Raw genomic sequence first — 115,343 nt, forward strand, 5'->3', positions numbered from 1 at the left:
CCCGCCGGTCGAGAAGGCGCGGAAGTAGGGCTGGGGCGACGAGGGCACCGCAATCGACACGTCGAAGTTGTTCAAGCTGCTCTGCTCGGTCGGATAGCAGCGAAACTCCATCAAGAGCGGCAGGGCCACCGCGGGCACGCCGAGCTTGGTGGCCTTGCCCGCAGCGTCGTTGATCGAGGGCCCCCACACGTCGCCCGCGGTGCTGAGACCGAGCACCGTCTGCTCCTGCATCGTCGGCACACCGGCGGCGACCAGTTCGCCATTCGGATTGACGTTGCCGAAGGTGGTGATCGCAGTGTCCCGCCAGGTGTAGAAGCGCTTCTGGTCCTCGGGCAGGCCCACGTTCCAAGGCATCTGCAGCATCGGGGTGCCGGTGCCCGAGAGGAACACCCCCGAGTTCGACACGGCATAGCCGAGCTCGCGCTCGTGCATCACCGTCCGCCCCGCCTTCGGATCCGGCAGGTAGTTCTGCTCGAAGGTGTTCCCTTCGACGAACCCCGAACCGGGGAACATCGGCAGGCCGAAGTTCTGAGCGGGTGGCGGGATCAAGAACTCGTCGGGCAGGTTCCGCGCGTGGCCCAAGCTCAGCTCGAACTGGTCGTAGATCGTCGAGACCACCGAGCCGCCGTAGGGCGACAGGGCCATGCCCTCGAGGTCGAGGTTCATGAACAGGTCGTCGGTTTGGCTGATGCTGAAGCCCATGTCCATGTAGCGCCACATCAGGTGCACCTTGGAGCCCTGGCTCGAGAGGGGCGTTTGCAGCCCCAGGGGGATCGGCTGCATGGTGCTGACCATGGGCTGGGAGCGATCGACCACCGCGGCGAAGCGCTGCACCGGACGCGGTCGCAGCACCCCGGCGGACTCGTCCCAGAGCACCTGCCCGCGCACTTCCGTGCCGGCCAGGCCGTCTTCATCGGCGGCGTTGAAGCGCAGCACCCACCCACCGGTGTCCTCGGAGGGCGCGCTCGGATCGAGCCGGAACTCGATTCGCCCAGGGACATCCGCGAGCACGTTGCCGGCCAGGTCGGTCAGGCCCCCCTGGTCCAGGCCGGAGACCAGGTTGAAGAAGTAGGACTCGCTGGAACCTTGGTCGTGGGTCATCGGCAGGGTCGGCGCGAAGCGCACTTCGCGGAAGTCCGGCGATGGAACCGTGTCCCCGAGCACCAGGTCACCTGGCTTCGGTGGTTGGATCAACGCACCGGCCTCGGCCTCCGACAGGCTCGCGTCGACCAGCGCCGACCGTGCCACGTAGAAGGTGTCGAAGGGCCGCGCGCTGGCGGGGTCCATGGCCTCGCTGAAGCGCACGATGACCTGGGACTGGGGCTCGACCTGGCCCGCGGGCAGCTGGCCCGCCGAGGGACTGAAGCGCACGAAGCAGGGTGCGAGCTGTGCACCCAGGGAGTCGCGCCAGGGCGTCTGGTAGAGGGCCGAGAGTCCGACCAACACCGCGGGGTCCACCTCGGTCGACCCCGGCGTCAGGACCAGCGGCACGTTGACCGCCGTCGATCCGACCAGGGTCGCGGGCGCCGTCACTTCCAGCTCGAGCTCGGGCGAGATCTTGAGCAGGTCTCCGGGGACCGGATCCAGGGCGCAGCCTGCGACCCCGAACTCGAGCGACACCGAAACCGCCAGTCCACCCCCCGTCCCGAGGATCGGGGTCACCTGGGTGATCGTGACCGGTTGACTACCGACCACGCGCGGCTGGTCGAAGTCGACGAGGAAGCCGTTGTTGTCGTCGGACGAGTTGCCCGCGCGCATGGCCCAGACAACTTCGCCCGTGGGCGACGTGTAGTCGAAGGCTCCGCTGTCGTCGGTGTTCAGGGCCGTGCCCTTCACGTTGCTGAGCACCGCGAACTGCGAGTAGGCGCTCGAGATCACCGTCGGGAAGCGCAGGGCGACGCTGGCCGCGAGGGAGTCGGCGCTGGCCGGCAGACCGAGGCCGTTGGCCGCCACCAGGGGCGTGATCGTCGCGAGCTCGTCCTGGGAGATGGTCAGGTCGACGATCAGCCGCGTCGGGTGGAACTTGCCCGTGACCTGGGCCACGCCACCGTGGTTGAGATCGGGCAGCACGCGCGCATCGAAGGGCACCACCGGCGGGTTGCCGGCGAACACCTCGACGGTCGAGTGCAGACCGATGCTGCCCACGTCCAACAGATCGTCGAAGCGCACCACCAAGGCCGCGTTGCGCGCGACCATCGAGTAGGGCGGCAGCTCAGCCGGACTCAAGCCCTTGGGATCGATCGGATCCAGGGACTGGCTCGCCTGAGCCACGCGCACGGCGAAGATCGACTGCTGCTGTTCGGCGTCGGCACCGATCCGCAGGCGGAAGCGGCCGTTGACAGGATTCGAGGTCAGCTCCCACTTGAGCTGGCCGGCCTCGAAGGCCGTGCGGACGTCCTCACCGACCACGAAGTCCGGGTAGACCAGTCGCGTGGTGTAGTTCTGCGGCTCGAGAGGATCGCTGGCGTAGTCGGGCGAAGTCGGGCGCGTGTCGTACACGTCCACCAGACGTCCCCAGGCGACGTCCACGATCCGCATCGAGTTGGCGGTCCCGCCGTGGTTCTCGTCGACGATGAAGGCGCTGCCACCGAGCAAGCCTTGGCTACCTGGCTTGGTCGCGGCAGCACCGATCGGCGCGCTCGAGGGGACGGCTCCCGCGGGGCCCGAGCCACTGCCGCAGGCGGCGAGGCCCAGGGCGAGCAGAGCCAGCAGACCGGACAGACGAATCGGACGGGAAGCAGCAGGTTGGAGAGCCTGGCCCCGACGAGGACACACGGATTGCGCTCGGAGCGCGATCGCGAGGTGCATGGCATTCCTTCGGCCAAACGGCCACCGACGTCCGGCGCGGGGGGGCCTAGCCGAGTGGTGAGCGCGGGGCGCGCACGTTCGGGACCGCGCTGGACTCCAGCAGTCGCGGGAGAACGAAGCTGCACTCTCAACTTGCGTGCCAGGGCTCGGGTTCGAACGGCAGGCACATCGCAGCCCGACCCGCGAGCGGATCAGCACCCGCCTCGGGGCGGACCCGTGCGAGTTCGCGCGCCCCCTCCCCGCAACGCAATGCGGGGCCCCGATCGCTCGGAACCCCGCATTCACGAGTTCGGTCGGTGGCGGGCGCGCGGGCCCGCGCGGGCCTCAACGCGTGAAGGCCAGGCCGTAGGAATCGAGCACGGGTGTGTGATCCGTAGCGGTGTTGGCCACGAACGTCACACGTGACTGCACGAAGCGCCGTCCGGCAACGCCGGTTATGTCGTCGTGCCAGGTCGGATCCGCCCAAGGGAACTGGTGCTCCTCAGCGATGGGGATGCCCGAGTTGATCGGCCCGACGATTGGCTCGCCGAACACGTCCAGCCGCCCGGCGTCGTACATGGCCGGGTAGGTCGATGGGCTGGCGGCGTCGGCACCGCGCCAAGCGAAGACCAGGGCCGTCCCGACCGGCTGGTCCTGGGGCGCGGGCTCGACCACCGGCGTGTAGGCGTAGGCCCCTTGCCCCAGGTCGATCGACGGCAACTGCTCCGCATCCATCAGGATCGTGAAGGCCCGGCTGGTGCGGATCACGATGTCCATCTGGCCCAGGTAGACGCTGGGATCGCGGGGAGCCGTCGACGCACCGAGGGGCGCGACGGCGGGGTTGGTGTTGAACCCGCCGCTGGGGAAGACCTCGAGGTCCGGGTCCTTGGCCACCAGCAGACCGCCGGTGTTCTGCCCCCCCGTGGAGAAGGCGCGGAAGTACGGGCGCGGCGAGGAGCTCACGGCGATCGACACGTCGAAGCTGTTCAACCCCATCGCGTCCGTCGGGTAGCAGCGGTACTCCATCAAGAGCGGCAGACCGGGCGTGGGAATGCCCACGGGAGTCGGCACGCCCAAGCTGTCATGGATCGAGTTGCCGAAGACGTCGCCGGGACTCGGCGAGGATGCGCCCTGGACCATGAGCTCCTTCTCGGTCGGGACCCCCGCGCCGACGAGGTTCCCACCGATCGTCGAGCCACGGGTCTGCACCGTCGTATTGCGCCAGTTGAAGAAGGTCTTCTCACCCTCGGCCAAGCCCTGGTTCCAGGGCATCGGCAGCATCGAAGTGCCGGTGGCCGACTGGAAGACGTCACCCGCGGAGACCGCGAAGCCGAGGCTGCGCGGGTGCACCACGGTCGGACCCGCCAGGGGATCCTGCAGGAAGTTGCTCGCGAAGGAGCCGCCGAGCGTGAAGCCGGAGGTCGGGTACTTGGGCAGCAGGAAGTTCGGGTCGACGGTCTCGTCCGGCAGCCTCGCCCCGTGACCGAGGCTGATCTCGAACTCCGGGTAGACCTCCGAGACGACCTGGCCAGCGATGGGCGCCAGGGCCAGGCCCTCGACGTCCAGGTCGTAGAAGAGGGCGTCGGTCTGGCTCACGTCGAAGCCCGCGTCCATGTAGCGCCACAGCAGGTGCGCCTTGCTACCCAGCGCCGAGAGCGGCGTCTGCAGGCCGGAAGGGATCGCTTGCATCGCCCCCACGACCGGTTGATTGCGATCGATCACCGCCGAGAAGCGCTGCACCGGGCGCGGGTGAACCTGGCCCAGGGCGAGGTCGAAGAGCACCTGGCCCCGGACCTCGAGGCCCGGGAGCTGGTCCTCGTCCACGGTGTTGAAGCGCAGCACCCAGCCCCCCGTGTCCTGGTCCGCGGCGGACGGATCGAGGCTGAAGGGCACGATGGGGAGCGGGTCGAAGAGGGTGTTGCCTGCGAGGTCGGCCACGCCGCCGCCGAGCTCGTCCGAGAACAGGTTGAAGAAGTACTGTTCGGCCTGACCGGCCACGTGGGTCAGGGGCAGGGTCGGCGCAAAGACCACCTCGCGGAGGTCGGCCGAGCTGAGCGTGTCGCCCAGGACCAGGTCGCCGGGCAAGGGCGGCTGGACCGTACTGCCCGCTACGGGCTCGGCCAGGCTCGCGTCGATGTCCGCCGAACGCGCGACGTAGAAGCTGTCGAAGGGCCGCGCCGAGGCCGGGTCGATGGCCTCGTTGAAGCGCACCAACACCTGGGCGTCCGGGTCCACGACCGAAGCGGGCAGTTGCCCGACCTGGGGCACGAAGTCCACAAAGCAGGGAGCGCTCGCGACACCGAGCGACGGGCGCCAGAAGGTCTCGTACCGGGCCACCGCGCCGGCGAGGTCGGCGGGCGCGATGGGAGTCACGCCGAAGGGCACCTCCACGCGCACGACGATGTCATTGGGCCCGGCGTAGTGAAGCACTTCGACCACCTCCACGAAGTAGGCATCGCCGACCCGCAGCAGGTCCCCGCGGGAGGGCGGGAACAGGCAAGGGGTGGCGGTCGAGGTCAGGATCAATCGCAGCTCGAGCGAGGCGTTGCTCGCCGCCGCGCTGACGATCGTCACCGGCTGGCTGCCGACCACCCGCGGTTCGATGTCGTCGGACAGGAAACCGTTCGCGGGTTGATTGGGCCCGCCGGACTGCAGGCCCCAGCTCACGTCGAAGGACGGCGAGGTCGGATCGAGCGGGCCGCTCGATCCGGGATCGAGGGAGCTGCCAGCCAGGTTCGTGAGCAGCGAGAACTGCCCCGCCGCCGGCGCGAGCGCGGTCGGGAAGGCGATCGCCACGTTCACACCGCTCGCTTCATCGCCCGCCGGCAGTCCCACTGCGTTGGGCGCTGCGACGTAGGGCAGGGTCATCTGCTCCTCGGGCGTGATCGTGAAGTCCACGATCAGCCGGGTCGGCGCGAACTGTCCGTTGGCAATCCCGCCGTAGTTCGGGTCGGGCAGGATGCGCGCCTGGAAGGGAACGCCGAGCTGGTCGCCCACCAGGACCTTGACCGTGGAGTCGGCCAGGACCGTGGCCGGGTCGAGCAGGTCGTCGAAGCGCACCGTCAGCGCTGCATTCCGCGGGACGGTACTGGTCGGAAGGATGCTGAGGTCCGGAAGGGCCGTGGGCGAGACGCTCGCCGGCGCCACGGACTCCAGCCCCACGGTGACTTCGTCCAAACGCTGGGCGAACAATCCGGGTTGGGCCAGGGCGTCGAGGCCGATTCGCAGCCGCGGCTCGCCCAACACCGGCTGGGTGCTCAGCTCCCAGAGCAGTTGCCCCGACTCGAACGCCGTCCGCACTCCCTCGCCGATCACAAGGTCGGGCAGGACCAGGCGCATGGTGTAGAGGTCAGGATCGAGGGGATCCCGCTCGTACTGTGCCTGGGTCACGCCCGGCGCCAGAACCGTGTCATAGACGTCAACCAGACGTCCCCACGCCATCTCGACCAGACGCAGGCTCGCAGCCCCACCAGCCTTGTTCGGCTCCAGGATGAAGGCGCCACCCGCGAGCGGGCTGCTGGCCCCGGGCTTCGGGATCAGACTGCCCATTGGCCCGGGCTGCGGATCGAGCGCGCCAGGCGCGGCCATGGTTGACGCCGGTCCGGTTTGGCTCTGGAGATTGGCGGTCAATCCCCCCTCGTCGGGTGCAGCGGCGTTGCCGCCGCAGGAGGTCGAGCCCAGGAGGACGGCCAGGGACACTACGCCACCACAAGACGCGGTACGGCGCGCAAGCTTGGTAATCATCGTCGGTCCAGTTGGGGGGCAGATGCCCCGAAACGCGGCCCCGAAGACGGACCACGACTGACCGAGCCGATCATCAAGGATCGATCAGCCGATCGAGTCGGACCGGACAGCGACGCCGCAATAAGAAGCCGGGGGGGGAGCCGGCTTCGGAAAGTGAATCTGTGCGCCGAACCCGGCGCTCGCGGAGAGAAGCCTCGCCGCGAGCGCCGTCGGGTCAGCGGCTGAAGGCCAGGCCGTAGGAGTCGAGAGACGCCGTCACACCCGACTTGGTGTTGCCGATGAAGGTCAATCGGCTCTGCACGAAGCGCAGCCCATTCATGTCGGAAAGGGAGTCGTGCCAGGTCGGGTCCGACCACGGGAACGGATTGTTGAGCGGAGTCCCCATCGGATCACCCAGGGGGCCCATCTCAGGCTCGCCGAAGACGTCCATCTGCGTGCCGTCGATCATCGCCGGGTGCGCGTTCAGCGAGACGATGTTCTGACCGCGCCAGGCGGGGATCACCGAGGTGCCGACCGGCTGCTCGGACGGCGACGGACGCATGACCATCGCCTCGTAGACGTAGGGCTTGGTGCCCAGAGCGAAGGTCGGCTGCTGCTCCGCGTCCATCAGGATCGTGTACACCCGGCTGGTGCGAATCACGATGTCCATCTGACCCATGTAGAACATGTCGTCGCGGGCGATCGTCGGCTGACCTTCGTTGCCGGCAGTGGTGTCGAAGCCACCGGTCGGGTCCGATTGCAGGTCAGGATCCTTGATCACCACCTGGCCCGTCGTGTTCGTACCACCGGTCGAGAAGGCCCGGAAGTGCGGCACCGGCGCCACGGCCACGGCCATCGACATGTCGAATGCGTTCAGGCTGATCGACTCCGTCGGGTAGCAGCGGTACTCCATCAACAGGGGCAGGCCGGGCGAGGGCACCCCGATCGGGTTGATCGGACCGGTATCGGGGATCCCGGGGCCCCAAACATCGCCCGGAGGAATCAGCAGGCCGAGGATGGCGGCCTCCTGGAAGGTCGGCACGCCGCCCCCGAGCAGCGCTCCGGAGTCGTCGACGTTGCCGAAGGTCTGGACGGCGGTGTCGCGCCAGGTGAAGAACGTCTTGTCGCTCTCCGAGAGCCCGTCGTTCCAGGGCATCTGCAAGACCGGCATTCCTGTCGAGGCAGCCACCACGTCCGAGCTGGAGATGGCGAAGCCGAGCTCACGCGGGTGCACCACGAAAGGCCCGCCCTTGGGGTCGGAGAGGAAGTTCGAGTCGAAGGGATCGGACGTTCCGAAACCAGAGGTCGGGAAGGCCGGGATCGGAGGCGGCAGCACGATCAGGAACTCGTCCGGAACGTTGGCCGCGTGGCCCAGGCGCATCTCGAACTCGTCGTAGACCGTCGAGACCACCGCCCCACCGAAGGGCGACAGGGCGATGCCCTCGATGTCCAGGTTGTAGAACAGGTCGTCCTTCTGGCTGATGTCGAAACCGACGTCCATGTAGCGCCAGATCAGGTGCGACTTGGAGCCCTGGGCCGAGAGCGGCGTCTCGAGCGCCGTGATGTTCGGCACCATCCCGCCCACGACGGGCTCGGTGTTGCGGTCGATCACCGCCGAGAAGCGCTGCACCGGCCGCGGCCGGATCTGGCCCTTGGTCTCGTCGAACAGGTACTGACCGCGGATCTCGGGGCCGCCCACGCCATCTTCCTCGGCGAAGTTGAAGCGCAGCACCCAACTGCCGGTGTCCTGGGCCGCCGCGGCCGGGTCCATCGTGAAGGGAACCCGCGGCAGCGCGTCGGCGAGCGTGTTGCCACCCAGGTCGATCAGGCCCTTGGATTCGGCGCTGTCCGAGAACAGGTTGAGGTAGTAGGTCTCGAGGGCCGAGGCCGCGTGGGTGAAAGGCACCGAGGGCGTGAAGCGCAGCTCGCGACCGTCGGACGATTGCCCGATGGTGCCGAGCACCAGGTCGTTCGTGTCGGCCGGGAAGAGGCCACCCGCCGCGCTGGAGAGCTGGGCGTCGGTCAGGGCCGACCGAGCGATGTAGAAGGTGTCGAAGGGCCGCGCGCTGCTCGGGTCGATCGGCTCGCTGAAGCGCACGATCACGTCGGCCTCGGGGCTGACCTGAAAAGCGGGGGGCAGCCCGGCCGAGGGCGAGAAGCGCACGAAGCAGGGCGCCTTGGACTGGCCCAGGGACTCGCGCCACGGGCTCAGGAACTGCACATCGACGCCAGCGAGCTCCGACGCACTCACCGACTCGAAGTCGGGGAAGATCCGCACAGGTACGTTGATCGCAGTGGACCCCACCACGGTGGCCGCCTGCTTGACCTCGTAACTCAGGATCGACGAGACCTGGATCACGTCGCCGGGCTGGGGGTTCAGCGCGCAGTCCGTCACTTCGAACTCGAGCGAAAGCACCAGGTCGATGCCCGCCACACCGGTCGGATCGTCCGAGGCGGCGGTGATCATGGCCGGCTGAATGCCCACGACCCGCGGCGCGATGTTGTCGACCAGGAAGCCGTTGTTCTCGTCGGTCGCATTGCCCGCGCGCAGCGTCCAGGCCACGTCGAGGGTCGGCGTAGAGAAGTCCACCGGACCGCTCTCGTTGAGATTGAGGGTCCCGCCGCCGGGGTTCGTCAGCACGGCGAACTGGCCGACCCCGGGCACGACCTTGGTCGGGATCCGGATCGCGAGGTTCGGCTGCACCGTGTTCTCGCTGGTGGGCAGGCCCACCCCGTTGACCTCGACCACTTGACCGACGGTGACCAGCTCGTCGGCCGTGACCGTGAAGTCGATCACGATCCGCGACGACCGGAACGTACCGTCCACAGCCGAAACACCGCCGTAGTTCGAATCCGTCAGGACGCGGGCGTCAAAGGGCGTCACGGGTGGATCGCCGACCAGGACATCGACGGTCGAGTTGGCTCCGATGGACGAGTCGGCGAGCAGGTCGTCGAAGGTCAGCACCAGGGCCGCGTTGCGCGCCACGACCGAGAAGGGCGGCAGCTCCGTGGGGCCGACTCCCTTGGGATCCACCGGCTGCAGCCCGGACGTGGCCTCGCCGATGCGGAGCGAGAAGAGCGACTTCTGCGTTTCGGCGTCGGCGCTGATTCGCAGCCGCGGCTGGCCGTTGACCGGGTTGGTCGAGAATTCCCACTTGAGCTCGCCGGACTCGAAGGCCGTGTCCACGGCCTGACCGATCACGAAGTCCGGATAGATCAGCCGCGACTCGTAGTTGTCGGTGTCGAGCGGGTTCGAGGTGTAGTCGGAGCTGGTCGGCACGGTGTCGTACACGTCGACCAGGCGCCCCCAAGCCATCCCCACCAACCGGAAGTCGACCGCCGTCCCGCTCTGGTTGTCGGTGACGATGTACCCGCCGCCGTTGAGCACGCTCGACTGGCCGGGCTTGATCGCCGTGGAGCCCAACTGCCCCTGCGACACACTGCCGCCACTGCTCGACGATCCACCGCAGGCCGCCATGGCGACCAGGCCGAGGGCCGCGACGGCACCCCTCAGGCTGGACGCGACGCCGCCGGCGCGACTCCCGCTGGCCTCAGCAGGATGAACGTCGGTCCGCAGGCAGGTGCCGGTCGTCTCAGCTCGGAACGGGGGGGTTGCTTGCCGCATGGCTCGATGGGTCGATGGATCGATCCCAGCCGTCCGTCGGGGGATCCGGTGACTCGGATCCCGGGAGTGGCTGGGGGCCGGCGTGGGAGCCGACCGAGGGGCAGTTGGATCACGTCCGGCCGGGGCTGTGGGGCAGCGCGACCGGCGGCCGAGGTCCAACGGAACTAGGTGGGTGGCGACGCAGGTTGCAGGGGGACCTGGCCGAGTTCTAGAGGTTACCAGTCGGGGGACGCCGCGGGGCCACCCAAGGGGCGCCTGAGCCACCTGGAGCGGGACCGCCCTCGAGGTCGGAATCGGCCGGACGCCCGCCGCCGACCCGGCGACGGCGCACCGTCTACTCGGCAGTGAAGCCGAGCGACTCGGCGTGGCTCTCGTCGCGCAGGAAGACCATCGAGCCGGGCTCGACGCGCCGGGCACCGGGACCTTCGCGACGATGCCAGTGGCGGTCCCCCATGGACCCGACCAGGCCGAAGCTCAGTTCCTGGTCGCAGTAGCCGCAGGCCGCCCGCAGGGGGTGGCGAGACAGCAGCCGATAGCGGGGCCGGGCGTGGCGGTCCTCGGTGCGCGAGATGCAGGTCGGGTTGGGGCAGGGATTATCCCCCAGCGGGACCTCGAACAGGACCGAGGGGGGCGGCGCGGGCTCGCCCGCCAGCTCGAGCTCGCCCAGGAGCCAGGCCAGGATCGCCATGCGGACGGGAACCCCGCGTGAGGCCTGCTTGAAGTAGACGCCGCGCGGATCCGAGTCCATGTCGGCGCTGATCTCGTCCCGCCGTGGCAGGGGGTGCATGACCACTGCGTCCCGCAGCGAATCCGCCTGCAGAGCCTGGGGACCCAGGCGCATGTAGGCCGACTCGTCCTTGGCCTCCAGGTGCCGCTCGGTCTGCATGCGGGTCATGTAGACGGCATCCACGTGCTTGACCGGCAGCGCCGCGGAGTCGGTGAACAGACTCAACTGGTGCGGCTTCTGCGGTGTGATGTAGACCGCGTCGCTGGCCTCGGCCAAGGCACCCAGGCGCGAGGCGTCCGCGCGCACCGGCTCCGCTCCGTAGGACTCACGCAGCCGCTTGACCACGTAGTCGGGCAGCTCCAGGCCGTGGTGCGGCACACACACGATGTTGGCCCCGAAGCGCGCCAGGGCGTAGATGAACGAGTGGATCGTGCGGCTGTGGCGCAGGTCGCCGGCCAGGGCCACCTCGAGTCCGTCCAGACGACCGCGCTCGACCCACAGGGTGTACAGGTCACACAGGGTCTGGGTCGGGTGCTCGTGGCTGCCGTCGCCGGCGTTGATCACGGGCACCTCCGAGAAGTGAGTCGCCAGGCGCGCGGCCCCCTCGCTGGGGTGGCGCAGCACCATGATGTCGGAGTAGGCACCGGAGACTACGCGCACCGTGTCGGCCAGGGACTCGCCCTTCTGCGCGCTGGAGGTCTTCATGTCCGCCGCCGTGATCACGCCGCCGCCGAGCCGCAGCATGGCCGACTCGAAGGACAGGCGCGTGCGCGTCGACGGCTCGTAGAAGAGGCTAGCGGCAATGCGACCGGGGAGCACGCCGGACCATTGACGCAGGTCCTTGGCGAAGCGGTCCGCGTGGTGGAACAACCCGCGGATTTCGGCCAGGGACAGGTCGTCGATGGAGATCAGGTCGCGCCGCGGCGCGGGGCGCGCATCCTTGCCGGCGGCCTTGGGCTCGGCGGGGACCGCCGGGCCGTTGTGATCGTCGCCTTGCTCGCCACCCCGCTGATTGCCGTGCTCGTCACCGCGATCGGCTGCAGCCTTGCCGCCGCGCTTGCGGCCCTCCCCGCCGGATCGTTTCGAAGCCGAACCACGCTTGGTGGCCCGCGTCCCGCTGCGAGACGGTTCTGCGTCGGGCTGGACCGGGTCGACGGACGTCGGCGCTTCCGGGTCAGGAGCCGTGCTCATCGGTGCAACCCTCGCAGACGCTGGACTCGTGTGCGCCGCGCTCGACGACGTCGATCGCGCTCGATCGGCTTGCTCAGCCGTGGACGGAACGGATGCGGGCTGCTGCGCCCCGCTGGCTCGGGGTCGAGAACCCGGCGCGTTCTTCTCGGTCCTGGATCGGCTGGCCATGTTCCGAGCGACCGCAGCCACTCGGGGCCGGAGGATACTGCGGCACACCGGCTCCGATCAACGCGCGATGTCCGTCTGCGCCCGGGGAACTGCGATCCGCAGCAGTGGCGCGAGAACTCGCTGTCGCTCGGACCGCGCCAGGCAGGTCGAAGCCCGCTCGAGCAGGGCGAGTTGACTCGACTCGAATGGGACTGCCTGACCGGCCTGCCAGGTCCAGGGGCCCATGCGTTCAGCGATCAGCTCGGCGACCATGGCGCGGGCGCCTGCGGGGTCGGTGGCGGCGCGGATCGGCCGCGCCAGGCTGCGGCCGGGGGCCCGGTCGGCGCGGCTGTCGAGCAGGCGCAGTTGGGCGGTCTCGGCCGGCGCGGGAGCCCCGGGAAGGTCGGCCGGACGCAACCACAAGACCAGGTCCGCCGACCGCCGCAGGCTGCGCGCCAGGGCTTGGCCAGCGGCCTCGACCTGCGCCTGGCTGCTGCCGTCGGGCAGCTCCCGCTCGCCAGCGGTGTCGACCAGCTCGACCACCGTGAGCCCCAGACGTGCGCGCTCGACCACGGCGTCACGGGTGGTGCCGGGGGCGGCGTCGACGAGCACGCGCTGCTCCCCCACCAGGGCGTTGAAGAGTGTCGACTTGCCCGCGTTGGAGGGCCCGGCCAGGACCACCCGGGGCGTGAGCAGGTGCGGCATGGCCGCGCGTCCGCGGGCGACGAGTGCGCGGAGCTCGGCACGCGCGACGGCCGGTTCGGCCAGGCGGGCCCACTCCAGGGCCCGGCGCAGGGCGCCCTCGCTCTGGTCCAGGAGCACCCGCGCCGCGACCTCGGAGGGGGCGTCGGCCAGGAGCTGCCGCGCGCGGTCCTCGAGGGACTCGGATGCGAGGGACGCCCCGCCGAGCTCCAGACGGAGGCGCTCGACCACGGCCGGGCTGCCGTGCAGGTGCAGCTCGAAGCGCTGGCGATCGACGCCGACAACCAGGGCTTCGTCGAGGACCTCACGCTCGCCCGCGAGCCCGCGCGACTCGAGGCGCGCCAGGCGGATCCGCCCCGGAGCGGGGGGCGCCACCCCCAACGAGCGCAGGGCCGCCTCGGAGCCGGCGCCCTCGAGCGCGAGCACGGCGACCGCGCCGCTGGACCGCGCGGTGAGTTCGGTGACCGCCAAGGCGATCCAGTCCTGTCGGCTTGTGGGAGGCGAGTCGGACATCAGCTCAAGCGCCGACGCGCTCCAGTAGGGCCGCGAGCACACCGCGCAGCACCAGGTCCGGGTCCTCGCGCAGGTCGCCGGTCCAGAAGGGCTCGGGATCCAAGAGCAGACCGCGCGCGCCGCCGGTGACCACCCGCACCGAGTCCGCCAGCCCCGCCTCGGCCCCCACCCGTCGCGCCAACTCGAAGGCCGCGCCGCGCAAGCCGTGGACGACACCCGACTCGAGCGCCGCCCCCGTGACCTGCCCGAGGGCGGGCACACCGGCGCGGGGCTCGATCAACTTGAGCTGGGCCCCGCCCGTGGCCAGGGCCTGGGCCAGGAGCCACGGCCCCGGAGCGATCGCGCCGCCTAGGAAGCGCCCGCGAGGCTCGGTGGCGTCGGGATCGCCGGCGACGACCGCGTCGACCGTCATGGCGGAGCCCACGTCGATCACCACGCATCCGCGCCCGAGCAGCTCGAGCGCCCCGCGCGCCGCGAAGAGCCGATCGGCCCCCACCGTGTGCGGCTCGTCGCACAGGTTCGCCAAGCCGTGGTCGGGACCGCAGTACAGCTCGACGCCGCGCGTCTTCAGCACGGCCGAGAGGGTCTCGACCAGCGGCGCCGTGCGTTCGGGCCCGGCGACGCTGGAGAGGGCCGCGACCTGGACAGCCGCTCCCGACGCGGCAGCTTGGTCAAGGAAGGCGGCGAGTCCCTCCACCAGCCTGCCCGGATCGTCACCCTTGCCGTGCTCGAGGGTCGCCCGCGCCGCGGGGTGGGCTGCGCCGATCGCTCCGCGCTCCAGCGGACGCCAGGCGGCGAGCTTGAGCGCGCTGTTGCCCAGGTCCGCGGTCAGGGCGGCGGGGTGTCGATTGGCCTTCACTTGCGGGGCTGCTTGGTAAACGGCCCACGGGCCCGGGGCGCTCGTCGCGCCACCGGGCCCGCGGTGATTCAGATCGGTTGCGCGACATCGCCGGCGCCGGTCGCGGCGTCGCGGCCGCGATCACGGCGCGAGGTTCGTCACGGCTTCTGGTAGGTGACCGTGCGCGTCTTGCCGGAGTTCTCGACCACCACGGTCCAGACGTCGTACGCGTCCGCGTTGTTCTTGACGTACTGGATCGCCTCCTGGACCGAGTTGACCGGGGTGCCGTTGATGCTCTTGATCACGTCGCCGGACTTGGCCCCGTGCTGCGCGGCGATGGAGCCGGGCGTCACGGAGAGGATCTCGACCCCGCTCCAAGTGCCCGTACGCGGATCCCGGTAGGGCCGGTGGCGAACCTCGTTGGACAGGATCTCGAGGTAGTTCTCGTTGATCGCCACGAGGTCCTCGTCGCCGAAGACGAAGTTGTTCGGGCTGCGCTCGATCGTGCGCTGGGGACGCGTGGGAACGAAGCCCTCGCGCGCCGCGGGAATGAACTCGCGCACCGGCATCATCGCGCCGTCCTCGCCGACCTCGACGATCAAGTCGCCGTCGCTGGCCCGGGCCGGGCGCGCGGTCTGCGGCTCCTCGTCGTCGTCCTCGGACACGCGGCGGAAGACCACCCCCTCCTCGGTCATGGAGTCGACGATCCAGCCGTTCTGGGGCGAGGGCAGGGTGTCGCCGATGTAGAGGTTGACCGGCTCCTTGAAGCGCGAGGTCAGGGCCGCCAGCTTGTACTTGACCAGGGCCACCGAGTGCTGGGGCGCGGTGGTGTCCACCTGCAGGTAGAGCACCTTGAGGATGTCGGCGATGGGCGTCGCCTTGACCTTGGCCGGGGTGCCGGGGTCGACCGGCTTGTCGACCACTACCGGCGGCGGCTCTTTGCCGGTCCACTCGAGGGCGAAGAAGTTGGCCTCGACCCGCTCGTAGGGATAGATGTCCTGCTTGGGCGGCTCCGGACGCGGGATGTCGTCCAAAAGGTCCTGCTGCATCTGCCGCGTGACCTGGGCAGTCAACTTCTCCCCTTCGGTCTGCGTCCAGTCGTACAGGGTGTAGCCCAGGGTCCCCAGGGCGCCGAGGTTGGCGACCCAGAGCACGGCTTTGACGGTCGAGATGCTCATGATTGATCGTGGGCGAGCGGCGCGCGCGCCCCTTCGCTGGGGGGGCGATGCTAACCGTCCGGATGGTGTTCTTGCACTCCCGGGCCCCGCGAGGGGGTCTGGCGGGGGCCGACCGACCTCATCGAGCAACCTCGGCGTGGACCTCGAGGGGAGCCGGCAAGGGCCTGAACGGGTCTACGACCGCGGCGCCGCCGTCTTCCCGCGAGCCAGGCCGAACGGCTGCGCGGGACACCGGGCGAGTTCGCCCGGCGCCCCGCGCCACCCCCCTGCCTGCCCGGTCGGGCCTCGCCATCGGCCCCGCGCCGGCTCAGTGTTGGCGGCGCCTTCCGGGCTCCATGTCCAGGTCCGTGTTGCTCTCCAGGCGCAGGTGGCTCTTGCCCTCGCTCTGCTCCTGGGCCTGGCGGCCGCGGCCGCCGGCGGTGGTGAAGCCACGCAGGGCCAGGAGCAGCTCGTCCGGACGGTCGCTGGCGGCCAAGGCCGTCTCGAGCTCGATCAGGCCGGCCTCCACGAGCTGGCGCAGGGACTGGTTGAAGGAGATCAGACCCTTCCCGTCGCCGGACTCGATGACCTTGCCGAGTTCGGCTGTGCGGCCCTCGCCCAGCAGCTCGCGCACCCGCGGGGTGGACGTCATCAGCTCCAGGGCCGGAACCATCCCCGTGCCCTCGCGGCGCGGCACCAGGCGCTGGCTGAGCACCGCCGCCAGGTTGTCGGCCAGGCGCGAGCGGATCTGCGTGTGCTGCTCGCTGGGGAAGAAGCTGATGATCCGATCGACCGTCTGGGCCGCGTTGACCGTGTGCAGGGTCGACATCACCAGGTGACCGGTCTCGGTCGCGTCGAGGGCCGCCTGGACCGTCTCGGCATCCCGCATCTCGCCGATCAGGATCACGTCCGGGCTCTGGCGCAGGGCGTGGCGCAGACCCTCCGAGAAGGTCGACACGTCGGTGCCGATCTCGCGCTGGCTGATCACGCAGCGGTCCTCGCGGAAGATCAGCTCGACCGGATCCTCGAGCGTGATGATGTGCCGCTCGGCGGTGGTGTTCATGTGCTGGATCACCGCCGAGAGGGTGGTCGACTTGCCCGAACCGGCGACGCCGGTGACGAGCACGATCCCGCGCCGACGCTTGGCCAGCTTCTGCAGCTCGCCGGTGGGCAGGCAGAGGGTCTCGAGCCTGGGCGGCGTGTCGGCCACGCGGCGCAGGACCAGGGCCGGGTCCCCCATCTGGCGGTAGGCGTTGAGGCGGAAGCGCCCCAGCCCGTCGAGCTGCAGGGCCACGTCGGCGGAGCCCTGGTTGCGCCACTGGACCATGCGGTCCTCGCCGATGATGCCGGTCATCACCTCGGCCAGGGGTCCCGCCGCAGGCACGCGCCCGGGCAGGAAGATGATCCGGCCGTCGACGCGGCACGAGGGCCGTCCGCCGGCGCGCAGGATCAGGTCGCTGGCCTCGACCTTGACCATCTCCGCCAGCCAGGCTTCGAGCTGGTGGCGCGGCGAGAGTCCGGTCTCGGCCAGGGTGTGGAGGTCGGGACCGGGAAGGTCGGTGCGACGGCGCCCGGAACGACCCGAGTGGTCGCCGACGCGCCGCTCACCGCTGCCGAGGGCATCGAGGGCGGCCACCGCGTCGCTGTCGGCGGGCTCGAGCGGCTGCGGCGCCGCCGACTGCTCCTCGGGCACCGGCGCGGAGTCCTCAGCGGGAGCGACCTCGGATGGGTCGACCCCCATGTTGCTCCTGGGCGGACCCAGGGGAGCGCCAGGAGCGTGGCCGCGCGGAAGCGGCGCCTGGGGACCTGGGTGAGCTGCCGGCGCCTGCCCAGGCTGGGGATCGAGCGCCTCCAACTCCAGTGCCGGGGGCCCCGGCTCCGCGGGCGGGGTGTCCAGGTCGAACTCGAGGGGCTCGCCCCCGAGGGGGCCGTCGGGCTGATGGTCGTGGGTGGTCACGGATGCTTCTCCTGGGTCGGTCGTCCACGGGGCGTGGACAGACCCTGCGGCTGACTTCGGGCCGCGCGGAGAGCAGGCTTGAGCGGATCCGGACTCGCTCGAAGAGGATGGCCTAGAAGACCTCCTGGGTCCCCCTGACCCGCTCCCTGGCCGCCAGCAGGAGTTCCTCGACGCCCCTGCCGGTGGAGGCCGAGAGGCGCCAAACGGGACGGCCGATGCTGGCCTCGAGGGCCGCGGCGCGCTCTTCGGACTCGTCGCTCTCGACCTTGGTCGCGACGATCAGGCGCTCGCGCCCGGCGAGCTCCGGCGAGTACTGCTGGAGCTCGGACTCGATCGTCCGCAGCGCCGTCTCGGGCTCTTCGGAAGCCGACTCGGACACGTCGACCAGGTGCAAGAGCACCTGGCAGCGCTCCACGTGACGCAGGAACTGGTGCCCGAGGCCGTGGCCCTCGGCCGCGCCCTCGATCAGTCCGGGCAGGTCAGCCACGACCAGGGTGTCGAAGTCCCCCACGGCGGCGATGCCGACCTGGGGCTGGAGGGTCGTGAAGGGATAGTCCGCGATCTTTGGCGTGGCGCGGCTAATCGCCGAGAGGAAGGTCGACTTGCCCGCGTTGGGCAGGCCCACGAGACCGACCTCGGCCACCAGCTTCAACTCGAGGGTCACCCGGCGCACCTCCCCCGGTCGGCCCTCCTCGTAGCGACGCGGTGTCTGGTGCGTCGGCGTGGCGAAGGCGGTGTTGCCGCGCCCGCCCTTGCCGCCCCGGGCCAGGACCAGCCTCTGGCCGTCCTGGTCGAGGTCACGCAGCAGGTTGCCGTGCTCGGCATCGCGGATCTGGGTGCCGACCGGGACCTCGATCACCAGGTCGGCACCGCCGCGACCGGTGCTCAGGCGAGAGCCGCCCGGCTGCCCGTTCTTGGCGGCGTGCTTGGGCTGACGGGAGAGCTTGAGCAGCGAGTTGATCGAAGAGTCCGCGACCAGGATCACGCTGCCGCCATCGCCGCCGTCGCCGCCGTCCGGCCCGCCCTTAGGGACGTACTTCTCGCGCCGGAAGGAACAGAGGCCGTCGCCTCCGCGCCCGGCTGTGACCGTGATCTCACACTCGTCGCGGAACATTGGATGATGGGTCGGGGTCGTCCGTGCACGCAAACAGCCCGCCGGGTGGTCCCCGTCGGGCTGTCAGGCAGTCTCTCGGGACCCGTCTTCTCGGAGCCCGTGTCACGCAGGACTAGGCCCCCCCGGACAGGGGACTAGGCCCCCCCGGACAGGGTTAGCCGTTTCAGGCGGTCATCGGGTCGATGTGCACGCGGCGACCGGTTTGGAAGCGCACCGTGCCGGGCACCAGGGCGAACAGGGTGTAGTCCTTGCCCTGCCCGACGTTGTGACCTGCCTTGTAGCGAGTGCCGCACTGACGGACGAGGATCGTCCCGGCGGTGACGGTCTGTCCCCCGTAGCGCTTCACACCCCGGAACTGGGGGTTGGAGTCGCGTCCGTTGCGGGTAGAGCCTTGACCCTTCTTATGTGCCATCGTTCTTTTTGGTTCGGGCTGCTGCTCAGCCGTTGATGCCGAGGATCTCGACCTGGGTGTAGGTCTGGCGGTGGCCGCGCTTGACGCGCACGTTCTTGCGGCGCTTGAAGCGGAAAACGACCAGCTTCTTGCCGCGCGAGTCGCCGATCACCTTGGCGGTGACCGAGGCTCCGTCGACGGTCGGGGTGCCGATGCGGGCTCCGCCCTCGCCTCCGACGAGCAGCACCTTGTCGAAGGTGATCTCGGATCCGGGCTCGGCGCTCGACTGCAGGTCGACGTTGACGACGTCGCCGACGCGGACGGTCGACTGGCGACCTCGATCGGAGATGACTGCGTACACGGGTTCGTGGAGGGTTGGATGAACTCGGGGGCCGGCGGCGACGCCCCATGGTCGGAGCCTCGAGCCGGGTGATCGGATCGGGAGCAGAGGGCCTCCCGAGGTACTGCGTGGACCGGGGTCGAGCTGCGACGGATCGAACTCCGTCGCGCGGGACCCACGCGCTCGGCGCAGCGGGCCGAGAATCATAGCGACGCTCGGTGGCCCTGGGAAGAGCCTGGGAGTCGGCCCGGACCCGAGCAGTCGCCGGCCGGGGCCGGTGGAGGTGCGGTCCGGCCGAGGCAGGTCCGCTGGAGGCCGGGCCCGACGACGCTGCGCCTGCCGAGGCAGGCCCGACCCAGCCGCCGTTCCGAACGGGGCCCCGGCCCCGGCCTCCCCCGCCGGGGGAGGCGCCGAGGCCGGGGTCCGGCGGCGGCTCAGCGCTTGCGGCGCCCGCCCGGGCGCACTTCGCGCCCGTCGGCTCGCAGGTAGTGGAAGATCGAGTCCTCGGTCTGGTCGTCGACCGCCCGGAAGATCAGCTCGCGCTTGTGCTTGTCTTCCAGGGCCTCGAGTTGGGCCCGGTCCTTCTTCTTGAGCCACTCGATCGTGTCGGTGTGGGTCAGAACCTCGATCTTGCTGAAGCCCTTCTGCGTCAGGGCCGAGCCCAGTCGCCGCAGCAGAGCCTGGGCCCGGGACTGGGCCGTGCGGCGCCGGCCAGTACCGCGGCAGGAGGGGCAGGCGTCGTAGACCAGGTTCGAGAGACCCGGGCCCAGGCGCTGACGGGTCAGCTCGAGCAGGCCGAACTGGGAGATTCGACCCAACTTGCTGCGCGCGCGGTCCTCGGCGATGGCGTCGCGCAGGGCGCGCTCCACGTGCCGGCGACTCGCGGGGCGCATCATGTCGATGAAGTCGAGCACCAGGATGCCGCCCATGTCGCGCAGACGGATCTGACGTGCGATCTCGGGCGCCGCCTCGAGGTTCGTCTTGAGGGCGATGTCCTCGAAGTCGGCCCCGTCGTCGCGGGTCCGGCCCGAGTTGACGTCGATGGCCACCAGGGCCTCGGTCTGGTCGATCACGATCGAACCACCCGAAGGCAACTCGACGCGGCGCGAGAAGATCTTCTCGAAGTCCTGCTCGATCGAATAGGTGTGGAACAGGGGCCGCGGCCCGTCGTGGAGCACCACGCGGTCGGTGTGCTCGGGCATGAGCTGCTTGGTGAACTCCACCATGCGATCGAAGACCTCGGGGTCGTCGACCAGGACCTTCTCCGTTCGCGACGAGAACAGGTCTCGCATGGTGCGGATGGCCACGTCCGACTCCTGATAGAGGGGCGCCGGATTGCGCCCCAGGACCAGCTTCTCGGAGAAGGTGGTCCAGACCGCCAGCAGGTAGTCCAGGTCGCGACGGATGTCGGACTTGGTCTTGCCGATGCCGGCCGTGCGCACGATCACGCCCATCCCGTCCGGGATGTCGAGGGACTGCAGGATGCGCTTCAACCGGCGCCGTTCCTTGTCGTCCTCGATCTTGCGGCTGACGCCTGTGCGCTCGAGCGAGGGCATCAGAACCAGGTAGCGACCGGGGATCGAGATGTAGGTGGTCAGCGTCGGCCCCTTGTCGCCGATCGCGTCCTTGGTGATCTGACCGACCACCAATTGGCCCTTCTTGAGCACCTCGTCCACGGACGGACGCCTACGCATGCGACCGCGACGCCGACCGTCCTGGGCCTTGGCTTTCGACTTGCCCTTGGCCTTCGACTTGCCACCGGAGTCCTCTCGCTCGGCGTCGTCGCCGTCGAACTCCTCCGGCTTGGGCCCCTTGTCCTCCCAATCCTCGACATCGGTTCGGGCGGCGAGCAGCTTCTCCAGCGCCCAGTCGTCCTCGCCGTAGCAATCCATCACGTCCGAGACGTGCAGGAAGCCGTTGCGTCCCTGGCCGAAGTCGACGAAGGCGGCCCCGATGGCCGACTCGATGTTGACGACTCGACCGCGGTAGATGTCGTTGACGTAGTTCTTGTGCTGGTCGACCGTCATCTGCAGGTCGACGATCTTCTGGCCCTCGACCACGACGACGCGCGTCTCCTCGGGGTCGACGGCGTTGACCAGGATCACCTGGTCACGCTTCGGCTCGGGGATCGACGGGGCGTCCTGACGGTCGGACCGGTCCGCCCTGTCCGCTTTGGTGGCCTTCGAGGTCTTGCCAGCCTTCTTCTTGGCTGCCTTGCCCTTCTTCTTGGAGCGGCCCGATCGCACAGGCTCGACCTCGGGCAGGTCATCGTCCAATTCGCCGGGGATGACCTCGATCGACACGGCACCGCGCTCATTGGACCGGTCGTCCGAGTCGCCGTCGTCCGCGTCGTCATCAGCAGCCTCCTCGCCCGAGCGCCCCTTGCGCTTGCGCCGACCGCCGCGGGAGCCCCGGCGGCGGGAGCGCTTGCGAGCGGCCTCGTCGAGGTCGACAGCGGAATCGGCCGAGTCGCGCTCGCCGTCTTCTTCGTCGTCGTCGTCCAGATCGGACCCGCTCCGAGCGGAACTCCCCCGACCGGCGCCCCCTCGCGAGGGCTCGGAGCGACTGGCCCGGTCACCGCCTCGCTCACTTCCGCGGGACGCACGGGTGCCTTCGGATTCGACCTCTTCGTCCTCGTCGTCGGCGTGGGGCTGCGTCTCCGCCGCCGTCCCAGCGGTGCGGCGTCGGCTGCGCCGGCGCGGACGCTTCTTGCGGGCGGGTGACTCGGACTCGGCTTCGGCCGTAGCCCCCACATCGCCGCTCGAGGCCCTTGCCTCGTCCGACTCGCGCTCGGCGCCCGCGCTGCGACTGCGGCGCTTGCGGCGCCTGGCTGGAGTGCGGTGCCCCCCGTCGTCGTCGGCCACTACGGTGCGCTCACGAACTGCCGGCTCGTCGTCCGGGGCCTCCCGCCGCGCCTCAGGGCGCCGCCCGTCGGAGCGATCGCCGCTCGAATGCTCGCCCTCGGGCGAGGTCGCCTCCGAACTGCGGTCGCTGCGACCCAGGGTTCGCCGGCGGCGGGGCCTGCGGCGACGGGCGCGTCCTGCGCCGTCTTCGTCGCTCCGCCCTTCGGTGTCGCGTCCCTCGATGGGACGGTCGGTGGCGGAGTCGCCCCTCGCTTCGCGAGGGGCAGCCGATTCTCGGGGCGCGCTGTCGTGCGCTGCCGCCGGTCCCGGGATCTCGAAGTCACCCGGGTTGGGCTGGTCGGTCATGGATTGTTCTTTTCAGTGCGCGTCGGGCAAGTCCGACGCGGCGCGGCGGCGGCTCGCGGTCGGAAGTCTTCCGACCCGTACGCGCCTGCGCGTGTGCTGGTCAGCGCGGATCTGGCCGCGCGGGATTGGATCCTGGCGAATCGATCGCAAGGAGGATGAGACGTGACCGCCTCGTGGCGCCGCGGCCGGCCGAGCGGGGCTGCAGGGAACCCGATGGGTCCGCGCGGCCGCCGTCGTACCCGACAACGCCGTCCCGGGGCGTCGCGCCCTCGCTGCGGCGGCTGGCGGGGTCCCCAGAAAGGACTGCCCCCCCTCGCACGTCGCGTGCGGGTCGCGCTCGAGTCCGGTGCCCGAGCACCCACCTAGGGCACCAGGACGGGCCTGACTCGGGTGGCATGGTCGCTGAATCGACGGTCGAAAGCGAACGCGAGAGGACAAATCGACCGCGATCGGAGCCGGCCGGGGCACTTCCCGTCGATCGGACCCCCGTCCCCCCCCCTTCCCCCGAACGCAGGGCGGGCGCCCCGCCCCCCGTTCCCGGGGGGGCGGAGCGCCCGTTCACGCTGACCCTGGAGGTCGCCTCAGGAGCCCGGGGTGGGTTCCACGAAGGGCGTCAGATCCACGTCCTGGCCAGGGGCGACCGGGTCATGCAGCGAGCTCTGAACATCGTTCGCGTTGCTGATCTCGTCGCCGATCAGCTCGCGCAGCTCATCGGAGTAGGCGGCCGTGCGTCGCTCCATCTCCCGCTTGAGGATCGACTGGGTGTCCTGGGCCGAGCGCACGATCGTGGGCGTGATGAAGACCATCAGGCTGCGACGCTCCTTGGTCTTCTCCTTGTACTTGAAGAAGAAGCTCAGGATCGGGATGTCGCCCAGGAAGGGCACCTTGCTCACGCGGTTGAGCTCGATGTCGGTGGACAGGCCACCGATCACCGCGGTCTGCCCGCTCTGCAGCAGCATCGAAGTGACGATCGTCGAGGAGCGCACGCGCGGCAGGGCGATGGAGCCCGAGGCGCCCGCTGCGCCGACCGTGAACACGTCGAAGCCGGCCGGAGCCAGGGAGCTGTCGCCCTGACCGGAGAGGCTGGTCTCCTTCGGGATCACGTCCATGGTCAACGAATTCGTGCCCGGGATGATGTTCGGCACCACCAGGAGCTGGAAACCGACCTCGACCGGCGAGCCCGAAGCCTCGACCACCGACAGGTTCAAGCCACCAGCCTGGCCCTGCTCGGTTTTGGCCTCGGCGTAGCGGATGGTCTCGCCGACGAAGATCGTCGCTTCACGACCGTCGAGGGCGATGATCTTGGGCGCCTGCACCACCTGGGTGCGGGTATCGCGCTGCAGCATCCGCAGGGTCGCGGTGACCCCGGTGAAGGACAGCGCCCCGAAGATCGTCTCCGGCACCACGGTGGTCGAACCCGCGTTGAGCAGCGGGTCGGTGAACGGACCCTGGCCCGAGTCGTTGGCGATGATGCCATCTTCCCAGCCGCCGTCGCCCAGGTCGAAGGGCAGCTTGATCGGGATCTGACCCATGGTCAGTCCGACACTGGGACCGAAGTCGCCGTAGTCGACGCCCAAGTTGAGCAGGTCGTCGTTGGTGGTGCTGACGAACTTCACGTCGACGAAGACCTGCATCGGCTCCACGTCGAGGCGCTCGATCATCTCGGCGATCTCCGCGTGCACCTGGGCGGTGTCGCGCACGATCAACACGTTCTGGTCGACCACGTAGTCGAGGTCACCGCCGGTGCTCAGCGCGTTGCGCATGGCCTCGATGATCGGGAAGTCCTTCTCGATCTCGCCGGTCGGCGCCTTGGCGGAGCCCGCGACGAACTCCGAGTTGATCACGGGTACGTAGTTGCCGCGCGGGCGCAGGTAGCGGAGTTGGTAGCTGCGCGTCTCGAGCTGCGCCTGGAGGGTCAGCGGGTCGACGACCCGCATGATCCCGCGGCCTTCCTCGACCACTGCGTAGCCCAGGGTCTTGACCGCCACGTCGAGGGCGTCGCGCCACGGCACGTTGGTCAGGCGCAGGGTCAGCGTTCCGCTGACCTCGGGCGCGACCACGATGTTGGCGCCGGAGACCTTGCCGATGGCGTCGATCACCTCGGTCAGGTCCGTGTCCTTGAAGCTGAAGGTGACGCGCGGCGGTCTGGTGAGCGTGAGCACGCCAGCGGTGCGCTCCTCGACCACGCAGCCCGCGAGCTCGGCGGCCAGCTCGAGCGCTTCGCGCCACGGAACGTCGGTGAGGTCCAGGGAGATCGCGTCGGACGCGGCTTCCTTGTCGAGGATGACGATGTTGGCGCCGGACTCGTCGCGGAGGAAGTCCACGACTTCCTGGAGCTGACGGCCCTCGAGCCGCAGCGACACGCGCGCGTCGGGGCTCTGCGCCTGCCCGAATGCCGGCGCAGCGATCGGGAGTGCGGCCGCAGCGGCGACCAGCAGGTGATGGAGCTTCATGGGTGGTTCCTGGGTGCGTGAATCGGACCCGCGCGCAGACCGAGGTGTCGGTGGCCCGCGCGCGGAGTGCTGGGATCAGAAGGGCAGGGTCAGCAAGACCCCACGGAAGATGAAGTCGAGCTCGCCGTCACGGACGGCGTAGAGGATCAGGTCGGAGCCGACCAGGTCGTTGGGCGAGAAGGCGTCGCCGTTGATCAGGGCCACGCGCTGACCGGGACCGAGATCCACGACCCCGTTCACCACCAGCTCCAGCTGCCCGAAGTCGATCACGGTCTCGGTCTTCTTGCGCAGGTCGTCGATGCGGTCGACCAGGGGGCGACGGAACTCGTCGATCCCAGCGATCTCGAGCCTCGGCTCGACGTTGCGGTAGGCCTCGAGTGCCATGCCGTACTCACCCGCCGCCATGTGCGTCTGCATCGACTCCACGGTCGAGCGCAGCACCTCCACCGGCAGCAGTTCGTCGTCGACTTCGTCGAGGACCGAGCGGATCTCGACCATTCGCTCGAGCACCCGGCTGCGGAAGCGCTGCTCGGCCGAGACGAAGCTGAGCGACCCCTCCTGCTCCAATCGACGGGCGTCGACCTCGAGCAGTGCCAGGTGCTCTTCGAGCGCCCTGCGGGCCTTCATCTCCGCAATCAGGTTGGGGGCGTTCTCCCAGGCCTGCAGCAACTCCTCGGCGGTGTCGACCCGGATCTCGAGGGCGTCGACCAGCTCGAGCTGCTCGGGGATCGGAACCCGCGTCGGCTCGTTGACGCTCAGTCGCGGATCGACCCAAGGGTCGCGGCGGTTGCCAGAGCCCATGTACTCGTAGGCCGGAATCTGCAGCTCGCGCTCGCGCGCCGCAATGGCGCCAGCCAGGCGGTCGCGCTTGCGGTCGTAGTTGTCGATCTCGACCGCCTTGATCCCGCTCTGCGGCGAGTAGACGTAGGTCTCGACTTCCATCTGGACCGAGTGATCCGCCTGGGACACACCGTCCTCGCCGGAGCCACGCTTGGCGGCGCGCAGCTTGAAGCTGGGCACTCGCATGAAGCGCTGGTGGCTCTCGATCAGGTCGAGGAAGGTCAGCATCTCGAAGCCGTCGGCCTCGAACTGGATGTTGTAGGCGACCCGCTGGAAGTCCTCCTTGTCCTTGGTCTTCTTGGACGTCCCCGGCGTCGTGTCGCGGATCGAGCTGATGACCACGCCCGAGTCCTGCTCGAAGTCGCGCAGGGTCCGGACGAAGTTCAGGATCTCGTCGTCGTTGGGCAGGATCGTCGCGATGATCTCGTCGGTCTCGCGGGCCAGGATGACCTCGTGCTCGACCTCGGGGGTCGTACGCACCAGGGCCCGGTCGCGGGCGATCTGGGACTCGAGGTCCTCGATGCGCTGACGCTTGGTGTCGAGCGACCCGCTCTGCATGTAGAGCAGGCCACCCAGGGCGAGGGCGATGCCGGTGCCCGAGGCGACGGCGATCGCAAGCTGCTTCTTCTCTTCCATGGCCATGGGATCAGCCCTCCTTCTTCTCGGCCGGCTTCTTGGCCGCCGCGACGGTTTGGGGCGGTTCCATCTCGTAGTCGAGGGTGAAGGAGAAGACCTCTGCGGGGATCAAGTCGGGGTCCTTGGTGTTGCGCTGCCCCTCGGGCGGCGCGGGCTCCTGGAAGCTCTCCGCGAAGGGCGAGTTCTGCAGGTCCTCGAAGAAGTTCGCGACCAGGCCGAAGTCTCCGTCGCCCGAGTGGGCGTTGGCGCGCAGGTTGCCGCCACTGGTGGCGCCCTTCTTGAGCTTGGTGGCGTCCGTCTGGACCACGTTCAGGTCGTCCATCCAGATCAGGTAGCGTTCGTCGCCGTCGCCGCCGCGGTTGATCACGTCGACGAGCTGGTCGATCTTCTCGGTCCAGCTGATGCGTTGGCTGACGATCTCGTCGAGGGTGCCCTCGCGAGACTCGAACAAGCGCTTCTCCTTCTCGAGCGACTTGTGGAAGTCCACCAGCGGCCCGAGGGTCGAGGCGTCGGACTCGAGCACCTCGAGTTGGCTCTCGGCCTCGGCCACGGGGCCGAAGGCGTTCCAGATCCAGAAGGAGAGCAGGCTGACGTTGATCGTCACGCCAGCGGCCACGGCGCCCATCAGGCGGATCGGGGTCCGCCGCGCGCGGCGGTACTCGTCGGGCAGTAGGTTGATTGAGATCACGCGACCCTCACTCGGCTGGCGAGCCCGATGGCGACGGCCAGCGTCGATGCGCAGGCCTCGAGTTCTTCGACGTCGACGCGGCTGGCGTCAACACGCAGCCCGTCCAGGGGATTCCAGGTGCGAGTCGGGCGACCGGTGCCCTGCTCGACCGCATTCACGAAGCCGGGGGCGAGGATCCCGCCGCCGGAGAGCAGGATCTCGTCGACGCGCACACCCTCGCGGTTCTCGACGAAGTCGAGCGACAGCGAGAGCTCGGAGACAAGGTCCTCGATCACGGGCGCGATCGCGCGACCGACTTCGACCTCGCGATCGCCGCTGTCGCGCTTGATCGCCTCGGCCTCGAAGGGCTCCAGGCCCAAGCGGCGCGCGGTGGCCTTGGTCATGTCGCTGCCGCCGATGCCGATCTCGCGGCTGAAGCAGGTCTCTCCGCCACGCAGCACGTTGATCTGGGTGCGGGTCGAGCCGACGTCCACCAGGGCGGTGGCGACGTCCTCTTCGCCCCGGGCCTGCTCGCCTTCGCACAGCTCCCAGGCGTTGCCCAGAGCGAAGACGTCCACGTCGACCACGACGGGGCTCAGGCCGTTGACGACCAGGTCGTCGAGCTGTCGGTGGACGACGCCCTTCTGGCAGGCGACGAGGACGACGCCCATCTGCGGCTCGCCGTTCTCACCCTCGAGGGAGCCGTTGCTGTCGAGCCGGTGGCAGTCCAAGAGGACCTCGTCCGGATCGAAGGGCAGGTACTTGTCCGACTCGAAGCGGATGGCCTGGGCCAACTCGGAGTCCGACATGGGGACCATCGAGATGTAGCGCACGACCACCGCCTGGCCCGCGACGGAGGTCGCCACCTGCTTGGAGCGAAACTCTCCCTTCGAGAGCAGTTCGGCGACCGCTTCGGCGCGCTCGCCCTCGGGGGGCAACTCGATGCGGGCGAAACCGGTGATGACCGGTTCGGGCCCGTCCATCGTGATCTCGACCGCCTTCAGGGCCTGGCTGCCGAGGTCCAGACCGATGACGCTCTTGGCTCTGCGGAACAAGTGGGACTCCCCGTGGGATGGGCCCGCGCCTTGCTTGGGCGGCGTCGGGCCGGTGAAGAACCTGCGCAGGGGCGCCAATGAGGACGCTCCCGTCGCGGTTTGTCTTCGACCCGGGTCTCGGGGGAGATTGAGGGCGCTCCGGAAAAGGGGCGGCCTGAGAGCCGATCTGGGTCAGCCGCTCGAAGGCCGTGACCGAACGGCGGGACAACGAGATCGGACAGAGAAACAATTGCCCGGAAGTCCTTTCCGAGCCCAACGGCGGACCACGTTCGCGCCGCACCGCGCAGGCCACCCGCTCGCTGTCGTGGCGCTGGCGCGACCCTCAGTCGAGCTCGCCGAAACCCGCCGAGAACAACCCGGACACGGCGCTCAGCAGACTCTCGGCGTCCTCACCGCTGGCGAAGAGTTCGAGGCGCGCGCCATAGGCGGCATTCAAGGTCATCAGCTCGAGGATGCTCTTGCCGTTGACCGTACGCCCGTCGTAGGCGACCCGCAGTTCGGACCGGAACCCCAGGGCCGTGGACACGACCGCGTGACAGGGACGCGCATGCAGTCCCTGGGAGTTGCAGACCTCGACCTCGAGCTTCTGGCTCGTCACGTCTCGTTTGGATCCGAACACGCGGTGCTTCTCGGGTTGCGACCCCGGCCCCGGCAGCGCCTCTCTGGCGCCCATGGCACGGGGGGACGACCGGCCACGATCGACGCTCAGACGACCGACATCTCTTTCAGGAGATCGACCAGCTCGGTGCGGTTCTTGGCGCTGATCGCAAAGCGACGGAAGTCGTCGTGGCGCCCCAGGCGTGAGATCCAGCGCATCATCTCGAGATGGCGCTCGGGGTCGTGCTCGTCGGTCGCCTCGGCCGGCCGCAGCACCATGAAGAAAAGCTGGACCGGGGCGCCGTCGATGGCGCGCCAATCGACACCATCCGGATGGACCGAGAGGCTGCAGAGCGCCCGATCGAGGCCCTCGAGCTTGACGTGCGGAATGGCCACGCCCATTCCGACTCCGGTGGAGGCCAACTTCTCACGGGCGACCAGGGCCTCGATCGCCGGCTCGGCCAGGGCGCTCTCCAGTTGGTCCGACTTGATCAGTCCGTCGACGAGCTCACCGAAGATCGACTCGTGATCGGTTCCCTTCAGCTTCAGGATGCAGGCCTTGGGCTTGAAGAGCTTCCAGGCGGCTTGGACGCGGATCGTCATCGGGTTGGGGCTGGGCAGCGTGAATCTGGACTTCGGGCGACGGTGGCGAATCGGAAGAGACTAGCAGATCGGCCGCAGTCCTGCCCCGGGGGCCCTGGAGGGCTGAATTGGGGCGCGCCCACGCCCCACCAGGGGTGCGTGGGCGCGCCGCGGAAGGGATCCGGGCTCCTCCAGGGACCCGGGCCCGCCTGCCGGGGGTCGGCTGCCAGCCGCGCCCCCCCGGGGACTCATTCCTCCTCGGACCGTCCCTGCCGGCGGCTGCCGGAGAGCTTCTCCTTGTGCTTGCGCAGCGCGCGAGCCATGCGATCCACCGACTCGTCGAGGGCCTGACTCAGGGTCGGCGCCTTGGAGTCCACCACTAGCACGACCCCGCGCCGGGCATTGGCGACGAGCTCGACTCGGTGAGAATCCGGCTCCTGGTCGAGTACGGCACGAATGGACTGGGTCCGATCGAAGAAACGGGCGAGACCCTGGAGCTTGTCCTCGACCTGCTCGCGCACGTTCGTCGGATAGCTGGAGTGGGGGATCGACACTTCGACGTTCATCGAGACTCCCGATGTTGGGCTGGCATACGCCGCGTAGCGCGGTCCTGCCGGCATCTTGCTTGCTCCGGTTCGCGCGGGCCCCTTGCCCCCCCGATCCCGCGCTCCTCCCCTTCGGTCGCGACCCGCGCCGGGCTCGACCTTCAAACCGGGATTCACCCCGGGAAGCGAGCGCGGGGTGGGTGCGACCAGCCGGGGCTCGGCGGGCTGCGGCTGACGCCTGGGGGGAGAGGCTCATCGTGCGGACCGCTCCGGTGGTCGCAGTCCCTGTCCGCGGGGTCGCGGACGCGCGGGGACCCGGCCCTCGGAGATCGGCTCCACCCTAGCAGGCCGCCGCGGACCTGGTGCGCGGCCCGACGTCCTGTCTCGAAACTGCCCAGGGACAGCCCTCGGGCGGGCACGTAGGGCCCAGCGACGCCCCGCCGTCAGCCCTGGAACAGCCCGGCGGCCCCGCGTGGGCCGGCCAGGCGTCCCGTGAAACAGCGCTCCGGATAGCGGACCCGCAGTAGCCACAGGCCCCCCGCGGGCGCGGTGGCACCCGCCCGCCGCCGGTCGCCCGAGGCCAGGATCGCATCCACGTCGCTCGGCACGAGGCGCCCCCGCCCCACATCGATCAGCGTGCCGGCGATGGTGCGGACCATGTTGTAGAGGAAGCCGTTGCCTTGGACGACGATGGCGAAGCGGTCGCGACGGGCCACCAGGCGCACGTGCTCGACCGTGCGCACGGTCGAGGTGCGGGGCGAGCCCGAGCTCGCCAGGGCCGCAAAGTCCCGCTGGCCCAGGAACCTCGATGCCGCGTCGCGCATGGCGGCCTGGTCGAGGGGCTCACGGGTCCAATGGAATTGCCCCTCGGCGAAGGGCGGGCGAAAGGGGGTGGTGACGGTCAGGTAGAGGTAGCGCTTGCCGGTGGCGCTGAAGCGCGCGTGAAAATCGTCGGGGCAGGTCTCCACCCGACGCACCACCACGCCCTCGTCCAGGTGAGCGTTCAGGGCGTGGCACAGGCGCTGGTCGTCGAGGGACGTGTCCACGTGGCAGCTCGCCACTTGGCCCAGGGCGTGGACCCCGGTGTCGGTTCGGCCAGCGCCGTGCACGACCACCCGGTCACCGAGCAACGACTCGAGCCCCTCCTCGACGGCCTGTTGCACGGAACCGAAGCCCTCCTGGCGCTGCCAGCCGAAGAAGCGCGAGCCGTCGTAGGCGATCAACAGGCGGACGTTTCGCATCGCGCCGGGAGTCTACCCATCGACGCGGCGAGCTCGGGTCAGTTGAAGCGTCGGCGCCGGTAGGAGCTGGGGATGCCCAGTTCCTGGCGGTACTTCGCCACGGTGCGTCGGGCCAGGTGCACCCCGCCCGCGGCCAGGCGGGCCACGGCCTCGTCGTCGGACAGGGGCGCGGCCGGATCTTCGCCGGCGAACAGGACGCGCACGCGCTCGCGCACCTCGTCGGCGGCGCTGCCCTGGCCCTCGCCGCCACCGGCGGAGGCCTGGAAGAAGCGCCGCAGGGGCTCGATGCCCCAGGGTGTTTGGGCGTACTTGCCGGCCACGGCGCGGCTGATCGTGCTGACGTGCAGCTCGAGCTCGTCGGCCACGTCGGTCATGGACAGGGGCGTGAGAGCGCTGGGCCCCTGCTCGAGGTAGGCGTGTTGGTGGGCGAAGACGGTGCGCGCCACCCGCTCGAGGGTCGCCTGGCGCTGGTCGAGCGCATCGATCAGCGCGCGCGCCTCCCCCACCTTGCCCCGGGCGTAGGCGCGCACCTCCTTGGGCTGCGCCCGATCGGTGGCCAGCCCCACCAGCTCGGGGTCGAGGGCGACCGTGGGGAGGTGACTGCGCGGGAACTCGATCGCGAAGCCGGCGCCGTCCAGCGCCAACACGACCACGTCCGGCGCCACGGATGGCACCGACTCGGTCTCCACCGCGGCGATCGGCCGCGGTTGCAGCTCCCCCAGGCGGCCGACCAGGCGGTTGATCTCGCCCACGTCGAGTCCCAGCCGCTTGGCGACCTGGGGCAACTTGTTGCGGTAGACCTCGTCGAGGAAGCGCTCGATCAGAGCGCACAGTCGGCCGTAGTCCGGATCGGCGGGCTCGAGCTGCAGGAGCAGGGCTTCGGTGGCATCGCGCCCGCCCAGGCCGCGCGGTTCGAGTCGCTGTAGGGCCGCGATGGCATCGGCGAGTTCGCCCAGACCACCTGGGAGTCCGTCGCGCAGGCCATCGGTCAGGAGCGCCTCGTCCGAATCGGTCAAGAGCCCGTCGCCGTCGAGCCGGTCCACCAGCCAGCCGGCCCAGGCCGCGGTCGCCGCGCGCAGATCGAGCCAGCCGAGCTGCTCGAGCACGCCCTCGCGCCAATGCTCCCCCTGGGCTTCCTGGGAGGCGAGCCACTCCGCGTGGCGGTCACTCGCGCCAGTTCGGGCGCGGGGCCCGACGTTGCGCTCGGTCGGTCGGGGCGGCCCCTCGGGCTCCTCGACCACGAGGGCCGCATTCGACTCGAAAGCCTCGCGCAGCCAGGTGGAGAGCTCCATCGAGGGCAGCTGCAAGAGCTCGATCGCCTGCAGCATCTTCGGCAGCATCAACTGCTGTTGCTGTGCCGACTGTGTGAGTCGCGGTCCGTTGCCTCCGATGGCCATGCCGGTGGCTATCGACCGGCCCAGGCGAGGGATTGAGGGCGGCGCCGCGCCGTCGTCCCAGCCGGGTCTCCCGATCCCGAGCGGGACCCGGGACCCACGGAGACTCAGGAGCCGTCGTCGGGGCGACGCGTGCGCACGGCGGTCCGGCCCTCGAGGGCGTCCTCGAGCACGCCGCGGTGCAGGTACTCGAGCGCGGAGCCCGCGGGCAGGCCGCGAGCCAAGCGCGTGACCCGCACCGGCAGCCCGGCCCGCTCGACGGCCTCGAGCACCAGCATCGCCGTGGCCTCGCCCTCCGCGTCCGGGTCCGTACCCAGGATCACCTCGCGCACGGCACCCTCGCGCAGTCGTTCGACCAGGCGGCCGAGGTTCAAGTGCTCCGAGTCCGAGCCCTCCGCCGGCTGCAGCGAGCCCATCAGCACGTGGTACAGCCCACCGTGGGCCCCCGACCGCTCCACGGCCTCGACCGCCCGCGGCTCCTCGACCACCAAGAGTTGGCTGCGGTCGCGGCCCTCGTCCGAGCAAATCGCACAGGGGTCCCCCTCCGACAGGTTCCCGCACACCGAGCAGAAGAGCGTCTCGCCCCGCGCCCGCCCGATGGCCTCCGCCAGTCGCCCACCGTCCGCGTTCCGCAGGACGTGGAACGCCAGCCGCTCCGCCGTGCGTCGCCCGATCCCCGGAAAACGCTCGAACGCCTCCACCAACTCCTCGAGCGCCTTCGGATAAGCCATGCCTTGTTCCCGCTGAGCCTACCGCCCAGGAACTCCCGCGTCCCGCCTCGCCTGATCCCGCGGTACCCCGTCGCCCCCGACATCGCCCCCGTCCCGACCAAGCCCCAGCGGAGGGTGGCGGGGGATCAGCGGGCGCGCAGCGCGTCGGTAGTCGCCGCTGGCAAGGCGCGCCGACGACCGCGTGCCCCCTGGACACGCCGAGGAGGCGCAACGCAGCCAGCGGCGACTACCGGCGCGCTGCGCGCCCGCTGATCCCCCGACGCCCGTAGCTAGAACATGCCCGGGAGCTGCATGCCTCCGGTGACCTTGGTCATGGTCTGCTCGGCGAGCTGCTCGGCCTTGGTCAGGCCGTCCTGCACCGCGCTCAGGACCAGGTCCTCGATCATGGACTTGTCACCGGTCTTGATGACCTCGTCGCTGATCGACAGGGACTGCACCCGGCGGTCGCCGGTGACTTCGACGCGCACCGCCCCCCCGCCGGCGGTGCCTTCGACCACGGCTTCGGCCAGCTCGCTGCGAATCCGCTCGAGCTGGCGCTGCATCTCTTGGGCCTGCTTGAGCAGGTTCCCCATCTCGCCGAATGATCCGGCCATCTACGGTTCCTCGATGTGTCCGTCGAACAGGTCCGCGACCTGTCTGGTGAAGGGGTCCTGTTCGACCTTGGGAGGTGGAGGGGTCGCGGCATCGCCGACGACGAACTCCACCGTGATTTCTCGGCCCATGGCTCCCGAGAGGGCGCGCTCGCACGCTCGCCGACTGCGCTTGTCGGCCAAGAGGGCCTGCTCGTCCGCGCTGGCCTTGGAGACCAGGATACGCGCCATGGAGCCGGAGCCTTGGAGCTTGCCGCTGCGACGCAACAGGTCGGCCAGGGTCCGATGGCGCGCATCGAGAGCGCCGACGAGAGCCTTCCAGGGCTCGAGTGCCGGGGCTGCCGCGGGACCGGGGGCCGGCTGGGGGGTGTCCGGCGACCGCGGCGCGGCGCCTGGCGCGGTCGCGGGCCCAGTGGCGGGGCCCGTCGGCTGTTGAACCGATCGGGTAGCGCTCGCGCCGACCGGGGGCGGTGTCGGCTGGATCGAAACGGGAAGTTGACCGCCACTCGCCGGCCCAGCCGTGTGCCCAGCCACGGAGGCACCGCCCAAACGCGCCTCCAACGAAGCCAAGCGAGCCTCGAGCTCAGCCAGCGACATGGTCGCCTCGAGGGTGCAGAGCTCGAGCAGCGCCGATTCGAGCACCACACGCTCGCTGCCGGCCAGGTGGCGCATGCGCTCGCGGGCGCGGATCAGGTCGGCGAGCATCAGCTCGAGCCGGCCGCGCCCCAGGGCCTTGGCCCGGGCCAGCAGGGCCTCGCCGGCCGCGGGACCGCCCTCCAGGTGCGGCGAGCCCGCGCCGCACACGCCGGCCACCACGATCGATCGGACCACGTCGAGTAGAGCACCGGCCAGCTCGCCCTCGCGACCGGCCCAAGCCGCCACCGCGTCGAGGGCAGCGGCGCGGTCGCCGGCGCCGAGTGCGTCCACCAAACCGAGCAGCTCCTGCAGGCCGGCGCCGCCGGAGAGGCGCGCCAGGTCGGCCAGCTGGGGCGAATTGCCAGCCAGGGCCAGGAGCTGATCGGCCAGGGACAGTGCGTCGCGCATGCCGCCGCGCGCGCGCCGCGCCAGCTCGGCGGCGACGCCGTCGGCGGCCGTGACGCCCTCCGCGTCGAAGACCGTCGCCAGGCGTCCGGCGATCTGCTCCTCGCGGATCGGCGACAGGCGCATGACCTGGCAGCGCGAGAGGATCGTGTCGGGGACCTTGTGCAGCTCGGTCGTCGCGAAGAGGAACTTGACGTGCGACGGCGGCTCTTCGAGGGTCTTGAGCAGCGCGTTGAACGCCGCCCGCGAGAGCATGTGGACCTCGTCCACGATGTAGACCTTGTAGCGTGAATCGACCGGCGCGTAGCCCACGGATTCGCGCAGCTCGCGCACGTCGTTGACCGAGGTGTTCGACGCGGCGTCGATCTCGATCACGTCGAACTCGGCGCCCTCGTCGGAGGCCAGGCAGCGCTCGCACTCACCGCAGGGATCCGGCGTCGGGCCCTTCACGCAGTTGAGCGCCTTGGCCAGGATCCGCGCGGTGGTCGTCTTGCCCGTCCCGCGCGGTCCGGCGAAGAGGTAGGCGTGGCCGACCCGGTCGTCCTCGATCGCGCCGCGCAGGACGCCGGTCACGACCTCCTGCCCCACCATGTCCTCGAAGCGGCGAGGGCGGTACTTGCGGGCGAGGACCAGGTAGCTCATGTCGGGGCCAAGTAGCTCGTGACGATTGCGGTGCGGGGGTTCCCGCAGTCCATGCGGTGCGGGGGATCCCCGGGAGTTTGGCCACCCCTGCGAAACGGGCCTTGCGAAACGGGCCCAGCCCGGCGCCGTCGGCTACACAGGACCCGGTCTGGTCGAGCCCGCACTGGCTTGTGTGGCCGGCGGCACCAGTCCGTCAGTCCCAGGGCCGACGGGCCAGCCCAGGAGACCCGAAGAGGCCCGAAGTGAGTGGCCCGGTGTCGGTCGCCCCGGGCGCGTCCGGGCGAGCGCGCCAGTGGGTCCGGGCCGACCGCGCTTGGCAGACGATCCTTAGGGCTGCTCCGTTTCCGGCCTGACCCGGTTCGAATCACTCCCACCGCGGGGGACCGAACCCACTGTCGCGCTCGCCGCGCGCCCGTGTTGGACGGCCAACTCGGGCCGCCCATCATAGATGACCGCGGCGCCGATGGCCGCTGCTAGATCGAGCTGTCCCGACGACCGCGGCTCGCGACGGCGACCCGTCGCTTCAGCCGTCACTACAGTCCGCATCGGAACGGCGCCGCTCGCGTCGACGGAAGTGGCGGAGAGGGAGGGATTCGAACCCTCGATGCCGGGGATACCGACATACGCGCTTTCCAAGCGCGCTCCTTAAGCCGCTCGGACACCTCTCCGCTCGATTCCGTTGCTCTTGTTCGCTCGTGTTGCTCACCCACGGGCCGCGGCGCGCGCGGCCGGTGGTTGGCGGAGAGGGTGGGATTCGAACCCACGGTGCCCGTAAGGACACACTGGTTTTCGAAACCAGCCCATTCGGCCACTCTGGCACCTCTCCGTCCTGTGGCGGGGAAGTGTAGCGTCCGGGCCCACGGCGCAAAAGGGGCCCCGCGAGGTCGATGGATCCCCGGGCTCAATCGAAGCACGGGCCGGCCTCGCCGCGCTTGGCGGGCCGGGCGAGGCGCGACCCTCAGCGATCGGCGGACTCGCCGGGGGAGTCCTCGGCAGCGTTGCCTCCGACGTCAGCCCCATCCGCGCCGACGGTGCCGCCGGCAGCTCCTGCGCGCCGGGCCCGACGCCGCTCCCGCAGACCCTCGCGGTGGCGCCGGAAGAAGCCCACCAGCAGTGCCGCCGAGTCCTGCGCCCGTAGTCCCTCGTCGACCTCCGCCCGGTGGTTCAGGCGCGGGTCGGTCAGCACTTGGCCGAGGGATACGGCCGCGCCGAACTTGGGGTCGCGCGCGGCCCAGACGACCCGCGCGACGCGGGCCTGGGAGATGGCTCCGGCGCACAGGAAGCAGGGCTCCACGGTCGTGTAGAGGGTCGTGCCCGGCAGCCTCAGGTCGCCGCTCGAGCGGCAGGCGGCGCGGATTGCGAGCACCTCCGCGTGGGCCGTCGGGTCGACCAGAGCTCGTGTTCGGTTGTGGGCGCGGGCCAGGATCTGGTCCCCTCGCACCAGCACTGCGCCGATCGGCACCTCGTCCTCGGCTGCGGCCGCACGGGCCTCGGCCAGGGCCAGGTCCATGAAGTGGAGGTCGCGGTCCCGTGCCCCCTCCGGTTCATCCTCGCGGGAGGTTCCGGGGGTGGCCCCGGATGCGTCCCCACGCCCTTCGAACGGGTCACGGGGTCGGGCGTCGTCGGAAGCGCACATGGCTGGCGGAGATTGTCGCCGATCCCCCCCCGCGGTCGCTCGATCCCGTGCGGGGCCGGCCGATCGGTGTCCCGAGGGCTGCAATGTCTCGCGGGCCGGTCTACCGCGAACGGCAAACGCCCCCGTGCAGTCGACGTGCGTCGATCCGTCGCGGGGGCGCTGCGGTTCCACGGATCGGAGCCGCGATCGAGCCCCGTCCGAAGAGCCCCGTCCGAAGAGCCCCGTCCAACGAGCCCGCCCGGTCGACGATGCTGCCATCGATGAGGGTGGTACACCCCACAGGATTCGAACCTGTAACCTCCTGATCCGTAGTCAGGTGCTCTATCCAGTTGAGCTAGGGGTGCCCGTTGGGGCGAGGATTAGAGCGGGTCACGGGGGGAGTGTCAAGACGACCGAAGGCCCTGGGTCGACCCATCCGCCGATCGGCACCTCTCGGGCCGCGACCGCCGGGGCGGGGCCGGCGATGCGACGACCGCGCGGGGTGGTCTCGGCGCTGGCCCGTGCCGCGCTGACCGCGCGCCGCTGTGGGACAGGACGCCTCCGACCGCTAACCTCTCCCCCATGGCCACCGACGCCGCCCGCACCCCCCAGCACTTCATTCGCCTCGAGGACCTGACCAGGGAGCAGCTCGACGACCTGCTCGACCTGGCCGCACGCCTGAAGGCGCGACCGACCAACGACGCTCTCCTGGCCAAGTCCGTGGGGATGCTCTTCTTCAGGGGCTCGCTGCGCACGCGCGTCTCGCTCGAGGCTGCCATGAACCAGCTCGGCGGTCGCACGATCGAGCTGACCGCCGCCAGCGACGCCTGGGAACTCGAGACCCGCGAGGGCACGGTCATGGACGGGCGCGCGCCGGAGCACGTGCGCGACGCCGCCGCGGTCCTGTCGACCTATGTCGACGCGCTCGCGGTGCGGCCGGCTCCCGAGGGGCAGTCCTGGGACATCGACCGCCGTGACGCCCAGATCAGTGCCTGGGCCAAGCACGCGCGCGTGCCCGTGATCAACATGGACAGCGCCCAGTGGCACCCGCTGCAGGCGCTGGCCGACGTGATGACCCTGCGCGAGACGTTCAAGCGGCCGGCCGGGCGCAAGCTGGCCCTGGTGTGGGTGCACTCGCCGCGCCCCGCGAGCGTCAGCGTGGCCCACTCGCTGCTGCTCGCCGCCCTGCGCGAGGGTCTCGATGTCTCGGTCGCACACCCGGCCGGCTTCGACCTCGATGAGGGCGTGCTCGACGAGGCTCGATCGGTGGCCAACGAGCGCGGAACGTCGCTCGAGATGACCGGCGACATGGAGTCCGCCGTTCGCGGCGCCCACGTGGTCTACGCCCGCTCCTGGGAGTCCTTGGCCGACTACGGCAATCCGACCCTCGGAGCGAACCGTCGTGGTCGACACGCCGAGTGGACCGTCGACGAGCGACGCATGGCTCTGGGCGACGACGCGCGCCTGATGCACGCCATGCCCATCCGCCGCAACGTCGAAGTCACCGACGAAGTGCTCGATGGACCGCGGTCGTTGGTCTACGAGCAGGCGGCCAACCGACTGCACGCGCAGAAGGCTCTGTTGAGCCGTCTGCTGCGCTGACACCGCATTAGTCCGGATCCCGTGGCCGGCCTGGCCAAGGTCGCGAGATTCCTCGATTCGCCGAGCAACCGGCCGCGCCGACTTCCGTGGCCTCCTGCGACCACGATCCCCGCGCCAGGGTCGCAGTCGACCGGTCTTCGATCGCCCAACCTCCGCTGACCCAGCCCTGGCCCATCGGGCGGTGACGGCCCGACCTGCGGCCCACGGTATCGGCGCCTCAGCGCTGTTGCCCACGTCCCTCGCTGCCCCTAGCCGCTCAAGCTCGCCCGTGCCCCGGGCGACGCGTTCCGATGACTGCCAACGACTTCGTCCACCTCCACGTCCACTCGGAGTACAGCCTCCTGGACGGCGCGAACCGCATCGGCAACCTGGTCAAGGCCTGCGTCGACGATGGGCAGACGGCCCTCGCGTTGACCGACCACGGGAACATGTTCGGCGCGATCGAGCTGTACAAGAAGTGTCGCGCTGCGGAGATCAAGCCCATCATCGGGTGTGAGGTCTACATCGCGCGCAAGTCGCGGCTCGAGCCCCACAACCGCAGCGACAACCCCTACAGCCACTTGACGCTGCTGGCCCGCACCAACGAGGGCTACCAGAACCTGATCAAGCTCGCCTCGCGGTCCTACCTCGAGGGCTTCCACGTCCGCCCGCGGATCGACATGGAGATCCTGGCCGAGCACGCGGCTGGAATCAGTTGCCTCTCCGGTTGCCTGTCGGGCGAGATGAACCAACTCATCCGCAAGGACAAGGAATCCGAGGCCGAGGGCCTGGCGGTTCGCCTGCGAGACATGTTCGGGCCCGAGCACTTCTGGCTGGAGCTGCAGCGCAACGGCATCAAGATCCAGGAGGACTGCAACGAGTCTCTGGTCCGGATCAACCAGCGCACGGGCATCCCGCTTGTCGGCACCAACGACATCCACTACCTGCGCCACGAGGACTGCGCCGTCCAGGACGTGCTGCTCTGTATCAACACCGGTGCGAAGCGATCGGACGAGAAGCGCTTCAAGATGGACACGGACACGCTGTTCTTCCGCACCCGGGAAGAGATGGCGCACGTGTTCCGTGACCTGCCCCAGTGCTTGCCCGCGACCGTCGACGTCGCCGAGCAAGTCAACGTGGAGATCGAGTTCGGCAAGTACCACGTGCCGGTCTACGACAGCGGCCCGGACGAGACCCCGGACCAGCTCTTCGACCGGCTGCTGGAGGCGGGCCTGCTGCGCTTCTACGGCGAGGGCCACACCAAGGCGCGCGAGCGCCTCGAGTACGAGAAGCGGGTGATTCGCGAGCTGGGCTTCGTCTCGTACTTCCTGATCGTCTGGGACCTGATCAAGTGGGCCCGCGATCATGGGATCCCGGTTGGTCCAGGGCGCGGTTCGGCGGCGGGCTCGATGGTCGCCTACCTGCTCGAGATCACCAAGGTCTGCCCCCTGCGCTACGACCTGCTGTTCGAGCGCTTCCTCAACGCCGCGCGGGTCTCGATGCCCGACATCGACATCGACTTCTGCAAGGAGGGCCGCGAGCGCGTGATGCAGTACACGCGCGACAAGTACGGCGAGGCGTACGTGGCCCAAATCGTCACCTTCGGGACCATGGCCTCGCGCACGGTGGTGCGCGACGTCGGGCGGGTCCTCGACGTGCCCCTGGGAGACGTCAACAAGGTCGCCAAGAAGATCCCCGCCGGCCCCGGCGCTCCGTCCCTGCGCAAGGCGATCGAGACCGACGACGACCTGATCCAGGTCAAGAAGGACATGCCCGAGTTGGCCGAGTTGTTCGACCTCTCGGTCGAGCTCGAAGGCCAGGTGCGGCACATCTCGACCCACGCCGCCGGCGTGATCATCGCCGACAAGCCGGTTACCGAGTACGTCCCCTTGTGCACCCAGGGCGAGGACATCTCGACCCAGTGGCCTGCCCCGCAACTCGAGGAGCTGGGGCTGCTCAAGATGGACTACCTGGGTCTGCGGACCCTGACCATCCTCGAGCGCGCCCAGGCCAACATCCGAAAGCGTGGCGGTACCCCGCCCGACCTCGACGACCTGCCCGAGGGCGATCCGGCCACGTACGCGATGCTGATGCGTGGGGACACGTTGGGCGTCTTCCAGCTCGAATCGGAGGGCATGCGGAAGCTGCTCGCGCGCCTCAAGCCCGACGTGTTCGAGGACCTGATCGCCGTGCTCGCCCTGTACCGACCGGGCCCCCTGGAGTCGGGGATGGACGAGATGTTCATCCGCCGCAAGCACGGCATGGAGCCGATCGAGTACCCCCACCCGGTCCTCGAGCCAATCCTGGACGACACCTACGGGTGCATCGTCTACCAGGAACAGGTGATGTTGATCTCCAACCACCTGGGCGACTTCTCCCTCAACGAAGCGGACAACCTCCGCAAGGCGATGGGGAAGAAGAAGCCGGAGATCATGCAGAAGTTCGCGGCGCAGTTCATCGACGGCGCCGCCACCAAGGGCTGCGCCCGCGAGACCTCGCAGGAGATCTGGGACAACATCGTCAAGTTCGGTGGCTACGGCTTCAACAAGTCGCACTCCACCGCCTACGCGATGATCACGTACCAGACCGCGTACCTGAAGGCCAACCACCGGCTCTCGTTCCTGGCCGGAAACATGTCCTGCGAGATGCAGGACTCCGACAAGATCAAGGCCTTCATCGACGACTGCAAGAAGAGCGGCATCGCCGTCCTGCAGCCGGACTCGCGCTACTCCACCTGGGAGTTCGAGCCCGAGGGCGAGCAGACCATTCGCTTCGGCTTCGGTGCGGTCAAGGGCACCGGCAAGAAGGCCATCGAGGCCATCTGCGCCGCCCGCACTGGCCTCGAGAAGGAGCCCGATCTGATCAATCTGGCCGCCGTCGTGGACCCGCAGGAGGTCAACAAGTCCACCTGGGAAGCCCTGGTCAAGGCCGGCGCCTTCGACTGGACCGGCTCCAACCGCGGAGCGCTGATCGAACGCCTCGAGCGCATGCTGGCGACGGCGGCACAGGAGTTCGCCGACAAGCAGTCCGGCCAGGGCTCGATGTTCGAGATGTTCGGCGGCGAGGACGCCGCCGCCGCCGCGACGGGCCCCGCGAAGAACGCGCCCGACACCCGCGAGGTTTGGGACCAGACCGAGATCCTGAAGAACGAACGCGAGGTCCTGGGTCTGTACCTCTCCGGTCACCCCCTGGAGGGCAACGCCGGGCTGCTCGCGCTGCTCTCCAACACCAGCACCACGCGGCTCGAGACCCTCGAGGCGGAGGCGGTGGTGACGATCGCCGGCCTGGTCGTCGGCCTGACCGAGAACACCGTCAAGAACGGCCGCTACGCGGGATCGAAGATGGCGCGCTTCAACCTCGAAGACCTGGAAGGCGCGGTTCAGGTCACCGTGTTCCCAAGGACCTTCGAGCAGGTGCGCGAGAAGCTGACCGACGACACCATCATCGTCGCCAAGGCCAAGGTCGAAGACCGCGGCGAGTCCATGGCGTTGATCCTCGACGACCTGATGACCGTCGAAGACGCAATCGGGCAGTTCCAGGGCGCGTTGGTGATCAAGGTCGACCAGCGCGACGAACCTCGGCTCGCGGAACTGCGCGGCCTGATCGATCGGCGCAAGGGATCGAGTGCGCTCTACCTGGACGTGGAGGGAACCGACGGGAACACGCGGCGCGTGCGCGCCAACCGCCTCAGTGTCGACGTCGGCCCCGACCTGATTCGGGAGCTCGACGCGCTCCTGGAGCCCGGCCGAGCGAGCTTGGCCCGGCACTGAGACGCCGGCTCCTGGGCCATGGCGATCGGACGGCGCTTCAAGCGCAGCCGGCAGGTCGAGGCCCCCTCTGGCAAACCCTCGAGTGGCAACCAGCACTGCGCCGGCCCCCTCCGAACTCGCTTGCTCAGATGTTGATCAGACAGATCTCGGCCGTCCGACGACGCGCGGATCTCTCATCCGCGTTCAGCGCATCCTGAGCACCAGGCTCGCCCGATGCTCACGAATGGCCCGCTTCAGAACGCCCCGACCGTTGCCGGGCAGGCCTCGTGATGAAACGACGCGGCCCGGCTCCCCCCGAGGAGGAAGCCGGGCCGCGCTGTGAAACTCACGCCGCCTTCCGGGGCGGCAGTCGATCACTCTTCGTCCGTGTCAACCTCGGTCCGTTCGACGAACTCGATGATCGCGCGGGGGCTGTTGTCCCCCAGGCGCGGCTTCGAGAGCTTCAGGATCCGGGTGTAGCCGCCGGCGCGCTCCTTGAAGCGCGGGCCGAGGGTGTCGAACAGCTTCGACACGGCCTCGTCGTCGCGCAGCTTGGCGAAGGCGCGGCGGCGGTTGTGCACACTGGACTCCTTGGCGAGCGTTACGAGACGCTCGACGTAGGGCCGCAGGTGCTTGGCTTTGGGAAGGGTGGTTGTGATCCGCTCGTGCTCGATCAACGACGCAGCCATGTTCCGGGTCATCGCGATCCGGTGGCTGGTGGTTCGATTGAGCTTGCGGCCCGCTACTCTGTGTCGCATCGGTTCGTCCCGGGCGTTATGCCCTTCAGGCCTGCATGCCCAGGTTCAGATCGAGCTCGGCCAACTTGTTCTTGATCTCGGTCAGGCTCGTCTTCCCGAGGTTCTTGAGCTTCATGACCTCGGCCTCCGAGAGGGTCACAAGGTCACGCAGCGTTTGGAGATTCGCGCTGTCCAGGCAGTTGCGCGCGCGCACCGAGAGCTCCAGGTCGGAGAGCGGCCGGTCGAGCATGCGGTTCAGCTCGTCGGACTCCCGGTTCTGCTGGTGCAGCTCGGACGCGGCGGGGTCGCCGGCCAGCGGAAGGTCACCCGGCTCGGGCTGGAACAGCACGAAGGGGTTGAGGTGCTTGCGGTAGATCTTCGCGGCCTCGGTCAGCGCCAACTCGGGCGTGATCGTGCCGTCGGTCCAGACCTCGATCACAAGGCGGTCGTAGTTCGTGAACTTCCCGACCCGAGTCGCCTCGATCGAGTAGCGAACACGGTGCACGGGAGAGTAGATCGAGTCGACGGCAATCGTGCCGAGCTCCTGCTCCTCGCTGCGGTTCTCCTCCGCCGGAACGTAGCCGCGCCCGCGCCGCACGTCGAGCTCGATGACCAGGTCGCGGTCGAGCGTCAACGTTGCGATGTGGAGGTCCTTGTTGACCACATAGGCATCGCCCGGGCAGTGCACGTCAGCCCCGGTTACCGCACCCTTGCCGCTCTTGCGGATGGTGCAGGTGAACGACCCCGTCCCGGAGCCCTTCGACTTGATGCGGACGCGCTTCAGGTTGAGGATGATGTCGGTGACGTCCTCATAGATGCCTTCGAGCGAGTCGAATTCATGGTTCGCCCCCTCGATGCGGACCGCGGTGACGGCGGTGCCCTCGATCGACGAGAGCAGGACGCGGCGGAGGCCGTTCCCGATCGTGTTGCCGAAGCCACGCTCGAACGGCTCGACCACGAAGCGGCCGTATTCACCGGTCAGGGTGTCGTGGTGCGGTTGAACTCGGCTGGGGAGTTCGAAGTTACGCCAACGGATGCGCATGGGTTCTCCTGGTGGGCTCTGGGGCTGACCGGGCTGCGGTGCTTGCCTGGGTCGCTGTCTTGGCTAGATCAGCCTGTTGGGGCCGACGACGGATTCGCCGGCCCGGAGCCAACGCCTTCTGGCGTGGGCCAACAGTCACTGAGCCGATTGGGCTGATCGGGTGAGAAGGTTCTCCGAGATCAGCGCGAGCAGAGCTCGATGATCATCTGCAGCTGAATCGGGTGCATGAAGTGCTCCCGCGTCGGCAGCGACGAGACGGTCGTGGACGGCTTGGTGCGATCGACGCTGAGCCAATCCGGAACCGCCTGGGACTTGTTGAACTCGAGCGCCTCGCCGACCACCTTGGCCGTCTTCTCGTTCTCGCGCAGGGTGACGATGTCACCGGCACGCACTTGGAACGAGGCGATGTCGACCCGACGCCCGTTGACCCGGAAGTGGCCGTGGGCGATCAGGTGGCGAGCGTGGGGCCGCGAGAAGGCGAGCCCCGAGGCGATCACCACGGAGTCCAAACGGCGCTCGAGCAGCGACACCAGGTTGTCCCCGGTGTTGCCGGCCATGCGCTCGGCCTTCTTGAAGTAGAGGCGGAACTGGCGCTCCACGATGTTGCCGTAGATGCGCTTCAGCTTCTGCTTCTCACGCAGGCGCAGGCCGTAGTCCGTGGCCTTGCTACGCCGTTGGGCGTGCTGACCCGGCGGGTAGTTGCGCTTGGCAACGCCACACTTGTCGGAGAAGCAGCGCTGCCCCTTCAGGAAGAGCTGCATGCCTTCGCGGCGGCACAGCTTGCAGACGGGTCCGGTATATCGAGCCATCGATCAGTTCTCTTGTTTCTCAGACGCGGCGGCGCTTCCTAGCGCGACACCCGTTGTGCGGAAGCGGCGTGACGTCTTCGATCAGGGTGATCTTGAGGCCCGCGTTGGACATGGCCCGGACGGCCGACTCGCGACCGGAGCCGACGCCCTTGACGCGAACCTCGATCTCCTTCATCCCGTTGCGAATCGCGGCAGTCGCCGCGCGGTCGCCGGCCCGCTGGGCAGCGTACGGAGTGCTCTTCCGCGTGCCCTTGAAGCCGACTGCGCCAGCGGTGCCCCAGGAGATGGTTGCTCCTGAAGGGTCGGTGATCGTGACGTGGGTGTTGTTGAACGTCGCCTTCACGTAGGCGATGCCACGTACGACGTTCTTGCGCGTTTTGCGCTTGGGTGCCTTGGCCATAGTGCTGAACTTTCAGCGCGGCGCTTCGCGACCCGACCGCCATCAGGCGGCCCGAGCCGAGTCTGCGCCACGGTGGACTACTTCATCCCCTTCACGGACTTCTTGCCGGCGACCGTCTTACGCGGCCCCTTGCGGGTGCGAGCGTTCGTCCGGGTGCGCTGGCCACGAACCGGCAGGCCGCGCCGATGGCGCAGGCCACGGTAGCAGCCGATGTCCCTCAGGCGCCCGATCGCGGAGGCGATCTGACGACGCAGGGAACCCTCGACGATCAAGTCGTCTTGAAGGTGGGCAGCCAGTTGGGTGATCTGCTCGTCGGTCAAATCGCGCGCCTTCATGCCCGGTTCGAGCTTGAGGTGCGTGCAGATCTGATCCGCTGTAGTGCGACCCACACCGTAGATGTAGGTCAACGAGATCTCCAACCGCTTGTTGGGCGGAATGTCGACGCCGAGTACGCGGGGCATCTTGATGGTCTCCTGAGGTCAGCGGCCTTGGCGCTGCTTATGGGTGGGCTCTGCCTTGCAGATGACCCGGACAACGCCCCGCCGCTTGACGACTTTGCAGTGGAGGCAGATACGACGGACGCTTGATCGAACTTTCATCGGGAGCGGGTATCCCTTCTGCGACGGTCCCCACGCCACACAATGCGGCCCTTCGTGAGGTCGTACGGGGACATCTCAACGGTGATGGTGTCGCCGGGGAGGATCCGGATGTATCGCATCCGCATCTTTCCGCTGACGTGAGCCAGGATCTCGTGCCCTGACTCGAGTTTGGCGCGGAAGCGAGCGTTCGGGAGTGACTCCGTTACGACCGCTTCAACGGTGATCGGTTCTTCCTTGGCCATCTGGGGTGTTCCTCTGTTGGTGCTGAGCGGCATGCGCCGTTCAGCTCCGAGCTTCCCCTCGGAGGGCCGAACGGAGCGAGGCGAAGACCTCGTCCGGGGTGAGACTGCCGTCGACCGTAGTCAGAACCCCGCGCTCCCCATAGAAGCGCGAGACCGGCTCGGTCTCACGGTGATAGACGTTGAGTCGCTCTCGCACGACGTCCGGCTGATCGTCATCGCGCTGGTAGAGCTCTCCCCCACAGGCGTCGCACTTGCCGGCTACGGCCGGGGGCGCGAAGGCGCGGTGGTGAATGTTGGTGCAGTTCCGGCAGAGAAGGCGCCCCGCCGCGCGCTCGACGATCGATGAGTCCGGAACCGCGAGCTCGAGGGCTCGCACCTGGGTCTCGCCGAGCGCCTTCGAGAGTGCTTCTGCCTGGGGCAGGGTGCGCGGGAAGCCGTCGAGCAGGTAGCCGTCTCGGCAGTCGTCCTGAGAGACCCGATCGAAGAGCATCTCGATCACCAGGTCGTCCGGCACGAGCTCGCCGGCATCCATGAACTTCTTCGCACGATCCCCCAGGGCCGTGCCCCGGGAAAGGTTGGCGCGAAAGAGGTCCCCGGTAGCCACGTGCGGGAGGCCCTCGGCCTCGGCCAAACGCCGAGCCTGGGTGCCCTTGCCCGCTCCGGGAGCGCCGAGGAGGATGACGACGGTCTTCGACATCAGATCAGGGCCTCACTTCTTGCCCCAGCCGGTCGCAGATCCGGTGCCGCTGCCACCAGGACCACCCTTCATGAATCCCTCGTAGTTGCGCATTACGAGCTGCGCGTTCAGGCGGTCGACCATGTCCAGGGCGACGCCAACCACGATCAGGACGGAAGTGCCGCCGAGGAAGTAGGCCAAGCTGCCACTCAGCCCGGGGATCCGACCGGTGATGAAGTTCGGGACTACCGCGATCAGAGCAAGGAAGAGCGCACCAGCCAGGGTGATCCGGCTGAGCACGCGCTTGATGTGTTCAGCGGTCCGCACGCCGGGTCGAATCCCCGGGATGAAGGAGCCGTGCTCTCTCAGGTTGTTCGCGATGTCATCCGGCTGGAACATGAGGTTGTTCCAGAAGAAGCAGAAGAAGAACACCAGGACCATGTACAGCGAGACATAGACGAACCCGTCCGTGTCGCTGAACAGCGACTGCAGGATCTGCCAGTCCATGGCGCTGAAGACCAGCGAAGGCAGCATGAAGAGCGCAGAAGCGAAGATGATCGGCATGACGCCGGCCATGTTGACCTTCAGCGGAAGGTAGTGCTTCTGGCCGCCGTAGACGCGACGACCTCGTGTCAGTCGAGCGTATTGGATCGGAATCCGGCGCTCGCCCTTCTGGATGAAAACGATCGTCATCACGATCCCGATCCAGATGCCCACCAGCGTCAGGACGGTGTTGTAGGCGTCCCCCGAGTTGGTGCTGGTCTGGAAGACCTGACCCAAGCTCTCCGGCATGGTGGCGACGATGTTGGCCATGATCAGCAGCGATGCGCCGTTGCCGATGCCATGCTCGGTGATCAGCTCGCCGATCCACATCACGGCAATGGCACCGGCCGTCAGACCGACGATGATCACCAGCGCGGTTCCCAGAGTCGCACCACCCGCACCGAGGACATCGGGGTTCGGTGTCAGCACCGCCACCCAAATCAACAGGGCCTGGATCACCGCCAAGGGCACGGTGATCAGGCGCGTCCACTGGCTGATCTTCTTCTGACCCGATGCGCCTTCCTTCTGGATGGCCTCCAGGCGCGGCGACACCTTGGTCAGGATCGAGAAAATGATCGATGCCGAGATGTACGGCATGATCCCCAGTGAGAAAACAGCGGCCTGGCTCCAGGCGCCCCCGGAGAAGGCGCTCATCATGCCGAGCCAGTTCCCACCACCGCTCACTTGCTCCGCAAGGGCATCCAGGTTCACGCCAGGCAGCGGAATCTTGAAGCCGATCCGGAATGCGAACAGAAGCCCGAGAGTCGCAGTGATCCGACTACGGGTCTCCTCGTTCTTGAAGAGATGGAAGATGGGGTGATCCACTGGTGCTTGCCTCTGGGGTGGCCTCAGGCCTGCGCTTCGGATCCGTCAGTCACTTCGTTGCCCCGAGCGTCGATCACGACGCAGGTGCCCCCCGCGCCTTCGATCTTGGCGACCGCGGTCTTGCTGAACTTCTGCGCTTGCACGGTCAGCTTGCGCGTCAGCTCGCCGTTCCCCAGCAACTTGAAGAGCGGCGTGTTGATGCTGACCAGACCACGCTCGAGCACGGCCTTCATCGTCACGACCGCGCCGTCCTCGAAGACATCGAGGGCACCAACGTTGATGGTCGTGTAGTCCGTGCGGAAACGAGCGTTCTTGAAGCCACGCTTGGGCACGCGACGGTAGATCGGCATCTGACCGCCTTCGTAGCCGGGACGGCGACTCGATCCCGAGCGCTGACCCAGTCCCTTGTGGCCTCGACCAGACGTCTTGCCGTTGCCGCTGCCGACGCCGCGTCCGACACGGTTGCGGGTCTTGTACTTGGTGCCCTTCTGGCAGACCTCTCGAAGATCCATAGTGCTCAGAGCTCCACGCCGCGCAGCGCGGCAACTTCTTCAGGCGTCCGCAGCTGCGAGAATGCAGCGAAGGTTGCCTTGATCAGGTTGATCGGATTGGTCGACCCGTAGGCCTTGGTCAACACGTTGCGGATGCCGGCCATCTCGCACACGTTCCGGGCGGCGGCTCCGGCGATGATTCCGGTGCCCTCTGACGCGGGCAACAGCCGGACCATCGCGCCGCAGTAGCGTCCGGTCACCTCGTGGGGGATGGTCCCGTGCTGGTTGAGCGGCACGCGCATGAGATGCTTGCGTGCGTCCTTGTTGCCCTTCTCGATCGCAGCCGGGACCTGGCGAGCCTTGCCGTAGCCATGGCCCACGATGCCCGCTCGATCACCAGCGATGGTGAGGGCCGAGAAGGAGAAGCGGCGCCCGCCTTTGACCACCGCTGCAGAGCGGTTGATCTTGACCAGCACCTCGGTCAGATTCTGGATCTCGGCTGCTTCGGCCGTGTCCAGGTAGGCGATTCCGTCGTTCATCAGTCGTTCCGTCGTTCGTCGTGCGGGAGGGGGGTCTCTCGGAGGAGCATGGGACTCAAGGCTCTGTGGAGATCAGAACTTGAGCCCGGCCTCCCGGGCGGCGTCGGCCAGCGCCTTGACGCGGCCGTGGTAGCGGGCTGCGCCGCGATCGAGCACGACGGCTTCGACACCGGCGTCCAGCGAGCGCTTCGCGATCTCCGCCCCGATCAGCGCAGCTCGCTCGGTCTTGGTCTTGCCGGGGTTCTCCGCGGCGAACGCCTTCGAGCTGCTCGAGACGGAGGCGACCGTGCGGCCGGCTGCGTCGTCGATGATCTGGGCGTAGATGTGTTTCGATGAGCGGAACACGCTCAAGCGGGGCTTCGACGCCGTGCGACGCAGCTTGGCGCGCACCGACATCTTGCGGCGACTCTTGCGAGCCTGCTTCTGGAGTGCTTCTTTCATGACGATCAGCTGCCGAAGCTCTTGCCGGACTTGCGGCGAACATGCTCGCCCACGTAGCGGATGCCCTTGCCCTTGTAGGGTTCGGGGGGACGGACTGCGCGGATGCGAGCGGCGACCTGGCCGACCGCCTGCTTGTCGACGCCCCGCAGGACGATCTGCGTCGGGACGGGCGTCTCGGCGTCGATCCCATCGGGGAGCGCGATCTCCACCTGGTGGCAGAAGCCGATATTGAGGACCACCTTGCGTCCCTGGGCCTGCGCGTTCCAACCGACGCCCACGATCTCGAGACCCTTCTCGAAGCCGGTCGACACGCCCACCACCATGTTGTTGATGAGGGCACGGGTCAGACCGTGATAGGCCCCCGACTCGCGGTCGGGACCGCTGCCATTCGTGGAGACCTGGACGTTGTTGTCCTCGAGGGCCACGTCGATTTCGGGCCGAACCTGAATTTCCAGGGTCCCCTTGGGTCCCTTCACGCGCACCTGGCGCGGATCCGGGAACTCGACCGTGACACCCGAGGGGATCGGGACCGGTGCTTTGCCGATTCGGGACATGGCTCAGTAGACCTTGCAGAGGACCTCGCCGCCGACGTTCTCACGTCGAGCGGTCCGATCCGAAACGATGCCCTTGGGAGTCGAGAGGACGTAGATGCCGAGGCCTCGCACGACGCGCGGGATGTCCCTCGCGCCGCGGTACTTCCGGCAGCCAGGCTTGCTGACCCGGTCGATGGCGCGAATCACGCGCTCACCGTCGGGGCCGTATTTGAGATTGATCACCAGCGTGCTGGAGGGCGTCGCAGGCTGAACCTCGTATCCGTCGATGAAGCCCTCAGCTTTGAGCGCTTCGGCGATCCCCACCTTCATTCGAGAGGCGGGCATCTTGGTCTGTGCGGCACGGTTCGAATTCGCGTTGCGAATCCGAGTCAGCATGTCCGCGATCGGGTCGGTCATCATGGTGCGTGTCTCCGGTCGGTCTTGGTCGAGGAGTGGCAGGACGACCCGCTCAGGCGGAGATGGCCTCGGGACGGCGGAAGGGCATACCGAACTCGGTCAACAGCGCAGTTGCCTGCTCGTCGTTGGCGGCGTTGGTCACGAAGGTGATGTCCATGCCCTGATGGTGCTGGACCTTGTCCAACTCGATCTCGGGGAAGACGGTCTGGTCGCTGAGGCCGAGGGTGTAGTTGCCGCGCCCGTCGAGGTTGGTTCCGACACCGCGGAAGTCGCGGATGCGGGGCAGGACCAAGCTGATCAGTCGGTCCGCGAACTCCCACATGTGGTTGCCACGCAGGGTCACCGCACAACCGATGGGCATGCCCTGGCGCAGCTTGAAGCCGGCGATAGAACGACGAGCAAGCCGGATCGTCGGCCGCTGGCCGGTGATCAGCCCGAGGTCCTTGGCGGCCATCTCGACCAGCGCCTTGTTCTCGACAGCGCCCTTGACGCCCATGTTGACGACGATCTTCAGCAACTTCGGAGCTGCCATGACGTTGTTGATGCCGTAGTCGGCCATCAGCTTCGCGCGGATCTCGTCGTCGTACTGTTTCTTGAGCCGGGGTTGCATTTCAGCCCTCACTGCTGGGCCGCTTGCGGGTGCCCTTGCCGGTGCTCGGATCGAGCAGCATCACGTTACTTGCGTGGACGGAGCAGGCCTCCTGGACCCGCTCACCCTTGGGGTTCTGCGGATCGGTGGACTTGCGATGCTTCCAGCGCAGGTTCACGCCATCGACGATCACACGCCCGTTCTCCCGATCGACGAGCAGGATCTCGCCGTTCGCGCCCTTGTTGTTGCCGGCGATGACGACAACCTTGTCACCTCTCTTGAACTTCATCAGACGACCTCCTGGGCCAAGGAGACGATCTTCATGTAGTTCCGCTCCCGGAGCTCACGAGCGACCGCTCCGAAGATGCGAGTTCCACGCGGGTTCCCCTCGGCATCGATGATGACGAGCGCGTTCCGGTCGAACTTGACGTAGGAGCCGTCACTACGGCGCGTGTTCTTGCGAACTCGGACGATCACCCCGCGCACCACTGTCCCGGGCTTGAGCTCCGAACCGGGGATGGCGCGGCGAATCGAACACACGACGACATCACCCAGGCCGGCGTAACGACGGTGAGTTCCGCCGAGCACCTTGATACACATCGCCCGCTTGGCGCCGGTGTTGTCGGCGACGTCGAGGATGGTCTGCATCTGAATCACGCGTCACCCCCTTCGACCTCGGAAGTCATGGACTCGGCACCCGTCTCGGCCGCAGTCGGGTCGGTACGCAGTGCGGGCGACTCGAGGATGCGAACCAACCGCCAGCGCTTGGTCTTCGAGAGCGGCCGGGTCGCGGCCACTTCGACGGTGTCCCCCACGTGCGCTTCGTTGAGCTCATCGTGGGCGTGGTACTTCTTGTGGCTCCGGACGAACTTGCCGTACTTCGGGTGCGCGAAGCGGCGTTCGACGAGGACGGTGATGGACTTGTCCATCTTGTCGCTCGTCACCACTCCCTGAAGCAACCGGCGGCGGTTCCGGGTCTGTGTTTGGGTATCGGACATGGGCCGTTTCCTGTGTTCTCTGGGGCGCCGACTGGTCGGAGCCGCGGGTCGCTCGCGCTCCGCTGCGGTCAGTTGCGGGGTTCTTGACCGCGAACGCCGCTCGTGCGCTCGTGGAGGACGGTGTTGATGCGGGCGATAGCCCGACGGACGGCCCGTACCCGCGACGGAGTCGCGTTGGCCTCGGTGGACGAGCGGAACCGCAGTTCGAAGAGCTCCTTCTGCAGGTTGCCCTTGTCGAACTTCAGCTCGGCGTCCGTCTTGCTGCGCACCTCTTCGGCGTTCATCGAACTAATCCAGCGCTTTGTACTGCTGCGTGTATTGCGGCTGCGGGGAATGCGGCTGCGTTGATTGCGGTCGGTGTCGATCAGTGGGTCGGGAGGCGCCGAACCATGCGGACCTTGATCGGCATCTTGTGCGCGACCCGCTTGAAGGCCAGCTTGGCCTTCTCTTCGGGGACGCCACCCAGTTCGTAGAGAATCGTCCCGGGCTTCACGACGGCGGCCCAGAAGTCGACGTCGCCCTTGCCCTTACCCATTCGGGTCTCGGCCGGCTTCGCCGAGATCGGCTTGTGGGGGAAGACGCGGATCCAGATCTTCGCGGCGCCGCCGGTAGCGCGGTTGGCCGCGACACGTCCAGCCTCGATCTGCCGCCCGGTGATCCAGGCGGCATCGAGCGCCTGGAGGCCGAACTCACCGAAAGAGACGCGGTTGCCGCGGGTGGCGAAGCCCTTCACGCGGCCTCGGAATGATTTGCGGTACTTCGACCGCTTGGGCATGAGGGCCATGGCGCTCTCCTACTCTCGCTTGGCGCCGCGCGAGCGGTCGCCTCCACGTCCACGGCGATCGCCACCACCCGTTCCGACGAGTCCGTCGTTGCGCTCATCGCGCGCGACGCCGCCGAGGGGGAAGCGGTAGTCCAGTTTCTTGCCGACGTCTACGTCGCCCTTGTAGATCCAGACCTTGACGCCGATGACGCCGTAGGTGGTCTTGGCCAGCGCGGTTCCGTAGTCGACGTAGCTTCGCAGGGTCGAGAGCGGCACACGCCCCTCTCGCTCCTTCGCGGTCCGAGCCATCTCAGCGCCACCAAGGCGACCGTTCATCTCGACCTTGATGCCCTTGGCACCGGCCTGAACCGTGGTCTGAATGGCCTTCTTCATCGCGCGACGGAAGGCCATGCGCTTCTCGAGAGCCTCGGCGATCATCTCGGCGACCAGGGTCGCCTCGAGCTCGGGGCGCTTGATCTCCCGCACTGTCAGGTGGCAGGTCATCTGAGTGATGCGCTGGAGCTCCTTCTTGAGGGCATCCACGCGCACCCCCTTGCGACCGACGAGGACGCCGGGTCGCGCGGTGTGCACGATCACGTTGACCGCCTCACTCGTGCGTTCGATCTCGATACGCGGAATACCGGCCGCCTTGAACTCCTTGCGGATGTAGCGACGGATCTTCTGATCCTCCGCCAGAAGGCGGGGGTAGTCCTTCTTGTTGGCGTACCAGCGCGATCGCCACGGTTCGATGACCGCGATGCGATAGCCGGTGGGGTGAACCTTTTGTCCCATTCGTTAGTTCTCTAGCTTCGGGAGTCAGGCGTCGGCTTCGCGGACGACGACGGTCAGATGACTGGTGCGCTTGCGGAACGGCATGGCTCGGCCCTGGGGGCCGGGACGCCAGCGCATACGGTTGTTGAGCAGGGGCCCGTCGTCGGCGCGGCAATCGCAGATCACCAGCCGGTTGACGTTGACGTTGGGGTCCTGAGACGCGTTTGCAACGGCGGACTTGAGCACCTTCAAGTAGTAGGCGGCCGCGCGCTGCGGGGCGAACTCGAGGAACTGAAGGGCCGTGTTGACGTCCTTGCCGCGGATCGCGTCAGCGACGAGTCGGCCCTTGCGGGCCGTCATACGCGCGTAGCGATGAAGGGCCCGAAACTCGGGCTTGGCTGCGGTTGTGGTTGCCATGTCAGCGTCCCTTCTTGCTTTCCTTCTTGTTGGTGTGGCCGCGGAACTGGCGGGTCGGAGAGAACTCCCCCAGCTTGTGACCGACCATGTCCTCGGTGACCTGCACCTTCAGGTGGTGTCGCCCGTTGTGGACCATGAAGGTGTGGCCGATGAAGTCGGGCGAGATCATGCTCGCGCGCGCCCATGTCTTGATGGGTTGGCGCGAACCGGAATCGTTCGCCTTGGCGACCTTGATCGCCAGCTTCGGGTCGATGTAGGGGCCCTTGCGGATGCTGCGTCCCAATGGATCCTCGTTGTGTCTCGGTGCGTTGCGGGTCTTCGGCGTCTACCTGGAGCTGCTCAGCCCTAGGCTCAGCGACCCGACTTGCGGCGACGGAGGATGAACTTGTCCGTCGGGTTGTTCTTGCGACGGGTACGACCACCCTTGGACAGGACCGCGGTCGGTCCACAGGGGTGACGACCACCAGCGGTACGCCCTTCACCACCACCCATGGGGTGGTCGACCGGGTTCATGGCAGTACCACGAACTTCGGGGCGGCGGCCCTTGTGACGCTTGCGTCCGGCCTTGCCGAGCTTGACGTTCTGGTGGTCCGTGTTACCGACCCGACCGATGGTCGCTCGGCACTGGATGTGGACTCTGCGCAGCTCGCCTGAGGGCAGCGAAACGATCGCGTAGTCTCCATCGCGGGCGGTCAGCTGCGCGGAGCTTCCGGCGCTGCGGCAGACCTGGGCGCCGCGGCCGATCTTGAGCTCGATGTTGTGGATCGTGAGGCCGATCGGGATGTCCGCCAGCTTCATCGCCACGCCCGGGTTGGGGTCGGACCCTGCGCCCGACACGATGGTCTGGCCGGCCTTGAGGCCCAGGGGCGCGATGATGTAGCGCTTCTCGCCGTCCGCGTAGTGCAGCAGCGCGATGTTGGCCGTGCGGTTGGGGTCGTACTCGATGGTCGCGACCTTGGCCGGCACGCCGTCCTTGTTGCGCTTCCAGTCGATCAGGCGGTAGCGGCGCTTGTGCCCCCCACCGCGGCGGCGGGAGGTGATGCGGCCATGGTTGTTGCGACCGCCGGTCTTCTTAAGCGGCCGGAGAAGACTCTTCTCCGGCTTGGAAGACGTCAACTCCTCGAAGTCGAGGACGTTGCCGTGGCGACGCCCCGGCGAGGTCGGCTTGTAGCTCTTGATACCCATTAGAAGAACTCTGTTCCTACCTCAGATGACGTCGATGGACTGACCGTCGGCGAGCTTGACCATGGCCTTTTTCCAGTCAGGCTTCTTGCCGGCAACATAGCCGCGGCGGCGGGTCTTGCCCCGCACATGGAGCGTGTTGACGCTCTCGACCTTGACCTCGAAGAGGGCCTCGACTGCCTGCCGGATCTCGACCTTGTTGGCGTCGACCGGGACTCGGAAGTGATAGGCGTTGCGCTCCGCCATGTCGCCCGAGGACTTCTCGGTCACGACAGGCTTGCGGAGGACTCGGTAGTGGCGGTCGAGAGCAGTCACGCGGCACCTCCGTCAGTGCTCGAGCTTGCGGCTTCGGGCTTGCCAACGCGGGCGATCAAGGCATCCATGGCCGACGCTTCGGCGATGATCAGGCCGCCGGCGACGACGTCGTGGGCGCACAGGTCTTGGGCCGTGGAGACCCGAACCCCGGCGAAGTTCCGGAAGGACTTCCACACGTTCTGGTCGGCTTCACCGAGCACCACCACCGCGCGGCGGGGGTTGCCGAGGTCAGTCAGGATCTTGCGGGCCACCTTGGACGAGGGGCTCGAGAACTGACCGAGGTCAGCGATCACGACCTCTTCGTCGCGCAACTTGCCGGCGATGGCGGATCGCAGGGCAACCCGGCGAGCCTTCACGGGCATGTGGTAGCTGAAGTCGCGGGGTTTGGGCCCGAAGACCGTCCCACCACCACGCCAGATGGGCGACTTGCGGTCACCGGCGCGAGCCCGACCGGTGTGCTTCTGCTTCCAGGGCTTCGCGTTGCTGCCTTTGACCTCGGAGCGGCCACGGGTGCTCGCGTTGCCCTGACGCTGGTTCGCCTGGTACATGACCACGGCGTCCTTCAGGGTGCGGTAGAGCACGGAGCCGCCGAAGGGCGCCTCGTCGAACTCCACCTGACCGACGGCGCCGGCCTTGTAGCTCTTGAGCTGCATCAGTTCTTCCTCCCGCCGGTGCGGGCCGTGCGGACCTGGACCAGGCCGCCGGTGGGACCGGGGATCGAGCCCTTGACGAAGAGCAGGTTGCGCTCGAGGTCGACCCGCACGATGGGCAGGTTCTTGGTGGTCTTGCGCGAGGCGCCGTAGTGGCCGGCCATGCGCTTGCCCTTGAAGACGCGGCCGGGGTAGGCCGATGCACCGATCGAGCCGGGCTCGCGGTAGTTCATGCAGCCGTGCGTCTTGTTACCGCGCTGGAAGCCATGGCGCTTGATCGTGCCGGCGAACCCGCGCCCCTTGCTGGTGCCGGTGACGTCGACCACGTCGCCGCGGGTGAAGACGTCGGCGGCGATCACGTCCCCCACCGAGAGCTCGGGCGAAGCCGTCAGGCGCTCCTCGCGGAGGAAGCGCTTCGGGGTCACGTTGGCCTTGGCGAAATGGCCACGACGGGGCTTGGAGGCCCGGGAGTCGGGCACGTCCTCGAAGCCCAGCTGGACGGCGTTGTAGCCGTCGGACTCCTCTGTCCGAACCTGGCATACCACGCACGGACCAGCCTCGACGACGGTCACGGGCACGACGGTTCCGTCGTCCTCGAAGACCTGCGTCATGCCGCGTTTGCGTCCTAGGAGCAGCGTCATTGTCCTGCGAACGGGGTGGTGTCGGGCGAGCGCTCAGCGGAGAGCGGTCGGTCGACGGGTTGATCGTCTGTGCCGGTTCGACCAGGTGGTCCGAGGATCGGACCGAGACGCCTGGCCACGCGGCGTTGAACGTGGGGGGTGAGGCCGACTGGTCGACGATCGCGCAGGGCGGATCGAGTCAATCGGGGGGGTCTGGTTGTCGTCGCCCTTCGGAGCGGTGCTCCTGGGGCGACTTGCTCCCCGCGAGGAGCGGCCCCCCGAAGGGGACCATTGACCCCCTCGCTCGAGGAGGTCGCGCGGGTCTCGGCGGCCGAACCCTCGCGTCGCTGTGCGGCGCTCAGGTGAGGCGAATCCAACGCTGCGACTCACCCCTCGAAGGGGCGCTTGCAGCGCTCGAGGCGGTCAGGCCTTGATGCGGATGTCGACGCCGGCGGGCATGTTGAGGCTACTCAGAGCGTCGACCGTTTGACTGGTGGGCTCCGAGATGTAGATCAGTCGTTTGTGGGTCCGGATCTCGAACTGCTCCCGCGACTTCTTGTCGATGAAGGGCGAGCGCAGAACGGTGTAGCGCTCGATCCGCGTCGGCAGCGGGATCGGCCCGTTGACGAGAGCGCCGGTCCGCTTGGCCGTCTCCACGATGTCGGCGGCCGACGTGTCGAGCGCCTCGTGGTCGTAGGCCTCCATGCGGATTTGAATGCGGTCGCTCATCGGCGGGGGGGGCGGGACCGAGGAACTCGGTCCGATCGTCGGGGGTCTAGCTGGGTACAGACAGAAGTCCGGGGCGACCCACAGACTCGCTGCAGGGCGCCCTCCGGGCGAAACGGGCGGAGATGGTAGCAGCGACCCCCAGGGCGGTCAACGTGGCTGCCGGGCCTTTTTGTCGGGGAGTGCCCGGAAGGGTCCGAGGAGTTGCGGGAGCACTCCCCCGACCGTTCTGGAGGCCAGCCCCGACGGACGCTCACCACGACAGGCCCAAGGCCTCGAGCTCAGAGGCCGGCACGGGCCTGAAACCGGCCGGCTTGAGGCTGAACTGGGCTCGCCCCTGGGACAGGGAGCGCAGCTCGGTGGAGAAGCCGGACATCGCTGCGAGCCGGGCGCGACCACTGATCACCTGCCAGGTGCCCTCCCCCACGGATTCGCCGATGCTTGCGCGCTGGCTCTTCATGAGCGCGAGCGCCGATCCGGCGTAGTTGGCAGGCGTCCGCACCTCGAGGTCGACCATCGGCTCGAGCAACTCGACCGATACCCCCTGCATGGCTTCCCGGGCGGCGATCGAGGCGCATTGACCGAGTGCGTGCTCGGCCCCATCGGCGAGCTCCGCCCTAGCCACCAGGATTCTCATCCTGGAGTCGATCAACGGGAATCCGAAGCGCGGGCCCACCTGAGCCAGGCGTCGCAGGTTGGCCTCGACGGACTCTCGCAGGTGGGCCGCCAGCTCGACCCCCGGGGCCCAGTCGATGGTCAAGCGTCCGGAGGTCGGGTCGGGGGCGAGCTCGATCTCGAGCAGGCCCTTCAGACGCCGGGCCCCCGCCTCGCGCTCGACTTCGGCCCGCCCTCGAGCACTGGTCAGGACCGCCTCCCGGTAGGCCACGCTGGGGACTCCGAAGCGGGCCTTGATCCCGAATTGCTCCCGCAGGCGGTTCTCGACCACCTCCAGATGCAGCTCCCCCATGCCCGAGACCTGGTACTGCCCGGTCTCGGCGTCCACGAGGACCCGCAGGGTCGGGTCTTCGCGCCCGAGGCGGGCCAGAGAGTCCGCCAAGACGGCCCGGTCGATCTCGCGCTCGGGCTCGACGATTGCCGTGAGCACCGGCTCGGAGAAAGTCTGGGACTCGAGCACCAAGCCCGGCGCCGTACCGCAAAGAGTGTCGCCCGTGGTCGCACCGACGGTGTCCGGCAGAGCCACGATCTCGCCCGGGCCGGCCGCGTAGACCTCGTGGGTGCTGTCGGCGTGCAGGCGGTAGAGCGCCTCGACCGGCAGGTGAGTGGCGAGCCGAGGAATCCACAGACGGGCCCCGCGCTCGATGATCCCCGCATAGACGCGCACGAAGAGCAGCGGCGGACCACCATCCAGGGACTGCACCTTGAAGACGAGGGCGCAGACGTCGGCGAGCGGATCGGGCGGGACCAGATGTGGAGAACCATCGGAGAGGAACTCCGCCCGAGGGGGCTCGCGGTCGTCGGGTCCGGGCAGAAACTCCACCACCGCGTCAAGCAGGCGCTGCATCCCGATGTTCCGCAACGCAGCCCCGCACAGCACCGGCTGAAGCTCGCCGGCAAGGGTGGCTCGGCGAACGGCGGCGACCAGGGTGGCCCGATCGGGACGACGGTCTGCAGCCAGGTCGTCGAGAACCGCCTCGTCCATCTCCGCCAGTCGCTCGACAAGCTCGGCATGCAGGACACCGGCCTCGTCGGCAACCTCCGGGGGAAGCTCGATGCGGGACTCACGACCCTGGGCGTCGTAGACCCACGCGGTCAGGTCCAGCAGGTCCACCACCCCGCGCAGGTCCGGCCCTTCGCCCAGGGGGTAGTGCACCGGCAAGGCCTCGACCTCTAGCCGCGCCTCCAGGTCGGCCACCGCCACCAAGTAGTCGGCTCCCGGACGGTCGCACTGGTTGACCAGGGTGATGGTGGGCACGCCGAAACGCCGGGCCTGACGCCATACGGCTTCGGACTGCGCCTGCACCCCGCCGATCGCACTGAGCACCAACACCGCACCGTCCAGGACGCGCAGGCAGCGCTCGACCTCGACCGTGAAGTCCACGTGCCCGGGGGTGTCGATCAGATTGAGCAGGTGATCGCGCCAGGGCAGGCAGGTCGCCGCAGCCGTGATCGTGATCCCGCGCCGGCGCTCCTCCGGCATCCAGTCGAGCACGGTGGACCCTTCGTGAACCTCCCCGAATCGCGCCTCAACGCCTGAGAAGTAGAGCAGGCGCTCGGACACCGTGGTCTTGCCCGCATCGATGTGCGCGACGATACCGATGTTGCGAAGCGCGCTGAGCTCGACCACCGCCGGAGATTAGCCCGCCAACTCTGGATTCAGGTCGAGGAACTCCCGCGCGAAGTGGTAGCCCTCGAGTAGCTGCGGGTCCGCATGACCCAGGAAGTGGCAGGCCGCGAAGAGGGCCTCGATCGACGCAAGGCCCGCCTCCGGATCGTCAAAAGTCCGACTACGGCGAGGGTAGGCGGTGCGCATCGGCGGCAGGGACCTCGCTACGGGGTGCCCCACCACGGTCGAGCGCAGGGCGGCCAGTCGGCGCCAGCTGGAGTCGATCAGGAACAGCCTTCGACCCCGATCCGACTCCCCCAGCTCGGGTGCCGCCGGATCCAGCAGCACTCGGTCCCCGACGTCCAACCGTAGGTCGGGCCGGTAGCTCACGAAGCGAACCCCCTCCAAGGCACGCAAGGGCGCGAGAGAGCACCGCTTCCACGACTCCTTCGGGTCGCGCAGAATCAAGATGTCGCGCTGCATCGGTCACCTCCCATCCTCCCCTCTTTCACGCCGGCTGCCCCCGAACGAGCCAGGGCCGCGCCCTCTGGAGGATCGCGGCCCTGACCTTGGTCTCAGCTCCACCGGCCTGCTCGCCCCAACGGCGCCAGCCATTGGGCCAACCACACTTTCGCGCGCACTAGCGAGCCCGCTCCAACGGCGCCAGCCGTTCGGCCGACCACACTTTCGCGCGCGCTAGCGAGCCCGCTCCAACGGCGCCAGCCGTTGGGCCAACCACACTTTCGCGCGCACTAGCGAGCCCGCTCCAACGGCGCCAGCCGTTGGGCCAACAACACTTTCGCGCGCACTAGCGAGCCCGCTCCAACGGCACCAGCCGTTGGGCCAACCACACTTTCGCTCGCACTAGCGAGCGAAATGGCTGTAGGCCTTGTTGGCCTCGGCCATCTTGTGAACGGTCTCCTTCTGAGAGACCGAGGCGCCGGTGCCCTGGAAGGCGTCGACCAACTCGTCCGCGAGACGGATAGCCATCGGCTTACCCTTCTTCTTGCGGCAGTTGTCGATCAACCAGCGGATCGCAAGGCTCTGCTGCCGGTTCCGACGTACTTCGCGCGGCACCTGGTAGTTGGCGCCGCCGACGCGCTTGGAGCGCACCTCGACGGTGGGCCGGATGTTGTCGATCGCCTTGGTGAAGATCTCCACCTGGTCCTCGGCATCGGGGAGCTTCTTCGACGCGAGGTCGAGGGCGTCGTAGAAGATCGCCTGGGCGGTGGTCTTCTTGCCGTCCTGCATGAGCTTGTTGATGACCTTAGTGGCCAGCATCGATCCGAACTTGGGATCGGGCTCTTGGAGAACTGCGGTGGATTTGAAGTTACGGGGCATCGTTGATTCTCAGATCGCGCGGCGTTGGCCGACGTCGGTCACTTCTTGGGACGTTTGACGCCGTACTTGGACCGGCTCTGGAGTCGCCCATCGACACCGGCGGTGTCCAGGGTGCCTCGAAGTACGTGGTAGCGGACACCGGGAAGGTCGCGGACACGACCACCACGCACGAGCACGATCGAGTGCTCCTGCAGGTTGTGCCCCTCGCCGGGGATGTAAGCCGTGATCTCCTTGCCGTTCGAGAGGCGGACACGGGCGACCTTGCGAAGAGCCGAGTTGGGCTTCTTCGGGGTCATCGTCTTCACCTGCAGACACACGCCACGCTTGTGCGGGCACGAGTCGAGCACGGGAGACTTCGACCGCTTCTTGATCGGCTTGCGGCCCTTGCGGACGAGCTGGTTGATCGTGGGCATCAGAGAGTCTTGAATCGGCGGGTCTGAGAAGCCTGGGGGGCCTTCCGCGCTGGAAGGTCAGGGCCCCACGGCGGCTGCCGCCGGTGGATGGTCTAGTGGTCGTCGGTCAGCTCTGGCCGACGGACGGGCGGAGCATTCTAGGGATCTGTGATTCGCCGTCAAGGACGGCGCTGGACTCGGTCCAGCTCCGGGTTAGCTCGGCGTCCGCCGGCGGCCCCGGAGCCATCGGCTCCGACCGCGCGATGGGCGGCCGGACCCGATCGGGGGTCAGTCGTGGACGGGATCAGTTCGCCGGCTCGGCGCCCTCATCGTCGTCGTGGGCGGCGGGCTCACCCATCGCGCCCCGGTCTTCAGGGCCTTCGATGGTATCCACCGCCGTTTCGATGGACCCGATCCGAAGCAACTCAGCCATGTCGGCCGTCGCATCGCCGGTCCCCGTGGGCGCCAAGGATGTGCTCGCTCGACCGGTGAGAGCCTCGAGGTTGCCTGAGAGCAGCGCCTCGATATCGGCGTCCGCCGGGGTCGAGGAGGTGCCGAAGCCCTTCCCGATCTCGCCGAAGTCGATGTTCTTCTTCACCCGAGTCCGGTAGTGGTCCCGGAAACCGGTACCCGTGGGCACCATGTGCCCGAGGATGACGTTCTCCTTGAGCCCGACCAGATAGTCGCGCTTGCCAGCCATCGCCGCCTCGGTGAGCACCTTTGTCGTCTCCTGGAAGGAGGCGGCGGAGATGAACGATTCCGAGCTGAGCGAGGCCTTGGTGACACCGAGCAGCAGGGTCATGCCGGTCGCGGGCTTCTTGCGCTCCTTGCGAAGCTGTTCGTTCTGGCGGCGGAACCGGAACTTGTCGACCACGGCCCCGGGCAGGAAGTCGGAGTCACCGGGATCGTTGACCTGCACCTTCCTCATCATCTGGCTGATGATGATCTCGATGTGCTTGTCGTCGATGCCCACACCCTGGGAGCGATAGACGTTCTGGATCTCGTCCAGGAGGTAGTCCTGGAGCAGCTCCTCGCCGTTGATTCGCAGGATGTCCTGGGGCACCAGGGGGCCGTCGACCAGCGGATCGCCAGCCTTGACCTCGTTGCCCTTATGGACGCGGAGGTGCTTGCCCTGGGGCACGGCGTGCTCGACCTCCTCAATGACCTCGCCCTCTTCACCGATGGCGCGGACGATGATCGTGCGCTTGCCACGCTTCTTGTCGCCGAGCTCGACGAAGCCGTCGATCTCGGAAATGACCGACGGATCTTTCGGGCGCCGAGCCTCGAACAGCTCGGTCACACGCGGGAGACCACCGGTGATGTCCTGGGTACCACCGATTTCTCGAGCGGTCTTGGCCAACAGGCCACCGGGCTTGATCGACGCACCGTCGTCCACCTCGATGTAGGCACGCTCGGGAATCGGGTACAGCGCCAGGGGCTCGCCGTTCTTGTCCTCGAGGATGAGCTGCGGGTGCAGGTCACCCTTGTGCTCCATGACCTGCTTGCGCACGGCGCCTCGTCGTGCGTCTCGCTCGACCTTCAGCGTCTTGCCCTCGATCAGATCCTCGTAGCGCACCTTGCCACCGAACTCAGCGAGAATCGGCACTTGGTGCGGGTCCCAGCTGCAGAGTACGTCGCCGGCGACCACGTCTTCGCCATCCTTACGCGCGATGATCGAGCCGATCGGGACCACGTAGCGGTCGAGCTCACGATCGCGGTCGTCCATCACGAGGACTTCGCCTTGTCGGTTCAGGGCCACGTCCTCCCCATCGGGGTTGGTCACGACCTGAAGGTTGGCGAAGCGCACCTTGCCGTCCCGCTTGACCTTGACCTCGGACTCCTCGACGGAACGGCTAGCCGTACCACCGATGTGGAAGGTCCGCATGGTGAGCTGGGTACCCGGCTCACCGATCGACTGGGCGGCGATGATGCCTACGGCCAAGCCGCGCTCCGCAACGGTGCCCCGCGAGAGGTCCATCCCGTAGCAGCGGGCGCAGATTCCGAGACCCGCTTCACAGGTCAGCGGACTACGCAGGCGAACCTTCTCGAAGCCGAGCGCCTCGACGCGAGCCGCAGCGCTCTCGGTGATGATCTCGTTCTCGCGGACGACGACCTCGTCCGTGGCGACGTCCATGATCGTGTCGCGTGCGACTCGACCGCGGATGGCCTGGGACAGGCTCACAACGACCTTCTCGCCCTTGTAGACGGCGACCTTGAAGACGCCGTTGGGCGTGCCGCAGTCGTCCGACGAGATCACGACGTTCTGAGCAACATCCGTCAGCTTGCGCGTCAGGTAGCCGGCGTCGGCCGTCTTCAGCGCCGTGTCCGCGAGGCCCTTCCGGGCGCCGTGGGTGGACGAGAAGTACTCGAGAACCTTCAGACCCTCGCGGAAGTTGGCCTTGATGGGCGTCTCGATGATCTTGCCCGAGGGCTTGGCCATCAGACCACGCATACCGGCGAGCTGCCGAATCTGATCCAGGGAGCCCCGGGCGCCCGACGTCACCATGCAGAAGATGGGATTGACGTAGACATCCCCGCGCTGGTCGGCCGCGAGAACACCCATCATCTCGGCGCCGACGCGCTCACGAGCGTGCGTCCAGAGGTCGATGACCTTCAGGTAGCGCTCGCCGTCGGTGATCACACCCTTCTGGAAGGCGACCTCGACCTGATCGATCTCAGCCTGAATCTCGTCCAGGATGGCCTGCTTCGACTCCGGGATCCGCATGTCGTCCTTGGCGAACGACAGACCTGCACGGGTCGAGGACTTGAAGCCGAGATCTTTGAGATCGTCGAGCAACGTCAGCGTTGCGTCCCGACCAAGCAGTCGGTGGCAGTCGCTGATCAGTCCCGAGATGCCCTTCTTGTTGAGCTGGTAGCCGTAGAACGGCATACCCGGAGGAAGAATGTCGTTGAAGATCGCGCGCCCGATGGTCGTCGGCAGGTAATCGCGACGCTCTTCGCCGGTCTCCTCGTCGACGAACGGGATCTTGCCGTCGTCGCCAACGACCACGGGGGAGTCGTTCTGCCCCATCTTCACTTGGGTACCCGGCTCCATTCGCACTTTCACCGGGTGGTGGGTGTGCGTCAGGCCGTGACCGTAGGCCAGGAACAACTCCCCGAGGGAACTGAAGGCCTGGGGCTTGGTGGTCAGGTGCGGGTCCTTCGTCAGGTAGAAGATCCCGAGCACCATGTCCTGCGAAGGCGCGATGATCGGCGCGCCGTTCGCGGGCGAGAAGATGTTGTTGGTGGCGAGCATCAGCGTCGCCGCCTCGATCTGCGCCTCGAAAGAGAGGGGCAGGTGCACGGCCATCTGGTCGCCATCGAAGTCGGCGTTGAAGCCGGAGCAGACCAGCGGGTGCAAGCGGATCGCATTGCCCTCGATGAGCACAGGCTCGAAGGCCTGGATACCCATGCGGTGCAGCGTCGGTGCGCGGTTCAGCAGGACCGGGTGGTCACGGATCACTTCGTCGAGGATGTCCCAGACCTCCTCGTCACGCCGCTCGAGCATCCGCTTGGCGGACTTGATCGTGTCTGCCAGGCCCAGTTCCTTGAGGCGTCGGATGATGAACGGCTGGAACAGCTCGAGGGCAACCTTCTTGGGCAGACCGCACTGGTGCAGGCGCAGCTCCGGGCCAACCACGATGACCGAACGCGCCGAGTAGTCGACACGCTTGCCGAGCAGGTTCTCGCGGAAGCGCCCCTGCTTGCCCTTGATCATGTCCGTGAGGGACTTGAGCGGGCGGTTCGACGAGCCGAGCACCGGCCGACGGCAACGACCGTTGTCGAACAGTGCGTCAACCGACTGCTGCAACATCCGCTTCTCGTTGCGGATGATGACCTCGGGGGCGTTGAGGTCGAGCAGCTTCTTGAGCCGGTTGTTCCGGTTGATCAGACGACGGTAGAGGTCGTTCAGGTCGCTGGTCGCGAAGTTGCCCGAGTCCAGCAGCACCAGGGGGCGCAGGTCCGGCGGGATGACCGGGATGACCTCGAGGATCATCCAATCGGCCTGGTTGCCGGAATCGCGGAGCATCTCGACCGTCTTGAGTCGCTTGATGATGTCCTTCTGCCGCTGCTTCGAACGCGTCGAGAGCAGCTCCTCGCGCAATTCCTGGCTGAGCTGCTGGAGGTCCAGGCGGCGCAGCATCTTCTTGACCGCCTCGGCGCCCATGTCGGCGTCGAACTCGGTCCCGTACTTCGCCCGCGACTGGCGGTACTCCTCCTCGGTCAGCAGCTGCTTCTCCTCGAGCGGCGTATCACCGGGGTCGATGACGATGTAGTCCTGGAAGTAGACCACGCGCTCGAGGTTGGACGTCTTCATGTCGAGCAAGGTGCCCAGACGCGAAGGCATCGCCTTGAAGAACCAGATGTGCGCGACCGGCGCGGCCAGGTTGATGTGGCCCATGCGCTTGCGGCGCACCCGGCTGTGGGTCACCATCACGCCACACTTGTCGCAGACGATGCCCTTGTGCTTGATGCCCTTGTACTTGCCGCAAGCGCATTCCCAGTCCCGCTCGGGACCGAAGATCCGCTCGCAGAAGAGTCCATCACGCTCCGGACGGTAGGTCCGGTAGTTGATGGTCTCGGGCTTCTTGACCTCGCCGTACGACCACGACCGGATGTCCTCCGGCGACGCCAGACTGATCTTGACGCTGCCGTAGTCGTTGATTCGGTTGTAGAGATTCTCTGCCATGGCGAGGTGCCCCTAGAGGGTGGCCTTCTTCTGGAGTTCGATGTTGAGGCCGAGACCCTTGATCTCGTTGCAAAGCACTTCGAAGGAGACCGGCGTACCGGGTTCCAAGATGTTCAGGCCCTTGACCATCGATTCGTAGATCTTGGTCCGGCCATCGACATCGTCCGACTTGACGGTCAGGAGTTCCTGCAGGATGGCCGCGGCGCCGTAGGCCTCGAGGGCCCAGACTTCCATCTCCCCGAAGCGCTGGCCGCCGAAGCGGGCCTTGCCCCCCAGCGGCTGCTGGGTGATCAGCGAGTAGGGGCCGGTTGCCCGAGCGTGCACCTTCTCGTCAACGAGGTGGTGCAGCTTCAGCATGTACATGACACCGACGGTGACGTCCTGCTCGAAGCGCGAGCCCGAGCGGCCGTCGTAGAGTGCGAACTTGCCGGTGGTCGGCAGGCCAGCCTCCTCGAGCGCAGCTTCGATCTCGAATTCCTTCGCGCCGTCGAAGGCGGGAGTGTGGAAGCGCACGCCGAGCTTCTTGCCCGCGAGACCCAGGTGGGTCTCGAGGATCTGGCCCACGTTCATCCGGCTCGGCACACCGAGCGGGTTGAGCACGATGTCGACGGGCGTACCGTCCTCCATGTACGGCATGTCCTCCTCGGGGAGGATCTTCGACACCACACCCTTGTTGCCGTGGCGGCCGGCCATCTTGTCCCCCACTGAGAGGTGACGCTTGGTGGCGACGTAGACCTTGACCATCTCGAGCACGCCGGTGGGCAGCTCGTCACCTCGGCTGAGGCGGTTGACGACCTTGTTCTTCTCGCTCTCGCGGTTCTCGATGCGGGCCTGGAACTCGTTGATGGCGCGCAGGGTTCGATCGCGAACGTCCTTCTCCGTGACGTCGTCCGCCGCCGCCATGCACAGCAGCTTGATGCGCTTGAGTTCGTCGAAGGTCGCGGTGTCGTCGAACACGACCGGCTGCCCGGTTTGCGTATCCATCACATCGGCACCGAGGGCGACGACGACCTCCTTGAGCATCGAGGCCGTGTAGTCGCGGAAGGCCCGCAGGAAGTCCTTCTCGGCGTCCCGGATCTGCCCGAGCACCTTGGTGCGCTCGATGTCGGTCAAGTTGACGCGGCGCGAGAACTTCTGCGCGTCGATCACGACCCCGGTGGTGCCGGGGGGCATGGTCAGCGAGGCGTTCTTCACGTCTACGCCGGCCCGACCGAAGATCGCGTGCAGCAGCTTCTCTTCCGGAGTGAGCTCGCTCTTGCTCTTGGGTGCGACCTTGCCGACGAGGATGTCGCCGGCTTCGACGTAGGTCCCGATGCGCACGATGCCGCTCTCGTCGAGCTGGCCGAGAGCCTTCTCGCCGACGTTGGGGATGTCGCGGGTGAACTCTTCCTTGCCGAGCTTGGTCTCCCGAATCTCGACCTCGTACTCCTCGATGTGGATCGAGGTGAAGACGTCCTCGCGCACCAGGCGGTCGGAAACGAGGATCGCGTCCTCGTAGTTGAAGCCGTCCCAGGTCATGAAGGCCACGACCAGGTTCCGACCGAGCGCCAGCTCACCGAGGTGAGTCGCCGCTCCGTCGGCCAGCAGGTCGCCGGCCTTGACCTCTTGCCCCTCCACCACCCGCGGGCGGTGATTCTGGGCGGTGCGCTCATTGAGACCGCGGTACTTCGTCAGGCGATACTCCTCGTCGTCGACCAGGATCACCTGGCTATCGACGTAGGTCACCGTGCCGGCCTGCTTGGCCCGCATCATCATCTCGGAGTTCGCCGCGACGATCTCCTCCATGCCCGTACCGACGATCGGCGGGTCGGTCCGCAACAGCGGAACGGCCTGACGCTGCATGTTCGAGCCCATCAGCGCCCGGTTGGCGTCGTCGTGCTCTAGGAACGGGATCAGCGCCGCGGAGACACCGACGATCTGCTTCGGGGAAACGTCAACGTAGTCGACCTCCTTCGGATCGACCTCGTAGTTGTCGCCGTCGCGCCGCACCAGCACCCGGGTGCCCGTCAGCTTGCCCTCGGCGCCGAGCGCAGCGTCTGCGGGGGCAATGACCTTGCCGACTTCTTCGTCCGCTCGCAGGTAGACCACCTCTTCCGTCAGGTCGCCGTTGTTGACCTTGCGGTAGGGCGAGCAGAGGAAGCCGTAGTCGTCCAGCTTCGAGTAGAGAGCCAAGGACGAGATCAGACCGATGTTCGAGCCTTCCGGCGTCTCGATCGGGCAGAGGCGGCCATAGTGCGACAGGTGCACGTCGCGCACGTCGAAGCCGGCGCGCTTGCGGTTCAGACCACCCGGCCCGAGGGCCGAGAGACGACGCTCGTGCGTCAACTGGCTCAGCGGGTTGGTCTGGTCGACGACCTGGCTGAGCTCACCCCGACCGAAGAAGTACTCGACGGCGCTCGAGAAGGTCTTCGAGTTGATCAGGTTGCGCGGCGAGATGCTGTCGGGGCTCTCCAGGTTCATTCGCTCCTGGGCAGTCCGACGCAGCTTGAGCAGGCCCTTGCGGAACTCCTCACCGGCCAGCTCGGCGATCGTGCGCACGCGCCGGTTGCCGAGGTTGTCGATGTCGTCCAACTCGCCGGTGCCGTTACGCAGCGACAGCAGGTACTTGATCGAGTTGACGATGTCCTCGGGCTGCAGGACCTGAGTCTCTTCGGGGATGTCCTGATTGAACTTGCGGTTCAGGCGGAAGCGCCCGACACGACCGAGGCGGTAGCGCTGGCTGTCGAAGAACTTCTCGTGGAAGAGTTCGCGCGCCTTCTCGAGCTGCGCGGGGTTGCCCGGGCGCAGGCGGCTGTAGATCTTGATCAGCGAATCCTCGTGGGACTCGCAGGGATCGTCGGCCAGGGAGTTCAGGATCAGCGGATCCAGCTCGTCCGGCGACTCGGAGATGATCTCGACCTGGGCCAGCTCGGAGGCTGCGATCTCGATCGCGGCCGACTCGGAAATCTGTGTTCCTGAGGGAACCAGCACTTCGCCGGTCTTGAGCACGACCACGTCGCCCACCGCGTAGTGCCCGGTGAGGGCCTTGGCGAAGGCGTTCTCAGTCTGCGTCTTGCCCTTCTTCTGGATCTTCGTCTTGTAGAAGTGGCGCAGGATCTGCTGGTCGGTTCCGAGGTTCTCGTCCAGAGCGCGCAGCAGCGTCGTGGCCGAGAACTTGCCCGACTGGTCGATGCGGACCGTCAGCAGGTCCTTCTTGGTCACGTTCAGCTCGATCCACGAGCCGCGCTCGGGGATGATCCAGCAGCTGTGCAGCTTCTTGTCGATCGTCGACGCATCGACCGAAAAGTCGACGCCCGGCGAGCGGTGGAGCTGGCTGACGATGACCCGCTCGGAGCCATTGATGATGAACTCGCCGCCCCCGATCATGATCGGGATCTCACCGAGGTAGACCTCTTCCTCGACCGGCTCCGGCTTGACCAACCGCAGTCGGACCTTGAAGGGGTACCCGAAGGTGAGTCGGAGCTTGCGACACTCGTCGATCGTGTAGCGCGGGCGCCCCAACTCGTAGCCGACGTACTCGAGGCACATCGTCTTGTCGTACGAGAAAATCGGGAACACCTCCCGCAGCAGGGCTTCGAGCCCGAGGTCGTCCCGTCCCCCTTGGGGGACCTCGACCATCAGGAACTCGTGGTAGGCCTTGCGCTGGATCTCGACGAGGTCGGGGACTTCGACGATGTCCTTGTAGCGGGCGAACTTGCGGACGGGATTCTTCGTCGTCGTCATCGATGTCGCTCGGGTCGGCGCCGGGGTCCCCACAGGGACGCACCGGCAGCGCCGCTCGAAACTGGACAGCTCGAGTGTGAGTTGCCGCTGGATGGATGCGCCGACCCCGGATGGGGAAGGCGTTTTGGTGCTCGAAGCCGATGGGCCCGAGTCGCTGCGGCAGTGGCGGCTCGGATGCGGGCTCGGCTGGAGCGCCTGGTCAGGTCCTTCGCCGGGAAGCCATGGTCGACGAGGTCGACGATGGCCGGAGCGGGGCGGGGACTCAGTGGGCTGTGGATGGCGAGTAGGTCACCGGGAACGATCTCCGGTGTCCTGGGTCGATTGAGTCGGGCTGTCTTCCGCGCACTGAGATTCAGGAGCGGGATCGGGTCGGGTCGGACGGTCAGCGCGGACCAGCCGAGAGTGGGCACCCAAGATCGGGGCTGTTGACGCGGGGAAGTCCCCACCGATGATCCAAGGTGCCTCGGGAGACGCCTTGTCGGCGTTGCAGGGAGGCTCGGGCAGAGGTGCGGACCGATTGCGCCACGGCCGATAGGACCGTGTGGCCGAGAGAATCAAGCCCCTGGCGACTCCGAGCGCGAAGCCCCGGCGGGACTCGTCGAAGAGGTCCGAAGAGGGCCCATCGATAGACAGACCTTCGAAGCCCCACTTCGGCCGTATCCCACCCGCGCGACACGCTCGCACGGCACGGGCGTACCGCGACCAGCGTGAGCGGGATGGAATAGCACTCAGGACCGTCGACAGTCAATGCCGCAGACGATCCTAGCGTCCCAAAGTCGCCCCCGGAGCGCCCGAGGGCGCCCCGAGATTGGGCCCGGAGACCTCCGACCTGGTCGATCAGTCGATCTTGACCTTGCCCCCGGCAGCCTCGAGCTTCGTCTTGAGCTCCTCAGCCTCGTCCTTGGAGCAACCCTCCTTGACGGCCTTCGGGGCGCTCTCGACGAGATCCTTGGCTTCCTTGAGGCCGAGGCCCGTGATGCCGCGGACTTCCTTGATGACCTGAATCTTCTTGTCGCCAGCCGACTCGAGGATCACGTCGAAGGAGGTCTTCTCCTCGGCGGCGGCTTCAGCGCCACCACCCGCGGGGGCGGCGGCGACGGCAACGGGGGCCGCGGCGCTGACGCCCCAGTGGTCCTCGAGGTGCTTGACCAGCTTCGAGGCTTGGAGCAGGGACAGACCGTCGAGGGTCTGGACCAGCGACTGGAGCTCGGGCTCGAGCTCGACGGTGGTGGTTTCTTCCGACATCGGAACGACTCCTGAGAGTGAGGGGGTGGTTGGTCTTGGTTCGGTAGGCGCCACCAACAGTGGCGCTGATCTGAGATGCGTCGGGGAGCTTGAACGGCCTGGGCCGATCAGGCGTCGCCCCCCTCTTCGCCTGCGCCACCGTCTGCGTCGATCTTGGCCTGCAGCACGCGGGCCAGAGCGCTCTGCGGCGCGTTGACGAGCAGGGCAATCTGCTGAGCGGGTCCGCTCAGGCAGCCGAGGATCTTCGAGCGCAGCGTGTCGCGGTCGGGCACGTCGGCCAGGGCCGCGGCATCCGACTCCCCCAGCACGATGCCCTCGAGGGCACCGGCGCGCAGGGTCAGCTTGCCCGACTTGCGCAGGGGGCTGCTGGTGACGACCTTCGCAGCGAGAATCGTCTGCTCCGCGTCGCCCGCGGCGACAGCGGTCGAGCCCGAGAAGACTCCCTCGGGGAACTCGAGACCGCGGTCGCCGAGCACCCTTCGGGCGATCTTGTTGGGGACCATACGCAGGCGCACGCCGTGCTCGGCGAGCTGCCCCCGCAGGGTCTCGTTCTCGGGCATGTCGAGGCCGTTGACCCCGAGGATGACGAGGCCCTCGGCGTCCTTGAAGGATTCCGTGAGTTCGCGGGAGGCGATCTTCTTGACAACGCTCGGCATGGTCAGCCTCCGTAGGCGATCCAGGCGCCCGGTCCCATGGTCGTCGAGACCGAGACCTTGCGCAGATAGGTGCCCTTCACGGCCGCAGGACGCATGCCGATCAGGTGGTCCAGGAACGCGGTGAGGTTCGCGTTGAGGTCTTCGACCGGGAAGTCGCGCTTGCCCAGGGGGGCGTGCACGTTCCCGCCGGCATCGGTGCGGAACTCGACCTTGCCGGCCTTGAACTCGCTGACGGCGTTGGCGACGTCGGGCGTGACGGTGCCGCTCTTCGGGCTGGGCATCTTGCCCTGCGGGCCGAGAACACGGCCCAGCTTGCCGACATGCTTCATCATGTCGGGGCTGGCGATCACGACGTCGAAATCCATCCAACCGCCGGCGATCTTCTCCGCCAGGTCGTCACTGCCGACGTGGTCGGCACCGGCCTCGCGGGCCGCGTCGGCCTTGTCGCCTTCGGCGAACACGGCCACGACGACGGTCTTGCCGAGCCCCTTCGGCAGCGACACCGCACCGCGAACCAGTTGGTCCGACTTGCGGGGGTCGACACCGAGCTTGACGACGACGTCGACGGTCTCGTTGAACTTGGCCGCAGGCAGAGCCTTCAGCAGTTCGAGAGCCTCGGTCGGATCGTACTGCCGAGAGCGGTCGATCCTCGACGCAGCCGCGTCGTAGCGTTTGCTTCGCTTGACCATGGTCAGCCCTTTACCTCGATGCCTGAAGAGCGCGCCGTGCCCTCGATGATCCTGGCCGCATGCTCGATGTCGCGTGCGTTCAGGTCAGCGAGCTTGAGCTTCGCGATCTCTTCGACTTGTTCACGTGTGACTGAGCCGACGATCTCGTGCCCCACCATTCCGGAGGCCTTGTCGAGACCAGCTGCCTTCTTCAGCAACACGGCGGCCGGCGGCGACTTCAGGATGAAGTCGAAGCTGCGGTCCTTGTAGACGGTGATCTCGACGGGAATGATCATCCCCATCTGCTCACGCGTACGGTCGTTGAACTCCTTGACGAACTGCGCGATGTTGACGCCGTGGGCGCCGAGCGCAGGGCCCACGGGGGGAGCAGGCGTGGCCTGCCCCGCGGGGCACTGGAGTTTGATCTTTCCTGTGACTTCTTTGGCCATGGCTCAGACGGCCTCCACTTCCCAGTACTCGAGCTCGACCGGTGTCGGGCGCCCGAAGATCGTGACGATGACTTTAACGGTGCCCTTGTCTGCGTTGACTTCGTCGACTTGACCGTCGAACCCATCGAACGCACCGGACTTGATCTTGACGGTGTCGCCCTTGGCCATGCTGATGCTGACCTGAGGGCGCTGTTCGCTATCGGACATGCGGACCAGGATGCCCTGGACCTGACTCTCGGTGAGCGGCGTCGGCGGCTGCCCGGGGCTACCCAGGAACTCACCGAAGCCGGGCGTCTCGCGCATGGTTGCGCGGGCCTTGATCGTTCGGTCGCCCTCGTTGTCCTCGAGGTCGGCCTGCACCATCAAATAGCCGGGATACAGCTTCTTCGTGACCACACGGCGCTTGCCGTTCTTGAGGTCGGTGACGCGCTCGAAGGGGACCAGAATCTGCGGAATGATGTCCTGCAGACCGGCAACGTTCAGTCGCGTCTCGAGCTGTTTGCGGACGGAGTCTTCGCGGCCTGATTGGCAGCGGACGAAGTACCAGCTGTACGTCATGACTCAGCTTCCTCCCAGGCCGAGAAGCCGCGCGAAGAAGGCGGTGAGGAACCAGTCCACGAGTGCCAAGAAGCCCATCAACACGAGCACGAAGGAGACCACCACGATGGTCGAGTTGACCACGTTCGTGAACGTCGGCCAGGTCGACTTGCGGAGCTCGCTCTCCGTGTCGATCAGGATGTCGGCGATCGCCGGCTTGGCCTGCCAGCGCAGCAGCCAGACCGCCAGAACGACGAAGGCCGTCGCACTGATCAGGAAGGCGCCGCTGACGGCGATCCCGACCACCGGTATGACCAGGTCCGCGATGGCCGGACGCAGCGACGTGACGTGCTGGACAAGCTGGCTGTGCAGGAACGTACAGCCGTAGAGGATCACGAAGACGAGACCCCAGAACGCGAACATGCGCGCCAGGCGTCCTTGGTCTTCTTTGTAGGTCCTCATCGCTCGGGTGTTGCGTGGTGGTGGTTGTGGGCTCGGTCTTGGGTCGCAGCGCGGGCGGCTCACTCTGCTCGGGCCTTGGCCCTGGCTGGAGCTCGCCGCCGTGCGCGGTGCGCGGACTGCAGCGGGGTGGGACTGTCCCCACCCCGCTCGATTGCTCGTCTCCCGCGGTCCCCGCGCGCGCCCCTCGAGGGGCGGCCCGAGGCCAAGGGACGACTCACTGCGTCACTCGAGGATCTTGGTGACGACGCCGGCGCCGACCGTGCGGCCGCCTTCGCGGATGGCGAAGCGCAGCTGCTCGTCCATGGCGACCTGGGTGCCGAGGGTGACCTTGAGCTTGACGTTGTCGCCGGGCATGCACATTTCGGCGCCGCCCATGAGATCGGCCGACCCGGTCACGTCCGTCGTCCGGAAGTAGAACTGGGGACGGTAGCCCGAGAAGAACGGGGTGTGGCGCCCGCCCTCGTCCTTGGTCAGCACGTAGACCTCACACTCGAAGGTGGTGTGCGGGGTGATGCTGCCGGGGGCGGCGAGGACCTGACCACGCTTGAGGCTGTCCTTGTCGACACCACGCAGGAGCACACCGACGTTCTCGCCGGCCTGACCCTCGTCGAGCGTCTTCTGGAACATCTCGACGCCGGTGCAGACGGTCTTGCCGATGGCTTCCTGCATCCCGACGATGTCGAGGTTGTCACCGGTGCGGACGATACCGCGCTCGATGCGGCCGGTGCCGACGGTGCCGCGACCCTTGATCGAGAACACGTCCTCGACGGGCATCAGGAACGGCTTGTCGACGGCGCGCTCGGGCTGGGGGATGAAGCTGTCGACAGCGTCCATCAGCTCGTCGATGCACTTGAACGCATCGTCATCGGGTCCCTTGCCGGCGTCGAGCGCCTGCTCGGCGCGCAGCGCGGAGCCGCGGATGATCGGCGTGTCGTCGCCCGGGAAGTCGTACTTGTCGAGGAGCTCGCGGATCTCCATCTCGACCAGGTCGAGCAGCTCGTCGTCGTCGACTTGGTCGACCTTGTTCATGAAGACCACGACCGCCGGCACGTTGACCTGGCGGGCGAGCAGGATGTGCTCACGGGTCTGGGGCATCGGACCGTCCGCCGCCGAACAGACCAGGATCGCGCCGTCCATCTGAGCGGCGCCAGTGATCATGTTCTTGACGTAGTCGGCGTGCCCGGGGCAGTCGACGTGGGCGTAGTGGCGCGTCAGGCTCTCGTACTCGACGTGGGCCGTCGAGATCGTGATGCCGCGAGCCTTCTCCTCGGGCGCCTTGTCGATCTCGTCGAACTTCTTCGCCTGTGCGAGGCCCTTCTGGGCCTGGTGACGGCAGATCACCGCGGTGAGGGTGGTCTTGCCGTGGTCAACGTGACCGATGGTGCCGACGTTGCAGTGCGGCTTGGTCCGCTGGAAGACTTCCTTCGCCATGTTGGATCGGGGTCTAGCGGCGGGGACGACCCCGCGACGGTTGGTTGTGGATGAAGGCACCCTGCTGGGCGCGCTGAACTCGATCCCCCCCCGACGCGCCTGCGTCAGGAGAGTCCTGAGTGGATAAGTAACGATTGGACGTACGGAACGACGTGTGAACCCGAGTGCTCCAGGCGCCCGCGCGGGGGCCGGCAGCTCGCCCCGGCTCGAACCCGGCTGGGCTCGGCCCCGGTTGGAGCTGCTGACGGGACTTGAACCCGTGACCTCTTCCTTACCAAGGAAGTGCTCTACCACTGAGCTACAGCAGCATTGCGGGAGTCGGTGCAGTCGCGCTGGTCGAGCCGAGCAGACCAAGCTGGAGCGGGTGATGGGAATCGAACCCACGTTCTCAGCTTGGAAGGCTGACGTTCTACCATTGAACTACACCCGCCTCGTGAGCCCTCGCTTGCCGGTCCGGCGCCTTGCGGCGGGTCGAATCAGGCTTCTCGCGAAGGCTGAGCTTAGGGGGCGCCGGCGCCTTGCGGCTACCGAGCCTCGTTTCCAGACGGCGCGGCACTCGACCCTCCCGCTCGATCCGCTCGAGACTCGCGCTCCCGTGCATCTCCGGAGGGTGCAACTCGGAAGAGTGCAGGTGGAGGAAGAGTGCAGGTGGAGAGAGCCTCGGAAGATTCCCGAGGGAGGGGTAACCGAAAGGGCAGCCGAATCGCCGGCAGCGCCCACATCGTGGCGCCTCCGACAGGCACGCCCAGAGGGCGCGCCGCTCGACTCTGACACACTCAGCTTGCCGGCGAAGGCTCGGATTCCCGGCCGCTCGCGAGAGCGACACCTCGAAGGCCCTGCGGTACTGGTGGGCGGAGCAGGATTCGAACCTGCGAAGGCTATGCCAGCAGATTTACAGTCTGCCCCCGTTGGCCGCTTGGGTATCCGCCCGCTGAGTGCGCGACCCTGGCGGTCGGTCCGAGCACGAGGCTTCACCCCGCTCCCGCCCCCGAATGCTCGGTTGGGCGGAGCCGGGGAGCGAACCTCGCTCCCGACGCGTCCAGACGTCGTGTTCCGTTGAGAGTGAGCAGACCGCGCGAAGACCCGCGCGGCGGTCGCAGCCCTGGGCGCCGCGCCCCGAGGGGTGCCGCGTCCAAGATGCTGTGGCCATTGCCGTCCCCCGCGAGCCGCTGTCGAGCTGACCTCGAGGCAATCGCCCGGGGGTCAGGTCGGCCAAGGGCCGGATGGGAAACGGTTGATCTAGAGAGCGCCGGCGCGCGACCCGCGGGTCGCACTCCGGTTGGAGCCAGCGGTGGGACTCGAACCCACAACCCCCTGATTACAAATCAGGTGCTCTACCATTGAGCCACGCTGGCAGGAGGGCCCCGGGGGGAGCGCTGCGGACGGAGCAGGTCGAGCTAGGCGAAGTCGAGACGGCCCGGGCCGCCAGAAGGACGGGAGATGGTACGGATCGCCCGGTGGCGGTCAACGGTAGCCGCCCGAAAATCGGCGCCAGGGCCCGAAGCGCGGAACGAAGTTCGCCGCACCAGCCTCAGACCTCCTCCACCCGTCGGCGCCAGGCCTCGAAGTTGTCGCGGACCTGGTCGAGCGAGTCGCCGCCGAACTTGTCGCGGAACGAGCGCGCCAACTCGAGCGCCACCATCGCCTCCCCCACCACACTCGCGGCGGGCACCGACGTCACGTCGGAGCGCTGGTAGGTGGCCCGGACCGTCTCGCCGGTCTCGAAGTCGACCGTGTCGAGCCCCCGCCGCAGGGTCGGGATGGGCTTCATGGCCACGCGCGCCACCAACGGTTCGCCGGTGGTCATGCCCCCTTCGAGCCCCCCGGCCCGGTTGGTGCGGCGCCGGAAGCGCCCGTATCCATCCGCGTCCGGTCCGCGCAGCTCGATCGCGTCGTGAACCTCGGAGCCGGGCCTGCGCGCCGATTCGAAACCGAGCCCGAACTCGACCCCCTTCATGGCCGGGATCGAGAGCAGCGCTCCGGCCAACCGACCGGTCAGCCGCTCGGGCCCACTGGCGTGACTGCCCAGACCCGGCGGCACACCGGTAGCGACCACCTCGAACAGGCCTCCCAGGGTGTCCAGCGCCTCCAGGGCCTCGTCCACCCGGCGCTTCCAGGGCTCCTCGCAGGTCGGATCGACCCCCAGGAACTCGCTCCGCTCGCGCAGGCGCTGGCGGCCGTCGCCGGCCCGCTCGTAGGCGTCCGCCGCCGCGGCGACCCCGCCCAACTCCACCGTGTGCGCGAAGACCTCGACCCCGAAGGCCTCGATCAACTGCCGCGCCGCCCCCGCCAGAGCCACCCGCATGGCCGTTTCGCGGGCACTCGCCCGCTCGAGAATCGCCCGCGGATCACGGTGGGTGAACTTCTGACAACCGGCCAGGTCCGCATGGCCCGGGCGCGGGTTGGACGGCACGGGCAACGTCTCGATGGAGTCGTCGCGGTTGGCCAACCGCAGGCACAGGGGCGATCCCAGGGTGCGGCCTGCTCGAACGCCCGCCAGGACCTCGACCCGATCCGTCTCGAGCTTCGCGCGCCCGCCACGACCGTAGCCGCGCCAGCGACGCGCCAACTCCGCATCGATGCGCTCGGTCGACAGCTCCATGCCAGCCGGCAAGCCCTCGAGCACGCCGATCAATGCGGGTCCGTGGGATTCACCCGCCGTGGTCCAGGTCAAGGTCGCCATCGGCCGCGGATTGTCGGCCAGGGCGGGCCGACCCACAACCTGCTCGCGACTTCGATCGGCGCCGACCGTGCGGCCAGGTCCACGGCCCCACGGACGATCGCCAGCACTCAGAGAGCTTCGATCCCCGAAACGTCCTCGAGGCGCAGTTCCAGGTCCCGCTGGCCGAGTCGCACGACGATCCGCCCCTTGGCTCGATCCAGCCGCTGAACCGGGCAGCGCTTCGAGTAGCGCGGAACGAAGACCAGATCGCCCTTGCGGAGCTGGTCCAGGAAGGCCTGCCGGCGGTCGGTCAGCCCACCCGCCGCAAGTGCCCGCTCGAGTTCCCCCAACAAAGCGTCGACCTTGGCCCGTTGACCGCCAGCGAGTTGGCCCGCGACGGCGCGCAGCTGGTCGACGACGCCCCGCGCCGCACTCGTGCGCGCCTCGAGGGCAGCCTGGGCCTCGTCCAGAAGCATGTCGCGTTGGTGCGCGAGTTCCCCGGCTTCGCGCTCCAGCTCCGATTGGTGCAGCTCCGCCGCCGCCAGGCGCGCTTCGGCCTCCGCACGGTCCTTCTCGGCCTGCTCGCGCGCGGCGCGCAGGTCGCCCATCAACTTCTCGGACTCGGCGCTCGGGCGCTCGAGCCGGCGCCGGGCCTCGGCCAGGATCGACGGCTCGAAGCCGAGCCGCTGGGCGATCTGCAGCGCCCGCGACTCGCCCGGGGCGCCGACCACCAACCGATAGAGGGGCCGCAGGGTCTCGGCGTCGAACTCGGCGCTGGCGTTCTCGGCCCGCGGCCGGCTAAAAGCGAACTCCTTGAGGCGACCGATGTGCGTGCTGGCCAGGGTCGGCGCGCCGGCGACCAACAGGTGGTCGAGCAACGCCGCCCCGAGAGCCGCCCCCTCGGCCGGATCGGTCCCGCCGCCCAGCTCGTCCAGAAGGAACAGCATGCGCGGACCCGCCCGCGCCAGGCCCGCGGCGATCCGCGCCAGGTGCCCGGAGAAGGTCGACAGGCTCTGCTGCACCTCTTGCTCGTCGCCGATGTCGGCCACCACGCCCGAGTAGATCGGGATGGTCGAGCCCGGCCCGCAGGGGAAGGGCAAGCCCAGTCGCGTCAGGAGCGCGGCCATGCCCGCGGCCTTGAGCGAGAGGGTCTTGCCGCCGGTGTTGGGACCGGTGATGACCAGCACGTCGAAGGAATCGCCGAGCCGCAGGTCGATCGGCACCGCGCGCTCGAGGGCGCCCTCCTTCTGCTGATCCACGAGCAGCGGGTGCCGCGCCTCCTTCAACACCAACACCGCCGGCTCGCCCACCGCGGGGATCGTCGCGGGACGCGCGTCCAAGGCCCGCGCCCCGCGCGCGCCGATCACCGCCAACTCGACCTCGGCCAGGCGTTCGGCCACCCGCTCCATGGCCTCGGCCCGCTCCAGGGCGGACTGGGTCCACTCGATGAACAGGCGCGAGACCTCGCGCTCCTCCTCCGAGCGCACACCGGCGAGTTCGTTGCCGCGGGCGATCAGCGACTCGGGCTCGATGAAGACCGTGCCCCCGGTGGCACTGGTGTCGTGGACGATGCCGCGCAGACGCCCGGCGCTCTTGGCGCGCACGGCCAACACCGGCCGACCACCCCGTAGGTGCACTCGACCGACCTGTCCGTCGGCGAAGACCGACCGCAGATCGGGCCGCGCGGCGATCGTCTTGGCGGCCTGTTCGAGGGCGCGCATCAACTTACCCATGCGCTCACGCACCCCGGCCAAGCGCGCGCTGGCCCCGTCGCGCACGCGACCGCGGGGATCGATCCCCGCCTCGAGCTGATTGTGCAGCGCGGAGAGGTCCGGCAGGCCCTGGCGCAGGCGCGCCAGCTCGGGGGCCGAGTCCCGGTGCTCCTCGAGCCAGGCCACGATGCGTTGGCGCGCGCGCATGAAGCTGATCAGCGTCACGAAGCCGTCGCCGGTGATCGCGCGGTTGTAGAGGCTGGCGTCCTCGAGCACGGGCAGGGGATCGGCCAACTCGCCCAGGGGCGGTCCCTCGGCAGAGGCGGGCAGCGCCAAGAGCTCCGCCACCCGAGCGTGGGCCGCGCGGGCCTCGAGCGGCGAGCGCGGCTCCAGCTCCAAGAGGGCCCGGCGCCCCAGGGACGAGGCCGCCTGGCGCTCGAACAGCGCGCGCACCGCGGGCCAGTCCAGACGCGCCGCGGAGAAGTCCTCGAGGCTCGCCGGGGGCAGGTCGTCGTCCGCGCTGGCTCCGCGAGCTCGGGGCGCCGACGGGTCGCCTTGCGCGCTCGTCGGCGAGCCCCCGGATCCGGCGATCGGCGTCGCCGCGGCGGTTTGGGCCGCAGGCTGCTCGCCGCGGCGCTTGCCCTTCATTCGCCGTCGTGACGACATGCGTACAACTCCAGGTCGGTCGCGCGGCCGCCGGCGCGGGCGATTGCGAGCCGGGCGATGCTGGCGTAGCTCCACTCCCCCGTCTCGAACAGCCAACCGCGATAGGTCTCGAGGAAGGCGCGGTGGGCGCGGCCCTTCCAGTCCAGGGGTTCGGTGGAGAAGACGACGTCGAACTGGCCGGCCCAGGCGCGCAGTTGGGCCCCGTTCCAGCCTGGATCCTCGCCCATGAAGGTCACCACCATCTCGGGCTGACCGTCCGGGCGCACGCGGCCGGCGTCGCGCCGCAGGCGCTCGGGCGCACCGCCGCGGGCCAAGAGGCCCAGGTGCAACGCGGCCGGCGAGAGTTCGGAGTTGATGCCGAGCCAGGCCACGCGAGCGGTGGGACCCGCGGCGGCCGCGGCGGCGTCGAGCAGCGCGTCGTACTCCGCTCGCTGCAAGCCGGCGGTCGGCAGGCCGCGCGCGGGCGAGAGTGAGAGCCGCTGGCGGTGCAGTGCGGCGAGGTATTCGGCGTTGTCCGCCGTGCGCAATCCCAACGCACCGGCGGCCAGGCCCGCGTCGAGGGTCGGCGAGACCAGGCCCACGGCCCCCACCGCGCCCAGGAAGATCGCCCGCCCCGCACGCGAGGTCGGCGCGAGGCGCGCGAGCCCGACGGCGGCGAGGGCCCACAGGGCCAGGGCCGGCGGCAGCAGGAAGCGCTCCAAGTGGAAGTTGTGGGCCAGGATCGGACCAAAGCCCGTGACCAACACCAGGGCCAGGCAGCGCACCGCCGGCCGACGCACCCAGACCAGGGCCAGACCCGCGGCCCCGAGCGTGATCAGCAGACCCCGGGGGCCGGGCGCCAGGTAGGTGGCCATGTCCCAGACCCGGATCGCGTAGGGCGTGGTGCCGAGCTGCGTGTTGCCGCCGAGGAAGGCCAGGAAGGCCGAGCGGTGCGAGGCCGCGACCTCCGCGCCGGCGGGGAAGGGCAGGACAAACCACCAGAGCCAAGCCAGGGCGCTCGGCAAGCCCAGAGCGATGACCCGCTCCATGGCCTGGCGCGCCCGACCCGCGCGGATCAGACCCGCGCTCTCGATGGCCAGGTCCAGGGCCAGGCCCAGGCCCAGCAGCAGGGCGTAGTTGAACTTGGTGAAGAAGCAGACGGCGATCAGCGCGCCGGCCAGCAGGTCACGCCGCACGCGCTCCGCTCGGCCAGTGGCCCCGCCGCGCCGCATCCAGGCCCACAGGGCGAAGGTCGCGGCGACGGTGAACGGGATTTCGAGGAACAGGGTGCCCGAGAAGGCCAGGGCCATGGGCGAGGTCAGGGCGATCGCCGGCAGGATCCAGGGCACGAGGGCAGCGCCCGCGAAGGGCTGGACGGCGTCGCGCTCGATTCGATCGACGATGGCGCGACCGAGGAGGAACAGGCCGAACAGGCCCAGGGCCCACAGGCCCCTCGTGGCCGCCCGCGCGACTCCCTCGCCCACTCCGGCGATGGACTGGACCGTAGCCAGGAACGCCGGGTAGACCGGCGGGTATTGCTGGCAGTCGAGGGCCACGTCGATCGCCTCGCGGGTCTGGCCGGCCTTTAGCGCGAGCACCATGCGGGCCGCCGGCAGCGCCGCGTGCATCGACTCGTCCCAGCCCAGGCTGCGGTCCATGGAGACGGACCCCGCGCCGATCGAGCCCGTGAGCAGGGCCAGGACCAGGGCGATCCAAGGCGCCCGAGCGGACGGGCGACGAAGGGGTTCGGACGAAGGGCTGGCCACGGGCGAAGTCTACGGGCCCGGACGGTGCGGCGTGGAGCGGCGCGCGCGGGGCTTGTGGGTCGACGGGGCCCGAAGGGTGACGGGTCGATCGATGGTCAGCCTGGACTCCGGCAACCGAATCGATGGCTCCGGGCTCGTTCCACCAACCGCCGCTGCAGGGTGGAGGGGCGGCCGCTCGACCCAGCGGGGGTGAGAGCGGGTCCCTCGGGGGTTGCCCTCCGAATCGGTCGCGGCATGTGCCTCGCAACTCGGCCCTTGCGGCTCGCGCTCCGTCGCCACGCCGATCGGCAGCCGATCGCCGGCATCGAGGGCCGCGGGCGCTCCGACCGGCCTGGGGCGAGTCGGAGCGGCCCTGCGATGTGGTCGGAGTCGCGTTCGAAGGTCGGGCGCGCGACCGAAACCCACGGCCCGGCGACCACCCGGCAGGGGGTAACCTCTGCGCCCGCGTCTGCTCCGTCGCCCCCGGGCGGAACCGCCCGAACGGAGCCGACGCACGACTCCCTGACCCCGCCGACCGATGTCTGAACCGACCCCCAACTCCGAGATCCCCCACAACCGCGGCCGCATCGACACCCGCGCGGTCCACGCGGGGCAGGTCTCGGACGAGCGCAACGGCGCGTTGATGACGCCGGTCTACTTCAACAGCACCTACGAGCAGGACTCGCCCGGCGTGCCGCGCCAGGGCTACGAGTACTCGCGCACGACCAATCCGACGCGCACCGCCCTCGAGCTGAACCTCGCCTCGCTCGAGTCGGCCGAGTGGGGCCTGTGCTTCGCATCGGGCCTGGCCGCGATCGCGTCGCTCTTGCACCGCTGCAAGGCCGGCGATCGGGTTGTCGCGGGCAACGACCTCTACGGTGGCACCCACCGACTGTTCACCCGCTGCTACGGACAGTTCGGGATCGAGTTCGAGTTCGTCGACTCGACCGACCTGGCTGCGGTCGAGGCCGCCCTGGCCAAGGGCAACGTGCGCTACTTGCACCTGGAGTCGCCCACCAACCCCCTGCTGCGCCTGGCCGACATCGAGGCCTGCGCCAAGCTCGCCCACGCGGCCGGCGCCCTGTGCGTGGTCGACAACACCTTCGCGACGCCCTACCTCCAGCGGCCGCTGGAGCTCGGCGCGGACCTGGTCGTGCATTCGCTGACCAAGTACCTGGGCGGACACTCGGACGTGGTCGGCGGAGCGATCCTCGGACGCGACCCGAAGGTCCGCGGAGAGATCGCCTACTACCAGAACGCGGTCGGCGCGCAGTTCGGTCCGATGGACGCGTTCCTGGTCATGCGCGGGACCAAGACCCTGGCCGTACGCATGGAGCGCCACTGCTCCAACGCCCTGGCTGTCGCGCGGCACCTGGAAGCCTCCGACCTGGTTGATCGGGTGATCTACCCCGGCCTCACCAGCCACCCCCAGCACGAGTTGGCGGGGCGTCAGATGAGTGGCTTCGGCGGCATGGTGTCGTTCGAACTCTCCGGCGGCGTCGACGCCGGCGTGGCCTTCTGCAACGCGACCGAGGTCTTCACCCTGGCCGAGTCCCTGGGTGGCGTCGAGTCGCTGATCGAAGTGCCGCCGATCATGACCCACGCCGCGATCCCGGCCCAAGAGCGCCGCGCGGCGGGCCTGCAGGATGGCCTCGTGCGCCTGTCGGTCGGCATCGAGCACGTGGACGACCTGCTCGACGACATCGATCGCGGACTGGCGGCGGCGGCCAAGACCCTCGCCAAGGCCAGCGTCAGGTCCTGATTCGGGGCGGCCCTCCCCTGCCCTCGTCGACCAACTCCCGATCAGTCGACTGCAGGGGCGGGTGGGGGCAACACCAAGAAGCGCAGCCCCTCGCGCTCGACAAGACGCGCGCCCGAGACCGAGGCCAACCGGGTCGAGAGTGCTTCCATGAAGGGCTCGATCGCGGGCTGCCGATCGAGGTACTCGCCCCAGTTCAGGTCCAAGACGAGACTCAGCCCGCTAGCTCGAGCGGATTCAACCTGCTGAGCGACACTCTCGGCAAACATCTCCGGTGCGGCGCCGAGAGCGGACGCCTCGTACAACTGCGGCCACAAGGCCTGTTCGGCGATGGCCTTCGATCGGCCGGACACCAGCTGTAGGGAGAGGTCGGCGCTCAGAACGACGGTTGGGCCCTCAGTCGTCGCCGAGACCACGCGGTACCGGTGATCGCCCCACGCGGCCTCCTCAATCGCCTGGTCAATAGGGAGCAGCCAGGCAACCACCGCGGCCTGGAGCACCACGAGCGGCCCAACGACTGTAAGGACCCGGCGCGAGGAGAAACGCTGCTCGCACCACTGCAGCAGTGACGCGGCGCTGTGAGCCATGAGCGGCGCGATCCCGAGAAAATAGCCACCGCTGGTCGAGACACCGAAGATGGTGAAGAAGACTCCGGCCACCAGCAGAGCGACACCCAAGGACGAGGACCTCGACCTCAGCAGGAGCGGCAGCCCAGCTACTGCTCCGACTGCGATCAACATCAGTGGTCCAAAAATCTCGTCGACGACGAAGCTCCATGAAGGCAAGCGGGCAAATTCGGTCAGAAGCCACAATGCCTGACCCGCGGCTCCGCCGCGGTCCACCGCGACGCTCATGGCCGAAGTCAGGAACAGAGCTGCGGCAGCAACGAGATCGCCGGCAAGGATAAAGGCGAGGTCCCGCCAGCTCGTAGCGTTGGCTCGCGAGAACGTCGACAGCACGGAACCGAGGGTCAAGCCCACCAGGACAACAGCATTCGAGCGATGTAGAAGGATCGCCGCCGTGGCCCCCAAGACCCAGACCGCCGCGCGGACTCCGCGACGACCGACCACCCCGCCGCCCAATGGCCAGCAGTAGGCCGCGATCGCACAGCCGAGCATCTGCTGGGTGTGCAGCTCCGGGAGGGACCCATGGAACCAAAGCCCCCATGTGCCCACCAATCCGGCCGTCGCCAACAGTGCTCCGAAAGCGCCGAATCGACGCATGCAGCTCGAGAGCACGAACCACAACGCGATCCCAGCAGCGAGGGCCGACACGAGGTGCAGCGCATCGAGTGCGCCAAGCTCAGGAAAGACCTCCATGCTGAGCCTCGCCGCCGGGAGGACCGCTGCGTGGAGCCACAGTGGTTGGTCGACCGAGGAGTCCACCAACTGTCCCACGAGTAGCGGAGCGTCACCCCACATCCAGCGCACTCGAGTTGCGTAGAGCGCTCCCGCCGCGAGCAGGCACAGCAGTACCGCCGATCCGAGGAGTTGCTTGGGTCGCATCAGACGCGAGGATACGGGTGTGCAGCGACCCCAGCTACCAGTGAACGGCGGGCTCGAGACCGGGTGATGCCGCGATCCGAGTTGGCCTTGGCCGTGGCACCCGCCGAACTTGCGCCAGGACCCATTGCACGAGGACAGGTGCGAAGCCACGGCGAACCGTCATGGACACACAGGAGTGAAGACCCAGAACTGAATGTCGCCCGGAAGTATTGCCTGAGCCCCGGAAGAAAAGAGCCCAGACGTCGAGGGAACTGCAGTCGTCGTCGAACCGGGCACGAACGTCTCGAAACGCTCAACTTCGTAACCTTGACAGCCACCCGCAAAACTCGGGTACTCAGCCGGATCGAAGACGAAGTCGTACTCGAATATCGCCTGCTCTCTCGAGACCCACGGATTGCAGACGGCGAGAGCGAGCCGGCCAGCGGCGTCCTCGTACATCCCGGCCACCAAGACCTCTTCCTGGTAGGCATGGAACTTCCTTAGCGAGTTCTCCGCTGTAATGGGCCCTGGCTTTGCAGAAAACTGGGGAGGGATCAAGTACGGGGAGTTCGCGGCACCGGGGAAGTGAATCAGGGGCTCCCGCCGCCGAGCACCATTGAAGAAGGGTTGCACCTGTGCACTCGAGAAAAAGCGCGCAAGGAACCCAGCTAAGTAGAAGTACTCCAAGCGTCCCCGATCGGCTAACGCGCTGGCCGCGCCCCCGGCCTCGATCGTTGCATTCACCAGATGCCCAAAGGTGATCACCTCACTGGCCAAAAGCCAGCAAGCCCGATCACGGTCAGCTGTCTCCTCTTCTTTTGCAATTCGAGCGGCCTTCGTGTGCGGGGCGATCGAGTGGGTAAATGGAATCACCACGGAGTTGGTGACGAGATCTGCAAACGGGAGTGAGATGGCCGACTGCATCGACAGGTCGGCGAGCACGTCACCAGCCGAATCAAGCACCAGCGCATCGGCGGGATCGCAGGGACCAGAACCGATCGTGCAGGTAGCCCCGAGGCAAACACAGGGAAGGGCGACGGAGATCGGCGGAGCGAGGTAATCGATCATGAAGATATCGATCACCTCGCCCAGCCGCGCCACCGCGCCCTCCGAAGACGAAACCAATCCCACCAGAGAAGGATCCACCACAACGGCCGCCTGCTCAGCTCGACGGACGAGGTCAATTCGCCCCTCAATAAACCAGCTTCCACCACCGGGCGCATGATTATGCGTAGTGTCATAACAAAGTGCCCCGCCGAGCTGATCGTAGTAGATGCCTGCGAAATCCGTAGCGACACTCAAGTCATCTACCAGGTCGACAAGCGCGCCGTTGTTCGAATACACACCGCCCCCCGTACCGGACCCGTCCCCGGCGAATCCATCTGAGGCAGGGCAACCTTGGCCAGAAACGTCGTCGGCCATCGTCAGCGGATTGTCGGCAGAGATATTTGGCCAGGCATACAAGATCAGCTGGCCATCGACACCAGCCACCAATGAGGCAGCGATGTCCAGCATCAGCTGCGTGGCGTTCGCCGCAGAGATCCCGATTGAGTGCTTGCTGTAGTCGATAGCCCACATTGACTGCACATAGGGCGCAATCACCGCGCCGTCTCGCTTGCCCGCCTCGCGGCAGCTCGCGCGAAACGATGGCATTCCGTCAAGATACCCTTTAAAATAAAATTCGCTGAAGAAGTCTGGATAGTGGCCACCAAAGAACCTCGCATAGACGTTCGGCCCAAACAATCGCTGGGCAAGGTAGGTTTCATCGACGAGTTCATCCATGATATCGACACGCGCTGCGGTCGAAATCTGAACATGGGCTGTCAATGCCTTCCCGCGTTCAGGCATGGGGTGGCTCGGATCACCTACGAATCCCTCATACCAGGGTCGACTTCCCAGGTAGTCACGGTAGATCTCGGTAACAGTCCACCAATCACCATTCGTCGCCCCCAGCCGGGTCGATGCCTGCTGCGTGATCCCGTTGCTCGAGTACACATCGGGCAATGCCTGGCGATGTGACATTCGAAAAACGGGCACCGATGAAGGAGTTTGTCGCGGCCCGACGCTCGCGTTATACACCTCTTCGTCGGCATCCGTCGTCAACATGTAAAGCAGGCGGCCCGACTCGTCGCCATAGAACCCAAACACCGGAGCCTCAATGTAGCCCGGCCCAGCCGATCCACCCACCCCAAAATTGCGTTGAAGCGGATTCTTGATCGCTATCCCGGACGTGTTGATGGCTGCAAACGCGAACCAGTCATCTCGATCGTCGGGAGTATCAGGCACCTCGTCGATCGTAGTCAGATTCACAATCGGAAAGTCGATCCAGATCGGGCGGGTCATACTCGATGGGTTCAAAGCGACATACGTCGCACTAACTTGACACTCAAGATAGTCCCCTCCCTGCGGAACGCTCCAAGTCGCCTTCACGGTGACGTCCAGAGAGCCTGCCGGATGGAGCGGGGGCACAAGAGTCCCAGAGTAGAGCAACTCCAGAGTCTGCGGATTACCAGGATTGACTACATGCCCAACCAGGAACCCGGCGTCGGGCGCGAGCGCGGTCTCCAACGGCTCTCCCGTAGTCGGGTGGGCGTCGCGGAATACGAGTTCCCAACGACCAGTCCCCTCCTCCAAGAATATCGGAGCCGACCACGAAGCGCTCTCGATCTTTCGAAGGTCATATCCGACGGTAGAAGGCTCAAAGGTCGCCGTGATGACACCATTGCCGATAGTTATGGGAGCCTGGGCATGAACCCGAGGGGAAAGCACACTGAATACTGCGACGAGCACTACACAGAAAGAGGCTGCGGATGTTGATTGCATAGGTCCGGAAAGCTGGAGACTAGAAGCCCGAGACAATGCTTGCGAACACCTCAGGCGCGCCGTCGCCGCGCCCGCGGTTGTCCCAGCAAACAACTCCCTGAACGCCCTTGAATTGAACCTGCGGATGACTCGATCCGCCCAGACCCGTCGAGGCAGCGCTCAGCGCCTGGGGCGCGACGGTCCAGGCTGCCCCGCCGTCCGATGTCGTCGCAAAGCGAATGTCATCCCAGACAAGATCGTACTCGTCCTGGTTCACGTTTCCGCGATACTGAGTCCAAGCCACAATCGCACGCTGGCCGGACGCGGCAATCGCAATCTTCGGAAGTCGAGACAGGGTGTTTGCCCCCACCTGGGGCCCGGGCAGATGGACCGAGTCACTCCAATCGGTCGCCGAGACGCTAGTATCCAGCGTGCTCACGTAAACATTGGAGAACAGGTATCCAAAGTCTCCCACCACAATGCCCGCGTAATGAGCGACATGGACAAGGCCACTCGTCATTGCCAGACTCGGACGAGTAGAACTTGCTAGGACTCCAACGCTCTGCTCGACTGAACTTACGGGTTGAACATCCGGCCATGTCGCTCCGCCAGATGACGAATACAATGCATAGACTGTTTGCGACTTCGCCACGAGGTCAGAGGATGCGAACGCGACCGCGACCCCTCGCTGGCCCTGAGTGTCAATCGACAAGAACGCAACTGATCCGGTCAGAGGACCGCCCGGCGCCTGCAATAGAGTTGCCGCGTCCAAATTCGCCGACGACTTGACGAAACGGGTCGCGAATGGCTCGAAGCGGACCGACTGCTGGCTGACGGTCAGCTCATTGCTCTTGAACGCCACGACGGCGTTTCCACTGTCGAGACCGCTGACGACGACTTCGTCCACCGCCTGTAGCCGTTCGACTGGCGAAGTCGCCTCGACGACCCGCGGCGTGTTCCAGGTCTGACCGGCGTCAGTCGACCAAGAGAGGTACCCACGGTCGATGATGTCGAGCTCGCCGCTACCCGAATCGCGAGAAACCTCCTGCTGTGACCAAGCGACATACAGCGTGCCGTCCCCCGCGACCGAGATTGCAGGCTCAGATACGAGAACCGAGCTGATGGGAGAGAGGGTCGAGACAGCCGTGGTGGCACCCCAGGTGGCGCCATTGTCGACCGAGGCCACAACGACGATCTGCTCCAGCCCCGATGGGAGATGTTCTGCCCAACCGACCATCACGTTGGCGCCGCTCGCGGCGATCGACGGATACCGAGCATCACTTCCCGACGTGTGGCGCGGCAGGGCCACGTCTGCGCCGGGCCATGCGGAGCCGGATGAGCTACTACGCCGCGTGAAGATCTGCCAGCTAGCACCTCGGTAGTCTTCCCAGACGAGGACGGCCTCACCCCCACTCGCGGCAACTTGGGGGTACTTCGATGAATCGACTCCGGGCTGCGACGATCCGCCAGCCAGCGGGTCCGCAGTGACCGCGGTCGCCTGCGCGCTCGCGGCCTGAGCGACGACGACTGCAAACGGGATTGCGAGCAGTTTCAACATGGTTGACTTATTGTTTGAGACGAGCGTGGGTCGCGCGAATCGCTTGGAACCGGCCTACGCCAACTCTGGTGTAGTGCTTGCGCTCGCACCGAGCAGCTTGAGCCACCACCTCAGAATTAGGTGAATGCGGGACGGTACGATTCGCTTCTCCTCTATTTCGTCGGCTTCGGTCTTTCGTCGGCCTCGGACCACCAAGTGCGAGCCTCGCAATGGGGCCAAGCGTGGCCTTGTTGATTGCCCAACATGGCTGGAGTGTTCCAGCACGGAGGCCGCTAGTCAACGAGGAGCGGTCGACCCCAGATCGAGCACTGCACTTGTCGGTTCGGCAATCCGGCAAGGACGGGCTCCTGGGACAGGGAGCGCAGGCGCCGCCACACTCAATCGCGATCTACCCCGCGGCGGTCTCGCTTCGGTCGCGTTCGCTGACGTCGGACGGCACGCGGTGCTATCGCGGTACGAACCAGAGCTCCACATGAAGGCACGTGTGAATCAACACTTGACTGTCAGATCTCCCGACGGGACGTCGGACACACTCTGGTAGCCCAGATGGCGGACAGCGACGAAGCCCGATCCGCCCCCATGAGTCCACTCGGAAACGACGCTTCGCACCCCGTCGAAATCCCCAGTCCTCAATACAGGGGCGCAAGGGACCAGCGCGACGGGTGAGCGCGCCGACGGGCGCGCCCTCAGCCCCTCCCGGCGGCCGAGTCGTCACCCGCGCGTGCCTGGCCGGATCCGCTCACCCGTCGCGCTGGCTTTGCATTCCACAAGTCGCCTCCCCTCAGTAGCACACTCGATGTTCGCTTGGTCGCGCGCTCTCGCGACACGTCAGTGGAAGGCTGCGCCGATCTTGAGCCCGGTTCCAGAAGAGGCAACCAGCAGGCTCGGGACCCCAATCGAGCGCGCCCACCTGGCGTGCGCGGCGTTGACTCTGCTGTCGATGATCCGATGCCCGGCTCGCATCGGGCGATACTCAGCCGCCCGCGCCGCGCGCTCAGAAGGGGCTGTTCGACTTCGGCGGCTCGAAGGGGTTCTTGGCCTGCTTCGTCGGCGGTGCTTCGTCGATCACTTCGGGCGGGGTCGGGGCCGGCTCTTCACAGACGCGCTCGCGCATCATGCGTCCGACCTTGAACTTCACGACGCGCTTCGACGGCACCTCGACCTTCTCGAGGGTGCGCGGGTTCTGGGCCCGGCGGGCGGCGCGCTCCTTGACCTCGAAGACGCCGAACTCGCGGAACTCGAGACGCCGACCGTGGGCCAGCTCGTCGATGATCTCGTCCAGGAACTTCTGGACGATGTCCTTGACGACCACCTTGGTCTGCCCGGTCTGCTCGGCGATTCGGTTGACCAGCTCTTTCTTGGTGGTCGTTCGAGGCTGCTGGCCAGTCATTCCGGGCGAGGGGGCAAAGGGGCGATCGAGGGTCGGGGGGGAGGACGAGTGCGGACGAGTGCGGCTGTTGGGCCTGAAGCGGACGGTCAGGGTGAGATCGCCGGCTCCGGGGGCCGGTAGCGCCGGTCTCACGCTGGACCAAGCTAGTCGGCTCCGATCCTCGTCCGGCTTTAGATTGTTGTCAAGCAAACACTTGCGACGGCTGTCAGCCCTGGGCCGAGCCCCCCGAGGGGCTCTCCAACAGGAACGTCGCGGGGCCGTCGCCCACCAGTTCGACCGCCATCATCGCTCCGAAGCGCCCGCGGGCGACGGCCAGGCCCTGGGCTTCGAGATCACGGGCGACCGCCTCGTAGAGGGGTTCCGCGACCTGCGGCGGGGCCGCGCGATCGAAGGAGGGCCGGCGCCCCCGTCGGCCGTCGGCGGCGAGGGTGAATTGGCTCACCACCAGCACCTCGCGGCCCAGCTCCAGGGCCGAGCGGTTCATGCGCCCCTGGTCGTCCGCGAAGACCCTGTAGCCCGCGATCCGGTCGGCGATCCAGCGCACCTCGGCTTCGCCGTCCCCCTGCATGACCCCCAGCAGCACCAGCAGGCCGGGTCCACAGGCCCCCACCACCTCCCCGTCGACCAGCACGCGGGCCCGGGAGACCCGCTGCACCACCGCCTTCAGGGCTGGACCTCCAGCTCGCCCATCGAGGCCTCCAAACGCGCCCGCTCGACCCGGGCGCGCTGGCCGTAGAGGAAGGCGCCGATGCGGTCGGCGTCCGGCGCGTCGACGGCCAGTTCCTCGACCCGGCGCCAGGCCACGGCGGCCGCGTCCGGGTTGCCGAGGCGGTACTCCTCGAGGATCGCGATCTGGACCCAGGGCAACAGGCGCGTCGGTGCCTCGACCCGCGCCCGATCGGCGTCGTCGCGGGCGCCTGAGAAGTCCCCCCGCCCCTCGCGGGCGGCGGCGCGCAGGACGAAGGCCTGGTAGCGGGGCTCGACGTCCAGGTCGTCGAAGTGCGGGTCCCCGATCAAGCGATCCAGCCGCTTCCGCGCGGCCTTGTAGCGCTCAGCCTCGAGCAGCGCGGCGGCCAGGTCCAGCTCCGCTCGATCGCGGGCCGTCGCGCCGACCAGAGGGTCGTCGGCGGTCTTCTCGAGCCAGCGCTCGAGGGCCTCGACGGCGAGTTCGTCCTTGCCCTCGCGGGCCAGGACCAGGGCCTCGAGGCGGCGGGTGCGGGCATGGCCGGGGTCGAGCTCGAGGGCCGTGTCGAGGGCCCGTCGCGCCTCGGACAGGCGGCCCAGCTTGAGCAGGGTGTGGGCGCGACCGAGGTGCGCCCAGATGCAGCCGGGCTCGTCGAGCGAGAGCACTTCCAACTGCCTCAAGCTGGCGCGGGCGTCGGGGTCCAGCCGGGCGGCCAGCAGCCGGTCGACGACCTCCGCGCGTTCGCGGGCGATGGCGTCGTACCAGCGCCACAGGAGCTCGTCCGGCGCATCCTGCTCTTGGCTGCGATTGGCCTCGCGCCAGGCCTCGAGCTCCTGTAGTTGGTCTCCGCGCAACACGGCGGCGAGGCGCGCGTCCTGCAGACAGACGGCGATTCCGGCGTGCAGTGGATCGCGCCGCTGAGCGGTCTCGAGCACGCGCGCCGCCCCTACCGCGTCGCGCTGGTCGAGCAGGGCTCGCGCCACGCTCAGACGCTCGTCTTGACCCGGGCTGAGCCGGTCGTAGGGGCCTGGCTGTTCGATCCACGGCGAGAGCCGGGGGCTCGAGCAGGCGGCGACCAGGGCCGCCAGGAGCAAGACCGCCAAGCGCGGGTAGCCGTGGGAGGGAAGTCGGGTTCGCTCGGACCTGGGCGTCACGGGCCCCAGGGTACCGCCGCGTGGTGCTCGAACCGCGGCCCACGCTGGGGTTGAGCGTCGGCGGTGCGCTGGAAGAAGGCGTCCCCGTCGGCGCGCAGCTGGACGTCGACGCGCCCGGGCCGCTGCAGGACCACCAGTCGCTTGGTGGCAACGAGCTTCCACGCGTCGAGCTGGGCCTCGATGACCGCGCCGGGCTGGACCACCCGGTACTCCTGCCACAGGCCCTGGCTGACGGTCTTGATCTCGAAGTCGACGTTGCCGGGATCCTGGCGGGCGACGAATTGCTGGGCCAGGCGGTCGGGTCCGGAGATCTCGATCACCTCGGCGATCAGCACGGACTCGTCATTGAAGGAGTCCGTCCAGGGGCCGGTCGTGAGCCGGGGCGGGGGCGGCACGCCTTCGCTGCTCTCCACCAGACCCTCGCCGGTGGTGACGCAGCTGGTGAGAACCAACGAGGAGAGGGCCAGACCGATGAGGTGCGCGGGCTGCATGGCGTCGGAGTGGGTGTCTCGATAGGAGGACCGCTCGGTCCCTTCGCCCCCTCATCGGCAGCGCGCCTCGATCAGCGGAGTCCGCAGGCGGCCAAGGCCCGATCCCGGGTCGCAGCGGCGCGCGCGCGGGCCTTGGCGGCGCCGGCAGCCAGGATCCGGTCCAGCTCGGCGGGGTCGCCGAGCAGCTCGTCGCGGCGGGCGCGGGCCTCGGCGAAGTGCTCTTCGATGCCCTCCGTCAGGCGCGCCTTGAGGTGCCCGTAGCCCGGTGCGCCCTCGCCGCCGGCCCGCAGGCGAGCGCTCCATTGCTCGAACTCGGCGTCGTCCAGGAAGAGCTTCATCAGGTCCATCAGGACCACCGACTCCGGCTCCTTGGGCTCTTCCGGGGGACGGCTGTCGGTGACGACCCGGTTGACCCGCTTCTTGAGGGCCTTGCCGGTCTCGAAGATCCAGATGCCGTTGTCGTAGCTCTTGCTCATCTTCCGGCCGTCGAGCCCGATCACCCGCTGCAAGTGCTCACCGCCGGCCGCAAGGACCGCCTCGGGGCGCTTGAAGACCTCGCCGTAGCGGCCGTTGAAGTAGCCGCCCATGTCCTGGGCCATCTCCAGGTGCTGCACCTGGTCCTTGCCGACCGGCACCCGGTCGGTGTCGTAGGCCAGGATGTCGGCGGCCATCAGGATCGGATAGGTGAACAGCCCGACCGAGGGCTTGATGCCGTTGGCCACCTTGTCCTTGAAGGAGTGGGCCCGCTCGAGCAGCCCCATGCCGGTCACGCAGGACAGCATCCAGGTCAGCTCGGTCACCTCGGGCACGTCGCTCTGCCGGAACAGCACCGCGCGCTCCAGGTCGAGGCCCAGGGCGATGTAGGTCACGGCCACCTCGCGCACCAGCTCCCGCAGCACCACCGGATCGTGGATCGAGGTCAGGGAGTGGTAGTCGGCGATGAAGTAGAAGTGCTCGCCGTCCGTCCTGGCCGCCTCCACGTGCTGGCGCAGGGCGCCGAAGTAGTTCCCCAGGTGGGGTCGGCCGGTGGGCTGAATGCCGCTCAGGTAGGTCGTCATCGCAAGGGTCGGATCGGGCGTCGCGGCGGTCGCGGGGCGGCGGACTCTACCAGCCGCCCGATCGACGCGGAAGGCGCGCAGGGCCGCCGGCGAGGCCGTCCCACCGGACTGAGAGACCTGGGTACGAGGGTCACAGAAGGCTCGGATCGCCGCACCGCGGACGCTAGGGTGCCAGCGCGAGAACCGCCGCCGTGACCCACCGCTCGCCCATCGGACGAACACGTCCCCGCGTACCCACCGCATCCATGCGCCGCACGGTCCTCGGAAGCTTGCTGCTCGGACTGCTGTGCGCCTGCGTCGCGCCCGGCGCGGACATCCAGCTCGCGCCCGTCTACACCCGCGCCACGCCCCCCGGTGGCGCCACGGTGCACGAGGCGTTGGGTGGCTTCGTCCACGCTCGCAGGGATCCCAGCGGCGACCGCTGGCAGAGCTTCGCCCTGCGCCCCCTGTTCGGCTGGCGTAGGGGTTGGGTCGATCCCTCCGACTCGCCCGAGCCCGAGCGCGACTGGCATCCCGAGGGCCCCGACGACCTGCGCGTGGACTGGCTCGCGCCGCTGGGCTATTGGAAGAGCCACGACGACGAGATCCGCTCGCTCTTCGCGCCGATCTACTACTGGCGCTCGGCGGACGCGATCCGCACCGGCGCGCGCGAGTGGGAGATCCTCTCCCTGCCGCTGGTCTACCTGGCCCGCAACGACCGCGGGGCCAACAAGACGGCCTGGTTCCCCTTCTACGGCGACCTCGACAAGTTCCTGACCTACGACACGGTTCGCTTCGCCCTGTTCCCCCTCTGGAGCTCGGCCTCGCGCAGGGACTTCACCCATCACAACGTCCTGTTCCCGATCTTCGGCTGGACCTGGAACCACGCCGACGGGGTGCAGAAGCGGCGTCACCTGCGCGTCTGGCCGCTCTTCTCGTACCACGCGAAGCCCGGCTACTGGATGCGCTGGTTCTTCCTGTGGCCGATCTTCCACCGCAGCATCGACGGCCTCGACAAGCCGCCGGAGCAGCGCCTGTCGAAGTGGGCCGCGTTGCCCCTGTTCGGCTGGACCGAGCGCGGCACCTACCGCTCGATCAGCTTCCTGTGGCCCTTCTTCGGGTACGCCTGGGATCCGCGCGGCGCCGAGCCCGGGCCCGACGCCCCCGCTGGTGCCGAGGCCCCCGGCGCCTTCTGGGCCTGGGACGGCCCCTGGCCCTTCGTGCGCCTGCAGGGCGGTGGCCGCGACCCGCGCGCGCAGGAGCGCATCCGGCTGTGGCCCTTCTACTCGTACTTCCGCGCCGACGACCTGGAGTGGCGGACCTACGCCTGGCCCTTGGTCCACGACCGTGAGGAGTTCGGGCCGGGCTTCCACCGGGCGAGCTTCTACGTCCTGCCCTTCTATCGCGGATCCCAACTGATCCGCGACGAGCCCGACGACACCGGGCGCGGGCGGCGCGAGGACATCGCCCACCTGTGGCCGCTGATCCACAGCGAGCGGATCGACGACTGGCGCCGCGACGCGGTCCTGGCGATCTGGCCCCTGGCCCGCAACGACCTGATCCGCCACTACTGGAGCTGGATCTGGGAGCTGTACGCGATCGAGCGCAACGGGGACGTGGTCAGCCACCGCTCCTGGCTCGGGCTGTACCAATACGCGACGGACGGCGACGAGGAGCGGAAGTCCTTCTCCGGGCTCTATTCCCGGCGGAGCTGGGGCTCGGGGGCCACTCGAGTCGTCGAGCGATCCGTCCTGTTCGGGCTGATCCGCTGGCGCAGCGGTCCCGGCACCGACGACGCCGGCGTGATGCCCCCGGCCCTGCCCGGTCCCGGTTGGCCCGCGGAGTGGGCCTCGGCAGGTGATTCCGTGGGGTCTCCCCGCGTACCTTGAGCGCCCCGCTCCCACCATGTTCCGCGCCATCCAAGAGACCTCCCGCATGTACGGGGCCCGCGTCGAGCTCCTGTTCGAAGCGGTGATGCAGCTCCACGGCACCTGGCGGCGGCGCAGCCAGATCGCCGACCAGCTCTACGTGGCCGGGGTCCAGGTGACCCACGTGGTGCTGCTGGTGGGGCTCTTCGCGGGCATGATCATGGCCCTGCAGACCGGGCTCTACCTGGCGCAGCTCGGGCAGCAGGACCAGATCGGCGTCATCGTCGCCCTGTCCATGGCGCGCGAGATGGGTCCGTTCATCACCGGCATCGTGCTGGCCGCGACCGCCGGCAGCGCCCTGGCGGCCGAGCTCGGGACCATGTCGGTCTCCGACGAGCTGGCGGCGCTCGAGGTGATGTCGGTCGATCGCACCAACTACCTGGTCATGCCGCGCGTCGTCGCCCTGGCGATCGCCTGCCCGATCCTGACGATCATCGCCGACGGCATCGGCATCGCCGGCGGCGGCCTGGTGGCCTCCACCTCCCTCAACGTCGAGCTGCAGCTGTACTTCATCACCGCCCTGGATGCGCTGAAGTCGCCGGGCGACCTGATCGCGCTGCCCAAGGACGTCTACTCGGGCCTGCTCAAGGCCTTCGTGTTCGGGATCATCATCGCGGTGATCTCGTGCCACGCAGGCATCACGACCCGCGGCGGTGCGCTGGGCGTCGGTCGCGCGACGCGCCAAGCGGTGCGCGACTCGATCATCACGATCATCATCTCCAACTACTTCCTCACCTGGCTCATGTACCAGGCCTGATCGGTGATGGAAGAGACGACGAAGCCCCAGGCGACGACGGAGCGCCCCGCCAGCGGCGAGGCTGCACCGATCATCCGCTTCCGAGGGGTCCACAAGTCCTTCGGCGACAAGGTCATCCTCGACGGCCTCGACCTCGACGTCCCCGAGGGCCAGACGCTCGTGATCATGGGGCCCTCGGGCACGGGCAAGTCCGTGACCCTGCGCCACGTCATCGGTCTGATGCAGCCGGACCAGGGCCAGGTCGAGGTCTGGGGCAAGGACGTCAACCAGATCGCCCGCAAGGAGCTCGTGGCCCTGCGCAAGCGCATCGGCTACCTGTTCCAGGACGGCGCGCTGATCAACTGGCTCAACGTCGGTGACAACGTGGCCCTGCCCCTGCGCGAGAACTCGAAGCTGGACGAGGCCGAGATCCGCGAGAAGGTCGAGCACAAGCTCGAGCTGGTGCACCTGCCGGGCATCTGGGACCGGATGCCCGGGGAGCTCTCCGGCGGCATGCGAAAGCGCGTCGGCCTGGCCCGCGCCCTGATCACCGACGCCGAGCTGATCCTCTACGACGAACCGAACGCGGGACTCGACCCCGAGATGTCCGGTTCGATCAACCAACTGATCGCCGAGATCGCCGACACCCTCGGGATCACCTCCGTGGTCGTCACGCACCTGCAGTCCTGCGTGCGGGTGGTGGCCGACCGCGTGGTCCTCTTGGAGAAGGGACGCCTGGTGGTCGACCTTCCCAGGGACGAGTTCCTCGCATCAAAGCACCCCCGGGTGCGCAGCTTCCTCGGCGACGACCCCGACTGAACCGCCCGCCCCTCCGCGAAGGCTCGAGCCGATGACCGACCGACGACAGTTCCTACTCGGACTTCTGATCCTCGTCTCCCTGGGGACGCTGGGGATCTACACCCTGTTCGGCAGCAACATGAACCTGTTCGGGGACAAGGTCTACCTGGAGGCGACCTTCCCCGTGGCCAAGGAGCTGCGCAAGGGCGACTCGGTCATGCTGGCCGGCACCCGCGTGGGTCGCGTGACGTCGGTGCGCTTCCGCTCCGACGCGCCCGACAACGAGCGCATCCTGGTCAACATGCGGATCGACGAACAGATCGTCCTGCGCGACGGCTACGAGATCCAGATCCGTGACGCGACCCTGTTGGGCGGTCGCATGGTCGCCATCGAGCCCGGGCCCTTCGGCAGCCCGGCGCTCACCATCGGCCAGGGAGAGGTCCTGACCGGCACGGTGCCCGCGGACATCTTCGCCGCCATGGAGGACCTCGCTTCGATCATCGGTGAGGAGGGCGACGGGATCCGCAACATCATCCGCGACGCCGAGAAGATCGTCGGCGACCTGGAAGAGGGCGGCCTGGCCGAGAACCTGACCAAGGCTTCGGAGGACTTCCGCACCGCCGGCGAGGGGGCCGCCAGCCTCGTGGCCGGGGTCGAATCCGGCGAGGGCAACCTCGGGGCCCTGTTCAAGGACGACGCCCTCTACAACACCTGGCTCGATGCGGGCCGCTCGGCCGAGGAGACCCTGCGTCTGGCGCGCGAAGGCGAGGGCCTGGTCGGCGCCTTGCTGTCCGACACCGAGATGGCCCAGAGCGGCCGCCAGGCGGTCACCGACCTCCAGGCCGCCGCCGCCGACGTGCGCGCCTTCACCGACGGCATGGCCGACGTGGACAGCCTGGCCAACCGCATCGTGCGCGACGAAAAGCTCGGCCAGCAGTTCGCCAAGATCGCCGACGACGTGGCCGACTTCACCGGCCGCCTGCGCAACCCCGACAGCACCCTGGGCCGCCTGATCGACTCCAACGAGATCTACGACCGGGCACTAGTCATCGTCGACGACGTGGCCGCGATCACCACCAAGGTGCGCGCCGGCGAAGGCACCGTCGGGCGCCTGATCATGAGCGACGAGATCTACGACGAGTTCAACTTCGCCCTGAAGACCCTCAACCGCAGCCTCGAGGACTACCGCGAGGCCGCCCCGGTGACGACCTTCACGAGTTTGATCTTCGGCGGGTTCTAGGGCCGGCCGGTCGAGGGCATGCCGGGCTGGCCCCCCTTCGGGGCGGCGGAACGCTAGTCGCGCAGCCGTCGCTCGCGCTCGTTGGCGCGGTCGAAGAAGCCGCGGATCACGTTGCCGTCGGAGGGCGACTCTTCGCGCGTCTCCGGGTCCCATTGGCTGCGGGGCGTCTCGAAGAAGTCGCCGCCGTAGATGTGGATGCCCGCGGTGTAGCGCTCGAGGGGGTTGGTGACCGAGTGGATCGCGTCCACGTCCAGGGTGCTCACGTCGCCCTCGAAGAGGGACTCGGCGCCGCGGACCGAGATCCCCCGTTCCGAGCGGCGCCAGAAGATGTTGTCCTCGCGACCGGCATAGATGCCGATCAAGGCCCAGACCTCGTGGTTGTGGGGCACGAGGTTCATCTGCGGGGTCCAGGTCGCGCTGAGGATGGTCAAGCCCTGGCTGCGATGCAGAGCCGTGAGGCCCGCCTCGGTCGGGTCGCCCAGCGCCGCGCGCAGGTCGGACGGCCGGTGCACGGCGCGTTCGAGCACCGCGCGGACGGCGGCCTGGGGGTCGCCCTCGCGATTGGCCGCGACGCAGTCCTCGACGAACCGCTCGAGGTCCACGGCGCTCATCGGCCCACCCCGTAGGCCGGCAGCAGCCGCTCGATCCACTTGGCCACGCCGTCGACCTCGACGTTCACGGGCTGGCCGACCTGCGCGGTGCCCAGGCTGGTCTCGGCGAAGGTGTGCGGGATCACGGCGACGTCGAAGCGGCCGTCCTGCGGCTCGATCACGGTCAGGCTGATGCCGTCGAGGGCCACCGAGCCCTTGTCGATCAGGTAGCGCTCGTAGTCGGCCTCGACCTCGAAGGTGAAGCGCCAGCCGCCGTCGCCCTCGCGCTCGATGGCGCGCACGGTGCCGCGGCCGTCCACGTGGCCGCTGACCATGTGCCCTCCGAGACGGTCGCCCATGCGCAGGGAGCGCTCGAGGTTGACGCGGCGACCGGCGCTCAGCTCCCCCATCCACGTCCGGTCGAGGGTCTCCTGGGAAAGGTCGAAGACCAGGTCCGCGGCGGGGTCGTGCCAGGGCTCGCGCGTGCCCGGGCGGACCAACTCGACGACGGTCAGGCAGGCGCCGCTGACGGCGATGCTCTCCCCGATGGCCGGGCGCCAGGGGCCGCCGGTGTCCTCGGTGGTGACCGGGGCCGGGAGGATCAGGCGAGCGCCGCCCTCGAGGGGTTCGAAGGCGCGCACGGGCAAGCAGGCTTGGACCAGGCCGGTGAACATGGCCGGGAGGATAGTCCCTGATGTGGCCCGTCGCCGACTGGGGCGCCGAGCGAACCGGGTGAATGGGGCTCCTGGGGACCGACGGGTCCGATCCGGCAGTCAACAAGAGCCTGCCCCCTTGACGGGGGGCTCTCAGGAGTTCGGAGTCCTTTTTCCTCGATCGACCACCGCTCCTCCCTGCGACAGCGGGGCGGGGGAATCGGCGCCAACGAGGGCCGGAGTCGAGCCCTGGCCCGGTCGGGATGCGAGGCCCAACAGGGCTCCGACGGGCGACGACGCGGCAGTGCCTCGGGCACGGGGCGACCGGTGATCGAGGCACTTTGACCCCTACGCTGACCCCCACTCGGGAGATTCCCATGTCCTGGCTCACAACCGCCCTCGTCGCTTCGGCCGCCCTCGGGCCCCAGACCACTCACCTCGTGCCGGGGGACCACGGCTCCATCCAAGCAGCCATCGATTTCGCCGCCGACGGCGACACGGTGCTGGTCGGCCCGGGCGTCTGGGCCGAGCGGATCGACCTGCTCGGCAAGCGCATCACGGTGCGCTCGGAGCTGGGCGCCAAGGCGACGGTAATCGACGCCAGCGGTCTGGACGGCTCGGTCGTGACCGCCGAATCCGGCGAACCCGACGGGACCCGCGTCGCCGGCTTCACCCTGCGCGGGGGTTCGGGCGGCTTCAACCCGGCCAACGGGCGCTACTACGGGGGTGGTGTCCTGGTCCACGGCAGCAACGGACTGTTCACCTCGCACCTGGCGGTCGAGGACTGCGAGATCGTGGACAACATCGACGAGCGGATCACCTTCGGCGGCGGAGTGGCCGCGCGCTTCGGCTCGGTCCTGACGCTCGAGCGAACCCTGGTCGCCAACAACTTCGCCTGGGCCGCGGGCGGCGCAGCGCTGGTGGACTACACGGGGGTCCTCGACATCGACCGCGCGACCCTGGTGGGCAACCAGAGCACGACCTACCTCGGCGACCAGGGCGGTATCGCGGACGCCAACGGCGGCACCCTGGTCGTCCACGACTCGATCCTGTGGGACAACAGCGGCTCTGCGATCGACCACTTCATCGGCGCCCAGGGCCCCGTCACCGTCGACTACTGCGACTTGACGGGAGGGTACGAAGGCAGCGGGAATCTCGACGCGGACCCGCGATTCATCGCCGGTACCTACCAGCTGCAGGCGACGTCCCCGTGCGTCGACGCCGGCGACCCGCAGAGCGATCCGGACCCGGACGGAAGTCCGGCGGACATGGGGGCCTTTCCCCTCTCGAGCCCGCCCCTGCAGATGACCCAGTCCTCAGACGTGGCCTCCATCTCGGCCGGGGTCTCCGTGGGGTTCGAGATGCAGCTCTCCGAGTCCTCGGGTGGAGCGGGGATCTACTGGCTCCTCGGGTCCTTCGGCAGCAGCGACTCGGGCTTCGGGATGGGCGACCTCTGGGTCCCCCTGGCGATCGACGACTACCTCCTGTGGACCGCCCTCAGCCCCAACACGGCCCCCCTGTCCCACTCGCTGGGGCTGATCTTCGGCGCGGTTCCACAGACGGCGCAGCTCTCGCTGCCGGCGGGGACGACGGCCCTGGTGGGCCAGACGGTCCGCCACAGCGCCCTGTTGTTCGAGGTGGACCAGAACGCCTTCACGTTCGCGACGCCTGCGCAGGCGCTGACCTTCACGCCTTGAGCGCGGCCCGGCGGGGTCGAGCGCGCTTCGGGGGCCCCGCGAGGGTGGGTCCGCAAGAGCTCGAGCAGCGGCGGGCCCGTAGCCCGGGCGTGGGCTCCGACCCAGGCCCGCTCGGGCGGAGTCCACCAGCTCTCCAGCCGGCCGCGGCGAGTCGCCAGGGTTTCCAAGCGGGGCCCAGGCCACCCTCCTCGAAGGGCGCGGACAGGCCCCCTCGGAAGGGCGCCGGGCGGCTGGACCTCTGCCCCTCCGGGAGGCCTGGCCGCAGCCCCCGAGCGGGGCCCCGACCTTGACGCAAACTCCTGGCAGAACTAACCTGCTCCGCCCTTTTCCCCGCGGTCCAGAGGCCGTGCACGTCGTCCTTCTCTCCCTGTTTCCCGAAGCTCTCGCGCCGTACCTGCGGTCGAGCATCCTCGGGATAGCGAGCGAGAAGGGCATCGCGCGCTACGACCTGGTGGACTTCAGGGACTTCAGCCGGGACCGACACCGCACGGTGGACGACCGGCCGTTCGGCGGCGGCCCCGGTATGGTGCTCAAGCCCGAGCCGATCCTCGACTGCGTCGAGTGGTTGGAGCGGCGCCACGGCAGCTTCCACCGGATCATGCTGACGCCCTGCGGTCAGCCGTTCACTCAGGAGCGCGCGGGTGACCTGACCGAGCACGAGCGACTGCTCCTGCTCTGCGGTCGCTACGAAGGCTTCGACGAGCGGATTCGGGAAGAGCTGGAGTGGGATGAAATCTCGATTGGCGACTACGTCCTCGCGGGCGGCGAGTTGCCGGCACTGGTGGTGACCGAGGCGGTGGTGCGCCTGTTGCCCGGAGTGCTCGGCGACGAGCGGTCGGCGCAAGAGGAGTCCTTCCAAACCGCTGGACTCCTGGACCACCCCCACTACACGCGACCGCGCGTCTTCCGCGGCAGAGAGGTTCCGGCCCCCCTGCTGAGCGGCGACCACGCAGCGATCGCGCGTTGGCGGGAGACACAAGCCCGTGCGCGGACCCGCGTGCGGCGGCCTGATCTTTAGAACTCACTACTCCTCGGATGAACGCGACGGCAACGCCTACAGGGCGTCCAGCGCGGTCCGCTCCGACACGACGAGCCCCGAAGAAGGGGCAACGAGCCCCCTAGCGGGCAGAAACGCCCCGCGCGCGGGGTTGGCTCCCTGAAGCGGAGCCGGACAGCAACATGACCAGCCTCATCGACAGCCTCGAGCAGGAAAACGGCAAGTCGCACCTACCGCCCGTCCGGGTCGGCGACACGGTCGAGGTCCACTACCTCATCCGTGAGGGCGACAAGGAGCGCGTGCAGCTCTTCATCGGCACCGTGATCCGCATCAACGGCCGCGGGATCCGCAAGGCGATCGTCGTGCGCCGCATCGTGCAGGGCGAGGGCGTCGAGCGCTCGTTCCCGCTGCACAGCCCGCGGGTCAAGGACGTGACCGTCGCCCGTCGCGGTAACGTGCGCCGCTCGAAGCTGTACTACCTGCGCGACCGCGTCGGCAAGGCCACTCGCGTCACGGAGAAGCTGGGCGAGAAGGCGCGCCGCGACAAGGATCGCGACGCCGCGTTCCGCGCCGAGATGGAAGCTGCAGCCGCCGCCCAGGCAGCCGCGGCCGAGGGGGGCGAAGGCGGAGAGGGCTGAGCCCACTTCCCACGCTCCACTGACCTAGACCACCTCCGCCCGTCGGCCCGCGCCCGCCGAGCTGCCCCGAGTGGCAGCCTCGAGCGGGCCGACATCGAGTCCACCGAGGTCGCCCCAGGCCGCCGCCGCTCCTCCGCCCTAGCGGGGGGCGTGCGGCGTGCGCGCTTCCAGCGACCACCTCACCCGCCATCTGGGTACTGCCCTCCGGACCGCCATGATCGAGAACATCGGTCGCTTCTACATTTCCATCGGGATCGCGCTGGTCGTGGCCCTGATCGCTCTGTTCGCGCCAGCCAAGACCTTCGAGCTCGGCCTCGACCTCCAGGGCGGCACGCGCTACGTGTTCGCCTTCGACTTCGAGAAGGAGCGCGAGCTCGGGAACATCGGGCCCAACGAATCGCCCCAGCAGGTGATCCGCGAGACGATCGACATCATCTCGACCCGGGCCGACCCGGACGGAGTGCGCGAGCCGATCATCCGCCAAGAGGGCTTCGACCGCGTGGTGGTCGAGCTCCCGGGTACGACCAACACCGAGGTCACGGCGCCGCCGAGCACGCTGCAGGAGCCGATCGACGCCAGCGCCTCGATCGAGCAGATCGTGATCGACGCCGCGACGGCTTCGCCCTTCCCGATCGGCGGCGGCAAGATCGAGATCGCCGGCGAGAAGATTCGCTACGACTCGCGGGGCGGGGCCCAGGGCAACGTCCTGTCCGGCATCCGCCGCGGCGAGGAGAGCACCACCCCCACTCAGCACGCTGCCGGCGCGCCGGTACGACTGGTGTCGGCGGACGCGATCCTCAACGCCATCCAGAACCTGGGTGACCTGAGCTTCGAGATCGTCCTCGACGACAACACCTACTTGAGTGGGTCGGGCACCGACCTGACGCTCGAGCGCAAGAAGCTCGAGACCTGGCTGACCGCCAACCCCGGCGGCGACCTGCGCGAGTTCAACGCCCTCTCGGCCCAGGACGGCGGTCCCAACGAGCGCCTGCGCTGGCTGCCCGACAAGCGCAGCGACGTCTCCGACACCCGCACCCTGCTCCAGCGCGCGGTGCCTCTGCTGCGGACCGAGAACCACCCGGACTTCGCCGACAAGGACTGGCGCTTCGACGGGCAGAAGCTCGCGCGCGCCTACCCGTCGCCGGATCCGAGCCAGATGTCCTCGGACTGGGTCGTCAACTTCGAGTTCGACAGCGCCTACCACGCGTCCTTCGGCGCCTTCACCGAGACGTTCCTCGAGCGGCGCATGGCCGTCAATCTGAACGGCCAGGTCGAGGTCGCCCCGAACATCAACAAGGCCATCTACGGCGTCGGCTTCATCGAGGGTCGCTACAAGTACGAGGAGGCCCAGTCCCTCGTCACCGTGCTGCGCTCCGGTTCCCTGCGGCTCAAGCCCGAGCTGCTCGCCGAGGAGCGAGTCGGCCCGACCCTGGGCGCGGAATACGTGGCGCGCGGCGGATACTCCGGCGCACTGGCGTTGGCCGGCGTCCTGGTCTTCATGGCCTGGTACTACCGCCGCCTGGGCATGTTCGCGGTGGTCAGCCTGCTCGCGAACATGGTCTTCCTGATGGGCGGCCTGGCCTTCCTGCGCCCGGCGATCACCCTTCCAGGCATCGCCGGCATCATCCTGACGATCGGTATGGCGGTCGACGCCAACATCCTGATCTTCGACCGGATCCGTGAAGAGCGCGACAACGGTCGCAACGTCAAGCAGGCCGCGAAGAACGGTTTCGACAAGGCTTTCAGCGCCATCCTCGATGCCAACGTCACGACCTTCCTGACGGCTATGATCCTGAAGTTCGTGGCCACTGGACCGGTGCGCGGCTTCGCCAACACCCTGAGCATCGGCATCATCACCAGTGTCTTCAGCGCGCTGGTCGTGACGCGGGTCCTGGTGCACCGCTCGCTCGAGTCGGGCACCAAGGACTTCAAGGTAGGCACCTGGATGGTCGAGGCCGCCTACGACTGGATGGCCAAGCGCAAGGTCGCACTCGGATTGTCGATCACCGCTGTGACGGTGTCGCTGCTGATCTTCCTTGCGGCTCCCCGCGCGACCAAGTACGGGATCGACTTCCTCGGTGGTGCCACGGTGCAGTTCCGCACGGACTCGCCGCAGACGCCGGAGGCCATCCGCACCGCGGTTGCCGCCCTGCCCGGATACGTCTCCGGTGCGACCATCAAGCCGGTGGTTTCCTCGAGCACCGACGGTCGTTACACCGAGTTCCGCGCCGTGTTCAAGGTCGACCCTGACATGGTCGACGCCGATGGCGGCGCGGAGCAGGAGTTCAAGGCCGAGATCGAGACCGGGCTGGTGGACCTGCTTCAGAAGGGCCCGATCGATCTGGAGCTAGTCGGAGCCGACAACTTGGGTGTCGACTTGCACCTGTACTTCGGTGAGGGTCACCCCGCGGCGGACGTCGCGGCGGCCCTGACCCTCGCGGGGATCGTCGACCCTCAGGTCGCAGAGGATCCGACCCGCCCCGACACCTTCGAGGTGACCGGGCGCATCGCCGCAGGCTCGGACACCACGGGGCTGATGCTTTCGATCGAGCAGGCCTTTGTTGGCCAGCAGGACAGCACCGGCCTGGGCTACACCATGCCGGTGGCGGTCTCCGACTCGAGCCTGGTCGGCGCGCAAGTCGTCGGTGACCTACGCGACAAGGCCATCCTGGCGCTCCTCGTGAGTCTGTTCGCGATCGTGATGTACATCCGAGTGCGATTCGCGGACTACGCCTACGGCTTTGCCGCGGTGACCGCTCTGATCCACGACGTGACCATCACCCTCGGGATGTTGGTCCTGGCCAACTGGGTGGGCCTGATCAGTGCGGAGATCGACCTCCCCATGATCGCCGCGTTCCTGACGATCATCGGTTACTCCTTGAACGACACGATCGTCGTGTTCGACCGAGTGCGGGAGAACATTCCGCGCGTCGAAGGCAGCCTGGGCGATGTGTTGAACAAGTCCATCAACCAGACCCTGTCGCGGACGATTCTGACCTCGGCCACGACCCTGATGGCTGTGCTGGTGCTGTTCGCGTTCAACGTGGGCACGGGGAACACCCTGGAGGGCTTCTCCTTCGCCATGGCTTGCGGCGTGTTCGTCGGTACCTACTCGTCGATCTTCATCGCCAGCCCGCTGCTGCTCTTCTTCGAGGACTACGCCGACAAGCGCGCCGCGAAGCACGCGGAGCGGGAGCGGCTCGAGGGCGGCCGATCGGCGGCCAAGGTCACCAGCTGAGGTTGGTCCTCTAGTGCTGCGAGCCGCGCTGCTCTTCGTTCTCAGTCTGGCCGTCGGCGGCCTGCTCTGGATCGAATGGACGCGCGGCTCGCTGCCGTTCGGCGAGCTCCCGTGGGCCAGGGTGGAGGCGATCGGGCCGTCCGAAGACCAATCGCTCCAGATCGAGGAGAAGCTCCCGGGGCCGGATTGGGGTCGGGTTGTCGTGCGAGCGAGCACCGGCCGACCGCTGGTGCCGGTGGAGTCCGAGACCCAGGCCTTGCCCGTCGACGGGAGCTCACCTGCAGGGCAGCCCAGCCCTGCCAAGCTCGACGAGGGTCCCGTGGCCCCGCTTTGGTCGAGCGGGGATTCCAGCAATGGCGACGAGTCCTTCGAGGAAGCGCCACCCGCTTGGATCCCGCCGCAGCAGGCGCAGGACGTTGATAAGGCGGTCCCCGACGGAAGCTCACTGAGCAAGGTCGTCTACAACCACTACGGTCACGTGAACGACAAGCTCGTGCGCCAAATCGCCGACTACAACGGCGTGGATGACCCGGACCACGTCCGCGCCGGGCAGGTGCTGCGACTGCCGCCCCTCGAGCGGCTCGAGCGGCTCGAGCGCCCCTGAGACGGAGCGAGGCGGACTACTCCGCGAGATCGCCCGAGTAGTAGCGCTCGACCGCAGGCTCGAGCACGTTGATCACCACGTTGGGCCCCGCCCGACGGCGCAGGTTGCCCAGTTCGCGGTCGGGCACGCGCGCGCGCAGTAGGGTCCCGCGCACCGCGTCGTGGGACTCGTCGAGGATCGCCGCAGCCTGGCGCAGGATCGCCAACGAGGCCCCCGAAGTGAACGGCACTTCGATCTCGACCAGGGCCGAGCGTCGATCGAGCCGATCGGCGACCAGACTCGTCAGCTCGTCGACACCCGCTCCCGTGTAGGCCGAGACCAGCACGTGTTGCTCGTCACGGTCCCTGGCCAACAGGCGCGCGTGCAGCGGATCGCGGCACTGGTCGATCTTGTTGAGCACCAGGATCTGATCACGGTGCGTCGCCCCCGAATCGAGTACGACCTCGTCCACCGCCGCGAGGAAGTCGGGAGCATCCGGGTGAGAGGCGTCGACCACGTGCAGCAGGAGGTCCACGTTGAGGGCTTCCTCGAGCGTTGCGTGGAACGAGGCCACCAGGTGGTGGGGCAGGCGCCGCAGGAAGCCGACCGTATCCGTCAGCAGCACTTCGCGTCCGTCCCCCAGCTTCCAGCGACGGGTGCGGGTGTCGAGGGTCGCGAAGAGCATGTCCTCCGCCAGGACATCGGACCCCGTCAGCCGATTGAGCAGGGTCGACTTTCCGGCGTTCGTGTAACCGATCAGGCCGATGGTGAAGCGCTCGGCGCGCGAGACCACCTGGCGGCGCTTGCGGCGCTCGATCTCGTGGAGCTGCTCGCGCAGGTCGTGGATGCGCTTGTTGATCAGTCGCCGGTCGGTCTCGAGCTGGGTCTCGCCTGGACCGCGCGTGCCGATCGCGCCCTCGGTTCGTTCCAGGTGGGTCCACATGCGACGCAAGCGGGGCATGAGGTATTCGTGTTGCGCCAGCTCGACCTGCAGGCTCGCCTGGCGTGTCTGTGCGCGCCGGGCGAAGATGTCGAGAATCAGCTCCGAGCGGTCGATGATCCGCACGCCCCAGGCCTTCTCGAGGTTGCGCCCCTGGGCCGGGCTCAGGTCGTTGTCGACGACCACCGCATCCGGCTTGTACTGGTCGATGGCCTCCTTGACCTCGAGCACCTTGCCGCTGCCGAGCAGGGTGGCTGCGATTGCCTTCTGGCGGCGCTGGAAGATCCCCTCCCCCACCACTTCACTCCCGGCGGCCTGGATCAAGCCACGGGCCTCGGTCAGGGGTCCCTCGGTCTCTTCTGGGAAGTCGGGGAAGAGGACGCCGCAGACAATGACTCGCTCCCGCGGGGCGCGGTTCGCGTGGGGTTCTCGACTCACGCTATCGACGCCTTGCTCGCTTCGGCCGACCGCGGCATGCGGGTCAGGGAGAGACCTTCGATCTTGTCCGGCCCCCCCAAGGCGCGCAGCTCCGAATGGGCGCACCAGGCCTCGTCGGTTTGGGGGAAGTCGCTGCGGAAGTGCACGCCCCGCGATTCGCGGCGAGCCAAGGCGGCGACGACGGAGAGACGGGCAACACTCAACATGTTCAGCAGCTCCCAGGTGGCTCGAGATGGCGGAGCCAGGGCCGCAACCGCGCGGGTCCACAGATCGATCTTGGGTAGGGCATCGAGCAGCTTGGCACCATCTCGGACGACGCCCATCTGGCGCCACATGAGTGACTTGAGGGAGTAGGTGACGTCTTGGATGTTGACCGCGACATCCGACTGGCAGCGCTCGTCGACCGCGGCGACCTGTCGGATTGCACCCCGGCGAACGTCCTCGACCGACGCGGCGGCGGCGCGGCCCAGGCGATAGCCCAGCACCAGCCCCTCCAGTAGTGAATTCGAAGCCAAGCGGTTGGCCCCGTGCAGGCCGGTGCTCGCGCACTCCCCGACCGCCCAGAGTCCATTGACGTCCGTGCGACCGTCGGCGTCGACCTTGATGCCGCCGACCATGTAGTGCAGACCGGGCCGAACGGGGATCGGATCGCGGGCGATGTCGATCCCGAACAGGCGACAGGTGCGGCTGATCGAGGGGAAGAGAACGTGGCTGTCGCCCTCGACGTTCGAGAGGTCCAGATAGACGCTCGTGTCGTCCGTCGCGACCATCGTCTCGAAGACCGCCCGGCTGACGACGTCTCTGGGTGCGAGCTCAGCGTCCGGGTGAGCGTCGAGCATGAAGCGTCGCCCGTTTCGATCGCGCAGCTGCCCGCCCGCGCCGCGCACGATCTCGCTGACGAGCACTCGGGCCGCGCCGGCGATGTAGAGGCAGGTCGGGTGGAACTGAAAGAACTCCGGATCGCGGATCGTAGCCCCAGCGCGGAAGGCCAAGGCGACGCCGTCGCCGGTCGCGATGACCGGGTTGGTCGTTTCCCGATAGAGCTGACCCGCTCCCCCGGTCGCGAGGATCACTTGTCCCGCGGTGAACCCCACCCGATCCCCCTGGCCGTTCTCGGCGAGCACACCGCAAACGCGGCCGTTCTCGTCGAACAGCAGGTCGATGGCGTAGGTATTGCCGAAGGCGGTCACACGCGGGTGCGACTCGATCGCGGTGAGCAGCGTGCGCTGAATCTCGAGGCCGGTGGCATCGCCGAGAGCGTGCAACACTCGCGGGTGGCTGTGGCCGCCCTCCCGACCCAGGGCTAGGTCGCCTTGGCGCGTTCGATCGAATCGCGCGCCCCAGTGCTGGAGCCGACGAATCGCATCCGGACCACCAGAGACGACGTCCCGCACCACTTCCGGATCAGACAGACCGCAACCAACCAGACACGTGTCCGCCACATGGGAGTCGAGACTGTCCGATGCGCTCAGCACCGCAGCCACCCCACCCTGGGCGTAGCGCGTGTTGGACTCGGAGAGACCCGATTTCGAAAGCACAGCGACGGCCGCGCCTTCGTCTCCGGCAGAAAGGGCCGCGCAGCAGCCCGCAGCGCCGCTACCCAGGACCACGCAGTCGAAGCGATAGAGGGGGACCTCCGTCAGCCTGAACCCCTGAAGAGCACGGGGAACCGTCGGTTGGTCGGCGATCGAGGGCAGGGGATCCATCATCGGAGGGTGCCGAGGGAGCCCGGCGGGCGGTCATCTTAGGTCCGCATGGGTCAGCGCAGCAGGGTCGGCCCGCTACCCCTGAAGGAAGATCACCTCTAGGAGTGGCGTTAGGGAAAAGGTCGGTTTGCCCCTTGTTCGCCTCCAAGGTTCGGGGTACGTTCGCCCGCCTACAGAGCCCTCTGTCCCTCCAGTCAGCGGACTCACCGAATCTCGAGTCGGGCGACGACCGGCGCCGCGGGCCATCCGCGGCCAGCCATCGCCCGCGACCTCGACCAGATCAAGCAAGGGGTTCCAGGATGGTCCAACGAATCGAAGAGCGCCTCGGAGAGGCGCTTAGCCTCGCCTTCTTCGGCGTCCTCGTCGCCAGCACCTTCGTGATCTGATCCTCTCCCGAGAGGATCAGCCAACGGTGTCGACGGCAGAGCCGAAGAAGACCGCAGCAACGCTGCACAGGACCCAGGGCGAGAATGCCGCTGGGTTCTGCAATTCGTTCGACGACCCCCGCATCTGCCTACCCCACCAGGAAGTCGACCGCTGACTCCAGCAAGACTCCGGTCCGGAAACGGCGCCCACCTGCCGACTCGGCGAGTAGATGCCAACCTCAACGAGTGTCCATCCACACGAACACTCGCCCCCCCCCCCAAAAGCTGATCCCCTATGGCAACCCTCCCCCCCCTCACTCGACGCCAGCGACAGATCCTCGACTTCTTTGCGAAGTACACCACCGAGAACGGGATCAGCCCCACGCTTGAGGAGGTCGCCCAGGAGTTCGGCCTCAACAAGGTCACCATCTTCGGACACGTAGCCGAGCTAGAACGCAAGGGAGTCCTCGTGCGCGCTGCGCCCGGAATCTCCCGCGGGCTCCGGATCGTCGACCCTGATGACGTCGCCCCTTCCACCGATGATCAGATTCCGATCATCGGCCGAATCGCAGCAGGCTCACCCGTCGCGACCATCGAGGACCCGGAAACGTTCAGCATCAGGGACTGGATCCCCAGTGGGGCCGATGTCTACGCCCTCCGAGTCCAAGGCAACTCCATGATCGAGGACGGTATCCACGACGGCGACCTCGTCATGGTCGAGAAGTGCTCTTCCGCGCCCGATGGTGCGACCGTGGTCGCCGTCCTGCCCGGCGAAGAAGCGACCCTGAAGCGCCTCTTCCGCACCAAATCCGGCTTCCGCCTGGAGCCCGCCAACGCATCCATGGAGCCGATCTACACACCTCACCTCGAGATCCGAGGTGTCGTCCTCGGCGTCATGCGGCGCTACGGTCGGCGAAGCTGAGCGACGCCTCGACCGAGCCAAGCGGGTGATTCGAGCATCGCTAGCCTGGGAATTCGCCCTTTTGAAAGGCCATTTGCCGGGGTCAGAAGGGGCGCCTTCCCAGAGTTAAGAACCGGCGATGGTGCCGAGAGGCAGTGGGCAAGATGCGCGCCCCGCCCCGCGATGTCATCGGTGTGAAGTCAAAACAACACCGAAGGCGGAGCGCGCTGGTAGATGGTATCCCGACGTCGCTGCGGGATCTCCTGTTCCTGTTCTCCGGCTGCTTCGCGCGGCCCAGCTTCGAGAGCTTCACGTCCTTGGTCGTGGGCTGGATCACGTGCCGGGGCTCGCATCAGATTACGCGGATGATCCAGGCCGGCGGTGCGGTGGGATCGAAGCACTTTTCATGCTTTCACCGCTTCCTGTCGCGAGCCAAGTGGAGCCCCGACGACCTGGGAGCCGTCATCCTGAAGCTGGCCGAGCCTTGGCTCCCTGACTTGGTCGAAGCCTTGATCGATGACACGCTCTGCCACCGCGGAGGTCCGAGGATCTTCGGCGTCGCGATGCACCACGACGGCGCGAACTCCAGCCGAGGATGGAGCCGGCTCTCCTGCGGCCACAACTGGGTCGTGCTGGCGATCAGGATTCCTCTGCCGTGGGATCGTGAGCGAGGCGCCGCGCTCCCGATCTTCTTCCGTCTGGTGCGCCCCCCAGTTTCTCCGGACACCCGCTAAGGGCCGGCAGCCCGCCTTTGATGGCACCTGGAGATGACCCTGGAGCACCCGATGTCCGCAGACCCGTTGCACCCGGCAAAGCCGAGCAGTTCGCAGCCCGGCACCTCCGAGGGAGGCCGTAGGCCGACCGGAGAGGAGCCGGCAGCCGCCCCGCCCGATGTCCCCCAGCGCTGGTCTTCGCGCCGCAAGGCCGAAATCGTGGTCCGTCTGCTGAAGGGCGAGAGCATCGGCGCGCTGTCGCGCGAGACGCAGCAGACGGCGGCCAAGCTGGCCGAGTGGCGCGACGCCTTCCTGGCCGGCGCAGAGGCCGGTTTGAAGGGTCGCCCCGAGCAGGACGAGCAGGAGGCTTTCGACGAAGAGCGCCGTCGCCTTCAGGCGAAGGTCGGGAAGCAGGCGATGGAGATCGAGCTCCTGTACGAGCACTGCCACAAGCTGGAGGCCGGGCTCCCCCCGGCCCAGCGGAGGTCGAAACGGTGAGCGTGACGCTCTCGTCCTCCGAGAATCGCACCTACGACGTCACGCTGGTTTGCCGAGCCTGGGAGATCGGTCGGTCGACTCTCTAGAATGGCGTGATCGCCGAGACTCGAACGTCACGCCTCGACGACGTGGCCCTCGCCCAGCGATCTCTGACGCCGAGCTGGCCGACGCGATCCGGGACCTCTATGCCCAGCTCGAGGCCGATTGCGGCATCCGCGGCGAGGGGTACCGCAAGACCCACGCCCGCCTGCGCAGACTGGACATCCACGTCGGTCGTGACCGCGTGCTGCGCGTCATGCGCGAGTACGGCCTGCTCAGCCCGACCCGCGTCGGGCGCGCGCGCGGCCCGCAGGTGCACGACGGCCGGATCACCACCGATCGCCCCGACGAAATGTGGGGCACCGACGCAACTCAGACCCTGACGCTCGACGAGGGCCAGGCGCGGGTCTTCGTCGCCATCGACCACTGCACCGGCGAGATCGTCGGCATCCATGCCGCTTCTCGCGGCAACCGCTACGAGGCGCTCGAGCCGATCAACCAGGCGGTCCGGGCGCGCTTCGGCGAGGTCGAGCAGGACGTCGCCGCCGGACTTGCGCTGCGCCACGACCACGGCACGCAGTACATGTCGCGCGCCTTTCAGGCGCAGCTCAACTTCCTGGGAATCGAATCCAGCCCGAGCTTCGTCCGCCAGCCCGAAGGCAACGGCACGGCCGAGCGATTCATGCGGACCCTCGAGGAGCAGCTGCTCTGGGTCCGCGACTTCCGCACCGTCGAGGAGCTCCGCCTCGCGCTGCTCGACTTCCAGCACACCTACAACGAGTCCTGGATCCTCGCCCGTCACGGGTACCGCACCCCGAACCAAGCAAGGGCCGCCCTCGTCGCGGCGGCCTGATCCTCAACCGTCAACAAGACACACTTGTGTCCGGGAAACTCAGGCCGCTACAGGGTGGATCTCGTTCTCAGCCGCGATCTGGTGCACCGGCTTGATGCCCTTGAGTGCCTCCATCGCGACTCGCGCCTTGAACTCGGCGCTTTACCTCCTGCGTTTGCGCTTCATCTGGCTACTGATGCCCCTCCTCCTGGCACCTGCCAGCATAGCCTGGCCCGTGGCTCCGGTTGGCCAGACCGCCCCTGACCGCCGAGTTAAACGAGACGAGCCCCCGAGGGCTATGCCCTCGGGGGCTCGTTGAGAAACCCCGGCGATACCTACTTTCTCGCTTTCGCAATATCATCGGCAGCTCCTGCTTGACGACCGTGTTCGGGATGGGAACGGGTATGGCCAGGAGCCTATGGTCACCGGGAGTACTATCCCCAGCCGCCGGAGCGGATGGGGTGAAGGTGGTGAGGTGGCGCGCGCAGGGAGTTCATGAGCTCCCTTCACCAGCAGCACTTAGCCGAAGCCGTCGTACCAATGGGGAAGAGTAGATAAGCCGATCGTCCGATTAGTACCGGTAAGCTCAACACGTCACCGTGCTTACACCGCCGGCCTATCAACCTGGTAGTCTCCCAGGGGACTGATAGGGATGACTCGTCTTGGAGAGGGCTTCGCGCTTAGATGCATTCAGCGCTTATCCGTTCCGACCGTAGCTACCCAGCTGTACCACTAGCGTGATAACTGGCGCACCAGAGGGTCGTCCACCCCAATCCTCTCGTACTAGGGGCAAACCTCCTCAGTCATCCTACACCCACGCCAGATAGGGACCGACCTGTCTCACGACGGTCTAAACCCAGCTCACGTGCCGCTTTAATTGGCGAACAGCCAAACCCTTGGGACCGCCTTCAGCCCCAGGATGCGACGAGCCGACATCGAGGTGCCAAACCTCCCCGTCGATATGAACTCTTGGGGGAGATCAGCCTGTTATCCCCGGAGTACCTTTTATCTGATGAGCGACGGCCCTTCCACTCGGAATCCGCCGGATCACTAGGACCTACTTTCGTATCTGCTCGAGGTATATCTCTTGCAGTCAGGCACACTTA

General features: G+C 68.0%; 94 protein-coding genes, 7 tRNA genes, 2 rRNA genes, 1 other RNA gene and 3 pseudogenes (2 of these 107 only partly in view). 15 read left to right on the forward strand and 92 right to left on the reverse strand.

The window, feature by feature from the left end; genetic code table 11:
* From Pla133_RS18820 to Pla133_RS18960, 29 genes are all read right to left on the reverse strand, one after another.
* Positions 1-2,595 carry the 5' portion of a hypothetical protein gene (locus Pla133_RS18820; protein WP_145068100.1) on the reverse strand. Its footprint begins 570 nt before the window's first position, so 2,595 of the gene's 3,165 nt are visible here — the first part of the coding sequence; the start codon lies at positions 2,593-2,595; its stop codon lies off the left edge, out of view.
* Between the two features lie 537 nt (positions 2,596-3,132).
* On the reverse strand, positions 3,133-6,531 hold the full coding sequence (locus tag Pla133_RS18825) for an Ig-like domain-containing domain (RefSeq protein WP_145068102.1): 3,399 nt from the start codon (positions 6,529-6,531) through the stop codon (positions 3,133-3,135).
* A gap of 214 nt (positions 6,532-6,745) precedes the next feature.
* Positions 6,746-10,135, reverse strand: a complete 3,390-nt coding sequence (locus tag Pla133_RS18830; RefSeq protein WP_145068104.1) for an Ig-like domain-containing domain — start codon at positions 10,133-10,135, stop codon at positions 6,746-6,748.
* A 334-nt stretch (positions 10,136-10,469) separates the two neighbouring features.
* Entirely contained in the window at positions 10,470-12,053 is a 1,584-nt protein-coding gene (pyrB, locus tag Pla133_RS18835) for an aspartate carbamoyltransferase (RefSeq protein ID WP_145068106.1), read from the reverse strand.
* A 225-nt stretch (positions 12,054-12,278) separates the two neighbouring features.
* A complete protein-coding gene (locus Pla133_RS18840) occupies positions 12,279-13,373 on the reverse strand; it encodes a GTPase (protein ID WP_419191728.1) in 1,095 nt (364 codons plus the stop codon).
* A 46-nt stretch (positions 13,374-13,419) separates the two neighbouring features.
* Complete coding sequence (locus Pla133_RS18845) at positions 13,420-14,274, reverse strand: type III pantothenate kinase (RefSeq protein WP_419191729.1); 855 nt, start codon at positions 14,272-14,274, stop codon at positions 13,420-13,422.
* Between the two features lie 137 nt (positions 14,275-14,411).
* Complete coding sequence (locus Pla133_RS18850; RefSeq protein ID WP_145068111.1) at positions 14,412-15,431, reverse strand: PDZ domain-containing protein; 1,020 nt, start codon at positions 15,429-15,431, stop codon at positions 14,412-14,414.
* Between the two features lie 307 nt (positions 15,432-15,738).
* Positions 15,739-17,367 carry a PilT/PilU family type 4a pilus ATPase gene (locus Pla133_RS18855; protein ID WP_145068112.1) on the reverse strand — a complete coding sequence of 543 codons (1,629 nt, stop codon included), beginning with the start codon at positions 17,365-17,367 and terminating at the stop codon, positions 15,739-15,741.
* Positions 17,368-17,479: 112 nt separating this feature from the next.
* Entirely contained in the window at positions 17,480-18,481 is a 1,002-nt protein-coding gene (obgE, locus tag Pla133_RS18860) for a GTPase ObgE (RefSeq protein ID WP_145068115.1), read from the reverse strand.
* 163 nt (positions 18,482-18,644) lie between these two features.
* Positions 18,645-18,893 (reverse strand): 50S ribosomal protein L27, encoded by a 249-nt coding sequence (rpmA, locus tag Pla133_RS18865; RefSeq protein WP_145068117.1) that lies wholly within the window; start codon positions 18,891-18,893, stop codon positions 18,645-18,647.
* 25 nt (positions 18,894-18,918) lie between these two features.
* Positions 18,919-19,233 carry a 50S ribosomal protein L21 gene (gene rplU / locus Pla133_RS18870; RefSeq protein WP_145068119.1) on the reverse strand — a complete coding sequence of 105 codons (315 nt, stop codon included), beginning with the start codon at positions 19,231-19,233 and terminating at the stop codon, positions 18,919-18,921.
* 413 nt (positions 19,234-19,646) lie between these two features.
* A complete protein-coding gene (locus tag Pla133_RS18875; protein WP_419195403.1) occupies positions 19,647-22,076 on the reverse strand; it encodes an Rne/Rng family ribonuclease in 2,430 nt (809 codons plus the stop codon).
* 926 nt (positions 22,077-23,002) lie between these two features.
* A complete protein-coding gene (locus tag Pla133_RS18880; RefSeq protein ID WP_145068124.1) occupies positions 23,003-24,874 on the reverse strand; it encodes a type II secretion system protein GspD in 1,872 nt (623 codons plus the stop codon).
* A 75-nt stretch (positions 24,875-24,949) separates the two neighbouring features.
* Positions 24,950-26,356, reverse strand: coding sequence for a hypothetical protein (locus tag Pla133_RS18885; RefSeq protein WP_145068125.1), 1,407 nt, complete (start codon positions 26,354-26,356; stop codon positions 24,950-24,952).
* 4 nt (positions 26,357-26,360) lie between these two features.
* Entirely contained in the window at positions 26,361-27,038 is a 678-nt protein-coding gene (locus tag Pla133_RS18890) for a PilN domain-containing protein (protein WP_145068126.1), read from the reverse strand.
* Entirely contained in the window at positions 27,035-28,072 is a 1,038-nt protein-coding gene (gene pilM, locus Pla133_RS18895) for a type IV pilus assembly protein PilM (RefSeq protein ID WP_419191730.1), read from the reverse strand. Before pilM ends, Pla133_RS18890 begins: the two co-directional genes overlap by 4 nt.
* Positions 28,073-28,394: 322 nt before the next feature.
* Positions 28,395-28,670, reverse strand: coding sequence for an HPr family phosphocarrier protein (locus Pla133_RS18900; RefSeq protein WP_419195404.1), 276 nt, complete (start codon positions 28,668-28,670; stop codon positions 28,395-28,397).
* Positions 28,671-28,777: 107 nt separating this feature from the next.
* Positions 28,778-29,272 carry a PTS sugar transporter subunit IIA gene (locus Pla133_RS18905; protein WP_145068129.1) on the reverse strand — a complete coding sequence of 165 codons (495 nt, stop codon included), beginning with the start codon at positions 29,270-29,272 and terminating at the stop codon, positions 28,778-28,780.
* A 227-nt stretch (positions 29,273-29,499) separates the two neighbouring features.
* Positions 29,500-29,817 (reverse strand): ribosome hibernation-promoting factor, HPF/YfiA family, encoded by a 318-nt coding sequence (gene hpf / locus Pla133_RS18910; RefSeq protein ID WP_419191732.1) that lies wholly within the window; start codon positions 29,815-29,817, stop codon positions 29,500-29,502.
* Positions 29,818-30,239: 422 nt separating this feature from the next.
* On the reverse strand, positions 30,240-31,037 hold the full coding sequence (gene truA, locus Pla133_RS18915) for a tRNA pseudouridine(38-40) synthase TruA (protein ID WP_145068131.1): 798 nt from the start codon (positions 31,035-31,037) through the stop codon (positions 30,240-30,242).
* Positions 31,038-31,075: 38 nt separating this feature from the next.
* On the reverse strand, positions 31,076-32,434 hold the full coding sequence (gene rpoN / locus Pla133_RS18920; RefSeq protein ID WP_145068132.1) for an RNA polymerase factor sigma-54: 1,359 nt from the start codon (positions 32,432-32,434) through the stop codon (positions 31,076-31,078).
* A 104-nt stretch (positions 32,435-32,538) separates the two neighbouring features.
* On the reverse strand, positions 32,539-33,162 hold the full coding sequence (recR, locus tag Pla133_RS18925) for a recombination mediator RecR (RefSeq protein WP_145068133.1): 624 nt from the start codon (positions 33,160-33,162) through the stop codon (positions 32,539-32,541).
* Between the two features lie 269 nt (positions 33,163-33,431).
* Positions 33,432-33,755, reverse strand: coding sequence for a YbaB/EbfC family nucleoid-associated protein (locus Pla133_RS18930; RefSeq protein ID WP_145068134.1), 324 nt, complete (start codon positions 33,753-33,755; stop codon positions 33,432-33,434).
* The gene (gene dnaX, locus Pla133_RS18935; protein ID WP_145068135.1) at positions 33,756-35,435 is read right to left on the reverse strand and encodes a DNA polymerase III subunit gamma/tau; all 1,680 of its coding nucleotides are present in this window, start codon (positions 35,433-35,435) and stop codon (positions 33,756-33,758) included.
* Positions 35,436-35,728: 293 nt separating this feature from the next.
* Positions 35,729-35,824: signal recognition particle sRNA small type (gene ffs, locus Pla133_RS18940), an RNA gene on the reverse strand.
* A 186-nt stretch (positions 35,825-36,010) separates the two neighbouring features.
* Positions 36,011-36,103 (reverse strand) — tRNA-Ser (locus Pla133_RS18945).
* A 68-nt stretch (positions 36,104-36,171) separates the two neighbouring features.
* A tRNA-Ser gene (locus tag Pla133_RS18950) sits at positions 36,172-36,261 on the reverse strand.
* A 132-nt stretch (positions 36,262-36,393) separates the two neighbouring features.
* A complete protein-coding gene (gene tadA / locus Pla133_RS18955; RefSeq protein WP_145068136.1) occupies positions 36,394-37,071 on the reverse strand; it encodes a tRNA adenosine(34) deaminase TadA in 678 nt (225 codons plus the stop codon).
* Positions 37,072-37,338: 267 nt separating this feature from the next.
* Positions 37,339-37,415 (reverse strand) — tRNA-Arg (locus Pla133_RS18960).
* Between the two features lie 217 nt (positions 37,416-37,632).
* Here Pla133_RS18960 and Pla133_RS18965 point away from each other — a divergent pair.
* Both Pla133_RS18965 and dnaE read left to right on the forward strand, forming a co-directional pair.
* Complete coding sequence (locus tag Pla133_RS18965; protein WP_145068137.1) at positions 37,633-38,652, forward strand: N-acetylornithine carbamoyltransferase; 1,020 nt, start codon at positions 37,633-37,635, stop codon at positions 38,650-38,652.
* A 290-nt stretch (positions 38,653-38,942) separates the two neighbouring features.
* Positions 38,943-42,401 (forward strand): DNA polymerase III subunit alpha, encoded by a 3,459-nt coding sequence (dnaE, locus tag Pla133_RS18970; protein WP_145068138.1) that lies wholly within the window; start codon positions 38,943-38,945, stop codon positions 42,399-42,401.
* Between the two features lie 353 nt (positions 42,402-42,754).
* On the opposite strand, the gene rplQ is transcribed toward dnaE, so the two are convergent.
* From rplQ to Pla133_RS26560, 48 genes are all read right to left on the reverse strand, one after another.
* Entirely contained in the window at positions 42,755-43,138 is a 384-nt protein-coding gene (gene rplQ, locus Pla133_RS18975; RefSeq protein ID WP_145068140.1) for a 50S ribosomal protein L17, read from the reverse strand.
* Between the two features lie 25 nt (positions 43,139-43,163).
* Entirely contained in the window at positions 43,164-44,159 is a 996-nt protein-coding gene (locus Pla133_RS18980; RefSeq protein WP_145068142.1) for a DNA-directed RNA polymerase subunit alpha, read from the reverse strand.
* A 179-nt stretch (positions 44,160-44,338) separates the two neighbouring features.
* A complete protein-coding gene (gene rpsD / locus Pla133_RS18985) occupies positions 44,339-44,968 on the reverse strand; it encodes a 30S ribosomal protein S4 (protein WP_145068144.1) in 630 nt (209 codons plus the stop codon).
* A gap of 19 nt (positions 44,969-44,987) precedes the next feature.
* Complete coding sequence (rpsK, locus tag Pla133_RS18990) at positions 44,988-45,368, reverse strand: 30S ribosomal protein S11 (protein WP_145068146.1); 381 nt, start codon at positions 45,366-45,368, stop codon at positions 44,988-44,990.
* A gap of 77 nt (positions 45,369-45,445) precedes the next feature.
* Positions 45,446-45,829, reverse strand: a complete 384-nt coding sequence (gene rpsM, locus Pla133_RS18995; protein ID WP_145068148.1) for a 30S ribosomal protein S13 — start codon at positions 45,827-45,829, stop codon at positions 45,446-45,448.
* Positions 45,830-45,847: 18 nt separating this feature from the next.
* Entirely contained in the window at positions 45,848-45,967 is a 120-nt protein-coding gene (gene rpmJ, locus Pla133_RS19000; RefSeq protein WP_145068150.1) for a 50S ribosomal protein L36, read from the reverse strand.
* Positions 45,964-46,209, reverse strand: coding sequence for a translation initiation factor IF-1 (gene infA, locus Pla133_RS19005; protein ID WP_145068152.1), 246 nt, complete (start codon positions 46,207-46,209; stop codon positions 45,964-45,966). Before infA ends, rpmJ begins: the two co-directional genes overlap by 4 nt.
* A gap of 40 nt (positions 46,210-46,249) precedes the next feature.
* Positions 46,250-46,906, reverse strand: a complete 657-nt coding sequence (locus Pla133_RS19010) for an adenylate kinase (RefSeq protein WP_145068154.1) — start codon at positions 46,904-46,906, stop codon at positions 46,250-46,252.
* A 12-nt stretch (positions 46,907-46,918) separates the two neighbouring features.
* On the reverse strand, positions 46,919-48,253 hold the full coding sequence (secY, locus tag Pla133_RS19015; protein ID WP_419191733.1) for a preprotein translocase subunit SecY: 1,335 nt from the start codon (positions 48,251-48,253) through the stop codon (positions 46,919-46,921).
* A gap of 23 nt (positions 48,254-48,276) precedes the next feature.
* Positions 48,277-48,765: a 50S ribosomal protein L15 gene (rplO, locus tag Pla133_RS19020; protein ID WP_145068158.1), complete on the reverse strand. Its 489-nt coding sequence runs from the start codon at positions 48,763-48,765 to the stop codon at positions 48,277-48,279.
* A 5-nt stretch (positions 48,766-48,770) separates the two neighbouring features.
* Complete coding sequence (rpsE, locus tag Pla133_RS19025; protein ID WP_419192456.1) at positions 48,771-49,271, reverse strand: 30S ribosomal protein S5; 501 nt, start codon at positions 49,269-49,271, stop codon at positions 48,771-48,773.
* An 84-nt stretch (positions 49,272-49,355) separates the two neighbouring features.
* Positions 49,356-49,724, reverse strand: a complete 369-nt coding sequence (gene rplR / locus Pla133_RS19030; protein WP_145068162.1) for a 50S ribosomal protein L18 — start codon at positions 49,722-49,724, stop codon at positions 49,356-49,358.
* A 5-nt stretch (positions 49,725-49,729) separates the two neighbouring features.
* On the reverse strand, positions 49,730-50,278 hold the full coding sequence (gene rplF, locus Pla133_RS19035; protein WP_145068164.1) for a 50S ribosomal protein L6: 549 nt from the start codon (positions 50,276-50,278) through the stop codon (positions 49,730-49,732).
* Between the two features lie 3 nt (positions 50,279-50,281).
* On the reverse strand, positions 50,282-50,677 hold the full coding sequence (gene rpsH, locus Pla133_RS19040; protein ID WP_145068166.1) for a 30S ribosomal protein S8: 396 nt from the start codon (positions 50,675-50,677) through the stop codon (positions 50,282-50,284).
* A 49-nt stretch (positions 50,678-50,726) separates the two neighbouring features.
* Entirely contained in the window at positions 50,727-51,284 is a 558-nt protein-coding gene (gene rplE, locus Pla133_RS19045) for a 50S ribosomal protein L5 (RefSeq protein WP_145068168.1), read from the reverse strand.
* Position 51,285: 1 nt separating this feature from the next.
* Positions 51,286-51,552, reverse strand: coding sequence for a 50S ribosomal protein L24 (rplX, locus tag Pla133_RS19050; protein WP_145068170.1), 267 nt, complete (start codon positions 51,550-51,552; stop codon positions 51,286-51,288).
* Positions 51,552-51,920: a 50S ribosomal protein L14 gene (gene rplN / locus Pla133_RS19055; protein ID WP_145068172.1), complete on the reverse strand. Its 369-nt coding sequence runs from the start codon at positions 51,918-51,920 to the stop codon at positions 51,552-51,554. Before rplN ends, rplX begins: the two co-directional genes overlap by 1 nt.
* Complete coding sequence (rpsQ, locus tag Pla133_RS19060) at positions 51,917-52,261, reverse strand: 30S ribosomal protein S17 (RefSeq protein ID WP_145068174.1); 345 nt, start codon at positions 52,259-52,261, stop codon at positions 51,917-51,919. The genes rplN and rpsQ overlap by 4 nt, the downstream gene beginning before the upstream one ends.
* A 68-nt stretch (positions 52,262-52,329) precedes the next feature.
* Positions 52,330-52,545 carry a 50S ribosomal protein L29 gene (gene rpmC / locus Pla133_RS19065; RefSeq protein ID WP_145068176.1) on the reverse strand — a complete coding sequence of 72 codons (216 nt, stop codon included), beginning with the start codon at positions 52,543-52,545 and terminating at the stop codon, positions 52,330-52,332.
* A gap of 80 nt (positions 52,546-52,625) precedes the next feature.
* Positions 52,626-53,045 carry a 50S ribosomal protein L16 gene (gene rplP, locus Pla133_RS19070; RefSeq protein ID WP_145068178.1) on the reverse strand — a complete coding sequence of 140 codons (420 nt, stop codon included), beginning with the start codon at positions 53,043-53,045 and terminating at the stop codon, positions 52,626-52,628.
* 9 nt (positions 53,046-53,054) lie between these two features.
* The gene (gene rpsC, locus Pla133_RS19075) at positions 53,055-53,816 is read right to left on the reverse strand and encodes a 30S ribosomal protein S3 (protein ID WP_145068180.1); all 762 of its coding nucleotides are present in this window, start codon (positions 53,814-53,816) and stop codon (positions 53,055-53,057) included.
* Positions 53,817-53,840: 24 nt separating this feature from the next.
* Positions 53,841-54,212 (reverse strand): 50S ribosomal protein L22, encoded by a 372-nt coding sequence (gene rplV, locus Pla133_RS19080; RefSeq protein ID WP_145068182.1) that lies wholly within the window; start codon positions 54,210-54,212, stop codon positions 53,841-53,843.
* A 1-nt stretch (position 54,213) separates the two neighbouring features.
* Positions 54,214-54,495, reverse strand: a complete 282-nt coding sequence (rpsS, locus tag Pla133_RS19085; RefSeq protein WP_145068184.1) for a 30S ribosomal protein S19 — start codon at positions 54,493-54,495, stop codon at positions 54,214-54,216.
* A gap of 68 nt (positions 54,496-54,563) precedes the next feature.
* A complete protein-coding gene (gene rplB / locus Pla133_RS19090; RefSeq protein ID WP_145068186.1) occupies positions 54,564-55,397 on the reverse strand; it encodes a 50S ribosomal protein L2 in 834 nt (277 codons plus the stop codon).
* A gap of 21 nt (positions 55,398-55,418) precedes the next feature.
* Positions 55,419-55,709: a 50S ribosomal protein L23 gene (gene rplW, locus Pla133_RS19095; RefSeq protein ID WP_145068188.1), complete on the reverse strand. Its 291-nt coding sequence runs from the start codon at positions 55,707-55,709 to the stop codon at positions 55,419-55,421.
* Positions 55,706-56,362: a 50S ribosomal protein L4 gene (rplD, locus tag Pla133_RS19100; protein ID WP_145068190.1), complete on the reverse strand. Its 657-nt coding sequence runs from the start codon at positions 56,360-56,362 to the stop codon at positions 55,706-55,708. Before rplD ends, rplW begins: the two co-directional genes overlap by 4 nt.
* Positions 56,362-57,000 carry a 50S ribosomal protein L3 gene (gene rplC, locus Pla133_RS19105; protein ID WP_145068192.1) on the reverse strand — a complete coding sequence of 213 codons (639 nt, stop codon included), beginning with the start codon at positions 56,998-57,000 and terminating at the stop codon, positions 56,362-56,364. Before rplC ends, rplD begins: the two co-directional genes overlap by 1 nt.
* A gap of 402 nt (positions 57,001-57,402) precedes the next feature.
* On the reverse strand, positions 57,403-57,708 hold the full coding sequence (rpsJ, locus tag Pla133_RS19110; RefSeq protein ID WP_145068194.1) for a 30S ribosomal protein S10: 306 nt from the start codon (positions 57,706-57,708) through the stop codon (positions 57,403-57,405).
* 250 nt (positions 57,709-57,958) lie between these two features.
* The gene (locus Pla133_RS19115; protein ID WP_145068196.1) at positions 57,959-60,010 is read right to left on the reverse strand and encodes an elongation factor G; all 2,052 of its coding nucleotides are present in this window, start codon (positions 60,008-60,010) and stop codon (positions 57,959-57,961) included.
* A 9-nt stretch (positions 60,011-60,019) separates the two neighbouring features.
* Positions 60,020-60,472, reverse strand: a complete 453-nt coding sequence (locus Pla133_RS19120; RefSeq protein WP_145068198.1) for a ribosome biogenesis domain-containing protein — start codon at positions 60,470-60,472, stop codon at positions 60,020-60,022.
* A gap of 381 nt (positions 60,473-60,853) precedes the next feature.
* Positions 60,854-61,330 (reverse strand): 30S ribosomal protein S7, encoded by a 477-nt coding sequence (gene rpsG, locus Pla133_RS19125; RefSeq protein WP_145068200.1) that lies wholly within the window; start codon positions 61,328-61,330, stop codon positions 60,854-60,856.
* A gap of 38 nt (positions 61,331-61,368) precedes the next feature.
* Positions 61,369-61,743 (reverse strand): 30S ribosomal protein S12, encoded by a 375-nt coding sequence (gene rpsL, locus Pla133_RS19130; protein ID WP_145068202.1) that lies wholly within the window; start codon positions 61,741-61,743, stop codon positions 61,369-61,371.
* A 283-nt stretch (positions 61,744-62,026) separates the two neighbouring features.
* Positions 62,027-66,412 carry a DNA-directed RNA polymerase subunit beta' gene (gene rpoC / locus Pla133_RS19135; protein WP_145068204.1) on the reverse strand — a complete coding sequence of 1,462 codons (4,386 nt, stop codon included), beginning with the start codon at positions 66,410-66,412 and terminating at the stop codon, positions 62,027-62,029.
* A gap of 12 nt (positions 66,413-66,424) precedes the next feature.
* A complete protein-coding gene (rpoB, locus tag Pla133_RS19140) occupies positions 66,425-70,135 on the reverse strand; it encodes a DNA-directed RNA polymerase subunit beta (protein ID WP_145068206.1) in 3,711 nt (1,236 codons plus the stop codon).
* An 837-nt stretch (positions 70,136-70,972) separates the two neighbouring features.
* Positions 70,973-71,380 carry a 50S ribosomal protein L7/L12 gene (gene rplL, locus Pla133_RS19145; protein ID WP_145068208.1) on the reverse strand — a complete coding sequence of 136 codons (408 nt, stop codon included), beginning with the start codon at positions 71,378-71,380 and terminating at the stop codon, positions 70,973-70,975.
* A gap of 107 nt (positions 71,381-71,487) precedes the next feature.
* Positions 71,488-72,036 (reverse strand): 50S ribosomal protein L10, encoded by a 549-nt coding sequence (gene rplJ / locus Pla133_RS19150; RefSeq protein ID WP_145068209.1) that lies wholly within the window; start codon positions 72,034-72,036, stop codon positions 71,488-71,490.
* A gap of 2 nt (positions 72,037-72,038) precedes the next feature.
* Positions 72,039-72,725 carry a 50S ribosomal protein L1 gene (gene rplA, locus Pla133_RS19155; protein WP_145068211.1) on the reverse strand — a complete coding sequence of 229 codons (687 nt, stop codon included), beginning with the start codon at positions 72,723-72,725 and terminating at the stop codon, positions 72,039-72,041.
* 2 nt (positions 72,726-72,727) lie between these two features.
* The gene (gene rplK / locus Pla133_RS19160) at positions 72,728-73,153 is read right to left on the reverse strand and encodes a 50S ribosomal protein L11 (protein WP_145068213.1); all 426 of its coding nucleotides are present in this window, start codon (positions 73,151-73,153) and stop codon (positions 72,728-72,730) included.
* 3 nt (positions 73,154-73,156) lie between these two features.
* Complete coding sequence (gene nusG, locus Pla133_RS19165; protein ID WP_145068215.1) at positions 73,157-73,711, reverse strand: transcription termination/antitermination protein NusG; 555 nt, start codon at positions 73,709-73,711, stop codon at positions 73,157-73,159.
* Positions 73,712-73,714: 3 nt separating this feature from the next.
* Entirely contained in the window at positions 73,715-74,152 is a 438-nt protein-coding gene (gene secE, locus Pla133_RS19170) for a preprotein translocase subunit SecE (RefSeq protein WP_145068217.1), read from the reverse strand.
* Positions 74,153-74,374: 222 nt separating this feature from the next.
* Positions 74,375-75,583, reverse strand: a complete 1,209-nt coding sequence (gene tuf, locus Pla133_RS19175; protein ID WP_145068219.1) for an elongation factor Tu — start codon at positions 75,581-75,583, stop codon at positions 74,375-74,377.
* Positions 75,584-75,816: 233 nt separating this feature from the next.
* Positions 75,817-75,891, reverse strand: a tRNA-Thr gene (locus Pla133_RS19180).
* 48 nt (positions 75,892-75,939) lie between these two features.
* A tRNA-Gly gene (locus Pla133_RS19185) sits at positions 75,940-76,013 on the reverse strand.
* 415 nt (positions 76,014-76,428) lie between these two features.
* Positions 76,429-76,513: transfer RNA gene (locus tag Pla133_RS19190), tRNA-Tyr, on the reverse strand.
* 350 nt (positions 76,514-76,863) lie between these two features.
* Positions 76,864-76,938 (reverse strand) — tRNA-Thr (locus Pla133_RS19195).
* 176 nt (positions 76,939-77,114) lie between these two features.
* A complete protein-coding gene (gene aroC, locus Pla133_RS19200) occupies positions 77,115-78,266 on the reverse strand; it encodes a chorismate synthase (RefSeq protein ID WP_145068221.1) in 1,152 nt (383 codons plus the stop codon).
* 107 nt (positions 78,267-78,373) lie between these two features.
* Complete coding sequence (locus Pla133_RS19205; protein ID WP_145068223.1) at positions 78,374-80,623, reverse strand: endonuclease MutS2; 2,250 nt, start codon at positions 80,621-80,623, stop codon at positions 78,374-78,376.
* A complete protein-coding gene (locus Pla133_RS26560; RefSeq protein ID WP_419191734.1) occupies positions 80,602-82,368 on the reverse strand; it encodes a hypothetical protein in 1,767 nt (588 codons plus the stop codon). Before Pla133_RS26560 ends, Pla133_RS19205 begins: the two co-directional genes overlap by 22 nt.
* A 517-nt stretch (positions 82,369-82,885) precedes the next feature.
* Between Pla133_RS26560 and Pla133_RS19215 the strand changes: the two genes are divergently transcribed.
* Positions 82,886-84,109, forward strand: a complete 1,224-nt coding sequence (locus Pla133_RS19215) for a cystathionine gamma-synthase (RefSeq protein ID WP_145068225.1) — start codon at positions 82,886-82,888, stop codon at positions 84,107-84,109.
* A gap of 41 nt (positions 84,110-84,150) precedes the next feature.
* Here Pla133_RS19215 and Pla133_RS19220 read toward each other — a convergent pair whose 3' ends face one another.
* From Pla133_RS19220 to trpS, 8 genes are all read right to left on the reverse strand, one after another.
* The gene (locus Pla133_RS19220; RefSeq protein ID WP_145068227.1) at positions 84,151-85,425 is read right to left on the reverse strand and encodes a hypothetical protein; all 1,275 of its coding nucleotides are present in this window, start codon (positions 85,423-85,425) and stop codon (positions 84,151-84,153) included.
* A gap of 345 nt (positions 85,426-85,770) precedes the next feature.
* The gene (locus tag Pla133_RS19225; RefSeq protein WP_145068229.1) at positions 85,771-87,933 is read right to left on the reverse strand and encodes a DUF6259 domain-containing protein; all 2,163 of its coding nucleotides are present in this window, start codon (positions 87,931-87,933) and stop codon (positions 85,771-85,773) included.
* 499 nt (positions 87,934-88,432) lie between these two features.
* On the reverse strand, positions 88,433-89,950 hold the full coding sequence (locus Pla133_RS19230) for a sialidase family protein (RefSeq protein WP_145068231.1): 1,518 nt from the start codon (positions 89,948-89,950) through the stop codon (positions 88,433-88,435).
* A 994-nt stretch (positions 89,951-90,944) separates the two neighbouring features.
* Positions 90,945-91,340, reverse strand: coding sequence for an HU family DNA-binding protein (locus tag Pla133_RS19235; protein WP_145068234.1), 396 nt, complete (start codon positions 91,338-91,340; stop codon positions 90,945-90,947).
* Between the two features lie 205 nt (positions 91,341-91,545).
* Positions 91,546-92,007, reverse strand: coding sequence for a D-aminoacyl-tRNA deacylase (gene dtd / locus Pla133_RS19240; protein ID WP_145068236.1), 462 nt, complete (start codon positions 92,005-92,007; stop codon positions 91,546-91,548).
* Positions 92,004-93,179, reverse strand: coding sequence for a tetratricopeptide repeat protein (locus tag Pla133_RS19245; RefSeq protein WP_419191735.1), 1,176 nt, complete (start codon positions 93,177-93,179; stop codon positions 92,004-92,006). Before Pla133_RS19245 ends, dtd begins: the two co-directional genes overlap by 4 nt.
* On the reverse strand, positions 93,176-93,670 hold the full coding sequence (locus Pla133_RS26565; protein WP_419191736.1) for a hypothetical protein: 495 nt from the start codon (positions 93,668-93,670) through the stop codon (positions 93,176-93,178). The genes Pla133_RS19245 and Pla133_RS26565 overlap by 4 nt, the downstream gene beginning before the upstream one ends.
* A 71-nt stretch (positions 93,671-93,741) precedes the next feature.
* Positions 93,742-94,728, reverse strand: coding sequence for a tryptophan--tRNA ligase (gene trpS / locus Pla133_RS19250; RefSeq protein WP_145068240.1), 987 nt, complete (start codon positions 94,726-94,728; stop codon positions 93,742-93,744).
* A 245-nt stretch (positions 94,729-94,973) separates the two neighbouring features.
* On the opposite strand from trpS, the gene Pla133_RS19255 reads away from it, so the two are divergent.
* Genes Pla133_RS19255 through Pla133_RS19270 form a run of 4 tightly spaced genes read left to right on the forward strand, consistent with a single transcriptional unit; the run spans position 94,974 to position 99,409 of the window.
* Positions 94,974-96,596: a hypothetical protein gene (locus Pla133_RS19255; protein ID WP_145068243.1), complete on the forward strand. Its 1,623-nt coding sequence runs from the start codon at positions 94,974-94,976 to the stop codon at positions 96,594-96,596.
* A gap of 16 nt (positions 96,597-96,612) precedes the next feature.
* Positions 96,613-97,392 (forward strand): MlaE family ABC transporter permease, encoded by a 780-nt coding sequence (locus Pla133_RS19260; protein ID WP_145068245.1) that lies wholly within the window; start codon positions 96,613-96,615, stop codon positions 97,390-97,392.
* A 6-nt stretch (positions 97,393-97,398) separates the two neighbouring features.
* Positions 97,399-98,190: an ABC transporter ATP-binding protein gene (locus Pla133_RS19265; protein WP_145068248.1), complete on the forward strand. Its 792-nt coding sequence runs from the start codon at positions 97,399-97,401 to the stop codon at positions 98,188-98,190.
* Between the two features lie 31 nt (positions 98,191-98,221).
* Complete coding sequence (locus Pla133_RS19270) at positions 98,222-99,409, forward strand: MlaD family protein (protein ID WP_145068250.1); 1,188 nt, start codon at positions 98,222-98,224, stop codon at positions 99,407-99,409.
* Positions 99,410-99,462: 53 nt separating this feature from the next.
* On the opposite strand, the gene Pla133_RS19275 is transcribed toward Pla133_RS19270, so the two are convergent.
* Together Pla133_RS19275 and Pla133_RS19280 are read right to left on the reverse strand one after the other, a co-directional pair.
* Complete coding sequence (locus Pla133_RS19275) at positions 99,463-100,020, reverse strand: cysteine dioxygenase family protein (RefSeq protein WP_419191737.1); 558 nt, start codon at positions 100,018-100,020, stop codon at positions 99,463-99,465.
* Positions 100,017-100,673: a riboflavin synthase gene (locus tag Pla133_RS19280; RefSeq protein WP_145068252.1), complete on the reverse strand. Its 657-nt coding sequence runs from the start codon at positions 100,671-100,673 to the stop codon at positions 100,017-100,019. Before Pla133_RS19280 ends, Pla133_RS19275 begins: the two co-directional genes overlap by 4 nt.
* A gap of 356 nt (positions 100,674-101,029) precedes the next feature.
* Here Pla133_RS19280 and Pla133_RS19285 point away from each other — a divergent pair, with 356 nt between their 5' ends.
* The 5 genes and pseudogenes from Pla133_RS19285 (at position 101,030) to Pla133_RS19305 (ending at position 107,826) form a co-directional block, all read left to right on the forward strand.
* Positions 101,030-102,349, forward strand: a complete 1,320-nt coding sequence (locus tag Pla133_RS19285; protein WP_145068254.1) for a right-handed parallel beta-helix repeat-containing protein — start codon at positions 101,030-101,032, stop codon at positions 102,347-102,349.
* 346 nt (positions 102,350-102,695) lie between these two features.
* A complete protein-coding gene (gene trmD, locus Pla133_RS19290; protein ID WP_145068256.1) occupies positions 102,696-103,367 on the forward strand; it encodes a tRNA (guanosine(37)-N1)-methyltransferase TrmD in 672 nt (223 codons plus the stop codon).
* Between the two features lie 161 nt (positions 103,368-103,528).
* Positions 103,529-103,867 (forward strand): annotated as a pseudogene (gene rplS, locus Pla133_RS19295) (50S ribosomal protein L19); the annotation flags it as partial.
* Between the two features lie 331 nt (positions 103,868-104,198).
* On the forward strand, positions 104,199-107,222 hold the full coding sequence (gene secD, locus Pla133_RS19300) for a protein translocase subunit SecD (protein WP_145068260.1): 3,024 nt from the start codon (positions 104,199-104,201) through the stop codon (positions 107,220-107,222).
* A 13-nt stretch (positions 107,223-107,235) separates the two neighbouring features.
* The gene (locus Pla133_RS19305; RefSeq protein WP_145068262.1) at positions 107,236-107,826 is read left to right on the forward strand and encodes a LysM peptidoglycan-binding domain-containing protein; all 591 of its coding nucleotides are present in this window, start codon (positions 107,236-107,238) and stop codon (positions 107,824-107,826) included.
* Positions 107,827-107,842: 16 nt separating this feature from the next.
* Here the strand turns inward: Pla133_RS19305 and hflX are convergent, their stop codons facing one another.
* Together hflX and nadB are read right to left on the reverse strand one after the other, a co-directional pair.
* On the reverse strand, positions 107,843-109,183 hold the full coding sequence (hflX, locus tag Pla133_RS19310; RefSeq protein ID WP_145068264.1) for a GTPase HflX: 1,341 nt from the start codon (positions 109,181-109,183) through the stop codon (positions 107,843-107,845).
* A complete protein-coding gene (gene nadB, locus Pla133_RS19315; protein WP_419191738.1) occupies positions 109,180-110,892 on the reverse strand; it encodes an L-aspartate oxidase in 1,713 nt (570 codons plus the stop codon). The genes hflX and nadB overlap by 4 nt, the downstream gene beginning before the upstream one ends.
* Before the next feature lie 657 nt (positions 110,893-111,549).
* On the opposite strand from nadB, the gene lexA reads away from it, so the two are divergent.
* The 3 genes and pseudogenes from lexA to Pla133_RS19335 form a co-directional block, all read left to right on the forward strand.
* Positions 111,550-112,176: a transcriptional repressor LexA gene (lexA, locus tag Pla133_RS19320; protein WP_145068266.1), complete on the forward strand. Its 627-nt coding sequence runs from the start codon at positions 111,550-111,552 to the stop codon at positions 112,174-112,176.
* A gap of 143 nt (positions 112,177-112,319) precedes the next feature.
* Positions 112,320-112,889, forward strand: a complete 570-nt coding sequence (locus Pla133_RS19325) for a transposase (protein WP_145068268.1) — start codon at positions 112,320-112,322, stop codon at positions 112,887-112,889.
* A gap of 144 nt (positions 112,890-113,033) precedes the next feature.
* Positions 113,034-114,258 (forward strand): annotated as a pseudogene (locus Pla133_RS19335) (IS3 family transposase); the annotation flags it as partial.
* Between the two features lie 48 nt (positions 114,259-114,306).
* Here the strand turns inward: Pla133_RS19335 and Pla133_RS26865 are convergent.
* The 3 genes and pseudogenes from Pla133_RS26865 to Pla133_RS19345 form a co-directional block, all read right to left on the reverse strand.
* Positions 114,307-114,423, reverse strand: a pseudogene (locus tag Pla133_RS26865) (transposase); the annotation flags it as partial.
* 137 nt (positions 114,424-114,560) lie between these two features.
* Positions 114,561-114,667: ribosomal RNA gene (gene rrf, locus Pla133_RS19340) — 5S ribosomal RNA — on the reverse strand.
* A 120-nt stretch (positions 114,668-114,787) separates the two neighbouring features.
* Positions 114,788-115,343, reverse strand: a 23S ribosomal RNA gene (locus tag Pla133_RS19345) (it continues 2,417 nt past the right edge of the window).

This window comes from Engelhardtia mirabilis (assembly GCF_007748095.1).
In the GTDB taxonomy this organism is placed as follows: Bacteria; Planctomycetota; UBA1135; order UBA1135.

What these genes read in the sequence shown, in the direction of transcription:
- rpsQ (WP_145068174.1), bottom strand. Translation starts at nt 52,261, where the DNA reads ATGTCCGATACCCAAACACAGACCCGGAACCGCCGCCGGTTGCTTCAG.
- Pla133_RS19280 (WP_145068252.1), bottom strand. Translation starts at nt 100,673, where the DNA reads ATGTTCACCGGCCTGGTCCAAGCCTGCTTGCCCGTGCGCGCCTTCGAA.
- rplJ (WP_145068209.1), bottom strand. Translation starts at nt 72,036, where the DNA reads ATGCCGAGCGTTGTCAAGAAGATCGCCTCCCGCGAACTCACGGAATCC.
- rpmJ (WP_145068150.1), bottom strand. Translation starts at nt 45,967, where the DNA reads ATGAAAGTTCGATCAAGCGTCCGTCGTATCTGCCTCCACTGCAAAGTC.
- rplX (WP_145068170.1), bottom strand. Translation starts at nt 51,552, where the DNA reads ATGAAGTTCAAGAGAGGTGACAAGGTTGTCGTCATCGCCGGCAACAAC.
- rplB (WP_145068186.1), bottom strand. Translation starts at nt 55,397, where the DNA reads ATGGGTATCAAGAGCTACAAGCCGACCTCGCCGGGGCGTCGCCACGGC.
- rpsK (WP_145068146.1), bottom strand. Translation starts at nt 45,368, where the DNA reads ATGGCCAAGGCACCCAAGCGCAAAACGCGCAAGAACGTCGTACGTGGC.
- Pla133_RS19215 (WP_145068225.1), top strand. Translation starts at nt 82,886, where the DNA reads ATGTCTGAACCGACCCCCAACTCCGAGATCCCCCACAACCGCGGCCGC.
- Pla133_RS19260 (WP_145068245.1), top strand. Translation starts at nt 96,613, where the DNA reads ATGTTCCGCGCCATCCAAGAGACCTCCCGCATGTACGGGGCCCGCGTC.
- Pla133_RS19285 (WP_145068254.1), top strand. Translation starts at nt 101,030, where the DNA reads ATGTCCTGGCTCACAACCGCCCTCGTCGCTTCGGCCGCCCTCGGGCCC.
- lexA (WP_145068266.1), top strand. Translation starts at nt 111,550, where the DNA reads ATGGCAACCCTCCCCCCCCTCACTCGACGCCAGCGACAGATCCTCGAC.
- rpsM (WP_145068148.1), bottom strand. Translation starts at nt 45,829, where the DNA reads ATGCCCCGCGTACTCGGCGTCGACATTCCGCCCAACAAGCGGTTGGAG.
- secD (WP_145068260.1), top strand. Translation starts at nt 104,199, where the DNA reads ATGATCGAGAACATCGGTCGCTTCTACATTTCCATCGGGATCGCGCTG.
- rplK (WP_145068213.1), bottom strand. Translation starts at nt 73,153, where the DNA reads ATGGCCAAAGAAGTCACAGGAAAGATCAAACTCCAGTGCCCCGCGGGG.
- Pla133_RS19270 (WP_145068250.1), top strand. Translation starts at nt 98,222, where the DNA reads ATGACCGACCGACGACAGTTCCTACTCGGACTTCTGATCCTCGTCTCC.
- Pla133_RS19255 (WP_145068243.1), top strand. Translation starts at nt 94,974, where the DNA reads ATGCGCCGCACGGTCCTCGGAAGCTTGCTGCTCGGACTGCTGTGCGCC.
- rpoN (WP_145068132.1), bottom strand. Translation starts at nt 32,434, where the DNA reads ATGGCCATCGGAGGCAACGGACCGCGACTCACACAGTCGGCACAGCAA.
- Pla133_RS18885 (WP_145068125.1), bottom strand. Translation starts at nt 26,356, where the DNA reads ATGGCCATGGAAGAGAAGAAGCAGCTTGCGATCGCCGTCGCCTCGGGC.
- rpmC (WP_145068176.1), bottom strand. Translation starts at nt 52,545, where the DNA reads ATGAACGCCGAAGAGGTGCGCAGCAAGACGGACGCCGAGCTGAAGTTC.
- hpf (WP_419191732.1), bottom strand. Translation starts at nt 29,817, where the DNA reads ATGAACGTCGAAGTGTCGATCCCCCACTCCAGCTATCCGACGAACGTG.
- dnaX (WP_145068135.1), bottom strand. Translation starts at nt 35,435, where the DNA reads ATGAGCTACCTGGTCCTCGCCCGCAAGTACCGCCCTCGCCGCTTCGAG.
- rplR (WP_145068162.1), bottom strand. Translation starts at nt 49,724, where the DNA reads ATGAAAGAAGCACTCCAGAAGCAGGCTCGCAAGAGTCGCCGCAAGATG.
- Pla133_RS18965 (WP_145068137.1), top strand. Translation starts at nt 37,633, where the DNA reads ATGGCCACCGACGCCGCCCGCACCCCCCAGCACTTCATTCGCCTCGAG.
- dnaE (WP_145068138.1), top strand. Translation starts at nt 38,943, where the DNA reads ATGACTGCCAACGACTTCGTCCACCTCCACGTCCACTCGGAGTACAGC.
- Pla133_RS19275 (WP_419191737.1), bottom strand. Translation starts at nt 100,020, where the DNA reads ATGAGCGCCGTGGACCTCGAGCGGTTCGTCGAGGACTGCGTCGCGGCC.
- Pla133_RS19325 (WP_145068268.1), top strand. Translation starts at nt 112,320, where the DNA reads ATGCGCGCCCCGCCCCGCGATGTCATCGGTGTGAAGTCAAAACAACAC.
- Pla133_RS18880 (WP_145068124.1), bottom strand. Translation starts at nt 24,874, where the DNA reads ATGAAGCTCCATCACCTGCTGGTCGCCGCTGCGGCCGCACTCCCGATC.
- rpsJ (WP_145068194.1), bottom strand. Translation starts at nt 57,708, where the DNA reads ATGAGCGACCGCATTCAAATCCGCATGGAGGCCTACGACCACGAGGCG.
- Pla133_RS19205 (WP_145068223.1), bottom strand. Translation starts at nt 80,623, where the DNA reads ATGTCGTCACGACGGCGAATGAAGGGCAAGCGCCGCGGCGAGCAGCCT.
- Pla133_RS19235 (WP_145068234.1), bottom strand. Translation starts at nt 91,340, where the DNA reads ATGACTGGCCAGCAGCCTCGAACGACCACCAAGAAAGAGCTGGTCAAC.
- Pla133_RS19225 (WP_145068229.1), bottom strand. Translation starts at nt 87,933, where the DNA reads ATGACCCGCCCGATCTGGATCGACTTTCCGATTGTGAATCTGACTACG.
- Pla133_RS18930 (WP_145068134.1), bottom strand. Translation starts at nt 33,755, where the DNA reads ATGGCCGGATCATTCGGCGAGATGGGGAACCTGCTCAAGCAGGCCCAA.
- rpsD (WP_145068144.1), bottom strand. Translation starts at nt 44,968, where the DNA reads ATGGCTCGATATACCGGACCCGTCTGCAAGCTGTGCCGCCGCGAAGGC.
- rplD (WP_145068190.1), bottom strand. Translation starts at nt 56,362, where the DNA reads ATGCAGCTCAAGAGCTACAAGGCCGGCGCCGTCGGTCAGGTGGAGTTC.
- tuf (WP_145068219.1), bottom strand. Translation starts at nt 75,583, where the DNA reads ATGGCGAAGGAAGTCTTCCAGCGGACCAAGCCGCACTGCAACGTCGGC.
- infA (WP_145068152.1), bottom strand. Translation starts at nt 46,209, where the DNA reads ATGGCCAAGGAAGAACCGATCACCGTTGAAGCGGTCGTAACGGAGTCA.
- Pla133_RS18850 (WP_145068111.1), bottom strand. Translation starts at nt 15,431, where the DNA reads ATGAGCATCTCGACCGTCAAAGCCGTGCTCTGGGTCGCCAACCTCGGC.
- rpoB (WP_145068206.1), bottom strand. Translation starts at nt 70,135, where the DNA reads ATGACGACGACGAAGAATCCCGTCCGCAAGTTCGCCCGCTACAAGGAC.
- rpsL (WP_145068202.1), bottom strand. Translation starts at nt 61,743, where the DNA reads ATGCCCACGATCAACCAGCTCGTCCGCAAGGGCCGCAAGCCGATCAAG.
- rpsH (WP_145068166.1), bottom strand. Translation starts at nt 50,677, where the DNA reads ATGATGACCGACCCGATCGCGGACATGCTGACTCGGATTCGCAACGCG.
- Pla133_RS19230 (WP_145068231.1), bottom strand. Translation starts at nt 89,950, where the DNA reads ATGTTGAAACTGCTCGCAATCCCGTTTGCAGTCGTCGTCGCTCAGGCC.
- rpsC (WP_145068180.1), bottom strand. Translation starts at nt 53,816, where the DNA reads ATGGGACAAAAGGTTCACCCCACCGGCTATCGCATCGCGGTCATCGAA.
- nadB (WP_419191738.1), bottom strand. Translation starts at nt 110,892, where the DNA reads ATGATGGATCCCCTGCCCTCGATCGCCGACCAACCGACGGTTCCCCGT.
- Pla133_RS19120 (WP_145068198.1), bottom strand. Translation starts at nt 60,472, where the DNA reads ATGCAGCGCGACATCTTGATTCTGCGCGACCCGAAGGAGTCGTGGAAG.
- Pla133_RS19010 (WP_145068154.1), bottom strand. Translation starts at nt 46,906, where the DNA reads ATGTCGAAGACCGTCGTCATCCTCCTCGGCGCTCCCGGAGCGGGCAAG.
- trpS (WP_145068240.1), bottom strand. Translation starts at nt 94,728, where the DNA reads ATGACGACCTACCTGAGCGGCATTCAGCCCACCGGCCGACCCCACCTG.
- Pla133_RS19220 (WP_145068227.1), bottom strand. Translation starts at nt 85,425, where the DNA reads ATGGAGGTCTTTCCTGAGCTTGGCGCACTCGATGCGCTGCACCTCGTG.
- Pla133_RS26565 (WP_419191736.1), bottom strand. Translation starts at nt 93,670, where the DNA reads ATGCAGCCCGCGCACCTCATCGGTCTGGCCCTCTCCTCGTTGGTTCTC.
- rplO (WP_145068158.1), bottom strand. Translation starts at nt 48,765, where the DNA reads ATGGATCTTCGAGAGGTCTGCCAGAAGGGCACCAAGTACAAGACCCGC.
- recR (WP_145068133.1), bottom strand. Translation starts at nt 33,162, where the DNA reads ATGGCTTATCCGAAGGCGCTCGAGGAGTTGGTGGAGGCGTTCGAGCGT.
- pyrB (WP_145068106.1), bottom strand. Translation starts at nt 12,053, where the DNA reads ATGAGCACGGCTCCTGACCCGGAAGCGCCGACGTCCGTCGACCCGGTC.
- rplA (WP_145068211.1), bottom strand. Translation starts at nt 72,725, where the DNA reads ATGGTCAAGCGAAGCAAACGCTACGACGCGGCTGCGTCGAGGATCGAC.
- obgE (WP_145068115.1), bottom strand. Translation starts at nt 18,481, where the DNA reads ATGTTCCGCGACGAGTGTGAGATCACGGTCACAGCCGGGCGCGGAGGC.
- rplF (WP_145068164.1), bottom strand. Translation starts at nt 50,278, where the DNA reads ATGTCCCGAATCGGCAAAGCACCGGTCCCGATCCCCTCGGGTGTCACG.
- rplE (WP_145068168.1), bottom strand. Translation starts at nt 51,284, where the DNA reads ATGCAACCCCGGCTCAAGAAACAGTACGACGACGAGATCCGCGCGAAG.
- rplL (WP_145068208.1), bottom strand. Translation starts at nt 71,380, where the DNA reads ATGTCGGAAGAAACCACCACCGTCGAGCTCGAGCCCGAGCTCCAGTCG.
- rplC (WP_145068192.1), bottom strand. Translation starts at nt 57,000, where the DNA reads ATGACGCTGCTCCTAGGACGCAAACGCGGCATGACGCAGGTCTTCGAG.
- Pla133_RS19265 (WP_145068248.1), top strand. Translation starts at nt 97,399, where the DNA reads ATGGAAGAGACGACGAAGCCCCAGGCGACGACGGAGCGCCCCGCCAGC.
- truA (WP_145068131.1), bottom strand. Translation starts at nt 31,037, where the DNA reads ATGCGAAACGTCCGCCTGTTGATCGCCTACGACGGCTCGCGCTTCTTC.
- rplP (WP_145068178.1), bottom strand. Translation starts at nt 53,045, where the DNA reads ATGGCCCTCATGCCCAAGCGGTCGAAGTACCGCAAATCATTCCGAGGC.
- secE (WP_145068217.1), bottom strand. Translation starts at nt 74,152, where the DNA reads ATGAGGACCTACAAAGAAGACCAAGGACGCCTGGCGCGCATGTTCGCG.
- Pla133_RS18905 (WP_145068129.1), bottom strand. Translation starts at nt 29,272, where the DNA reads ATGACGATCCGCGTCCAAGCCGCCTGGAAGCTCTTCAAGCCCAAGGCC.
- Pla133_RS18825 (WP_145068102.1), bottom strand. Translation starts at nt 6,531, where the DNA reads ATGATTACCAAGCTTGCGCGCCGTACCGCGTCTTGTGGTGGCGTAGTG.
- aroC (WP_145068221.1), bottom strand. Translation starts at nt 78,266, where the DNA reads ATGGCGACCTTGACCTGGACCACGGCGGGTGAATCCCACGGACCCGCA.
- rplQ (WP_145068140.1), bottom strand. Translation starts at nt 43,138, where the DNA reads ATGCGACACAGAGTAGCGGGCCGCAAGCTCAATCGAACCACCAGCCAC.
- tadA (WP_145068136.1), bottom strand. Translation starts at nt 37,071, where the DNA reads ATGTGCGCTTCCGACGACGCCCGACCCCGTGACCCGTTCGAAGGGCGT.
- Pla133_RS18830 (WP_145068104.1), bottom strand. Translation starts at nt 10,135, where the DNA reads ATGCGGCAAGCAACCCCCCCGTTCCGAGCTGAGACGACCGGCACCTGC.
- Pla133_RS18980 (WP_145068142.1), bottom strand. Translation starts at nt 44,159, where the DNA reads ATGCGCATCCGTTGGCGTAACTTCGAACTCCCCAGCCGAGTTCAACCG.
- nusG (WP_145068215.1), bottom strand. Translation starts at nt 73,711, where the DNA reads ATGACGTACAGCTGGTACTTCGTCCGCTGCCAATCAGGCCGCGAAGAC.
- rpsG (WP_145068200.1), bottom strand. Translation starts at nt 61,330, where the DNA reads ATGCCCCGTAACTTCAAATCCACCGCAGTTCTCCAAGAGCCCGATCCC.
- rpmA (WP_145068117.1), bottom strand. Translation starts at nt 18,893, where the DNA reads ATGGCACATAAGAAGGGTCAAGGCTCTACCCGCAACGGACGCGACTCC.
- rpoC (WP_145068204.1), bottom strand. Translation starts at nt 66,412, where the DNA reads ATGGCAGAGAATCTCTACAACCGAATCAACGACTACGGCAGCGTCAAG.
- rplV (WP_145068182.1), bottom strand. Translation starts at nt 54,212, where the DNA reads ATGGCAACCACAACCGCAGCCAAGCCCGAGTTTCGGGCCCTTCATCGC.